We start from the raw sequence: 115343 nt of genomic DNA on the forward strand, positions 1-115343 counted from the left end.
CGACACGCTGTTTTTGCCCGCCAGACAGTTCATCCGGATAAGCATCTTTTTTATGCTTAAGATCAATAAACTCGAGCAATTCCGCCAAACGTTTTTCACGCTCGGCTTTGCTCCAGCCCAACAGTTTCATTGGCATTTCGATATTGGCTGCGACAGTTTTACTCTGCAACAAATTGAAATGCTGAAAGATCATACCGATGTTGGCACGTTCCTGACGTAATGAACGTGCATCCAATGCGGTAAAATCTTTTTGATTAATGATGACTTGACCATCATTTGGTCGTTCCAGCAAATTAATCAGACGGATTAAGGTACTTTTACCCGCACCACTATAGCCAATAATGCCAAAAATACTGCCATCTGGAATCTGTAAATTAATTTGATCCAAGGCACGAATTGTTTGACCTTTAAGCTGATAATGTTTTGAAATATTTTTAAATTCAATCATATGGTCAAAAACTATCTATAAAAAGAAAAACAGGCAAAGAAACTTTGCCTGTTTAGATAAACCAATTATATTACTATTTCGAGTCAGTGAGATAGCTAATCGGTTTATTTACGTCAACTTTGGTACCGCCAAATTTCTGTTGCACAAATTTTTTCACGGCTTCAGAGTGGTAAAGCGCACCTACTTTTTGCAATACTGGGTCATTTTGACGACCTTCTGCAACAGCAAGAATATTGACATTCATTTTGGTGCTTTGGTCGATTGGCTCATAATAAATAGAGTCTTTCAGCACATTTAAGCCACCTTCCATTGCCAGTGTATTACCCAAAACAATGGCATCGACTTCGTCTTTTACACGTACAGCAGTTGCCATCTGAATTGGTTTGATCACAATTTTTTTGTTGTTTTCAACAACATCGGCAGGGGTGCCTTTTACGTTGTCAAAATTAGCTTTTAATTTAACCAAACCGGCAGATTGAAGTAACAATAATGCACGTGATTCATTTGCACCATCGTTAGGAATGGCAATCGTTGCACCTGTTTTGAATTCATCCAGTTTCTTCACTTTACTTGAATAAATACCCATTGGTTCCAGGTAAGTGGTAGAAAGCGGAGCAATCTTGTCTTTATTAGATTCGTTAAAAGCAACCAGGTAGGCATAAGACTGGAAGGCATTTACATCAATTTCTTTATTGGCTACTGCTGTGTTCATAGACACATAGTCAGTGAAGTTTTTCACTTCTAGATTAATACCAGCAGTTTTGGTTTCCGGAAGGGTGGCAATATAACGCCAAACTTCTGCATCCGAACCTGTAGAAGCCATAGTGACCGTTTGCAGACCATTCGTGTCTTTTGTTTGAGCTGCATCATTTGCAGGCGCTTCTTGCTTACCACAGCCAGACAAGCCAACTGAAAGACCTAAAACAAGACCAAGGAGCTTTTTCATGTATATGTCCTAGTAAATTTAATTTGGCGATAAATTTACGAATATGTCATTGGAGAGATTAAATCAAGTGTGAATCAGATCAATTGATTGATGCAGATAACTTTAAAATGTCTCATTCATCAACGCAATTGGATATCGGTAGCATCATGGAGAGATGTTTTTTGTTTGAAAAAAGCAAATTGCTGTAATCAAACAATTTTCATGATGACTTATTCCTAAAAATTGGATACATCATAACAATTTTTTTTTATGCATAATAGTGATTATAAATCTGATATTTAGCTTAATTTAGCATAAAAAAAGTGAGACGTTTTTATAAATTAATTCATAAAACAATAGATTAAATTTATTGAAATGAGTAAAACCGATAATTAAAGAATTTTGTTTCTATATAAATTTTTTGAAAATACAAAGCTAAAAAATGGATATTGATAAAAATACTAATTGTTTGGTATTGATTCATTCTCTAAAAGATAAAGTTCATTAATTAGCATAAATTCGCGTATTTGCATTTTGTAGTGTTTATTGATTTCTCCGTGGGCGCGTTCATTTCTATATGCTGTAAAAATGTGAGTGAACAAGCGTCCTACAGTTTGATACCTCTTCATTATATTGTTTACTCGATAGAAGTAAGGCTTTTTCTATATTCTGTTGTGTTTGAAGTATAAATCCTAAAGCTTCTAAACAATATTGAGTACAGCAAGTAAAGAAACCCGCACTAGGCGGGTCTTTTTGCTGAATTAAATCAATCAAGCATTTTCACGTGCAATTGCACGGTAACCAATATCCTTACGGTATTGAACACCATCAAAAGTCACTTTTTGGCAAAGTTCCAAAGCTTTGGCTTGTGCTTCACCGATGGTATTGCCGAGTGCAGTTACGCAAAGTACACGACCACCAGCAGTCACAATTTCACCTTTTTCATTGGCTTTTGTACCTGCGTGGAATACTTTCGCATCAGCCATTTCAGTATTTAAGCCTGAAATCACGTCACCATTGCTTGAAGTTTCAGGGTAGCCTTTCGATGCAAGTACGATGCCTACAGTTTTACGCTCATCCCATTCAGCTTCCGCAGATAAGTTACCCGCAATACCAGCTTCAACCAAATCAACTAAAGATGATTTTAAACGCATCATGATAGGTTGAGTTTCAGGATCACCGAAACGGCAGTTGAATTCGATCACTTTAGGTTGACCTTGTTCATCAATCATCAAACCAGCATATAAGAAACCTGTATAAACGTGACCATCTGCTTTCATGCCATCAACGGTTGGACGCATAACTTCTTTCATGACTTTGTCGAATACGTCAGCTGTCACAACCGGAGCTGGAGAGTAAGCACCCATACCGCCAGTGTTCGGGCCTTGGTCACCTTCGAAGATACGTTTGTGATCTTGAGAGGTTGCCATTGGCAAGATGTTGTTGCCATCAATCATACAAATGAAAGATGCTTCTTCACCTGCAAGGAACTCTTCGATCACAACGCGAGAACCAGCATCACCAAATTTGTTACCAGCCAGCATGTCGTCGATTGCAGCAAATGCTTCTTGATTGGTCATGGCAACGATCACGCCTTTACCAGCAGCAAGACCATCGGCCTTGATCACGATTGGTGCACCATTTTTTTCAACAAATGCTTTGGCTGCATCTACTTCAGTAAATACGTCATAGAAAGCAGTAGGGATGTTGTGACGTTTTAAGAAGTGCTTGGCAAATGCTTTAGAGCCTTCAAGCTGTGCAGCAAATTGAGTTGGACCCCAGATTTTAAGATCAGCTGCGCGACAAGCATCTACAACACCGTTTACAAGCGGTGCTTCAGGACCAACGACAATTAAATCAACCGCATTGTTTTTAGCAAAGTCGATAATTGCAGCATTGTCTAAAATATTTAAGGCAACATTTTCGCATTTATTTTCTGTTGCAGTACCTGCATTACCCGGTGCTACAAATACTTTTGCGACTTTGTCATCTTGCGCGATTTTCCATGCCAAAGCATGTTCACGACCGCCATTACCCAAAACTAAAATATTCATCGGTTCATACTCCATGAATCGAAAATGACATAAAGTCCTCAACCTAAAAATAGGAGAGGACTTTATGCAAGATTAGAAATCTATTTGTCTAAATGTAGATGACTTTGTCATTACATTAATATCCAATCACTTAGTGACGGAAGTGACGCATGCCAGTGAAGACCATTGCAATACCAGCTTCGTCAGCAGCAGCAATTGTTTCTTCATCACGCATAGAACCACCCGGTTGGATAATACATTTGATACCTGCTTTCGCAGCGTTATCAATACCATCACGGAATGGGAAGAATGCATCAGACGCCATTACAGCACCTTCAACCACTAAGCCAGCATGTTCAGCTTTGATTGCAGCAATACGAGCAGAGTTTACACGACTCATTTGACCTGCGCCGACACCAATGGTTTGACGATTTTTCGCATAAACAATCGCGTTAGACTTGACGTATTTCGCAACTTTCCAGGCAAAGATCATGTCGTCAATTTCTTGCTCAGTCGGTGCACGTTTAGTCACAACTTTAAGATCATCTTTGGTGATCATACCCAAGTCTTGATCTTGAACCAGTAAACCACCGTTTACACGTTTGTAGTCAAGCTGTGCTTTACGCTCATCAATTGCTGGCAATTCACCACATACAAGAACACGGACGTTTTTCTTTGCACCAGTGATTTCAAGTACGCCTTCAGCTACGCTTGGTGCAATGATCACTTCAACGAATTGACGGTCAACAATCGCTTGCGCAGTTGCAACGTCTAATTCACGGTTGAATGCAATGATGCCACCGAATGCAGATTCAGGGTCAGTTGCATAAGCAAGATCATAAGCAACTTTAATACCGTCAAGCGATACTGCAACGCCACACGGGTTCGCATGTTTTACAATCACACAAGCAGGCTTCGCAAATGATTTCACACATTCAAGTGCAGCGTCAGTGTCTGCAATGTTGTTGTAAGAGAGTTCTTTACCTTGTAACTGTTTCGCAGTTGAAACAGAAGCTTCTGTTGCATTAGCTTCTACATAGAAAGCAGCAGCTTGATGTGGGTTTTCACCGTAACGAAGGTCTTGGGCTTTATTCAATTGAGTATTGAAAGTACGTGCAAATTTGTCTGCTTGACCTTCTTCTTTACCTACGCGAGCGCCAAGGTAAGAAGCAATCATGCCGTCGTATTGCGCAGTGTGTTCAAATGCTTTAACTGCTAAGTCGAAGCGAGTTGCATAAGACAATGCACCTTCAGCTTTAAGCTCGGTAACTACAGTCGCATAGTCAGCAGCATTTACAACAATACCTACAGATGCATGGTTTTTCGCAGCTGCACGAACCATTGTTGGACCACCGATGTCGATGTTTTCGATTGCATCAGCCAGTGAACAGTTCGGTTTTGCTACAGTTGCAGCGAAAGGATATAGGTTAACAACAACCAGATCGATTGCATCGATGTTGTGTTCAGCCATTACAGCTTCGTCTAGACCACGACGAGCCAGGATACCACCATGGATTTTCGGGTGAAGTGTTTTTACACGTCCGTCCATCATCTCTGGGAAACCGGTGTGCTCTGAAACTTCAACTACAGCGATATTGTTGTCTTTTAAAAGTTTGTAAGTACCGCCAGTAGATAAAATTTCTACCCCAAGAGCAGCAAGGTCTTGTGCAAATTCGACAATGCCGGTTTTGTCAGAAACAGAGATTAAAGCGCGTTTAATAGTCATGATGTCGTCACAGTTATCAAGAATTAAATCAAAAAGCTAAATAGCAGGCCAAAAAAAATGCCTGCGGAAACCGCAAGCATTTTATCACTTATTCACTCATTAAACCGTGAGCTTTTAACTTTTTGCGCAAAGTACCACGGTTAAGGCCTAGAATTTCAGCAGCGCGGGTTTGGTTGCCGCGAGTGTATTCTAAAACAACAGATAAAAGAGGTTTCTCCATTTCTGCCAGCACCATGTCATACACCTGAGAGGGTTGCTCGCCTTGCAATTGTGCAAAGTAATGGCGAACTGCGCGATCTACGTGAATACGAAGAGCGACATCAGATTGTGCAGTAAAAATAGGAGACTTGCTATTCATGCGAATTAATCCGAAAAATCAAATATCACTTGGGTAAAGAGATATATAAAAGTGGTCTATAGAAATTCAATGAACCCCGTTTTAGATCCTAAAACGGAAGTTCTAAAACTTGATCATTTAGCTTGCCACAACTCGACGTTTTTGATCGAAATTTAAGCGTAACAATAGATTAATATTTGTTACCACCCAAAATCAAAACAAAAAAATCTACTCAATACGCTATATTTAATAAAGCGCATTTCAGTTAGACGATTTTGTTGTAAAAATTTTCGAGGAGTTTGCAGCACTAAGCTTTCGTGGCGCGTATGATAGCATTGTCTAAGAAAAAGTGAGCAAGAAAACTACATTTTTTTTTACATTTTTTTGTATTTTTTAATAGTTTTTTTCAATGTTACGGGTGAATTATTTCTAAACTATAAGTGTCAAAGCTTTTGCGTGGCATAGGAACGCTAAATTTGAATTTAAAAGGACTATTCTGGGGAATTCGTTGAATTCCTTGCAGACTCGTAATCAGATATTCAGAAGGCTTAAAGGAATAGGTCGAGATGGTTTCTCCATTTGCTTTCAGATCCACCCTGATCATTGGAAGAGCTAGGCTTTGAGTATGATAGTTAATTAGTTCTCCGCTAAACTGGGTTTCTTGTTTGGAAATCTGTTTAACCTTTAACTTGTTGGTAGAGAGTAGTCGATAATTTTCTTCCATAACCGAACATTTAAGTGCCTGACATGCTGTATTAAACAAAGCACTGAATACCGGGCTATTGTTTAAAATTTTCGGATTAAACCAGAAAAACTGAAAAACAAGCAAGCTGACTAAACATAAGTTGATTGTTCCCCATAAAACATAATGCCGCGCACCATATTTTTTCTCTTGTTCAGCTTTTTCTGACCAGTTTAGTATGGGGTAGTTGCCAATCGGTTCTGTACTAAAATAATTCAAGTTATTGAGATAGGTTTTTAAATCGATATTCGAGTTTTCAACTTTACGATCGAAAATATCCAATAAATGTTTTACCGGTTTCTGTTCTGTAATGAACTGTTCTTTAATGAATGTATTGGATAAAGAAGTTTGTTTGGCTGGATCTAAAGAGGGAGTTGCTTGAGGAAGAGAAAAAGCCTCTTCTTTCTCTACGACCAGATGGCTCAATGCATTAAAGTTGGTTGAGCATTTGGCACAACAAACCATGCCGCGAGCAACTGTAAGTTGAGCCACAGAGACTTTGTACTTGGTAAAACAGTTAGGGCAGCAGGTTTGTTTTTCGCTCATAGTCTATTCATGATTAGCAGGGGTATTTTTGCGTTTACCCGAAATTCGACACCAATGTTCGTCACGTTTTTCGACTTGCAGTATATCAAAAAATTCAGAATAAACACTAGAAACATCAGCAACTTGCTCTTCTAATATGCCGGCAAGTGCGAACTCCCCCTCAGATTTAACCAAAGTTGCGAATTCAGGCGCAAGAGCCATTAATGGGCCTGCCAGAATGTTGGCAACAAACACATCGGCTTTCTGGTTTTTCAGCTCTTCATTGAACTCGTCTGGTAGCCCTACATACAGATTTTCAAGTACACCATTCAATTCTGCATTTTGTTTGGTTGCCAGTACAGCTTGTGGGTCAATATCGGTGGCATAGACTTTTTTCGCACCCAGTAATAAAGCGGCAACCCCTAAAATGCCTGAACCACAACCATAATCGATGACAATTTTATCTTTGAGATCGACTTTGCCGAGCCATTGCAGGCAAAGGAAAGTTGAGGCATGGTTACCGGTACCAAAAGCCAGACCCGGGTCAAGCTTGATATTTACTGCATCGGCTTCAGGAGCTTCCATCCATTCAGGTACAATCCAGTATTTCTCGCCAATTTGAATAGGCTCATAGGCATCCATCCAGGTACGTTCCCATTCTTGGTCTTCAAGAAACTCGTAACGTAATGGCGCTTCAGGCATCTGTGCAGTAATAAAGGTAATGAGGGCATCTACATCAATTTCTTCATCATCTTCCTGCGCATAGATACCGGTTACAATGACTTTATTCCACAGAGGTGTTTCACCTGGAAGTGGTTCAAGCAAGTCCTGATTTTCAGCATCGTCTAAAGTTACGCTCACTGCACCCAATGAACTTAATAATGTTTCAGTAAAATCGACTTGAGCCTGCTCAACAGTAATATGAATTTGTAACCACTTCACGGAGATAACCTAAATTTGTGTTTTTAAAAATGCCATTGTAACGGAACTCAGGCTGAAACCACTATATATTGGTGAAAACTATCTTGAAAAAGCAAAAGAAGCAGTTTGCACTCTTTATTTACAGAAGCGAAATCAGGGCGTTATAGCCGCTGGATGAGCTGCGAATTTATTTAATAACATGCCGAATAATGTGGCAAAAATATACATAAAAATAGTGTAAATTCCTGCGGGAATGGCAATGGTGGTATTTGATAACACGGAAAGTGCAATAGTAAGCGCCATGCCTGTGTTGTGAATTCCTACTTCAAATGTACATGCGCGTGCCTGTTTGTCGGAAATTCCAGATAAATGTGGAACCAGATAACCCACTAAAAAACTGATGAGGCAAAACAGCGCGATGGCAACCCCAATCTCGGAAAAGTATTCGGTGACATTGAATCGTTCTTTATAAAGGGCATACAGGAAAATCGAAAATAAAAAAATTACTGAAAATAATCGCATGGGTTTGTTGAGTTGCAATGCAGTGTTGGGGGCAAGTGAACGAATCAACATACCCAAACAAACCGGAACAAAAATAATTAAAAAGACTTGGGTGATTTTTTCAATAGGCATGGCAACGCTTTGCGACTCACCTAAAAAATAATGCATGGATAAATTGACAATAAACGGCAGGGTAAAGGTACAGATAATAGAATTAAGGGCTGTAAGGGTAAGGTTTAATGCCACATCTCCCTTGAAAATATAGCTAATCAAATTGGCTGTAGGGCCACCAGGAGAAGCAGCAAGCAACATGAAGCCAATCGCTAAAAGTGGAGAAGGCTTAAATAAAATACAGATAAAAAATGCCACGCCAACCAAAATGACCTGTTGCGAAAATAAAGCTAAAAAAATAGCTTTAGGGTGATGACGGATACGAAGAAAATCTTTAACTGTGAGTTCAAGCCCTAAACCAATCATCATAAAAGCAAGTATAAGAGGTAAAAAAAGGGTGAAGAGACCTGAATCCATGGAATATCCTTTATTGTTTTTATCCTTTGATATCCGTAGAGTTTAAACAAGATTTTTAAATAAGCAATATATGAAACGGGTAAAACCTAGGTATTTTACCCGTTAATAATTTTAATAAAATTAACATTTTATGGAAATTATTGTGGTTGCATCTCAGGTTGCGGCTGTATTTGAGGCTGGGTTTGCATTTCTGGTTGAGCATGCTGCATGTGCATTTGTGGCTGAGATTGTTGCATCTGCATTTGGGGTTGAGAAGAAGGACGAGGAGCCATAAAACCTAAAGCACATTTACCTTTAACTTCAGTCCCGTTGATGTTTACAGTTGTTGCACCGGTATCTCCGCTACATGCACTGGTTAACTCAGGTTCATCCCCTGCGATGGAGGAGTTTTTTGCTGAAGGAAAGAATTGAGGTTCACAGGTACCATTCCAGATAATACCTCGATATGCAAAACTCACCTGTGCACCCTGACTTTTACCTTTACACGCCTTTTGGTACCTTTGAGTATCATATACCTTTTCGATCTTATCATTTGCTGAAGCTGCAAATGGCGCAAGACATAAACCACAGAGTATGGATGAGAGGAAAATATTCTTATTCATCTTTTATACCTTTGTTCGTAATGTATCCAATCTATAGATTAAAAAGTAATCAAATTTAAACAATGCTAATCAAGTAAAAAAAATTGCTTAAATGTTTAATTTCTATAGCGAGTTTGAAAAGCAGGATTACATTGCAACATTAAAAGGTTAAAAATCTCTTCAATCTTCATCAAGAAATTCGACTCATTTTGTCAACTTATTTTGCTCAGTTTTGATATAATGCTCCGTCATCATTTTTAATCTCTCAAACCATTATGCATTATCCTAAAGTTTACGATGTCATTGTTATCGGTGGCGGTCACGCAGGTACCGAAGCAGCCCTTGCTGCAGCGCGTATGGGTCGACAGACTCTGCTCTTGACTCACAACATTGAGACTTTAGGGCAGATGAGCTGTAACCCGGCCATTGGTGGTATTGGTAAATCACATCTGGTTCGTGAAATTGATGCTTTGGGCGGTGCAATGGCATTGGCTGCCGATAAAGGTGGTATTCAGTTCCGTATCCTGAATTCACGTAAAGGTGCTGCAGTACGTGCAACACGTGCCCAGGCTGACCGTGTACGTTTTAAAGCTGCAATTCGTCATACTCTGGAAAATCAGGCGAATCTGGATATTTTCCAGCAAGCGGCAGATGACCTGATTGTTGAAGGCGATACCGTTAAAGGTGTTGTAACCCAAATGGGCATCCGCTTTGATGCGAAAACAGTAGTCTTGACGACCGGTACTTTCTTGGGTGGTGTGATTCACATCGGCTTAAACAATGCCTCTGGTGGTCGTGCCGGTGATCCTCCATCTATTGCATTGGCTGCACGCTTACGTGAATTAAACTTGCCTGTAGGTCGTTTAAAAACAGGTACGCCACCGCGTATTGATGCACGTTCAGTAGATTTTTCTGTCATGACTCCGCAACCGGGTGATTTCCCGTCTCCGACCATGTCATTTATGGGTGATGCATCCATGCATCCGGAACAGATCAACTGCTATATCACCCATACCAATGAGCGTACGCATGACATTATTCGTGGAGGACTTGACCGTTCACCAATGTATACCGGTGTGATTGAAGGCATAGGTCCACGTTACTGCCCATCGATTGAAGATAAAATTCACAAATTTGCTGATAAAGATTCGCACCAGGTATTCCTTGAGCCTGAAGGCCTGGATACCCATGAGCTTTATCCAAACGGTATTTCTACATCTCTTCCATTTGATGTGCAGTTTGAACTGGTGCGCTCAATCCGTGGTATGGAAAATGCGCATATTCTTCGTCCGGGTTATGCCATTGAATATGACTATTTTAACCCGCAAGCGTTGAAATTCTCTTTGGAAACCAAGGCCATCAATAACCTGTACTTTGCAGGTCAAATTAATGGTACAACCGGTTATGAAGAAGCAGGGGCGCAAGGTTTGTTGGCAGGCTTGAATGCGGCACGCCGTGCATGGGATCAGGAACAATGGACACCGAAACGTGATGAAGCGTACATGGGGGTACTGGTAGATGACCTGATTACTTTAGGGACTAAAGAGCCGTACCGCATGTTTACTTCACGTGCGGAATATCGTTTGATGCTGCGCGAAGACAATGCGGATCAACGTTTAACGCCAATTGGTCGTGAAATGGGGTTGGTGGATGATGAGCGTTGGGCATCTTACTGTGAAAAAATGGAAGCGGTAGAAACAGAAAAAGGTCGTTTGCAACACCTTTGGGCTGCGCCAAACAATCCGATGGGTAAAAAATTCGTTGAAATGACCGGTGCAGATCTGTCTAAAGAATGTTCTGCTATTGATTTGTTGAAACGTCCTAATATCAGCTTTGCTCAAATTGCGGAACTCACAGGTTCAGAAGTTTCTGCATTTGTTGGTGAGCAAATTGAAATTGCGGTGAAATACGAAGGTTACATCAACCGTCAGCAAGAAGATGTAGCACAAATGAAGCGTCTGGAAGAAACACGCATTCCAGCAGACTTTGATTATGATGTGGTTTCAGGCTTGTCGCGTGAAATTACATTAAAATTGAAAGACGTTCGTCCTGAGACCCTTGCTCAGGCAAGTCGTATTCCCGGGGTAACACCTGCAGCGGTTCAACTGGTGATGATTACTATTCGTAAGAACAATCAAGCGAAAAAAACTGCTTGATACAATGTGAGTTAAGTTGATAAAAAGCCCGCTAAACGCGGGCTTTTTATCATTTAATTTTAAACTATTACTTTTGACTATGGTTTGATCATAAATAACTACCAAAATTATAAGTATCTGAAAATATAAAATAATAAATAAAATTAAGATATATTATGTCTATTTGTTTAATCTTTTATGTCTAATTTGAATGATTTTCTTTGAGGTGGCGCACATTAAACCCGACCATTGTAGTGGTATTTATTTCAACAGATTGATCTGAAAATAGTGAAGCAAATTGCTGTGGGTTAATTTGCTTAATATGGACGGAGTTCAATCATGGCACAAATACAAACAGGTAAAATGCAGAAATTCTTAACAGTATTTTTGTGTTTTTGGGTCGCATTTTTTGAAGGTTTTGACCTTCAGGCTCCCGGTATTGCCGCAAAAGGAATTGCTGAAACATTTGCTCTAGACCAGGTGCAAATGGGCTATGTATTTAGTTTAGGTGTTTTTGGTATGTTGTTTGGCGCGTTCTTTGGTGGACGTGTTGCTGACTATTTAGGTCAGAAGAAAGTTTTAATGCTTTCAATTGCAATTTTCGGCCTATTTATGTCGCTTACTGCGATCGCGCCGAGTATTGAAATTTTATATGCAGCGCGCTTTTTTACCGGCTTAGGCTTGGGTGCTGCGATGCCAACCATGATTTCCGTGGTGGGTGATGAGGCGACTGAAGCCAATCGCGGCAAGCTGAATAGCTTGATGTATTGCGGATTACCGGTAGGCGCAATCTTTGTTGCGGGCTTGGCTATCTTATTTAAAGATATTTCTTGGCATACTCTATTTTTGATTGGTGGCTTAACCCCTTTAGTTCTGCTGCCATTTATGGCGATTATTCTTAAAGACAAGCCTAAGAAAGTCGCTGTTGAGCAAGCTGCAGATGAAGCTGTTCCGGGTATGGTTGAGGTGCTATTTAAAAAACAGCAATATAAATATACGATGCCGCTTTGGGTGGGTTTCTTCTTTACCCTGATGATCAATTATATTTTGATTAGCTGGTTACCTAATTTGCTTATGGAGCAAGGCTTGGAAAAACCACAGGCTTTCATGGTGATGCTGGTATTCCAGATAGGTGCTGTAATTGGTACTCTGGCTTTGGGTTATTTGCTGGACCGTTTAAAACTGTGGCAGATGGCGGTGATTATCTATAGTGGTTTATTTATTGCCCTTGTACTGTTATTTACATCTAGCTCTATTCCAGTACTTGTTTTGGCAGGCTTTATGGGCGGGATTTTCTCGACAGGCGGACAATCGATTCTGTATGGCATTTCACCGATTTTCTATTCGGGTACAGGTAAAGTCACAGGCGTGGGCAGTGCGATTTCTTTGGGCCGATTAGGTGCAATGACAGGACCATTACTGACAGGAAAAATTTTGGCGATCGGCTTGGGAACAACAGGGATTTTAATGGCCAGTTTACCTGCTGTGGCTATCTCGGCAGTAGCGGTGACTGCACTCTCACGTTATAAAGCAGCGCATAAATAAAAGCATAAGGCTATAAAAAAGGGAATTTTGAGGATTCCCTTTTTTTGTTAAGTATTTTAAGCATTCACTTTACTTGAGTTTGTTAATATAGTCGGATACAAAACTGAATTTAAAATGTTATGAGCTATCAACTGATCGAACTCGATATTCAAGCCACAGATAATATCCAATGTCCACACTGTCAGCAGCACGTGATCAATTGGGCTGAAGAACAATATATACAACCCTGTGAACATGTCTTGTTTATCGCTATGGATATTGGCTTTGAATATATCACGGATGAATTCGAGCATACCATGCTGCGCTCTGTAGATGATCTACATGCCCATGATGACCAGGTGAATATGTGGGCCGAAATTATTCAAGCTACGTATCCCGATTATCTGATTTTTAAATCTGATCTGGGGGCTGAAGGATATTTTCGTTATGTGGGTTTTACTGCGTAAGTATTTACTAGGTGAAAATACAATAATAAAAAAGCGCCTTTAGGCGCTTTTTTATGGGTGGAAAAGTTTAGCTTTCGATTTCTTCTTCTACATCATCATCAGCAGTGTCCATGCCTAGCTCTTTTAATTTGCGGGTTAGGGTATTGCGTCCCCAGCCTAGTAATTCAGCTGCATGACGTTTACGCCCGCGGGTTTGCTGCAAAGCGGCAGTAATTAGCGTGCGTTCAAACATTGGTGTAGCAATGTCCAGAATTTTCATTTCACCATTTTTTAGTTTCTGGATGGCCCATTGACCCAATAATTCATCCCAATGATGAAGGGAAATACGGTCAAAGGTGTTGTGTGGTTGTGCGTCTTCAGCTGAGCGCTGAATTGGAATCTGTTTCAGTTCTGAAGGCAGGTCTTCAGGATAAACTTCACGTCCGGTAATCATGACAGTCAGCCAGCGACAGGTATTTTCTAACTGACGCACGTTGCCTTGCCAGGGTAGCTGTTGCATATATTCCTGGGTTTCAGGGCGCAAGATTTTAGGATTGACACCCAATTCTTTACCCGCACGAGCCAAGAAGTGCTGCGCCAGCATAGGAATGTCTTCGCGACGATGGGCCAGTTTTGGAATATGAATGCGGATCACATTCAGACGGTGATACAAGTCTTCACGGAAGCGTCCGTCATGCACCAGTTTTTCCAGATCCTGATGGGTTGCTGCAACAATACGTACATCGACCTTCACCGGGATATGTCCACCGACACGATAGAACTCGCCATCTGCCAGAACACGCAGTAAACGAGTTTGGGTTTCAAATGGCATGTCACCAATTTCATCTAGAAACAGTGTGCCACCATTGGCTTGCTCGAAACGGCCTTGGCGCTGTGAGTTGGCACCGGTAAAAGCACCTTTTTCATGACCGAAAAGTTCGGTTTCAATCAGGTCTTTAGGAATGGCTGCCATATTCAAGGCAATAAAAGGTTTGCTGCTGCGTGGCGAATGGCGGTGTAGCGCATGCGCGACCAGCTCTTTACCAGTCCCTGACTCACCATTGATCAATACGGTAATGTGCGATTGGGATAAACGGCCAATTGCACGAAACACTTCCTGCATAGCAGGAGATTCACCAATAATTTCAGTCGATTGAATGGCTGGGGTGACTTTGGCAGATTCTTGCTGCTGTAATTTGGCAATATGCAGGATGGCACGGTTGACCAGTGCCAGTGCTTCATCAATATCAAAGGGTTTTGGCAGATATTCAAAAGCACCGGTTTGATAGCTGGATACTGCAGATTCCAGATCTGAATGCGCGGTCATGATAATGACCGGTAAATCAGGATGGGTGCCTTTGACTTTGCCCAGGAAAGTCAGACCATCGATGCCAGGCATACGAATGTCAGTTAAAATAACATCAGGTGCATCTATGCTGAGCTGATCCAGTGCAGACTGTGCCTCTTCAAAACTGGTCACGTCAAAGCCTTCTTCTTTGAAGGTTTTTTCCAAAACCCAGCGCATGGCACGATCATCATCAATGACCCATATTTTATTTCGCGACATGGTTAGACTCCCAAGGTAAATATAAGCTAAATACTGTTTTTCCTGGAACGGATTGGCATTCAATCATTCCGTTATGTTGGTGCATAATATTCTGTGCAATGCTCAGGCCCAGTCCGGTGCCTTTAGCACGTCCTGTGACCAGTGGATAAAATACCGATTCTAAAATTTCTTCTGGAACGCCTGGACCGTTGTCTTCAATATCAATACGGACCGCAGAACGCTTTAACACCCCATTAATGGTGACCAGACGCTGAATCCGGGTTCTTAAAATCAGTTCCGGTTGATGATCAACAAAGAATTCTCTGTTTTCCATCATGGCCTGTACGGCATTGACACTGATATTGAGCATGACCTGAATCAGCTGGTCGCGATCTGCCATTACTTCAGGCAAGGACAAATCATAGTCGCGGGTAATTTTGATTTTCTTTTTGGTCTGGTTGGTAATCAGTGAACGTACACGTTCCAGAGGCTCATGCACATTGACCAGTTCATAACTTGGTAGCTGGCGGGAGCCGAGCATGGTGTCGGCCAGATTGCGCAAACGGTCTACTTCACTAATAATAATGTCGGTAAATTCTTTGTATTGCGGGTCATTCAGGCTGCGCGCCAGTAATTGGGTAGCGCCACGAATGCCGCCTAAGGGGTTTTTGATTTCATGGGCGACACCACGAATCAGTTGTCGTGCTACCTGATGCTGCTGAATCAGGTTTTCTTCTTTGGATATTTTCAGCATCCGGTCAATTTGATTCAGCTCAATCAAGAGGAGAGGATGATAGGGTTTCTGTGAATTAATCAGAGATACGGTGTAATCGACATGAATATCTTTAAAATTGACACTAATCGTGGCTTCACGACGGGTATAGGGCTGTCCGGTTGTAAAAGTATTGAGTAAGGCTTCTTTAGTATTGAACTCATCATCCGGCATATGCAGCAAATTTAACACCGGCTGTCCCGCCGCCCGCAGTAAACTGATGTCGAACAAGGATTCGCAAGAAGAATTTAAATAAAAAATATTCAGGTTACTGTCGACCAATAAAACTGCAGTGGTTAAATTATCCACTAAAAGGCGATAGTCGATAGCGACGGGTTGATCCATTTGCGAAAGCATCCTGTATTAAAATAGCGCAATGGCATCTGCACTTCTTTTCATTTCTCCCTGTTATGGGACATTCAACGAGTTAAACGTGGTCGAAATAAAGCAAAATGCACGCCAACTTTGAGCATGGGGGTAAATATAAATTCTGCCGCTATAAAACTGTGCTTTTTTGTTTTTGATAACAGAATTCCAATTTCATAGTAATAGAAATATAATTATTAGTGAACCAAAATGGTGCGTTTGAATTATTTGCTAAAAATATAGCCGTATTTTGGTGCGTAATACAAAGAGTCGGGATTCCACCTGTTTTTATGATTGGAAAAGACATACAATACGCGCATTATAGTGGAGCGCAGATTCATGAAATCCCCCAAAGTCGGTTTTGTTTCTTTAGGTTGTCCTAAGGCATTGGTAGATTCCGAACGAATTTTAACTCAGTTGAAGACTGAAGGTTATGATGTAGCATCGGATTACGATGGTGCTGATTTAGTAGTTGTTAATACCTGTGGTTTTATTGAATCTGCAGTACAAGAATCTTTAGATGCAATTGGCGAAGCCATGAGTGCAAATGGTCGTGTGATTGTGACCGGCTGCTTGGGTAAAGATGAAGAAAAAATTCGCCAGATGCACCCCAATGTCCTTAAAGTGACGGGTGCTGCAGCATATCAAGAAGTGATGGAAGCCGTACACCAGTACGTGCCTGAACCACCAAAACATAATCCATTTATTGACCTTGTTCCGGAGCAGGGTATTCGTTTAACCCCTAAACATTATGCCTATCTAAAAATATCAGAAGGCTGTAATCATCGTTGTACCTTCTGCATTATTCCAAGCATGCGCGGTGACCTGGTATCACGTCAGGTCGGTTCTGTACTTGAAGAAGCAGCAGCGCTCAAGCGTGCAGGCGTGAAAGAAGTACTGGTGATTTCTCAGGATACTTCCGCTTATGGTGTAGATACGAAGTACAAACTCGATTTCTGGAATGGCCAGCCGGTTAAAACCAAGTTTTACGATATGTGTGAGGCATTGGGTCAATTAGGCATCTGGGTACGTTTACATTATGTCTATCCATATCCGCATGTGGATGCAGTCATTGATTTGATGGCACAAGGTAAAATCCTACCTTATCTGGATATTCCTTTCCAGCATGCTAGCCCTAAAATCCTGAAACTGATGAAACGTCCAGCGCACAGTGAAAATACATTAGAGCGTTTAAAATTGTGGCGTGAAAAATGTCCAGATTTGGTGATTCGTTCAACTTTTGTGGTGGGTTTCCCTGGCGAAACAGAAGAAGACTTCCAAATGCTATTGGAATGGCTCAAAGAAGCTCAGCTTGATCGCGTAGGTTGCTTTACTTACTCACCAGTTGAAGGTGCAACTGCCAACGATTTGCCAGACCATGTACCGGAAGAAATCAAGCAAGAGCGTTATGAACGTTTCATGCAAGTGCAGCAGGAAATTTCTGCAGCCAAACTGCAAAAACGTATTGGCCAAACCATGACTGTGCTGGTCGATGATTTGGAAGATGAATTTCCGGTTGCGGTTGCGCGTTCTTATGCCGATGCGCCTGAAATTGACGGTAATGTCTTTGTAGAAGATATTGATAAAAGTCAGATTAAAGCGGGTGATTTGCTGGAAGTGGAAATTACTGATGCCGATGAATATGACTTGTATGCAAAGTTGATTCGCATTAAATCAGCTTGATCTGTCATAAAAATAGACGAATAAAATTTTAGATATTGGAAGATTTGGAGATTTCCTGATGTTGGACTCAAAAAAGCCCCGTTATGCACGTATTTTATTGAAACTTTCTGGTGAAGCACTTGCCGGAAACAAAGATATGGGTATTGATGCCACTGTGCTTGATCAAATGTCCCTAGCGATTGCGCACTTGGTCGGTTTAGGCGTACAAGTGGGTATCGTAGTGGGCGGTGGTAACCTGTACCGCGGTAGCCAATTGCAAAAAGATGGTCTGGTTGGCCGTGTAACCGGTGACCAGATGGGTATGTTGGCTACAGTAATGAATGGTCTAGCATTACGCGATGCTTTAGTGCGCCGTAACATTAAAACCCGCTTAATGTCAGCACTGCCAATTGGTGCTGTGGTTGAATCTTATTCAAGCCGTGATGCGATTCGTCATTTAACTCAAGGCGAAGTATGCGTATTTGTTGCTGGTACAGGTAATCCATTCTTTACCACAGATACGGCAGCTTGCTTACGTGGTATCGAAATTGAAGCCAACCTGATCTTGAAAGCGACTAAAGTGGACGGTGTTTATAATAAAGACCCAAGCAAATACGATGATGCTGTGAAATACGAAGCACTGACTTTCGATCAGGTACTTGATGAAAAATTAGGTGTGATGGATTTAACCGCGATTTGCCTATGTCGTGACCATAACGTGCCACTTCAAGTATTCGACATGAACAAAGCTGGTTCATTGCTTTCAGTGGTGATGGGTGAAAAAGAGGGTACTCACGTTACGAATTAATGTACGTGAGCCTGAAAGCTCTTTATACTACACGCTATTTAGTTATTACATCTCTTAGAATTAAGTAAGGAAGATCACATGATTAACGATCTTAAAAAAGACGCTGAAGACCGTATGAACAAGACGCTTGAGTCTTTGGAGCATGGTTTTGCCAAGGTTCGTACAGGACGCGCGCATCCATCCATCCTGAACGGTGTTATGGTTCCTTACTATGGCTCGGATGTGCCATTAAACCAGGTGGCGAACGTGGGGGTTGAAGACTCGCGTACATTGCTTGTTCAGCCATTTGAACGTTCAATGGTCTCTGCAATTGATAAAGCGATCCGTGAATCAGACTTGGGCTTGAACCCAATTACGGCTGACGCGATTCGTGTACCGATGGCGGCACTGACTGAAGAAACACGTCGTGATATGCAGAAAGTTGCACGTAATGAGGCTGAAAATGCCAAAGTTGCCATTCGTAACATTCGTCGTGATGTGTTGGGTGACATCAAGGCATTATTGAAAGAAAAAGAAATTTCTGAAGATGATGAGCGTCGTGCAGGTGATGACATTCAGAAAATCACTGATAAATTTGTTGCTGAAGTTGAAAAACGTCTGGCTGCTAAAGAAGCTGAATTGATGAAGGTCTAAGATTGAATGACCGTATCAGAAGATAATATGCTTCTTCCAAAACATGTTGCCATCATCATGGATGGCAACAATCGTTTTGCAAAAAAAAAGCAAATGCAAAAAGGTGCAGGACATCGTGAAGGAAAAAATGTCCTGGATCCGATTGTTGAACACTGTAGAAAAAATCAGATTCAAGCGCTAACCGTTTTTGCATTTTCCAGTGAAAACTGGAATCGCCCTCAGTTTGAGGTTGATTTGCTCATGCTACTGTTGGAAGAAACCATTCATGAGCAATTGCCACGGATGGAAAAATTCAATATTGCCTTACGTTTTATTGGTGACCGTTCACGTTTGTCCGACCGTTTGCGCGAGTTAATGTTGCAAGCTGAACAAAGGACTGCTAAGTTCGACAGCATGACTTTAACTATTGCCATCAGTTATGGTGGTATGTGGGATATGGCTCAGGCTGCAAAACAGATTGCAGCAGATGTGCTGGCGAAAAAAGTTGCGGTTGAAGATATTGACGTGGAGCTTTTTGGGCAACACGTCTGCATGGCCGATTTGCCTGCTGTAGATTTACTCATTCGTACAGGGGGTGATTATCGTTTGTCAAATTTTTTACTTTGGCAAGCCGCGTATGCTGAGCTATATTTTACCCCAACCTTGTGGCCTGAATTTACTGTAGAAGAATTAGATGATGCATTCGCGGTCTTTGCTGGACGTGAACGTCGTTTTGGTAAAACTTCAGAGCAAATCCAACAAGAGAAACTTGAGAATTAATAAATGTTAGAGCGGATTATAACCGCATTGGTATTGGTAGCAGTTGTACTGAGTTGTATGTTTGCTACACAGTCTCAGTATCCAATGTTTATGCTGATGATTGTTGCAGCAGGGGTTGCAGGGTATGAGTGGTTTAAGCTTATGCCAAGAAAGAATAAAAATCTTATTAAGCCTTTAGCTTGGGTTTATGGATTTGCTACTGCCGCTTTAGCAACTTTAGCATTATATTTTAATGATATTGCTCTGCTACTTTGGGCAGCTTCCATTATTTGCTGGATCTGCAGTATTTTTTGGGTTAAATCGTATCCAGACTATGATGGATGGTACAATTCCAGCTTAAAGATTATCGGATTTATTTTAGTTTCTGCTGCAGTCACCGCAATTTTCTCTGTATGGCATAGCTCGCCATGGTGGCTTATGTACCTGTTTTTACTGGTATGGGGTGCAGATAGCGGTGCTTATTTTGTTGGGCGTAAACTTGGCAAGAAAAAACTTGCTCCAGATGTTAGTCCAAATAAATCAGTAGAGGGTTTATATGGTGGTATTTTTACTGCCATGCTGATTGTGGTCGCGGTAGAAATCCTTTATTTGGATTTAACTCTGGCACAGCATATCTTATTTCTAATTTTATCTGTGATTACCGTATTTAGTTCGGTTCTTGGTGACTTGTTTGAGTCCATGATTAAACGACGCGCTGGAATTAAAGATTCAGGTCGTATTCTGCCAGGACATGGTGGCGTACTTGACCGCATTGATTCATTGCTTGCTGCTGCTCCAATTTTTGCTGTAGGCATGTATGTTTTAAAACTTATTGGTGTAGATTTATAGATGTCACAATCTGTTTGTATATTAGGTGTAACGGGTTCAATCGGTCAAAGTACCTTAAAAGTTCTGCAACAGCATCCTGAAAAGTATTCTGTTTTTGCAGTCACGGCGCATAGCAGAATTTTGGAACTCGTTGCAATATGCAAACAATATCGACCAAAAATTGTGGTTGTTCCTTCCAGTCGAGTTAAAGAATTACAGCAATATTTTCATGAACAGTCTTTAACAGATATTGAAATCTTGACTGATGAGGCGGGCTTGATCGCTGTTGCCGAACATGCAGATGTCGATGTGGTGATGGCAGCCATTGTGGGTGCTGCGGGTTTATTGCCGACCTTGGCTGCTGTTAAAGCAGGTAAGCGTGTCCTTCTGGCCAATAAAGAAGCGCTGGTGATGTCGGGTGATATCATGATGCAGGCTGCACGTGATTATCAGGCCGAATTGCTTCCGGTCGACTCTGAGCATAATGCTATTTTCCAGTGCTTACCTTCGAATTATTTCCAAACAGAGCGCAACGGTCAGCCTAAACAGGGCGTCTCCCGTATTTTACTTACAGCTTCTGGCGGGCCATTTCTCAATCATAGTCTCGAACAATTACAGAATGTGACACCTGCACAAGCCTGCAAACATCCTAACTGGTCGATGGGGCAAAAAATCTCTGTAGATTCAGCAACTTTAATGAATAAAGGTTTAGAGTTGATTGAAGCTTGTCATCTCTTTGCAATTTCAGAACAGTTTGTAACAGTGGTGGTACATCCACAGAGTATCATTCATTCTATGGTTCAATATGTGGATGGGTCGACTTTGGCACAAATGGGCAATCCTGATATGTGTACGCCAATCGCGCATGCACTTGCATGGCCAGAGCGTATTCAAACCCATGTTCCTGCACTCGACCTGTTTGTCAATCAGCAACTCGATTTTCAGGAACCTGATACACTGCGTTTTCCAGCATTAAAACTTGCACGTCAGGTCATGCAAACGGGTGGTTTGGCACCTGCGATTCTAAATGCTGCCAATGAGATTGCTGTTGCTGCCTTTTTGAAAAGTGCCATTGGCTTTACAGAAATTCCTCAGGTAGTCGAACAGACTTTAAATCAGGTTGAAGGGGGCGCTGCAGAGTCGATTGAGCGTATTTTACAAGTCGATCAAATGGCTCGATCTGCTGCCCAGCAAATTGTCATCAATAAAGGAAGCTAAAACATGAGTGCCTTGTTTATGATTGTGGCAGCAATTTTACTTCTTGGACCGCTCATTGCGATTCATGAGTTTGGACATTATATTGTTGCGCGTAAACTGGGTGTTAAAGTTTTAGTTTATTCGATTGGCTTTGGGCCGACCTTAGTCAAGTGGACCTCTAAAAAATCGGGCATTCAATATCAGCTTTCAGCATTGCCGTTAGGTGGCTATGTCAAAATGCTTGATGAACGGGAAGGCAGCGTTGCTGAAGAGGATTTACCTAAGGCATTCAACCGTCAGCATCCCTGGAAACGGATTGCAATTGTTGCTGCCGGGCCGTTAATCAATCTGGTTTTTGCCGTGTTATTGTTCTGGGTTTTGTTTATTCCATCGCAAGAACAATTGAACACCCGTGTAGGTAAAGTGTTGCCAAATACCCCGGCTGCTATAGCTCAAATGCAGGTTGGTGACAAAATTACAACAGTCGATGGAACGCAAGTCACAACCTGGGAAAAGTTAAATTTTGCCTTGGTGGATCGTGTTGGTGAAACCGGTTCTATTGAAATTCAGGCAGACCGTCACGGTCAGTTGCAAACCTTTTACTTGCCTATCCAGAACTTCTTAAAAAATCAAGACCAGTCTGCATTGGATAGTTTGGGCTTTATGCCATATCGTCCATATATTGCTCCCGTGGTCAGCAAGCTGAGTGAAGGTGGTGCAGCTATTCGTCAGGGGATGAAAGAAGGCGACAAAATTGTGGCCATTGATGGCGTGAAAATGAATGACTGGTTCGATGTTGTTCAAGTTGTTCAGGCTTCTCCAGAAAAATTATTAAAAATAGATGTATTACGTCAAAATCAGCTGCTACATTTACAGGTGATGCCACAAGCCAAGCGTGATAGCATGGGTAATGTTTCAGGTATGCTTGGTGTACAAAGTACCTCTGGAAAAATAACCATTCCCGAAGAATATAAGCAAACCATTCAATACAGCCCGACTGAAGCACTGGTGATGGCTGTTGATAAAACCGGCCAAATTTCAGGTATGATTTTGAACTCGATGGTTAAAATGGTCCGTGGTTTAATTGGGCTGGATAATTTATCTGGACCGATCACCATTGCCAAGGTAGCAGGGCAAAGTGCGGAAATGGGTTGGCAAACCTTTATCTCATTTATGGCCTTAATGAGCGTGAGTTTAGGTATTTTAAATTTATTGCCTATACCAATGCTTGATGGTGGACACTTGGTTTACTATGTTATTGAGCTAATTCGTGGTAAACCTGTTTCTGAACAAATACAATTGTTTGGTTTAAAAATTGGTATGGTACTGCTCGGTAGCATGATGCTCCTTGCACTATTCAATGACTTCATGCGTTTATAACAACGTAAATATGTAATAAATTAACATCGGAAAAGACTGGCATGCAGCACACACATTTATTTATGCCTTTGGCACTCGTTAGTGCAATGGCAGCAGTACAACAAGTATATGCAGCAGATGAATTCATTGTTCGCGATATCAAAATTGATGGACTTGTTCGCTTAACGCCAGAAAATGTTTATGGAGTGTTGCCTGTCAATGCTGGCGATCGGGTTAATGATGCGATCATTGCAAATGCGATTCGTGCCTTGTATGCCACTGGCCTGTTTGATGATATCAAGGCATCTCAACAAGCAGATACGCTTGTTTTTAGCGTGGTAGAACGCCCGGTTATTTCAAAGGTTGAGTTTAAGGGAAATAAACTTATCCCTAAAGAAGCCCTGGAAGAAGGGCTGAAAAAAATGGGGATTGCAGAAGGCGAGGTTTTGAAAAAATCTGCTTTGCAAACCATTGAAACCGAGCTTGAACAGCAGTATATGCAGCAAGGGCGTTATGATGCCGATGTTAAGGTCATCACGACTGCCAAACCCAATAATCGTGTTGATTTAACTGTTGACTTTGTTGAAGGTAAGGTAGCTAAAGTTGTTGATATCAATATTATTGGCAATACCGTTTTTAAAGAAAGCGATATCAAGCAAGCTTTTGCTGTGAAAGAAAGTGGTTGGAGTTCGATTGTTACCCGTAACGATCGCTATGCACGTGAAAAGATGGCTGCCAGCCTTGAAGCTTTGCGTGCTTTATATTTAAACAAGGGTTATATCAATTTCAATATCACCAACTCAAGTTTGAACTTGAGTGAAGATAAAAAGAATATCTTTGTCGAAGTTGCTGTAGATGAAGGCGAACAATTTAAATTTGGACAAAGCAAGTTCCTGGGCGATGCACTTTACAAACCTGAAGAATTAAAAGCACTGCAAATTTATAAAGATGGTGACATTTATTCTCAAGAAAAAGTCAATGCGGTCAAGCAGCTTTTACTGCGTAAGTATGGTAATGCCGGTTATTACTATGCTGAAGTGAATGTCGTTCCTGAAATCAATAAAGAAACCAAACTGGTTGATTTAAACTATTATATTAATCCAGGGCAGCAAGTCACTGTGCGTCGTATCAACTTTACCGGTAATAGCAAAACAGCCGATGAGGTATTACGTCGCGAAATGCGGCAGATGGAAGGTGCATTAGCCAGCAATGAAAAAATTGATTTATCTAAAGTTCGTCTAGAACGTACAGGTTTCTTTAAAACAGTCGATATTAAACCGGCACGTATTCCGAATGTACCTGACCAGGTTGATTTGAATGTCAATGTTGAAGAACAGCATTCAGGTACCAGTACACTGGCAGTCGGTTTCTCGCAAAGTGGTGGTGTAACCTTCCAGGCGGGCTTAAGTCAAACCAACTTCTTGGGTACAGGTAATGCGGTATCAATTGACTTGTCGCGTTCAGAAACACAAGATTATTATAATTTAAGCGTGACTGATCCATACTTCACCATTGATGGTGTCCGTCGCGGTTATAACATGTATTACCGTAAAACCAAGCTGGATAATAACTATAACGTCAATAACTATGTAACCGACAGTTTTGGTGGTGGTATCAACTTCGGTTATCCAATTGATGAGAACCAGAGTATCAGTGCAGGTCTAAATATTGACCAAACAGAAGTGACTACCGGTCCTTATGTATCTACTTATGTTCGTGACTATTTGCTAGCGAATGGTGGTAAAGCCACTGGTTCGGATACAAAGTGTAATGTAGATACTGTTCTTGATCCGTCTACAGGCCTATATAACTGCCCAACAGGCCAGGAAGTAACTTTTGATAATAAGTTTAATGGTGATTTCCTAACCTATAACCTTAATTTAGGTTGGTCTTATAATACTTTGAACCGTCCTGTTTTCCCGACATCAGGTATGTCACATCGTGTGAATGGTGAAATTGCATTACCAGGCAGTGATGTGGAATATCAAAAAATTACTTATGATGCCCAAGCCTTCCAGCCTTTAGGTAAGGGCTTTGTATTACGTGGTTATGGTAAGTTGGGTTATGGTAACGACTTGCCATTCTATAAAAATTTCTATGCCGGTGGTTTTGGTTCAGTACGTGGTTATGACAACAGTACATTAGGTCCTAGATATCCTGGTGTTACTTATAATGAGTCAGGAACTAAAGATTATAATCCGGAAGAAGTCGGTGGTAATGCTTTAGTACAATTTGGTACCGAACTGGCACTACCTTTACCATTTAAAGGGGATTGGACACGCCAAGTTCGCCCAGTACTGTTTGCTGAAGGTGCACAAGTGTTTGATACTCAGTGTGATATTCCAAAAGGAAACTTATATCTGGATTCGACTAATACTCAAGTCAATGCGAAACAATATTGCGAAGATAACTTCGGCTTTGATGCAGGTAATATGCGTTATAGCATAGGTGCAGGTTTTACCTGGATTACCATGATTGGGCCACTATCTCTCAGCTATGCTTATCCGTTAAATGAAAAAGACGGTGATAATACTAAAAATATCCAATTTGAAATTGGTCGTACTTTCTAAGTGCGACCCTCAATGGGTTTAAAGAGGATATGTGTATGAAGAAAATATTAATGAGCCTTGTTTTTGCTGGTTTGGCGAGTACGTCGATAGTACATGCCGCTGGTTATGGGGTTGTTGATCTGGAAAAAGTGGTAGAAAATAGCACTTATTTAAAACAGCAGAATGTTTCTTTGCAGCAAAAAGTCAAGCCGCAAACCACTAAACTGGAACAGTTAGCTAAAGAACTCGAAGCTCTACAGCAACGTGCTCAGCAAACGCCTAATTTATCTGATGCTGAAAAGCAAAAAATGTCTGTGCAATTTCAGACTCAGCTAAAAGAATTTAATACGCTGCAGCAAAGTGTACAGTCAACCGTTCAGTCTACGATTCAGATGATGAACAAGACTTTAGGGGCTCGAGTTAAGCAAGTGGCAGAACAATTGCGTAAAGAAAATAACTTGGATGTTGTTTTGAATAAAAATTCAGCACTTGCTTATGACCCTAAATATGATTTAACTGATAAAATGATTCAAAAGGTTAACGTTATTAAGTAATCAATGAATCCTAGACAATTTCGCTTAGAAGATCTTGCCCGTCTGGTACAGGGCGAGCACGTAGGTCAATCTGATTTAATATTAGAAGGATTGGCTAGCTTGGATGCAGCTCAAGCGAAACATATTGCATTTGTAAATGCTGATAAATATCTGGATCAGGCACGCGCTTCAAAAGCGGGTGCATTGATCGTTACTTCCTCTCTAAAAAATCAGTTAGATACGCACAATAATTTTATTGTAGTTGACAATCCTTATCTGGCTTTTGCCATTCTGACGCATGTATTTGAAAAGAAAAATCAGCATCAGGGGATAGAAAGTACAGCTCAAATTCACCCTTCTGCCATAATTGCTGATAGTGCCTATATTGGACATTATGTTGTTATTGGGGAGCATTGTGTGGTGGGTGATGATACCGTCATTCAGTCACACGTTAAAATTGATGATGATGTCGAAATTGGTCAGCAATGCTTTATCGATTCACATGTCACATTAACTGGTGACACAAAAATTGGGGATCGTGTCCGTATTCATGCCAATACCGTGATTGGGGGGGAAGGCTTTGGTTTTGCTCCTTACCAAGGTAAATGGCATCGTATTGCACAATTAGGTTCAGTTAAAATCGGAAATGACGTCAGAATTGGATCAAATTGCAGCATTGACCGTGGTGCACTTGATGACACTATTCTGGAAGATGGTGTCATTATTGATAATCTTGTGCAAATTGCCCATAACGTGAAAATTGGTGCAAATACAGCACTTGCTGCGAAATGTGGTATAGCAGGTAGCACAACAATTGGCAAAAACTGTGTACTGGCTGGAGCAGTGGGGGTGGTAGGTCACATTAATATTGCCGACAATGTCACAATTACCGGTATGTCAATGGTCACAAAAAGTATTTCTGAGGCAGGAAGCTATTCTTCTGGCACACCAATGCTGGAAAGTTTGCACTGGAAACGGGCTGCAGTACGCTTTAAACAATTAGCAGATGTGCCATTGACCCAGTTACTTAAACGGCTTGATCATATACAGGCTCAAATCGAGTCCCTTGAATCAACTTTTAAGCGTAAATAGATATGATGACTGAGTCGAATACTCCTGCATTTACGAAACCTGAATTGCCAATGCACATTCAACAAATTCGTGAATATTTACCTCACCGCTATCCATTCTTATTGGTCGATCGCATTGTAGATGTGACTGACAATGGCATTGTGGGCTATAAGAATGTTTCAATCAACGAAGAGTTTTTACAGGGGCACTTCCCGGGCTACCCGATTATGCCAGGCGTTTTGATTGTTGAGGCATTAGCTCAAGTCTCTGGTATACTTGGTTTTATCATGAATAATGAAAAACCTGGTCCAGGATCATTGTTTCTTTTTGCGGGTGTTGAAAAAGTCCGTTTTAAAAAACAGGTCGTTGCTGGTGACCAATTGGTATTAAAATCAGAATTGGTTATGCACAAACGTGGAATTTACAAATATAATTGTATCGCCACAGTGGATGGCGTTGTAGCAACAACCGCGGAAATTACGGTTTCGCATCAGAAAATAGAGCAGGCATGAGTAATAACGATTTAATTCACCCAACCGCCATTATAGACTCATCTGCAGTCATTGCTGCAGATGTACAAATTGGCCCTTATTGTATTATTGGGCCACAGGTCACCATTGGTGAGGGCACCAAGCTACATGCACATGTAGTGGTTGGTGGTTATACTCGTATTGGGAAAAACAACGAAATATTCCAGTTCGCGAGTGTGGGTGAAGTTTGTCAGGATTTAAAATATGCTGGCGAAGAGACCTGGCTTGAAATTGGTGATCATAACTCTATTCGTGAGCATTGCAGCTTGCATCGTGGTACGGTTCAAGATCAAGGTCTTACCAAAATCGGTAGTCATAATTTATTGATGGTCAATACACATATTGCACATGACTGTGTGGTGGGCGATCATAATATTTTTGCCAATAATGTTGGTGTTGCCGGACATGTTCAGGTTGGAGATTATGTGGTCGTGGGTGGAAACTCAGGTATTCATCAATTCTGCAAAATTGATTCTTACAGCATGATCGGTGGTGCTTCCTTAATCTTAAAAGATGTACCTGCTTATGTCATGGTTTCCGGTAATCCAGCGCATGCCTTTGCCATGAATGTTGAAGGTATGCGTCGTAAGGGTTGGTCTAAAGATGTGATCCAGGCCTTACGTCAAGCCTTTAAATTGATTTATAAAGAAGCTTTAACCACTGAGCAGGCCATACAGCAGATTCGCACTGACCTGTTGCCTGAAGCTCCTGAAGTACAGTTATTGATTGATTCATTAGAGCAATCCAAGCGTGGTATTGTTCGTTAATCGAATATACTGCTATAAAAAAGACACCTATTAAGGTGTCTTTTTTTGTCTTTTATTTCTTTAGATATCCAGCTTCTTCAGATTTGGGATAATTTTTTTGTAATTTTATTTTTAACTGATTGGCGAGAGTCGTATTATGATCGACATCTTTGGCTATATTGTAGAGTTGATATAGGGAACGTGATGCCTTGGCAGAATTGGAGTATTGATTGACCACAATATTATAGTTCTTTTTAGCTTCTGCATAATTGGTCGGTTCCACGGCCAGATTAAATTCAGCGAGCCAGAAATAAGCATTACTAATGTAGACACTATTGGGATTATTCTTGATAAAGTTTTGCATTGGAGCAATGGCTTTTTTTGCACCACCTTGTTTATAAGCATCCAGTGCTACAGTATAGGCTGCTTTATCAAGTTCAGTTGAAGAGGGCTGAGCATTGGCGGGAACTGCTTGCTTGGCTGTTGCTGGAGCCACTTCTTTAGCGGATATATGAGATGCTACTGTGGCGGGGCTGTTTGAGCTGCTGGGAGAGGTATCCTGTTGGTTATCCTCCTCTGGAGCTGTACTTTCTGGATCTACTTTCTGTTGCAGAAGTTCCAGACGTTGGTCCAAGTCGGTATAGCGATTGGTCAATTCGTGTTTAAGCTGTTCAATTTCATTGTCCTGTTCTTCAATTTTGCCGCGTAATATGCGAATGTCATTTTCTAATTGCTGGTTTTTTTGCATGATTTGCCAATTTAAATTGGTTGGCACATTGGCAACTGTTGCACCTGGATTCATAGCCACATTGTTAGCACTGAGGTCAATACTGTTGTTTTGACTCAAGCCACGTGATTCAATCGGGACATTGGCGTAAAGTGAAGCCGAACCCAAGAAGGTGAGTACGCATAAGGCATGCTGTTTGAGCATCATAAAAAACATCCATTTTGTATTTTTCGGTCCGTTCTAAATACAAGATTTTAGAGTGTGACCATTTAAAAGACATGACGACATTAAAAACGTCTGGCCCATGAAATGCAATATGCGTTTACAATCTTGTCATAGTTTTAAAGTAATTGATTGTGCAGATAAAAACATTCAAGAATGCTGTTTTTAATCAAGATTGTTTTTTTAATAAGCAAATAAAAGCAATGTTGCTAGAAAACAGGTTGGAGTACTTGCAAGTTAATTAAAAATCTCTATACTCTGTTCTTGCAATGGTAGCCCTGCCGGTTACTTCGCAATTGTACTCTACGAACCCCGCCAGGACCGGAAGGTAGCAACGGTAGTAGAACTATGATGTGCCGAAGGTTTGCTGGTAGGGTTGCCACCAATTTTTATAATAATTCATATTTCCCTACATTTATATTTCATCTGCTTTTTTGCTAATTGCTTTCATAATTGCATCCATTTCAAATCCACGATACATCAAAAAGCGTATTTGTTTGGCTTTCAGTTTTGGCTCTTTTTCAACATCAAGACCGAATTTTTTTACTTTCAGTTGATAGGCTTGTTCATTCCAGTCTGTTTCTTTTAATTCATCCTGAATTAGACTGCTATCAATTTTTTTTGATTTTAATGCCATCTTGATGCGGTTTGGACCTTTACCTTTACGTTTTTGGCTCGACAGCATCATTTCAGCTACACGCTGATCACTCTGATAATTTTCACTCGCCAGTTCATCCACCAGTTTAATGACTTCATCACGATCCACGGCATAAAGTGCAAGTTTCTCGATCAGATCCGCTTTTGAGTATTCCTTACGTGTCAATACTGCAAAAGCGTAGGAACGTAAGCGTGTGCCAGTCAAGCCTTGGGGTTGGGGTTCAGGCTGATCTGCAAAATGTAAGGCATTTGAATCTGGAGATACATTTGAGCATGCGGATTCGTCAGCTGATTCATCAAACTGTTGCTTGAGTGCTTGGTAATCAAGCATATTGGGGAATTTTGGATTGCTCATAAGGTTGGATCACATCGAATAAAAAACGCCCCGTAGGGCGTTTTACAGTTTAACTTTTATTATGCCGGAAATTAAGCATCTAAAAAGTCTGGTTCTGCTTCGTCTTTATCTTCTACTGGTGCTGTACCTGTAGTGAGGAGCTGTTCACGAATCAGTTTTTCCACTTCCACTGCAATTTGTGGATTTTCTTCCAGATGGCGAATCACGTTGTTTTTACCTTGGCCAATTTTATCGCCCTGATAAGAATACCATGCGCCAGCTTTTTGGATGATCTCTTGCTGTACGGCGAGGTCAATCAATTCACCTAAATGGTTGACACCTTTACCATACAGAATCTGGAATACTGCTTCTTTAAATGGAGGCGCCATCTTGTTCTTCACGACTTTTACGCGGGTTTCCGAACCGATGATTTCATCACCTTCTTTTACCTGACCGATACGGCGGATATCGAGACGTACAGAAGCGTAGAATTTAAGCGCATTACCACCCGTTGTAGTTTCAGGGCTACCGAACATCACACCAATCTTCATACGAATCTGGTTAATGAAGATCACCATACAGTTAGAACGTTTTGCATTACCGGTGATTTTACGCAGTGCCTGGCTCATCAAACGGGCTTGCAGACCCATGTGAGAGTCGCCCATTTCACCTTCAATTTCCGCACGTGGGGTTAGGGCTGCAACGGAGTCGACCACGATCAGGTCAATGGCGCCAGAGCGTACCAGCATGTCGGCAATTTCAAGAGCCTGTTCACCATTGTCCGGTTGTGACACCAGAAGATTGTCAATGTCTACACCTAACTTGCGGGCATATTGCGGATCAAGTGCATGTTCAGCATCAATGAACGCACATGTACCACCCGCTTTTTGACATTCTGCAATAGCTTGCAAAGTCATGGTGGTTTTACCTGAAGATTCAGGGCCGTAAATTTCAACGATACGGCCTTTAGGTAAACCACCAATACCCAGAGCAATATCCAGGGTTAAAGAGCCTGTAGAGACCGCTTCAACGGCCTGTACAGTATTGTCACCAAGGCGCATTACTGTATTTTTACCAAACTGTTTTTCAATCTGGCTTAGGGCAGCATTCAGCGCCTTGCTTTTATTATCATCCATCTCACAACCTCAAAACGATGTCACAAAAATATTCACTTAAGTGGATGTGTTGCTTTCAAACGTGTTCCACCCAAGTATAGTGACAGATTCATTCCTTATGTACTATATCAATTCAGTCGAATGCGACAGAATGTGACGCTTAAATATCAACAGCTTCTAATCATGATATGACCAGTGCTGATCGAACTGCTGATCATTATCTTGTTTGAATTTACTGATTTGTCTTCGATCTTTTTTACTCGGCCGATGTTCAGGTCGGGCTAGATTATGCAACTTTCTTTGGGTGGCAATCAACTCTCGTCTTGCAACACTCACTTCGGTTTCTTCATAAAGTTGCTGGGCAATCGGTGCTGCACCGCGAACGGCGGATAAGGCCTTGATGACAACGGTTTTACGGTCAAAACCCTGCTGGACGCTGAGTTCCATACCGACACGAACTTCTTTGGAAACTTTAACCCGTTCACCGTTATGATGGACTTTACCGCCTTCAATGGCAGCTTTGGATATCGAACGTGTTTTAAAAAAACGTGCTGCCCACAACCATTTATCAACACGCATACTTTCAACATGGTTCTGTTGAGAAGAATTAGGCATATTTTTTCAGATCCTCAGCTTGTTCTAAGATCACTATTAAATCAGTCAAATCTTGTAAAATCGGATAAGAACTCTCAGTCCTTATTTCTTTTTGAGATGAGGGCTGGGCAATGCTAATTAAATGCCGGATACCAAATTTTTCTGCACCTTTAAGGACTTTTTCAGTGTCATCAATGAAATAGCTATGTTCGACCTGAAAGGGGTGCAGTGAATGGAGTTTCTGCCAAAATTCGATATTTTCTTTGGCGTGACCAATCACTTCACTACTGATTATGACATCAAAGTAATGTGCAATCTGGGTTTGTTCGAGTTTAAATTTTAAGCTTTCACAATCTGCATTGGTTGCAATCCAGCAGGTATAGCACTGAGCTTTAAGATATTCCAGTAATTCAATACAGCCTGGGCGTAAAGCCACCTTGTGTTGAAATTCCTGTTGCAACGCCAATGTATCAACACCTACTTTTGCACTCCAGAAGCGTGTGGAATACCAATTTAAGGTATGATTGTGTTGCTGGTAAAACTGGAACAGCGCCTGGGTGCTCTGTTCGAGTGTGCAGTTATGCTTTTCTGCATAGCGAATAGGAAGCTGATGATTCCAGATGAAATCATCATAAGCAAGATCAAGAAGCGTACCATCCATGTCGAAGATGATGGTGGGTTTTTCTGAATAATTCGGCATATGAAGGTATTCTATGTTTAAAGCAACTACGGCACCGCAAGATGCCTTGATTTTACAGTTGGTTCCCATTGTGACACAGGCGTGTGAAATTTTGCGAGCAGAATATCAGGCCTATTGTGCAGGAGAAAATTTTGGTGTCGAGCATAAAAGCGATCAGTCACCGGTAACCCAGGCAGATTATCGGGTCAATGAATTTATTACCCGTGTATTAAAACAGACTTTCCCCCTGATCCCTTTATTGTCGGAAGAAGGTGACAATACCCATCGTAAGCAATGGCAAAACTTCTGGTTGCTTGACCCTTTGGATGGTACCAAGGAATTTCTGCATAAACGTCCTGAATTTACCATTAATTTGAGTCTGGTTGAGGGGGCGCATACCACCTTCGCCGTATTGGCCATCCCGGGTGAACAAACGATATATTTTTGTCCCAAACATGGCCTGCCTTTAAAATTAGAAATTGCAACGGGGCAATGGTTGCAATATGTTGATGATCTGCCGTCTGAAACTGTTCAGGTTGGTTTAAGTCAAAGTAGCCAGAACAAGCCCAAATATGCTGAATATCTGGACATCCTGAAACAGCAGGTGGATATTGTAGAATTTAGGGCGGGCAGTGCCTATAAGTTCTGCATGATGCTGGAAGGTAAAGTGGATATTTACCCACGCTTTCATCCGACCAGCGAGTGGGATACTAGTGCAGGGCAATGTCTGATTGAACGCATCGGTGGCGGGCTGGTAGATTTTAAAGGCAGACCCTTTGTATATAATCAGCGCGAGAGTTTGCTGAATGGTGGTTTTATCGCATTTCGTAATATCGAGATGAAAAATTTGGCATTCCAGGCCCTAGGACTTATGGCGAACATACATTGAGCTGATGCATTAACATGCTATAGTATGCTATGTACCCATGTTTAATTTTGGCTGCTTCATGGCGTTAGATTTACTCCCTATAAGTATGCTGAAGGCGATTGATTTATTGCCTGATGCTAAAACACCTGTCACTCTGTTTACCCGCCATTCTATTCGCGAGGTCGTTACAGGGCAGGGTTTGGCAGGCTATGATTTGCAGTTAACTGAACAAGGCCGTGAGCTTGCCCAGGCATGGGGTAACTATTTAATTGATAATACGGATCGTAGCATCCAGCACTGTATTTCAAGTCCGATTCAACGCTGTGTTGATACAGCTGCTTTAATGATACAGGGTGCCGATTCGAGTACGCTGGCACAAAATACCCATCATATTGAAATTGTCCAGCAAGGTTTACTGGTTGAGCCGGGAAGTTTTGTGCTCGATATTAAACAGGCGGGGCCTTATTTTCAGAAACAAGGTGCTTTGGGTTTTATTAACAGTTTTGTCAATAATGCCTTGCCTGGAATGAAACATCCGATTACTGGTGTGGTCGATGTACTGGAGCTGATTTATAACACCCATCCGCAAGATCATTTTGGTTTAAGTCTGGCTGTGAGTCACGATACTATTTTGGCAGCCATTATTGCTGTGATTTCCGGGCGTAATACCGTTAGTCATGAAGACTGGCCAAAAATGATGGAAGGGCTGTTTGTCTGGTTTGAAGGTGATGTGTTTTTAGAATCCAAACTGAAATGGATTTGGCGTGGTCAAGTGAACGAGTTGTCGATTCGCGAGTTTCAGAACCTCGAAAAAATAAAATAAAACAGCATTGCTTTTAAAAAATGCTATCTTGATCTTCTTTCTGAAGAAGGTAATCTTAAAAAACAATTTTTAATAAAAGTTTTGAAGTGCCTTATGTTTTTATAAGGTGCTATTTTTAGACCTAATAATTTTTTATAGACGTAAAAAAAGCCCTAAAAGGGCTTTTTTTAATGCAACAACTTAGTTAGCTAAAGCTTTAACTTGTGCATTTAAACGGCTCTTATGACGAGCAGCTTTGTTTTTATGGATGATACCTTTATCAGCCATACGGTCAATTACAGGAACCGCAGTTTTGTATGCTTCTGTAGCAGCAGCATAATCACCAGCAGCGATAGCAGCTACTGTACGTTTAAGATAAGTACGAACCATAGAACGTAAGCTTGCGTTGTGTTTACGTGCTTTAACGTTTTGACGAGCACGTTTTTTAGCTTGAGCAGAGTTTGCCACTCGTGCACTCCTTGAATTAGATTGGTCTGGGCGGGCTGAAATTACAACTGAAAACCTTCATCAGAAGAATTATCACCAGCCCGTAAACAAGTGCCATATTGTGATTAAACTATGGCGTTAAGTCAAGTCTTGACTTGATTCTGCAACATTTTAGATGCATAAAAAGTATAAAAAAACTGTTACGTTAGTAAAACCTATAGAGATCGATTAAAAAATGACTAAATCAATTAAAAGTGTAATTGTGATTGGTGCAACAGGTCTAGTGGGACGTGAATTGCTGAAACAGCTCAACGAGCTTGAAAGCTGTGAGAAAATAACGGCTGTGGTTCGGCATGAAGATCAGCAGATTAAAAGTCTGGAAAAAGTACAACAATTTATCTTGCAGGATTTTCTGTTACTGAACGATGAAGATGTAAATGGTTATAGTCATGCCTTCAGCTGTTTAGGCACGACACTAAAAAAGGCCGGTTCAAAACAGAATTTTTATAATATTGATTATGAAATCAATGCACATTTTGCTGATTTATTTGAATCGACCCAGACCCACTATTTATTAATTAGTGCCATGGGCGCAAACGCACAATCCAGAATTTTTTACAATAAAGTCAAAGGTGAACTGGAACAGCATATCCAAGGCTTAAATCTGGAATATGTATCTGTTCTGCGCCCGTCACTATTAATCGGTGAACGACCAGAACAACGCACCTTAGAAGATATGGCGCAAAAATTGTATCAAAAATTCTCGCATTGGGTTCCTGATACATTTAAATATAAGCCTGTGACAGCAGCGCAAGTGGCTCATACTATGGTCGAGGCTGCACAAACTCAGACTGAAAAGTTTGAAATTTATGATAATTTACGCATACAAAATTCCAAACGAGGGAAATAAAAAGTGTCTAATCCAGCATTCGTAACCTGTGACTTACTTGATGACAATCCAGAAAAAGAAATTCAGGTGGTCACCCCATCAATGGATGGAAAATTCTTTAAAAGCTATGGTGCACGTAAAAGTTTTGGTGGTCAGGCAGTCACTGTAAAGTGTTTTGAAGATAATTCACGTGTCAAAGAACTGCTCGCAACCGATGGTACTGGTAAAGTGCTTGTGGTGGATGGTGGAGCATCTATGCGCTGTGCCTTGATGGGCGATATGATTGCTGAATCAGCGGTGAAAAATCACTGGAATGGGGTAATTATTTACGGGTGTGTACGTGATGTCGATGCCATTGCCGAACTGGACCTGGGTGTACATGCATTGGCTGCAATTCCGCAAAAAAGTAATCGCAAGGGCATAGGCGAAGTGGATTTAACTTTGTATTTTGGTGGTGTAAGCATCAGTTCTAGCGATTATATCTATGCCGATAACAACGGCATTGTGGTGGCAAAAGAAAAATTAGTCGATTTATAAAGACAGAGATACAAGGATAAAAATGGTGAATCATCAAATTAAAGTGATACAAGCGCTGGCTTCATCTTTGACTGAAGGCGGACGAGGTGTGAGCGGTACAGCTTTTCCCAAGCAGCCTGAAAAATCACTGAAACTTTATGAGTTTGAGGGTTCGCCATTTTGTCGCCGTGTGCGTGAGGTTTTAACCTTGTTAAATCTGGATTATGAGGTTTATCCTTGCCCTAAGGGTGGCCAGAAATACCGGAAAATTGTCAAAGAAAAAGGTGGAAAAAAACAGTTTCCATTTTTCGTAGATGAAAATACCGGTACAGAAATATATGAATCACAAGCCATTATTAATCATTTATTTAAACATTATGGCCGAACGGGAACCACACCGAAAAAATTTGCCCATTATCCCAAAATCCCTGTCGTGGCTTTAGCTGGCACCATCGTGAATGGTGCACGCGGCGTCTGGATTAACCGGAAAATTAAAGATCGTGCAGCACCAGAGCAACTTTTGGCGTTATGGGGTTTTGAAGCCAGTCCTTTTACCCGTGTGGTACGAGCGATGTTAACCGAGCTTGAGCTACCGTATATTTATCATAACGTGGCTAAAGAGCGCTGGCAGGATATGGGGCCGGCAATATTGCGTTTAAAACCTGGAAAATATCAACCCTTAGCGGGCGGTAAACGTGAAAAGACCGTTGAAATTATGGGGCGAGATATTCAGGTTCCTTATTTGATTGATCCGAATACCGGAGTGAAAATGTTTGAGTCTGCACAGATTGTGAAATACTTAAACCAGCAATATGGCCACTAATCTCATCCGAAGCAAGAAACCGCTAAAACAGCGGTTTTTTTTTGGCCTATATCTGATTAATTTAAGCGAAAACTAAAGTAAGTTATACTCTGTATGATAGTCAGAATATTGAATGGATAACTGATGGCTAAATCATCGATTAAAACTTTAAAATTTGTATTTTATGGTCTTAACGATGGCTGATTACAATGCAATAGTAAATAAAATTGATCGTTTATTAATATAAAAGTTATTAAATTACCTGATTTTAGGGATATTGTTTAGCTTGTATTTTTCGCTATAGTAGGCGGTTATAATAGGGGGTACTGTGTGTCAGAATTAGCAACGATTTTACCCGTTCCAGTTTTAATTGTTGAAGATGAAACTTTTATCCAAGAACGATTAAAAAAGATATTGGCAGAACTGGGCTATAGGGAAGATATGCTTATTTTTGCTAAAAACTTGCAACAGGCTTTTGTAGAAATAGAGCAGCAACCTGTTTCCTTAGCTTTGGTTGATTTGGGACTGCCTGACGGTAACGGCATAGAGCTGATTGAAAAGCTTCGTGCACAGGATAGCAATGCCATGATCTTGGTGATTTCAGCCTGGAGTACTCAGGAAAGTTTATTTTCAGCAATCAAGGCAGGCGCGACAGGTTATGTTCTGAAAGAACGTGATGATGTTGAAGTTAAGTTATCCATTCGCAGCATTTTACGTGGCGGTGCGCCGATAGACCCTTTTATTGCTCAAGAAATTTTGAAACAGATATCAGCTGTGGTTATACCGGCAGTGGCTGATCAGAAAATCATAGATGCAGATATGGAGCTGTTAACCAGCCGGGAAACTGAGATTCTAAATCTGGTCGCTCAAGGCATGAGTAACCGGGAAATCGCCGAACAACTCTTTGTTTCTAAATATACGGTTGAAAGTCATATTAAGCATATTTACCGGAAATTGTCGGTAAGCAAAAGAACAAAGGCCGTGAGTGCAGCACGATCCTTAGGGATTTTATGAAGCAGTTGATTGGGCATTATTTTTTTATTTTTGTTCTTAGCCTGCTGAGTCAATTTAGTTATGCTGAAATAATTGAAAATATCAATGCACAATGTGCAGTGCACATTCATTCTGTTGATACCGTTAAAACCAGTTCATTTACAGTTTTACCCCGACAGGGCTGGCAATCTGTAAATTTGCCGGATCAGTGGCAAAAGCGCTGGAAAAATTATAATGGAGCAGCATGGTATAAAATTCAGTGGAGCTGCTCATGTCAGAATCAGGCCAGACTTGCAGAACCGATTGCTTTTGCAATTGATTATATTAATTCTGCTGGCGCAGTGTTTTTAAATGGCGATTTACTCTGGAGAGACAAGCATTTACAGGAGCCGCTGTCAAAAAGCTGGAATATGCCGCGTTACTGGATTTTACCGATATCGGGATTAAACAGCGGCAAAAATGAAATTTTAATTTATGTGAAGGGCTTTGCTTACCAGTCTCCGGGTATTGGTCAAATTTCTTTTAATAATATACAAAACAATTATGAGTCATATCAAAGTCAGGTATGGAATCGCCGGACTTTATTTCAAATTAATCTTATTGTATCCCTTACCTTTGGAGTGGTCTGTTCTGTTATATGGCTATCGCGGCGAAAAGAAAGCACTTTTGGATGGTTTGCCTTAAGTTCCTTGTTATGGGTGCTATTTATTTCCAATATGCTGACTACAGAAACATTTCCCTATCCAAATACACTAATTGCAGCACAGGCCAATTTGGCTTTTTTTGTTCTTTATGTCGTAAGTTTCTGTATTTATTCATTCAGGTTTATCCAAAAGCGCTTTATTAAAGTTGAGACAGTTGTTTGGGGAATTACGGGACTGATTATTGCAGGTATTTTTCTAACCCCGCAGCAGTCTGCTTATTGGGTTTTTGCACTGATATTTTTAATCTATGTTGGACTGTTTATTATCGGTTATCTATATGCTTGTTATTACGCAATTCAATCTAAAAGAACAGATTATATCTTTTTAGCCATTTGCCTAAGCGCTATAGTCATTTTTATGATATTCGACCTTTTATTATTATCGGGAGAGGTGGTTGTAAAGGATGTTCGACCATTATCTCCCTATACCGGACCGATTATCACCTTTTTTATGGTGATTATATTAGGTTCAAGATTGGCACGTAATGTTAAAAAAATTGAAACATTTAATGCCCAGCTAGAAATGAAAGTTCAGCAGGTCAGTAATGATTTAAGCTCCAGTTTGAATGAAAAACATCAATTAGAGCTTAAAAATGTCAAGCTACAAGAAAGAATCAATTTATCCCATGATTTACATGATGGTTTGGGCGCATCATTGGTTCGCTCGATGATTTTAGTGGATCAAAGCACGCATGATATTTCCAACAAGCAATTTTTATCGATGCTTAAATTATTAAGGGATGATCTCCGACAAATTATCGATAGTGGTTCATCTGCAGATAATAAAATTCCAGTTAATCCCATACTGTGGGTGGCACCCGTTAGGCATCGTTTTAGTCAGCTTATGGATGAACTGGATATTCGTTCTAAATGGATTTTTCTGCAGGAATGGCAAGCCGTGCCGAGTGCTTTGCAGTGTCTCACCTTGATTCGGGTACTGGAAGAAAGCCTGACCAATATTATTAAACATAGTCAGGCCAGGCAGGTAAAAATAGCGATGGTCTATATTCGAGAAAACCAGTTTATTTTGAGTATAGAAGATGACGGTGTCGGTTTTGATGCAGATAGTGTAGTGCAACAGGGATTAAGTATTGGCATGCGCAGTATGAAAATGCGTTTGGAGCGTATGGGCGGCGAGTTTAAATTATCTTCTGAACCGGGTTGCACCATCATTCAGGCGATTGTTCAGCTGAAATAAGCAATTAAATTTTTTTGCTTTTTAAATGTCGGTTGCTATTTCATCATTTTATAAAATTGGAAGAAATTAAAATGAGTGAATTATTTTTTCTGCTGATCTTGAGAAGAAATAAATATAAATTTTTTAAAATATAAAAATGGGGAAAATATTATTTTCCCCATTTTGTAGCTTTATTTATTCTTCATCTTCTGCAGGTAACAGCATCAGAATAGATTCATTGAGCAAATTCACAATGTCTTCGAGAATATCTGGATCATATAAATTGTCATCGAGTAATACCGAACCGCCGTCAGCCAATTGTTTTAAAATTGGGGCAAAAACTTCGGAGATACAAATGCCTTCACCATTTGCCCAAAATAGCAACTCACCTTCAGCTTCAGTATAAAGCAGGCGAGATGCCGGCTCGAGCATGAGTGAATAGCCCTGATCCAAAGCTTCTTCCAGATCACCTGTACCAATGGCTTCCGCCTCTGGAATATTTTCCGGATATTTCGCTTCTGACATCAGGCTCATCAGGGCATCCTCAAGTACAGCCGGATTTTGCAATTGTGCCAAAAGTTCAGTTTTTAAATACTCCAGCTCATTTTGGGTAATTTGACCAATCGGGCTGATCTTGTCACGCAGAGTGTCTTTTAATGGATTTTTAAGTAACTGATCGTCTGCGAATTTGTCACTGACGCGATCCATCATTTCTGCCACGTTCGGCATGCGGAAACCGAAAGAGAAGGTCAGGCAGTCATCTTCTGCTACGCCGTAGTGTGATAAACCAGGCGGTACATATAGTAGATCACCGGGAGCAAGCACCTCATCAAAATTGATTTCCATGTCTGGCAGTAATTTTAAGGGTTGCCCTGCAACGAAGTCAGTGTCGGCATCACACATTTGTCCCAATTGCCAGCGGCGATGACCATAGCCTTGGACCAAAAATACGTCATAAAAGTCGAAATGTTTACCAACAGAGCCACCTTTAGGTGCATAAGATACCATGATGTCATCACGACGCCACAGCGGAATGAAGGGAAATTTCTTCCATAGTTCAGCCAGATCAAATGAATAATGGTCTACCGCCTGAACCAGTAGAGTCCAAAGCTTAGGCATCTTCTGAAAGTCTGCTTTAATCAAAGGTGAAGACTTCACTGACCATTGATTTGGGTCTTTATCTTTTTGCTTGATTAAACGAGCAGTGACATTTTCATCTAGCGCCAGTTCCATAACATCATGAGGTTCTAAAAGGCCTGCAATTTCAGGGAGAGCGTTACGAACCAGTAATGGTTTTTTTTGCCAGTATTCGGCAAGGAATTGTTCGGCGGTAATTCCGCCAAGCACGTCTAGAGGCTGGGACATAAGATAAAGCACCTATAAATTTATGCTTATTGTCTATGGAGTTGCAGGTGAGAGCAAGTTGTAAATCAGTTGGGGGAGATTCCTTAGTCTGCGTTATGGGAGTGAAGTAGTGTGGGAAGTTTTGAAATTGATAATAGCGCAATGCTAGCCATGAATCATGGACAGGAAAAGCTTGAACAAGGAGGGTGGAACCCTCAAATAAGCCAACCATTCAACATGGAAGGATTGGCTTAAGCAGAATTTGAGCTAGGGCACTAACACATTCAACTGACGCAGGATATGACAAAGCTGAATCATCGGCATACCCATCAAAGTGGTTTGATCTTGCCCGGTCATTTGTTCAAACAGACTAATGCCGAGACTTTCACACTTAAAACTGCCTGCACACATTAAAGGTTGATCGACTTCAATATAACGTTCAATTTCGGACAAACCCAGTTTGCGGAATTTCACTTTATAATGTTCAACCAGGGTCTGTTCAAATCCCGTCGATTTTTGCTGTACGCTGAGGGCGGTACTGAAATAAACGATTTTGTCCGAATTGGCCTGTAACTGTTTGATGGCTTTTTCCACAGTCAAAGGTTTGCCAATAAAAATATCGGGTGCCCCTTCACGCCACGCCACCTGATCGGAACCAATCACAATAGCATCGGGATATTGTTCGGCAATAACGTTGGCCTTTTCAAAAGCCAGCCGTTTCGCCAGTTCATCTGCATGGTCTTCGCCCCGTGGGGATTCATCGATATCTGGTACCAAGCTCTGATAGTCGATACGGAGACGATTCATCAGGTCTTTACGGGTTTGACTGCTTGAAGCCAAAATAATGTTGGGAGTATTCATTACACGGCATATTCCATGAGCACATCAAGCGGAACATATGAGAGCACAGCTTGATGGCAAGCTTGTATTTTAATAGGCGGAGCAATACCAGCCTGATATGCTTCAACCCAACGGGTCACACAAATGCACCAGAAATCACCCGGTTCTAGACCAGGGAAATCGACTTCTGGAAGAGGTGTGATCAGGTCATTACCTACTTTTTGCGAAAAATTAAGAAACTCAGCGGTCATTTGTGCACACATCGTATGCTGACCTAGATCTGTGGTCGCCGTATGACAAAAGCCGTTACGAAAATAACCGGTAATAGGAGAGTAGCAACAGCTTGCCAAGGGTTCGCCTAAAACATTTAAACGATTGATATTTGGATCTGGGTGAATAGACATAAGCTCTAAATCATGATGTGGCTTTTGACTATAATAATCAAAACTTTGCCTTTCGACAGCTTTTCTGCAAAAGATGCTAACCTTTTTCTACGTAATCATTTAAAATCGGGGCGTTTTTTATATCTATAAAGTGAGCTATACATGAACTTTCAGCGTATGACTGACCTGGATTTGGCAGGTAAGCGTGTACTAATTCGTGAAGATTTAAACGTTCCTGTTAAAAACGGTGTAATTACCAGTGATGCACGTTTACGCGCAGCATTGCCAACCATTAAAGCGGCTTTGGAAAAAGGTGCAGCAGTCATGGTTTATTCACACCTTGGTCGTCCAGTTGAAGGTGAGCCAAAACCTGAACAATCTTTGGCGCCAGTTGCAGCGTACTTAACTGAAGCTTTGGGCCAGGAAGTCAAACTTTTCACTGATTATTTAGATGGTGTTGAAGTTGCAGCTGGTCAAGTGGTACTTCTTGAAAACTGCCGTTTCAATGTTGGGGAAAAGAAAAACAACCCTGAACTGGCACAAAAATATGCAGCACTTTGCGATGTATTTGTGATGGATGCGTTCGGTACTGCACACCGTGCAGAAGCGTCAACTGAAGGCGTGGCGCGTTTTGCAAAAGTAGCGGCTGCGGGTCCTTTACTTGCAGCCGAACTGGATGCTTTGGGTCGTGCACTTAAAACCCCTGAAAAACCAATGGTTGCGATTGTTGCGGGTTCTAAAGTATCAACTAAGCTTGATGTACTCACTTCACTTTCAGATATTTGCGATCAAATTATCGTAGGTGGCGGTATTGCCAATACCTTCCTGGCTTCGGCTGGTTACAACGTGGGTAAATCACTTTGCGAAAATGACTTGATCGATACTGCAAAAGCGATTGCAGCAAAAGTTTCTGTACCGCTTCCAACTGACGTTGTGGTTGCAGATGCTGCTGAAATTAACTTTGATGATTTCCTCGGTTCATTGGCTGCGGCTAAAGCTGTAGTGAAAAAAGTTGAAGATGTTGCAGACAACGACATGATTTTGGATGTGGGGCCAGAAACTGCGAAAGCATTTGCTGAAATCCTGAAAACATCAAAAACGATTCTCTGGAATGGTCCTGTTGGCGTATTTGAAGTAGATCAGTTCGGTGAAGGTACTAAAGCACTCTCTTTAGCAATTGCAGAATCTGATGGTTTCTCTATTGCAGGTGGTGGTGATACTTTAGCTGCGATTGATAAATACGACGTTGCAGACAAGATCGGTTATATCTCTACTGGTGGTGGTGCATTCCTTGAATTTGTTGAGGGCAAAACCCTTCCAGCGGTTGCTGTGCTTTTAGAACGTGCTTAATACATTCTTTTAAAAGTATCAAAGGTTGACTTCGGTCAGCCTTTTTTCATTGCTTTTTCATTTGAGTGATTCATTTTTTGGTCATAAAAATGCAATATATCTGCAATAAAATTTCGGTCATTAAATCTCCTGTCGTAGGAAAATGTGATGAACCTGAAATTAACACTTGCAGCACTTGTGATTTTACCTTTGGCTTTGACTGCCTGTGCCAAGAAAGATGAAGCACCTAAAACTGAAACTGCCGCTTCAGCAGCAGTAGAGGAGCAAACGACTCCAGAACAGCAAAAAGCGATTGATGCACTGGATAAGCCTGTCCTGGATGAAAAAAATACTGATGTACCTGCTGAAATGGCAAATGCACCAGCAGATGAAGCGACTGCTGCTACCGATGATGCTGCCTCTACAGCAACTGCTCAATAAGTTTGTAGTTTTTTATTTAAAAGTCCCTGCATAAGCAGGGATTTTTTTTGAAATAGTGTGTTTTGTTGCTGAATTGAAATGATTCAGCATGTAGAATATGGCGCATCACCTGGGAGGATATTATGGCTCTAATCTCGATGCGCCAGCTCTTGGATCACGCTGCAGAACACAACTACGGCGTACCAGCGTTCAATGTAAACAACTTAGAACAAATGCGTGCAATTATGTTGGCCGCAGACGAAACAAATTCACCTGTCATTGTGCAGGCATCTGCGGGTGCTCGTAAATATGCAGGTGCTCCATTCTTACGTCACCTGATTTTAGCTGCAATTGAAGAATGGCCACACATTCCAGTGGTAATGCATCAAGACCACGGTACCAGCCCTGACGTATGTCAGCGTTCTATCCAGTTGGGCTTCTCATCAGTAATGATGGATGGTTCTTTGGGTGAAGATGGTAAAACACCAACTTCATACGAATACAACGTAGACGTGACTCGCCGTACTGTTCAAATGGCGCACGCTTGTGGTGTTTCAGTTGAAGGTGAAATTGGTTGCCTGGGTAGTCTTGAAACCGGTATGGCGGGTGAAGAAGATGGTGTGGGCGCTGAAGGTGTGCTAGACCATTCTCAACTGCTTACTTCAGTTGAAGAAGCACGTTCGTTTGTTGCTGATACCGATGTAGATGCCTTGGCGATTGCCGTAGGTACTTCACACGGTGCGTACAAATTCACGCGTCCACCTACAGGCGACATCCTGGCAATTGACCGTATTAAAGAAATTCATGCGGCATTACCAAATACCCACCTTGTCATGCACGGTTCAAGCTCTGTACCTCAAGAATGGTTGGCTGTAATCAATGAATTTGGCGGCGACATCAAGGAAACTTATGGTGTACCTGTTGAACAACTGGTTGAAGCAATCAAACACGGTGTGCGTAAAATCAATATCGACACGGACTTGCGTTTGGCATCAACTGGTGCAATGCGCCGTATGATGGCGGAAAAACCAAGCGAATTTGATCCACGTAAATTCTTTGCGGAAACTATTGTTGCAATGAAACAAATTTGTGTAGATCGTTATACAGCGTTTGATACTGCAGGTCATGCAGACAAGATTCGTCCAATTTCTTTAGAGAAAATGGTGAATCGTTATAAATAATCAATAAAGATTATCTATAATCAAAAGCCCACATCTATTGTGGGCTTTTCTGTATCTCATTCCTAAAGCATGATAAATAGGGGAAATAAGGCAAAAGATGGAACTTATATTGGCTGCAGCATGCTGTAGTGTCGTTATCTCAATTTTGTTGAAATTATGCAAGGCCAAAGGTTTTGATGTCTTGCAGATGATTGTCTGGAACTATGCCTCTGCAAGTGTACTCTGTTTTTTATGGTTTAAGCCCGATTTACAGCATATATCAGTCATCAATACGCCGTGGTGGCTGATTGTGGCGCTAGGGGTGTTGCTACCGAGTATTTTCCTGTGCTTGGCGAAATCACTGCAATATGCCGGTATTATCAAAACTGAAATTGCCCAGCGTTTATCTGTGGTTTTATCACTGTTGGCAGCATTCTTTATTTTTCAGGAACAGTTTAATACCTTAAAAATAATTGGAATCGGATTAGGGATTTCCGCCGTACTCAGTATTTTATTTTCACATCAAGCAGCAGCGCAAGGGCAGCCATTTTCAAAGCAAGGCTTGCTTTATCTGGCATTGGTCTGGTGTGGCTATGCCCTGATTGATGTATTGCTCAAGTACACCACTGGCTTGGGTGTGCAGTTTGCTGTAGCACTAAACTTGATGTTTATCTGTGCCTTCATCTTGTCGTTGGCTTATATTGGCATGACCACGAAAACAGCAGGCAGTAGTCGAAATATTCTGGCTGGATTGGGGCTGGGAATTTTAAATTTTGCCAATATAGCCCTGTATGTCAAGGCACACATATTATTAAAAGACACACCTGCAATTGTGTTTGCAGGCATGAATATTCTGGTGGTGATCTTAGGTGCTTTAAGTGGTTTAATGCTATTTAAAGAAAAATTAAAACCTGCAACTGCATGCGGTCTTGCTTTAGGCTTAGCTAGTGTTATTTGCTTAGCCTATGCCATGTCTGTCTGATATAGCTCAATACAAAAATGAAAGGATGCTGCAGAATCTTCCTTTTCTGCCAGATCCAATAATAAGCCATTTTGATGGCAGACAGGGCGGGCAGAATAGTGATGATTTTCTTGTTGATAAAGCTGAAGATAATATTGCTGGCAATGCAAGAATTGCAATTACAAATACAGCGCATTTAAATGCACTGTATTTGTAGTGTTCAAGCCTTATAGAATAAGGACATTGGCTCAATTATGAGCGTTGAAAGCGTTGTAATGTATCTTTCCAATAGTAGTTAGCCATAATAATAGGATGTTTGAATAGATCCTGCATTTCAATCGTGCCCTGAAGTTGACCGGGTTGCTGACAATGAGGGCATTTAGGATAAGACGTCAAAATAGCATCTGCGCTATATTTCTGCATGTAAACCGTTTGGCAAGATGGACATTCAAATTTTATCGGCATTTTGATAGCTGGAAGCATAGTAGGGACTACCGTTTATTTTTTTTGCCAATATACCTGAGTCCTGTTACAAAAATAAGTCCTGAAATGACATGAAAGGGGCATATTTGCCCCTTTTATTGTAATTTTTTTTAATCACAGCTTGGTGAAAATTTCTTCACGACTCAGGCGTGACTTGGGTAACTGAGCATTGAAATCATTTTCGCTGCGGTAACCTAGCGTCATAATGACTGATGGAATTAACCCTTTTTCATCTAATTCCAATTCCTGGCGAATGATCTGTTCATCAAATCCGCCAATAGGGGTAGCATCAACTCCTTCAATACCTGCAGCCAGTAGCATTTGACCGAGCGCAATAAAAGTCTGATTTTCTGCCCAGCGCTGAATATCCCCTTTTTCATTACGGTAATAATCCACATAACCGCTACGGCTGTCTTTTTGGCCCTGTTTGGCTTTTTCATCTTTAAAACGGCCACTAAGATCATCTTGCTTGAGCAGGGTATCAAGGTGCTGTTCTGAAATATCCGCTTTGGTACAGAACAGAATGGTATGAGAAGAATCTAGAACTTTAGGTGCATTGTAGGCATATTTCCCAACCAGTGCTTTCGCAATACGCTCTTTGGCGGCTTGATCTTCGGCAATAAAAAAATGCCAAGGCTGAATATTGATGGAGGATGGCGTGAGACGCAGGATTTCTAATAAACGTTCAAACTGCTGTTGAGGAATTTTTTTACTGGGATCATATGCTTTCGTTGTGTAGCGTGATTTTGAAACGTTTAATAAATCCATGAGTGACATTTCCACTATTAAATTTTTAATGATTTTACCTGATTCCTTGCTGAAATGGCTTGGAAGAATTCTGGGATAGCTTATATTTTGGCATCAAGCGTGTGAATTTTTATGGTGAATAAAAGTAAAAAACTTAATAAAATGTATAATTAATAGCAATATACAATGACGAAATACGAAATCTATATTGGTACTTTTTGTTAAATCACGTTTAATCGAATAATTACATCGCCTGTAGACCGAGTCAGACAATGATAGATGATACAAACCATTTTAAAAGACGATTAAAAACCCAACAGCAGATTGGGTTATGGGTGGGGCTGGCAGATGCTTACGGCACTGAAATTGCGGCCAATGCAGGCTATGACTGGTTACTCATTGATGGGGAACATGCACCGAGCGATTTAAGAACCACACTCTCTCAATTGCAAAGTATCGCAGCGTATCCATCACAAGCTGTGGTTCGTCCACCTATAGGCAGTGTGCAGCTGATTAAGCAACTTTTGGATATTGGGGCACAAACTTTATTGATTCCCATGGTGGAAACAGTTGAGCAGGCTGAGCTGATGGTGAAAGCGGTACGTTATCCGCCAGAAGGGATTCGTGGTGTAGGTGCGGCACTGGCACGTGCAACGCGCTGGAACAGTATCCCGGATTATTATGCAACAGCCCATGAAAATATTTGTCTGCTGATTCAGATTGAATCGGTGACAGGACTGGAAAATCTGGATGATATTTTAAAAGTGGAGGGAATTGATGGTGTATTTATTGGTGCTGTAGATTTGTCTGCGACCATGGGATATCAGGGTAATCCGAATCACCCGGAAGTACAAAAAGCGGTTGTTGATGCCATTCAACGTATACGTGCATCAGGTAAAGCAGCGGGGATTTTATCGACTGCGCATGAGGTGACTCAAAAATATATCGATTTGGGTGCAGAGTTTGTTGCTGTAGGGGTGGATACCAGTGTCTTGATGAACTCACTACGCGAACTTTTGGCAAAATATAAAAGTGATGCGGAAGTGGTAAAAACTGAAGGTGGTTATTAATCTCTAATATGAGCTTCTATATTAAGTATCATGGAGTCTGAATGACTTTAGCTGTAATGATAGAAGCTCAGCAATAAAAATTTATAGTTAATAAGCCCAAGTCTTTAACTCTAATTTTACATTTTTTTGCTCAGAGTCAATCTCTAAAATTTGTGCAGAATGTTCACGCCAGTCTCCAAGCACAATCCTTTTTTTACCCTGTATATCATGTATCGTAGGGCGATGTGTATGACCATGAATCAGGATATCGACATCACTTAATCCAATTTTCACTGCCTGCTGGTTCACATCCATGATGTCATAAGACTTCACTTGCTTGGTTTCTGCACTTTTTTTACGAAAACCATTGGCCAGTTGCTGCCGAAAACTTAAAGGCATGCATTTTAAAAAACCTAAAAGTAATGGATTACGAATGATTTTACGGAACTTTTGGTAAGACACATCATCTGTACAGAGCAAGTCACCATGTTCTAAACGGTATGTGGTTTCGGATATTTTTAAAATGGCTGGTTCAGACAGTAATGTGCCATTAAATTGTTTTAAGAATTTTTTGCCTAAAGCAAAATCACGGTTGCCGGCCTGAAAATAAACATGATTACCAGCGTGATGAAACTTTTGCAGAGCATGGACAATTTCATCTAGCCAAGGGGCGGTGTAGTCATCGCCAATCCAGGCATTAAACCAGTCCCCCAAAATATAGAGTTGGGTATTTCTATCTTTATAACTGTCTAATAAATCCAAAAACCCCCGAACGAGTCGAGGGTGTTCAGGTGACAAATGTAAATCAGAGATAAACAGATAGGTCACGAATTTTCCTTAATACTTCCTCTCAAAGTCCGTCTATTGGATAGAGGAACTATATCCTTAACATTATTCCGTTTTAAAGCAGCGCTTTAAAACTCATTAAAGACGGAGAGGACGTTTTTTATTCAGCAATGATTTTTGCAGATTCAATTACAACGTTCTCTAGAGGAACGTCAGCGTGGTAGCCACGGTTACCTGTACGAACGCCTTTGATATCAGCAACAACGTCCATACCTTCAACTACTTTACCAAATACGGCATAACCCCAACCTTGAGCTGTTTTACCAGTGTGGTTAAGGAAAGAGTTGTTTTTCACGTTAATGAAGAACTGAGCTGAAGCTGAATGAGGAGCTTGTGTACGCGCCATTGCGATGGTACCTTCATCATTGCTTAAACCGTTGTCTGCTTCGTTTTCAATTGAATCGCGAGTTGCTTTTTCTTTGAAATTTTCATCCATGCCACCGCCCTGGATCATGAAACCGTCAATTACACGGTGGAAAATTACGCCATCATAAAAACCATCACGAACATATTCCAGGAAGTTAGCTACAGTTTTAGGTGCTTTTTCTGAATTAAGTTCAAGAACAATACGTCCTTTATTGGTGTTTAATTCGACTTGAGGAAAACTCATTCTATAATCTCCTGATCATGGACAAAAAAGCCATGGGTTTTTGGTTGAGAGAAGCATAAGCAAACTGTAAACTACAAGGCAAGCGAAAACGTTATTTTCTTTGTTAAAAAAACCAGAAAAGCGTTTTAATTATCCTATTTTATCTTATAGAAGTGATTTATCAACTATGAAGCCGAATGATGTTGTTTCATCCCTGCCAAATAACCCGACAACAAGTACTCAACCTGTCGATGCTGCGCAGCAAGAACAACAGCCTGGCTTAGATTTTGTACGCCAGGTCATTACTGACGATTTGGCAGCAGGCCTTACACAGCAAGTGATCACGCGTTTTCCACCAGAACCGAATGGTTATTTACACATTGGTCACGTGAAAGCGATTTGTTTGAACTTTGGTATTGCACAAGAATTTGACGGTTTATGTAACCTGCGTTTTGACGATACCAATCCGGACGCAGAAGAACAAGAATATGTGGATGGGATTGCCAACGACGTAAAATGGCTCGGTTTTAACTGGAACGGTGAACCTCGCTATGCATCTAACTATTTTGATCAACTGTACACATGGGCAGTACAACTGATTGAACAGGGTGATGCTTATGTAGATTTACAAACACCTGAAGAAATCAAGTTAAACCGTGGTTCATTTGTAGAACCAGGTAAAAACTCTCCATTCCGTGACGCGACTGTAGAAGAAAACCTGGCGCGCTTTGAACAAATGCGTAATGGCGAGCTGGGTGAAGGTCAGGCTGTACTGCGTGCCAAGATTGATATGGCTTCTCCAAACGTGCATATGCGTGATCCAATCCTGTATCGAATTCTGCATTCTGCTCATCACCAGACTGGCGATAAATGGAAAATCTATCCAATGTACGACTATGCGCATCCATTATCTGATGCCATTGAAGGTGTGACTCACTCTTTATGTACTTTGGAATTCCAGGATCACCGTCCGTTTTATGACTGGGTTATCGAGAAAGTTAAATCTCCAGCTGTTCCACGTCAGTATGAATCTAGCCGTTTAAATGTCGATTACACTATTACCTCTAAACGTAAGTTGCGTAAACTGGTAGAAGGTGGCTTTGTACAAGGTTGGGATGACCCGCGTATGCCAACCGTTGTAGGGATGCGCCGCCGCGGTTTCACGCCTGAAGGTTTGCGTGATTTCTGTAAACGCGTGGGTGTGTCCAAGTCTGACGGTATTGTCGATGTAGCCATGCTGGAATACTGTATCCGTCAGTCTTTGGAAAATACCGCTGCACGTGGCATGGCGGTGTTGAATCCATTGAAAGTGACTTTGACTAACCTGCCTGAAGCAATGAACCTGAGTCATGCACGTCATCCGAACGTTGATATGGGTGATCGTATCATTCCATTAACGTCTGAAATTTATATCGACCGTAAAGACTTTGAAGAAGAACCACCAAAAGGCTTTAAGCGTTTAATTCCAGGTGGTGAAGTGCGTTTACGTCATGCTTATGTGATCAAGTGCGATGAAGTGATTAAAGATGCCAATGGTGAAGTGGTTGAACTGAAATGTTCAATCGATCCGGAAACTTTAGGCAAAAATCCGGAAGGCCGTAAAGTGAAAGGCGTTATTCACTGGGTATCTGCAACTCAAGGTGTACCTGCTGAAGTACGTATCTACGACCGTTTATTCACTGAATCTGATCCGGAAGTGGGCGATGACTTCCTTGCCAACTTAAATCCGGAATCACTCAAAGTGGTTCAAGCGGTGATTGAACCGGCTTTAGCTGAAGCGAAGCCTGAAGACCGCTTCCAGTTTGAACGTGAAGGTTATTTCGTTGCAGATCAATATGATCACACGGCAGAAAAACCAGTGTTTAACCGTATTCTGGACTTAAAAGACAGCTTTAAGCCTGGAAAATAACATTGTTTATGCTCTAGGATGATTCACTGTTGAGTCAAAAATGTTTAGATCAAGCTCAACTTCGGTTGGGCTTTTTCATGACAGCTATTTTATAAATATTGAAGCGACTAGGTTTCATGAGGGGAAATTTGTGATTATTCGAGATAAAAATAATAGCTTTATGCTGTTATTTGCATGGCATGGCACAATTTTACCTAAAGTGATGCCAGCTCTAGCGGTTGTAGTTAGTTTATCGGCATTGTTGGTGTATTTAAGTGCAGCACATTTCCTGACTACGCCAGAAGTTCCTGCCATTGGCTTTACCATCTTCGGTGTGATTCTTTCGATTTTCTTAAGTTTTAGGAATACGGCCTGTTATGACCGCTGGTGGGAAGGGCGCAAACTTTGGGGCGCACTGATTGCCAATACACGGCATATTATTCGTGATAGTCATGTGCTGGAAGATTCTCAACGTCAGATTTTGATGTATCGGGTTATGTTATTTTGTTACCTGCTACGCGACCGGTTACGTCATCAAGCAACAGATATTCAACATTTCCGAAATGCTGTCAATTTAAGCGATGGGCAATGGCAGCAATGTGCTGAACATATCAATGCGCCGCAGTATTTACTTGAGATCATCCAGAAAGATTTGGTGCTGTTTTATAAGCAAGGTCAAATCAGCGACATTATCTATAGCACCTTGACGCGACATACGGTTGCCATGGGCGATATTCATGCAGGCTGTGATCGTATTATGACTACGCCATTGCCATTTTCTTATTCAGTTTTATTGCATCGGGCAGTTTATTCATTCTGTTTAATTTTGCCCTTCAGTATTGAAGCGAGTTTCGGTATTTGGACACCTGTAATTGTGGCATTAATTGCCTATTTGTTTTTAGGTTTGGATGCGCTCAGTGCAGAGTTGGAAGAACCATTTGGACTTCAGGAAAATGATTTACCCCTCAATTCGATTGTGCGAAATATTGAACGGGAAATGTTAAGTTCATTAGGGGCTGAAATTCCGCCAGTACTTTCAAGCTATAAAGGTAATTTAAGTTAAGTTTAGAAAAATCATTTTTGCCTCTACACGCCACCGTTTAAGTCTTTAACAATTCAGTGATAGCCATGAATTTCAGATGTGTGCTATCACTAAGAAGAAAAATAAAAAGGAAGAACGCAATGAGCGTAGTCATAGAAACCCAGATGTTAATTCGCAAACCGGTTGCAGAGGTGTTTAATGCCTTTATTGACCCCGAAATCACCAGCAAGTTCTGGTTTACTTCATCTACCGGACACTTGATAGAAAACAGAATGGTAGATTGGTATTGGGAAAAATATGAAGTGACCCGCAGTGTTTATGTCGAACAGCTGATTCATAATGAACTGATCCAGTTTACTTGGGGAGAACCCAAGAGCACGGTAGATTTTATTTTTGAGAAGTTAACAGCACAAGAGACTTATCTTCGCATTCGCAATTATGATATCTCTCTGGAAGGCTCAGACTTAATTGCTTTTGTGATTGAGCAAACAGGTGGTTTCACCACTGTGCTGGATGGCTGTAAGGCTTACCTGGAATATGGAGCGCAGTTAAATCTGGTCAATGACAAGTTTCCGCCATTTGTCGAAATGGGGGTGATTTAAACCTGAATATAAACTGTCATGGATCAGGAGGTAAACCTAGGACCTGCAGATAGAAAAAGCGTCATCCTGCAGCTCACTAAAACATCTCCCATTCTGGGTGAGGTCACTTGGAATTTTATGGCTGCAATGGAAAAGACAGACCGGTTCGATCACTGCTTGGGATTCTGTTCTTTTAACCATAAATAATGCGGAATCTGTTTTTTTGCCTTATCACGTAACTTTTTCTTGATGTACAACACCAATGCAAAACAGGTGGTGGTGAGGGTCAGCAGCATGCTGTTCATAAAACTCATGAGAGAGCTGACATAACCAATAGTGGTTAAACGGTTCATCATGCGGATGACTTGAGGGCTGCTTTCCACACCGGTAATGGCCCAGGTACACAAGTGTTCGCAATTGTTAATAATCAGATGATATTGGTTTTCGTTCATGCGTGAACGCATACGCCGTACCACTTTGCGGCCGCGAAATTTAGGATTGTTATATTGCTGGATAATAATGGTTTTGCCAAAGCTGAATTTTTCCAGTGAGGTAATCTCAATGGGACGTTTCTTAAATAAATGGGCAAAACCTGAATAATGAATAACCCGGCCACGACCTGCATAAATGCCGTGATGAGAATATCCAAAATGTTTAACGATAAGATGCGCCCCTAAAGGAAATCGTATTTTCTGCTGTTGCATGTAGACGTTTAACCAATAAAGTTACAAATATATTTTAGTGACTTAGTTTACTGCTTCTTTATAAAAGAATCGACTATTTCACTGAGTTGACTAGCTTTTATATAGACACTACAGCGCATTAAAAATTTCAGGATTCAGCATACCTCATGAGCCATAGCAGCATGAAGAAAATATTGTTAATAAAATGTGCAGTTATCACCTTAATCGGTTTGAACTACGTCACTTATGCAGAGCTTTATACCCAACGTTGGCAAAGTGATACCGTAGATGTTGATATTGTAAAAATAGATCAGCCACAAAACTTGCGCCTGTATTTAAATGATCGCCAGACCCATCAACCCTTAGGTAAATTCAAAGCTGTGGCAAAACAGCTGAAAGCATGTGAAAAGCTGCTCTTTGCAATGAATGCCGGGATGTATCATGCAGACTATTCTCCGGCCGGGTTATATATTGAAGCATCTCGGCAACAGAAAAAACTGAACACGGTCAAACAGGCATATGGCAATTTTCATCTGCAACCCAATGGTGTATTGGCCTGGAATCGGCATCATAGCCTGATCGCAAAGACCGAAGATTATCAAAAGCTCAATTTTAATGCCGAATACGCGACGCAATCGGGGCCTATGCTGGTGATTGACGGGCAGATTAATCCCAATTTTCTAAAAGATTCAGACTCATTTAAAATCCGTAATGGCGTAGGAATAAAAGATCAAAGCTTATATTTTGTGATCAGTCGAAATGCGGTGAGTTTTTATCAGTTTGCACAATTTTTTCAACAACAGCTTAAAGTACAAAATGCCTTGTATCTGGACGGTTCAATCTCAAGTGCCTATATTCCGCAATTAAAGCGCTCAGACTCTCTGTTTAATTTAGGACCAATAGTTGCCTATATCGAGCAACGTAACTGTTCTGCTCAATGAATTAAATCATCAATAATTAAAATTTGTAGCCAATTTTTAAACCATAGCCTATCGCATGGTTATGATTAAACTCACCGACTTGGGATGCTTCAGATACACCGGGAAGGGGAAGATAATAGGTGCCATCTTGTGCGGTGGCATCACCGAGCCAATAGTATTTGATACCCCCTGAAATAAAATAGTTGGATTCAGGATTAAACTGTAATCCCAAACCTACACTGCTGTAGCCTTTAGTAGGATTCAAAATCGATGTGGGATTCCCCGTGCCTGAATCCCAACCGAGATCAAATGCAGCGGACCATTTCGTGCTCAATTGTTGTGCAATGCCTAAAGTTACACTCCATTGATCCTTTTGATAATCATCCAGATTAAAGCCTGCGCTATAACTGCCATTACTGAGTGTGGTGGTGGAAAGTGCCGATAATGCACCGAACTGGGTAGGACGTATCACAAAATCTTTCCAGTTGACCCATCGTATGTTCGAGTACAGTAAAGTTCCGCTCATGATACTGGTCTGGAAATTCAGATTGACCGATTGTGGGGTAGAAATTTTGGTTTTGGCATTATCTACAAGCAGGATTGGCATGCCCAAAATGTTTTCTTCCACATTGATTTTATGATTTATTTTCGATTGATAAGTCAACGCAGCCTTTAATTCAAGTTCGGGAACTTGATAGGCAAGACCTGCTTTCCAGCCGAGGCCGGAATTTTGTTTAAATTTGGCGTTATAACCATTAAATTGGGCATATACCAGCCCACGTAGCGCGACATGACCTTCCACAGTTTGATAGGCAGGACCGGCATACAGGTTAATATTTTTGACAGGTTGATAACCTAAAATAAAACTCAGGTTTTGGCTGTCGACATTGACCTGAGTACCTTGCTGGCTAATTGCGGTATCGGAGAAACTGCCATTGTCTTTTAATGGATAGTGTAAATCTGAACCAAAGGGCTGATCATAGAGAATGCCAAAAGAGAAATTTGGAACGAATTGCAGTTTCAGCGCGGCACTCTGGTACTGAAAATTCTGGGCAATATTATCGGTTGTATTATCAGCACTGTCAGGATTAACCAGATCTGGACGTGAACCTAAGGTATGCCCGGACACTTCAGGATCGGCAGCGGTAATAGAGGCTTCAAAGTAATGCCCTGATTCCAGAAAAGGCAACACGGATTGTCCTGATTGATCCATGGCTGCCGCCAGACTATGACTTGAGATTAGGCTGCATAATATTGCCAGTCTAGGATAATACCGTTTCATATATTTTCCTTTTTAGGCTTATTTTTATTTTTTGCTCTTGTTGTTTTTTATCTTGTATTCTTGCTTGCTTTTATTCTTACTTGTTTAGCTGTTATATCGGTTTGTTAAAATTCTTATTCTAGTAGAGCACTTTTACATTGTGTGGCATAGCAGATTCTGGAAAAAATGATGGGAACTATGTTTCGAAGTATTAAAATTTGGCCATAACGGGCTATATAACAATTTTCGGGGGACAAATAAAAAGGCATTTAGTTGACTAAATGCCTTCATATAGAGGGTTTAGACTCTATTGTCGCAGTGGTAGATGCTGTAATTCATTTAACTCTTTACGGCTATAACCTCTTGAAATTAAAACTTTCTTAATTCCAATGATGACTTTTTCATCTGTTGTTTGAGTTAAAGCTTCGATCAATTGTTCATTTGATTTGCAAGAGCAATCATTTTCAACACACGAGATTTGATTCTTGTGTTCGTTTTGCTGTTGATGAGCAGAAAACAGCTTTTGCCAAAAACTCATAGAGCCTTCATACACAACCTAACATAGATCGAAATATATCCAGTTTTTTGAGGAATACAAGTCTACCAAAGCTATAAAAGAATCAATTGAACCTTTATTTTTCCGATAGTAATTGAACAATTTAACGATATTATGAGATTTACTATTCAGAATTATTTATAAATGATTTATTTTCAATGAAATAAAAATGAAGCTCAATTGAGCTTCATTGATGTAAAGATATTTACAAACTTAACAAAGAAATAAATTGTTTAAATTTTTTCCAGTAACACACCCGATTCGACGTGATGGGTATAAGGGAACTGATCAAACAAGGCAAATTTGGTCACTTTATGCGTACTCGATAAAGTCTTTAAATTGTTCTGTAAAGTGTCCGGATTACATGAGATATAAATGATCCGTTCAAAACGCTGTAGCAGTTTTAATGTTTCATCATCAATACCTGCACGTGGCGGATCAACAAATACCGTATCAAAGTCATAGCTGGTAATGTCGATTTCTGCTTCCTGCAAGCGACGGAATTCACGTTCACCATTATAGGCCTCGGTAAATTCTTCAGCCGATAAACGAGCCACCTGGATATTATCAATCTGGTTTTGTTCAATATTCCACTGCGCCGCATAGACTGATGATTTAGCCAATTCGGTTGCCAACACGCGATTGAACTTGGTGGACAGCGGCAGGGTAAAGTTGCCATTGCCACAGTACAATTCGAGCAAATCTTTATCTGACTGTTTGGCCGCATTGCATGCCCATTCCAGCATTTTTTGGCAGACTTGTGCATTCGGCTGGGTAAAGCTGCTTTCGATTTGCTTATATTGATAAGTACGATCGAATACTTTTAACTCTTCCACCACATAATCATCTGTCAAAATGACACGTTGACCACGGCTACGACCATAAATTTTAATGTTGAGCTTATCAGACAGTGCTTTTGCTGCAACTTCCCATTCTGCATTGAGGGGGCAACGGTAAACCAGTGAAACCAGCATTTCACCTTTTAATGTTGCTAGAAAATGAACTTCAAATAAACGCTTAGATAGAATTTCTGTCGCTTTCAGTTCTTTTAACAGAACAGGCATTAAATCGTTAATGCTTTTATCTGCAATTGGAAATTCATCAATGCGAATCACCTGTTTTTGATTATCTTCACTGCGTTCAAACATTGCATAAAACATATCGTCGTCAGTATGCCAAATCCGGAATTCTGCGCGCATACGGAAGTTTTGTTCAGGCGACTGAAATACTTCTAAAGAAGGGGGATTAAACTCGGCAAATTGAGCAGAAATACGTGCAATCTTGGCATCAAGTTGTAACTGATAAGCTGAAGTCATATGCAGTAAAAATCACAAACACATTGAAAACAGGGATGGTAACAAAGTTTGCCTAAGATGACTAAACTTATTCCCCAATAAGCAGCAGAAATATACAGATTGAGCTCAAATTCAAATGCGCTTTTTTGATATTAAGAATGATAAAGGCAGATTTTTATTCAAAGGAAAAAAAGAGGGTCGTTGGAATGGTTTCGGAACAAAAAAGAAACCAAGTCAACCAGACCAGGGAGAAGTTGACTTGGCAAAGAGGAAACGATACGTCGTTATAGGGTTAAGCGCTGACGTATATTTTTAAGTTTGGGTTGAGGTTAAGGTTTTAATTTAAGGTCATCAGGCTGGCATTACCTCCTGCAGCTGCGGTATTGATACTGATGGCATGCTCAATCACCAATCGTTCTAAAGGAATATTATGATCCAGCGGTTTTAAATGCGTGATGCCAATAATCGCCCCGGAACGGGCAGCAATTTGAGTTTGCAAGTATTGCAGTTGCGCTTTACTGCCGTGATGCAGCACGGCATCAAAATCACCGCTTTCGATGTCCAGGATCACAGCAAAACACTGTGCAATTTCTTTGGGCATTCTGGAAAGATATTTGAGCACAAAGGTATTTTCAGCCAGAACCACAGGCTGGCTGCCAACCGCAAAAATTGCCGCCAATTGCTGAATCTGATCCTGTTCTTGTTCTGCCAAAGACAGTACACGTTTTCTTGGCAACACCACATATTGATTGCTTTCACCGGTCGGGCCTCGCAATTCATAATGATGGCCAGCACAGAATGCAGGGCACGGTTGCAATTGATATTGCGGGAAGGTTTTTTCTGCCCATTGATAAAACACTTCATATGAAGGCTGATGCGCTAGCTGTGTGGCTTGTGCTTGAGTTGCAAATGGTCGAGCCAGTTTTTTTGCAGAGCAGCGCTGCATCAAACGGTACAGATAAATCGGGCCGCCAGCTTTAGGACCTGTACCGGATAGGCCTTCACCGCCAAAGGGCTGAACACCGACCACCGCACCGACAATATTGCGGTTGATATACAAATTGCCGACTTCTGCATGGCCAATCACGGTCTGAATGGTCTCATCAATACGAGTATGCAGTCCCATGGTCAGGCCATAACCTTTGGCATTGATCTGCTCAAGCAGCTGTTCTAGTTGACCATATTTGTAGCGAATGACATGCAGCACCGGACCAAATACTTCACGCTGTAAATCGTCCAGATTTGGCAGTTCAATCAGGGTTGGTGGAATAAAGGTGCCTTGGCTTAAAACCTGATCTTGTGCAGTATTTAGCATGAGTTGATGCACCGTATGACCTTTAGAGCGCATTTGATCAATATGTTTTTGAATATTGCTTTGTGCTTCAAGATCAATTACCGGGCCGATATCGGTTTTTAACAGAAACGGATTACCGACACGCAGTTGTTGCATCGCACCTTTTAGCATATGGATAACACTATCGGCATTGTCTTTCTGAACGCAGAGCACCCGTAGGGCAGAACAGCGCTGGCCGGCACTGTCATAGGCTGAACTGATTACATCCAGAATGACCTGTTCGGTCAATGCCGACGAGTCGACAATCATGGCATTTTGCCCACCTGTTTCCGCAATCAGTGGAATAGGATGACCTGATGGACTCAGTCTTTGCGCTAGGGTCTTTTGCAAAATTTTGGCGACTTCTGTTGAACCGGTAAACATGATGCCTTGAATACGCGCATCACTGCTTAATTGCGCACCGACTGTTTCACCTTGACCCGGAAGAAGCTGTAGCACATCTTGAGGAATGCCGGCTTCCCACAAAATCTGGATCGCTTGCGCTGCAATCAGTGGCGTTTGTTCAGCCGGTTTGGCAATCACGGTATTGCCCGCCACCAATGCCGCTGAAATTTGTCCAGTAAAAATCGCCAAAGGGAAATTCCACGGACTGATACATAATACCGTACCCAAGGGTTGAATCACGGCATCTCGATCCAGATCGATCATTTGCGCTGCGTAATAACGCAGGAAGTCGACTGCTTCACGAATCTCTGCAATCGCATTGGCATAGGTTTTACCACTTTCACGACAGAGTAAAATCATCAATTCCTGCAAACGCGATTGCATGATATCCGCTGCACGCTGTAGGCAAGAGGCACGTGTATCTTTAGCTGTATTGCTCCATTCAGCTTGTGCATTCACGGCATGATCCAAGGCCTGATTGACCTGATCAGCACTTGCTTCCTGTACATGACCCACGACATCTAGATGATCGGCAGGATTCACAATAAGAAGTGATTGTGAAGTTGCATCATTTGAGTCATTTTCAAGACCGAGGTTTTTACCCAAGACTTGAGCCTGCCATTGATGCTGACTGAACTCTTGTGCAGTTTGATTCAGCAGTATTAACTCGTGATCATTGGCTAGGTCTAGACCCATAGAGTTTGGACGAATATCACCGTACAAATCAGGTGCTAATGGAATAGCAGGGTGCTTTTGACCCACCTGTGATTCTTTGGCTGCATTTTTCAAAATCTCTGCATGCGGATTTTCAATCAGATCTTTAATTTTTAGGCTTTTATCTGCAATGCGGTTGACGAAAGAGGTATTGGCACCATTTTCCAGTAAACGTCTTACCAGATAAGCCAGTAAGGTTTCATGATTTCCTACAGGGGCATAGATACGGCACGGCACACCCAGTTTGTTATCTGTTTTATTGCCCACCACCTGTTCATACAGTGGTTCACCCATGCCATGCAGGCACTGGAATTCATATTGGCCACTGTAGTATTGGTTCGGATCGGCCAGATGATAAATGGTTGCAAGAGTCTGGGCATTATGTGTCGCGAACTGCGGGTAAATCTGCTCTGGCGCAGCCAACAGTTTTTTCGCACAGGCAATATAAGACAGGTCGGTATGCACTTTACGGGTAAACACCGGGTAGTCCGTCATGCCTTCAATTTGGGCCTTCTTGATTTCACTGTCCCAGTAAGCGCCTTTAACCAGACGGATCATCAGACGTTTTTGACTGCGTTTGGCTAAGTCTACAACATAGTCCACTACGTAGAAGCAGCGTTTCTGATATGCCTGAATCACAAAGCCAATGCCTTTCCAGTCGGCAAGGCCCGGCTCAAAACATAAACGCTCTAATAGCTCTAAAGAAATTTCCAGACGTTCGGATTCTTCGGCATCAATGTTCAGGCCAATATTGTAGCGTTTTGCCAGTTCTGCCAATTGCAGCACTTTTGGATACAGCTCGTCATGCACACGGTCAATCTGTGCACGTTGATAACGTGGGTGCAGGGCGGAAAGCTTGATGGAAATACCCGGGCCGTCATAGACATCTTTGTCTTTGGAGGCCTGACCAATGGCATGGATGGCATTGCTATAATCATGGAAATAGCGTTCAGCATCATGTTCGGTCAGCGCGGCTTCACCGAGCATGTCATATGAATAACGGAAACCTTTATCTTCTAGCGGTTCTGCATGTTCTAGTGCTTCCTGAATGGTTTCACCCGTAACAAACTGCTCGCCCATCATACGCATGGCGACATCCACAGCTTTACGGATAATCCCGCGACCACTACGGGCTAAAAGCCCTGTGAGCACGCTGGATAAAGTCTTTTGTTTTGGGGTTTCCATCAGTTTTCCGGTCAGCATGAGCCCCCAGGCAGCCGCATTGACAAACATCAGGCTGCTTTGCCCCACATGTTCTTTCCAGTTCCCCTGATTGATTTTGTCGCGAATCAGCAAGTCCCGTGTCGCGCTGTCCGGAATTCGCAGCAAGGCTTCAGCCAGACACATCAGGGCAATACCTTCCTGAGAGGAAATTGAAAACTCTTGCAATAATCCCTGTACGATCCCGGCTTTACCGTTCGAGCTTTTACGTTCCCGTAAGCTATGGGCAAGATCGAATGCCAGATCATAAATGCGCTGATTCAGTTGTTCAGAAATCTGGCTATATTCAAGCAGGTTTTCAACACACTCGGGTTCAGCACGGCGCCAGGCAGTATTTACCTCAACTTCATAATCATTTTTTTCTTTGAATTCGGTAATATATCCAAAGTGAGGTTTTGTCTGGTCAAAGCGGGTTTCAGTGTCCATTATATTCATGCCAACATCCTGTGACTGCCAAATTTTTGTTGAGTAAAATGCTTTATATAATTTATGATTACAGAAAGAATGCTGAATAACTCACTATAATTTTGGTTTATTTTAGAGAATAATTCTGATGCACAGCCCGATTTTTACCCTGGACCGAACAGATATCAAAATTTTAGATATTCTGCAAAATGATGGCCGGATTTCGAATATAAAACTGGCCGAAGCAGTAAATTTATCCCCGACCGCGGCTTTGGCAAGGGTACAGAAACTGACCAAGGATGGGTTTATTCTGGGCTATGAAGCCAAGCTGAATCCTGACATGCTCAATGCCAGTTTCGTGGTGTTTGTCGAGATTTTACTGGATAAAACTACCCCCAATGTTTTGGAGGAATTTTCTGATGCGATCATGCAATATCCTGAAATTGTGGAATGTCATATGATCAGTGGCGGATTTGATTTTGTTGTGAAAATCCGCTGTGCCAATATGGAAGAATTTCGGAAAATTTCAGGGCAGGTCCTGTGGCGTCTTCCCGGAATTAAAGAGACACGAAGTTATCCGGTGATGGAAGTGATTAAGGAAAGTTCTAAAATTTATCTGAAAAACAAAGGATAAAAATAAAATAAGGGGCTTAATGCCCCTTGAAGTTTATCTGGTGAAAGAAAATATCCTCAAAGCTTTATCCTGCATTCTCAGATTGGGCGGGTAGCCCCTTTTGCAGTTCTGCCATTTCTTTCTTGTACAATTCGTCTGCCTGCTCGAAACGCTGAAGTACTTCGTGTGACGGAGCTTTTTCTAATAGGCTGACCACGACAATGCTCACAAATGACAGAATAAAACCGGGAATAATTTCATATAAACCAGTACTGGCCATGGTGTTTTTCCATAAAATAACGGTTACCGCACCGACAATAATTCCCATAATCGCGCCGTTTAAGGTCATGCGTTTCCAGAACAAGGACAGGATAATCAGCGGGCCAAATGCAGCACCGAAACCGGCCCAGGCATAGGCAACCAGACCTAGAACCTTACTGTTTGGATTGCTTGCCAGAATAATGGCAAGCACTGCAATTGCCAGTACCATCAAGCGTCCAACCCAGACCAGTTCTTTTTGCGAAGCATTTTTGCGTAAGAACGCTTTATACAAATCTTCCGTTAGGGTACTGGAGCAGACCAAAAGCTGACAGCTCAGGGTGCTCATCACAGCCGCTAAAATTGCCGCCAAAATCACGCCAGCAATCCAGGGATTAAACAGGATTTTGGTCAGTTCCATAAAAATGGTTTCAGGATTCTGGGAAACCACGCCGGCAAGTTCTGCATGCTGCTGGAAGTAAGCAATGCCAATGAAACCGGCACCGACTGCACCCCCTAAACATAGAATCATCCAGCTCATGCCAATACGACGTGCCGCCGGAATGGTCTTGACCGAATCTGCTGCCATAAAACGCACCAGAATATGTGGCTGTCCAAAATAGCCTAAGCCCCAAGCCATAGATGATAAAATGGCGACGGTACTTAATCCTGAAAGCATATTGGTGGCATGCGGACGAGCTGTTTCAATCACTGTGACCAACTGCTGGCTATGATCACCGATGGCCATGTAAGCCATAATCGGTGTAAGCAGCAGCGCGAAAATCATCAGTCCTGCTTGAAAGGTATCGGTCCAGCTAATTGCTAGAAAACCACCAATGCATACATAGCTGATGGTGGCGATTGCACTGATCCAGAGCGCTGTCGTGTAAGATATGCCAAAAATACTTTCGAATAGTCGTGCACCTGCCACCATGCCTGACGCACAGTAAATGGAGAAAAATACCAGAATTACCAGAGCCGAGATCATCCGTAACACACGTTTACGGTCACCAAAACGACTGGTGAAATAGTCCGGCAGGGTTAATGCATTGTTTTGCACTTCGGTATGGACACGTAAGCGACCAGCGACTAACAGCCAGTTTAGCCATGCGCCAATAATCAGGCCAATCGCAATCCAGGCTTCCGACAAACCTGAAAGATAGATCGCACCGGGTAAACCCATGAGCAACCAGCCACTCATATCGGAAGCCCCTGCAGAAAGGGCGGTGACCACGCTGCCCAGACTGCGTCCTCCGAGAATGTAATCTGAAAAGTCGGAGGTGGATTTATAGGCATACAGTCCTATACCAACCATGGCAATAATATAAAAAATAAATGTGATGAGGGTGGGGTTAAGTTGACTCATGGGCGCATCCTTATGTCCTTATGAATAACATCTTTCCAAGATGATTTTTTGTGCAGGTTCACTCAGGCGCTGATTCAATCATAAAATTGAAATTACTTTCTGTAACATTTCTAAGGGATTTAATCACGTGTTATGTAGCGGAATGTATTTTTAGATACAATTGATAAAAATTTAATAAAATAAATAACTTATAATTGTGTAACTTAATGTCATTCATCTTGTGCGAATAATTATCTACTGTGAATTAGAAATAACGCTCAAAAATTTTTGCGCCTGATTTTTTAAGGATGAAAATTGGAAGCGCTAAGGTAGTTACAAATGCTTACATTCGCTACAGAGTCCATGTATTTGGTTAAAGAGCATTGCCAAATAAATATCTTTTTACAATATTTAAAATAGCGTAAAGCATTAATATTTTTTCAATTGCACAATTCTAGTGCATACATGTGAGTATATTTAAAGTGACAACAGTTCAACCCGACAATACAAGAATAGAGCGTGATTTATTGGGAGCAAAAGAAGTTCCCGCCGAGTGTTATTATGGCATTCATACGGTAAGGGCTCTGGAGAATTTCCAGATTTCTAATCAGAAGGTGGGAAGTCAGCTTCACTTTATCCGTGCTTTGGCACAAGTTAAAAAAGCCTCTGCCCAAGCCAATTTAGAATTTGGCAAAATTTCAGAACAGGTTAGTCAGGCCATACAATTTGCCTGTAATGTATTGATCGAAGCACCTGAACAATGGAGTGAAGCTTTTCCTTTAGATATTTATCAGGGGGGTGCAGGAACTTCCATTAATATGAACACCAATGAAGTGTTGGCCAATATTGCCTTGGAGCATTTGGGTTTTCATAAGGGGCAATATGAACACATTCATCCGAATGATCATGTAAATAAATCGCAATCCACCAATGATGTCTATCCTACAGCCTTACGTTTAGCGACTTATTATAGTCTGGACAATTTGTTGCTTCAGATTCAAAAAATAGTTGATAGCTTATATATCAAGGCGACAGAGTTTCAATTTGTGGTAAAAATGGGACGTACCCAGCTGCAAGATGCCGTACCGATGACTTTGGGGCAAGAGTTTCGTGCATTTGCAACCTTGTTAAAGGAAGATATACGTCTGATTCAACGTACCCGTGAGCTTTTACTGGAAGTGAATCTGGGGGCCACAGCTATTGGAACAGGAGTGAATACCCCTAAAGGTTATGCCCATGCAGCGATTCAATCCTTAAACAAAATTACCGGCTTGAATCTGGTTGGTGCAGAAGATTATGTCGAAGCCACCAGCGATTGCGGGGTATTTATTATTTTATCCAGTACGCTTAAACGTCTGGCGGTGAAACTTTCAAAAATTTGTAATGATTTACGCCTATTAAGTTCGGGACCGCGTGCCGGACTGGGTGAAATTCGTTTACCCGAATTACAGGCGGGTTCATCGATTATGCCAGCCAAGATTAACCCTGTGATTCCTGAAGTAGTGAACCAGATTGCCTATAAAGTCATTGGTAATGATTTAACTGTGACTCTGGCAGCAGAAGCCGGGCAATTACAACTCAATGTCATGGAACCGGTGATTGCTGTTGCAATTAATGAGTCGATTGACCTTCTCACCCAGGCGGTGGTCAGTCTTGACCGTAAATGTATTCAAGGTATTCAGGCCAATGAGCAGGTCTGTTATGACGCTGTAATGCGCAGTGTCGGCATTGTCACTTTGCTGGATCCGATTTTAGGACATGCCAAATGTGATGAAATTGGGAAACAGTGCATTGCTGAAAATAAAACTATTCAGCAGGTGGTTTTGGAAAGGGAATTACTGACTCAAGCACAGCTAGATGAAATTTTTGCTTTTAGTAATCTGGTTTCAGAAGTAAGCTTACAGCATGAACCTTTGGCACAGGTCGGCTAATTGCTGGCTACAAAAATTTAATGATGATTCGAATAAAAAAGGTCGCAATTTAAACAGCGATCTTTTTTATGAAAAAATAGGGATGAAGATAATGCAGCTCAGGGTTAAAATAGCTGGGATTTTTTCTATATGTCATGCTCATGCTGAATAAACTTGCCGGACTATTTACAGGTTCAGGACTGCTTAAAAGTTCAAAACCTTCTCCTGAACAGCTGTATCTTCAAGAAAACAATATCCAGTTTGATCCAGAACAGGGCTATATTGTCGACGGAATCGTGGTCAATCAGCTGTCTGAACGTTTGGCTTATTTTTCCAATCGCAAATTGAACAACTTTGATGATTTAAAAACCCTGTATTTTACTGCCATTCTGATTAATGAAAAAATTGATCTGGAAATTGCCAGTCAACGTTTTGTTGCACGTTTGGGTAATACTGAAGAAAACCTGTTACAGTTCAAGCAGATCATTCAGAAACTAAATGATTACTATCGTAATTTCCTGCGCGAAAAATAATTGGACAAAGACTTATGTGCTCTGCATCTAAATGGATTTAGATGCGATCATTTGCTGTATATAAAAATAACTCAACCAAGAAAAAACCCATGTTAATATACCGTCCATGTCATTTAGACCAAAAGCTATATACATGTTCCAACAAGAAATTTCTCAACTCCATCTGCAACAGTTAAAAGCAGGCGAAAAACGCTGGGTCGGTAATTTACAAGGCTCATCTGCCGCTTTACTGTTCAAAGAAATTGCCACACAAAGCAAGCAATTATTTATTCTAGTGGCCAAAAATAATCAGCATTTGGGACAGTTGGAAAGTGAACTGGAATTTTATGGGATCAAGCCGACTATTTTCCCGGATTGGGAAATTTTGCCTTATGACCGTTTATCTCCCCATCAGGATATTGTGTCAGAGCGGCTTTCCATTTTATCCAATATGCCGAAGCAGGGCGTGCTGCTTTTATCTGCATCAACTTTGGCACAGCGTGTTGCACCGGCTTCATGGGTATTGGGTGAACATTTTGATATTCAAGTGGGACAGAAATTTGAACTGGAACAACAGAAACTGCGTTTAATCCAGGCCGGTTATCATCTGGTCGATACCGTTTATGATCATGGTGAATTTGCTGTGCGTGGCAGCATTATGGATATTTACGCGTCCGGTCAAAGTGCACCCATTCGTATTGATCTGTTTGATGATGAAATTGAAAGCTTAAAGTTTTTTGATCCTGAAACTCAAAGAACAACCCAAACGCTACAACAGTTTTCTGTATTACCTGCCAAGGAGTTTCCGCTTAAAGAAGGACGCGCCACTTTCCGTGACCGTTATGCGGAAAAATTTCCCACAGCAAATCCGAAGAAAAATCCAATCTATCAAGATGCATTAGAAGGTATTGCCTCACCAGGACTGGAGTTTTATTTCCCCTTATTCTTTAGTAAAGAAGCGATGCAAACGCAAAGTACCCTTATGGCGTACTTACCTAAGAATGGCATTGTCATTACAGATAAGCAGCTGGAGGAAGGGTTAACCAGTTTCTGGAAAGATGTGCTGCATCGTTATGAAGACCGCCGTCATAATGTCGAGCAGCCTATTTTGCCGCCAGAAGACATCTTTTTGCAGCCGAATCAGGTGTTGGAGCAGTTGAACCAGTTCGCCAGAATTATTGCCTCAACAGAAACATTCGCTGAAAAAAGCGGTGTGATTAATTTCAATACGGAAACTCCACCGCGCTTACCGGTAGATCCAAAACAGGAAAAACCGTTTTCTGCGGTTAAAAAATATATTGATGCTGCCAATCATCCGGTCCTGCTGGTGGCTGAAAGTGCTGGCCGTCGTGAAACACTCAAGGATGCCTTGCGTCCAGCGCTGGGAGATATCCCCAATGTTGAAAATTATGCACAATTCACAAGCTCTTTACATGCTATAGCCATTACCAGTGCACCTCTGGATCGGGGTCTGGTCATTCCTGATCAGCTTACCATCATCTCGGAAAACCAGCTCTATGAACATCGGGTGGTGCAGCGCCGCCGCAAGCGTCAGCAAGAAGTATCCGAAGAATTCCTGATTCGCAGTTTAACTGAACTGAGTATTGGTGCACCTGTGGTGCATATCGATCATGGGGTCGGACGTTATGCTGGCCTGGTCACTTTAAGTATTGACGACCAGGAACATGAATTTTTACAGCTGGATTATGCTGATGCTGCCAAGGTCTATGTTCCGGTCACCAATCTGCATTTAATCAGCCGTTATAGCGGCGGCGATCCGGACTTGGCCCCCTTGCATAAACTGGGCACCGATGCCTGGAGCAAGGCAAAACGTAAAGCGCTGGAGCAAATTCATGATGTTGCTGCTGAACTGCTGCATATTCAGGCACGCCGTCACTCTAAACCCGGTTTTAGCTTTGAACTGGAACAAAGTCCATATATGCAGTTTGCCAGCGGCTTTGCCTATGAAGAAACCTTGGATCAGGCCAATGCCATTGAAGCAACTTTGCACGACATGCAGCTGGCCAAACCGATGGATCGTCTAGTGTGTGGTGATGTCGGTTTTGGTAAAACTGAAGTGGCGATGCGGGCAGCATTTGTTGCGGTACAGAACAACAAGCAGGTGGCTGTTTTGGTTCCCACCACCTTGCTGGCACAGCAGCATTATGAATCGTTTAAAGACCGTTTTGCTGACTGGCCGATCCGTATTGAAGTGCTGTCACGGTTTGGTTCAAGTAAATCACATAGTAAAACCATTGAAGACCTGGCTGACGGTAAAGTCGATATTGTGATTGGTACGCATAAAATTTTGCAGCAGAATATCCAGTTTAAAAATCTGGGCCTGATGATTGTCGATGAAGAGCATCGTTTTGGGGTACGTGATAAAGAACGTATTAAAGCCATGCGTGCAGATGTTGATATGCTGACTCTCACCGCGACGCCAATTCCACGAACTTTAAATATGGCCTTTAGCGGGATGCGCGACCTTTCGATTATCGCTACACCGCCTGCACGTCGTCTGGCTGTGAAAACCTTTGTACAGGAACAGACCAGTGAATCCATTAAAGAAGCAATTTTGCGTGAATTGCTGCGCGGTGGACAGGTATATTTCCTGCATAATGAAGTGGATACCATTGAGCGCACTGCTGAAAATATTCGTGAACTGGTGCCTGAGGCCCGGGTGGCGGTTGCTCATGGCCAAATGCGGGAACGTGAACTGGAGCAGGTGATGCAGCAGTTCTATCATAAAGAATACAATGTGCTGGTCTGTTCAACCATTATTGAAACCGGGATTGACGTTCCCAATGCCAATACCATTTTAATTGAACGCGCTGATAAGCTGGGACTTGCCCAGTTGCACCAATTACGGGGCCGTGTCGGACGTTCACACCATCAAGCTTATGCCTACTTGCTGGTACCTTCAATCAAGGGGTTAAAGGGAGATGCTGAAAAGCGTCTGGATGCGATTCAGCGCGCATCGAATTTAGGGGCCGGTTTCATGCTGGCGACGGAAGATTTGGAAATCCGTGGAGCGGGCGAGCTTTTAGGTGAGCAACAAAGTGGCTCCATGCAAGCGATTGGTTATAGCCTGTATATGGAAATGCTGGAAAAGGCTACTAAAGCCATCCAAAAAGGCAAAACCCCGAATTTTGATGCACCATTGTCCCTCATTGCTGAAATCAACCTGCATATGCCAGCCTTGATCCCAGATGAATATCTGGGAGATGTGCATCAGCGCCTATTGTTCTATAAACGCATCAGTAATACCGATACTCAGGAAAAACTCGATAATATCCGTATAGAGCTGATTGACCGGTTTGGTGTGCCACCGCAGCCAGTGAAGCAGTTATTTGCTGTGCATCAGATTCGTTTGAAAGCGGAGCAGCTGGGCATTACCAAAATTGATATCAGTGCTAACGGTGGTCATATTGAATTTTCACCAGAAACACCAGTACAGGCCATCAGTATTATTCAAATGATGCAAAAACATCCGACCTTTTTCCGCATGGATGGCGGGCAACGCCTGAAAGTCATGGTCATGCTGGAAGATTATCAAAAACGTATCCAGTTTATTATCGATTTATTGGACAGTTTATTGAAAGAAATTCATTGATTTGACAGGGAGTGCATAAGATTTATGCACTCGCTTTGCAATTTGTGCAGATTTTAAAAAATCGTGAGATGAAGCGCTTGATTTTTTAAAGAAATTTATTAAATTCGTGAATGTTCATGCATTGATTGCAAATAGTGGTTTATTTGTAATGAAACACATTGCATAGAATATTCACGCCCCATTGGATGTGATAGTATTAGCCATCATTCTAATTTTGCATAATTTATAAAGATATGTTTAGTTTGCATCCACAACTTGCTCAAGATACTTTTTTTGTAGGCGACTTTCCACTGTCAACATGTCGTTTAATGAATGATATGCAATTTCCGTGGCTCATATTAATTCCACGCGTGCCGGGCGTGAGCGAATTATATGAATTAAGTCAGGCTGACCAGGAACAGTTCCTGCGTGAATCGAGCTGGTTATCGAGTCAGCTTGCACGCGTATTCCGCGCAGACAAAATGAATGTGGCCGCTCTTGGGAATATGGTTCCACAATTGCATTTTCATCATGTCGTGCGCTATCAAAATGACGTGGCTTGGCCAAAACCAGTATGGGGTACTCCAGCTATTCCTTATACCAATGAAGTTCTTGCACATATGCGTCAAACCTTGATGCTCGCATTGCGTGGTCAGGGTGATATGCCATTTGACTGGCGTATGGATTAATTCCAAGCCATTGAAAGCCATAGTATGGAATTTATGGTGTCAAGACTCGAATCAGGAGTGATTGAGTGTCATTAGACGACTGGATTAGAAAAGAACCCAGACAATTTGAATATTTCCATCGTTTGATGGGATATATGATGTTGTCTTTACTCGTTACTGTCTACCATTACACGGCTTCTGACACCCAATACCAGATTTATATTCCTTTTTTCCTGTTGTTCATTTTTCTGATTACGCCGAGATTATCGACCTGGCTGCAGTATCGTTATAATTCCAATATAAAACGCAGTGTCTTGTTTATTACCGATGTAGTTGTTATTTCGGTTATTTTATCTGCTATTCATTTAAACCTGGTTCTGACTTTCATTTCACTGTTTGTCATTTTATATACCGCAATTACCAATAAGATTTCTTTTTTAGCTGTGTCATTGGCAAGCCTGATTGGAATCGCAAATTTTTATCTGTGTAATATTCTGATTTTTGGTTTTGGTGAGTATTTTGAACAAACCACTGGTGAGTTAACCGTTTTAGGTTTTATCTGTTTAATTACTTTTTTTGGTGTGGGCAGTTTCTATCAAAGCAGCCAGATTCAACATATCAGTAATCGTCGAACCTATTATTACGATCAAATGAATCGTTATATGGAGTTCGCAAATCAGCTGAGCCGATATGCACCTGTACAGTTGTGGCAATCGATCATGAAGGGAGAATCGGAAGCCAAAATTGAATACAAACGTAAGAAAATGACCATTTTCTTTTCGGATATTCAAGGTTTTACCGAACTTTCAGAAACATTAATTCCTGATGATTTGGCCTTTCTGCTCAATGACTATTTAAGTCATATGACTGAAATTGCCAAGCAGTACGAAGCGACTGTCGACAAGTTTATGGGGGATGCCATCCTGATTTTCTTTGGTGATCCAATCTCGCAAGGGGTGGAACAAGATGCCAAAACTTGTCTGGATATGGCAATTGATATGCGTCAGCAAATGAAACTGCTGCGTGAACGCTGGATCAAGATGGGCTATCCGGCTTTGCATATCCGTATGGGAATTAGTACTGGTTACTGTCACGTAGGCAACTATGGCGCAGCACATCGTATGGCATATACCATTGTTGGACGTGATGCCAATCTGGCAGCACGACTGCAAAGTGCGGCAGCAGTCGATGAAATCCTGATTTCAGATGAAACCTATAATTTAATTAAAAATGACTATTTATGTGCGCCGAAAAAACCTATTACGCTTAAAGGGATTCACGGTCCGGTAAAGACCTGGCAAGTTATGGAAAAATATACCTCGCGTAAATTGGATTATCAGCGCTGGTTTGATTATGAGTACAAGGGTTTCCATTTGTTGCTGAATCTGGATGAGGTTCAAAATTATGAATATCCAGAGTTGATCCAAGTTTTGGAAAAGATGATTAAGCGGATTCAAAAACAGCAAAAATTGACCAACTCAGAAGGTATTGTTCGACTCAATCTGGAAGATGTGATTGAAGATGAGAAAAACGAGCAGTACCACTAAAAATCATGATTGAGATGATGTTTACAGATAAAAAACCACGCGATTGCGTGGTTTTTTATGAGCGAAAATCTTAATGATTTTCTGAGGCGTGGTTGATGGTGTATTTAGGAATTTCGACTTCCAAATCTTCATCGACAATTTTCACTTGGCATGAAAGGCGTGAATCCGGTTCCAGACCCCAGGCACGATCTAGTAAATCTGCTTCTACATCTGTCATTTCTTCGAGGCTGTCAAAACCTTTGCGAACTACCACATGACAGGTGGTACAAGCACAAGACATATCACATGCATGTTCAATCTTGATACCGTTTTTTAACAGGCTTTCGCACAGGTTGGCATCCTGTTCAACTTCGAACTCGGCACCATTAGGGCAAATTTGCGCATGTGGAAGAACTTTAATACGTGGCATAATTTTTTCCTGTTTATTGGTCCGAGTTTGACCAGTCATCAAGTTTAGTGCCTTTTAGCGCTGCATCAATATGTTGGTTCATGCGTGCAGCAGCAAAAGCATCACTGTGTATTTTAAGCTGTTCTACAGCTTGTTCAATCGCTTTGATATCGGCGGTTTCGAGTTGAGCCTCAAGTTGAGCTTTGGCTTGATTTAACGATGCTAACTGTTCAGCAGTTAATAGCTGTGCATCCACTTTCAGGGCTTGTTCCAGTGCTTCCAGTTCACGTTTTGCTTCAACCTTGGTTTCTTGCAAATGACGAAGATGTTTATCTTCTTCCGCATATTTGAAGCCATCAATCAGTAAGCGTTCGGTATCGGCATCCGATAAACCATAAGAAGGTTTAATGTCGATTTGTGCATGTACACCAGACGTGGTTTCCTTGGCAGCAACAGTTAACAGGCCATCGGCATCAACCTGGAAAGTCACTTCAATACGTGCCTGACCGGCAGTCATTGGCGGAATGCCATGCAAGACAAAGCGACCCAAACTACGGCAGTGTTCCACCAGATCACGTTCACCTTGTACCACATGAATCAACATGGCGGTCTGGCCATCCTGATAAGTAGTGAATTCCTGACGACGCGCGACTGGAATGGCTGTATTACGCGAAATTAAGCGCTCCACTAACCCCCCCATGGTTTCCAGACCCAGTGAGAGTGGAGTCACGTCTAATAACAATGAGCCATCTTTAGAGTTGCCAATCAGCTGATTTGCTGTAATAGAGGCACCAATTGCGACCACCTCGTCCGGGTTGATGGTGCATAGTGGTTCCTGATTGAAGACTTCACGAACAGCCTTTTGCACCGCATAAGAGCGGGTAGAACCACCTACAAGCACGACATTTTTAATGTCATCTAGCTCAAGTTTGGCATCACGCATCACGCGTTTACATACGCTGATGGTTTTGTCTAAAGCAACTTTAATGATGTCTTCAAATGTAGCACGGTCTAAAGTCAGAGCCTGATCTAAAACTTTCAGTTCAACTGACTCGGCATCTGACAAGGCTTCTTTGGCTTTACGTGCAGAAACAATAAAATGTGCATATTCGGCATCATCTAAGGTTTCAATATTCAGTTGTTTTTTAGCCCATTTTACAATCAGGCGATCCAGGTCATCACCACCTAAAGCAGTATGTCCGCCAGTCGCTAAAACTTCGAATACACCTTGCGAGAAACGCAGGATAGATACGTCAAAAGTACCACCACCCAGGTCATAAATCACATAATTTTGATCGTGAGCGAGATTGGTTTCTTGGTCTAGGCCATAAGCCACAGCCGCAGCAGTAGGCTCATTGAGTAGACGTAAAACATTTAAACCGGCCAGTTGGGCAGCATCACGTGTTGCCTGACGTTGTGCCTCATCAAAATAGGCTGGAACAGTGATTACAGCACCATTCACTTCATTTTTTAAACTGTCTTCAGCACGGTCTTTTAACTGTTTCAAAATTTCTGCTGAAATCTCGACAGGGGTTTTACGGCCTTGTGCAGTTTCAAAAGCAGGCATCTGATTGTTTTCACCCACCAAATTGTAAGGGTGCTGGAATTTGATGTCTGCTTTGGAACGTCCCATAAAACGTTTCACGGAGACAATGGTATTTTTAGGATCTGTGGTAATAAAAGGCTTAGCTTGATCACCATAATGGGTGGTGTTATGGCTATAGTGAACAATGGACGGAAGTAACACGCGACCTTGTTCGTCGTTCAGAACTTTAGCTTTACCGGAAAGTACTGTGGCAACCAATGAATGCGTAGTACCTAAGTCGATACCAATTGCAATGCGGTGTTCATGCGGTGCACTTGATTGACCGGGTTCTGCAATTTGCAAGAGAGCCATTGTGTTACATCCTTAGAACTAAAAATTAAAAAATAAAATTAAAGCGAATTAAAAATCATCATCTAAATCAAAGCTGTCATCATCCAGAAAACGATCTTCAGCCTTGTCGATGTCAGCCATGACTTTAACAAAGAAACGCAATTTGCGAACGGTATCGCGAGCTTCGCCCCAGTCTTCATCTTCATAGTCGATTTTGAATTCACGGACTAAACCGTCAATCCATTGCTGAACTTCATGCTTTAATGAAGTCAGTTCGTCAGCTGATGCAGCTTCATCCAGCTGTTCACGAATTTCCAGTGCAGACTGTAAAAACTCGAAATCCCCAATCGATTGATCCAGATGATAATCTTGTTTTTTAAGACTCAAGAGATAAGCAGCGCGGCTATCAACATTGGATAAAGCCTTAAATGCTTGGTTGATCTCGCTCGATTTAATCAGCGCTTGATCTTTGTCTTCGGCTTTATCAGGATGATATTGTTGCTGCAACTTTAAAAATTCAGTTTTTAACGCTGCCAAATCAATATCGAGTGCTACAGGGAGGTTGAACAGCTCAAAATGATTCATGGGAGATTGTATCCGCGATAGATATGCAAAAGTGACTGCTATAAATGTAATTAAAACAGTGCATTTTACACTGTTTTAATCATCAAAAGAGAGAGCGTGGGGTGGTTAAACGGTGAAAGATTCACCACAGCCACATTCGCCTTTTTTATTCGGGTTGTTAAATTCGAAGCCTTCATTGAGACCGTTTTTCACGTAGTCCATCTCCATGCCTTCAAGATAAACTAGGCTTTTAGGATCAACAAAAACTTTAACACCAAACTGCTCAAACATTTGGTCATGGGTATCGACTTCATCGACAAATTCGAGTACATAAGCCAAACCAGAGCAGCCTGAAGTTTTCACACCAACGCGAATGCCTTCACCCTTACCACGATTCTTTAGGTAATTGCTGATATGAGTTGCAGCATTTTCAGTTAAATGGATCATGAAAACTCCGTTAATCTTTGATCAAAAACTTGAAACACTTAAGCTTTTGTTTTTTTGCTGCGATAGTCTTCAACAGCAGCTTTAATCGCATCTTCAGCCAGTACAGAACAGTGTACTTTTACTGGAGGTAAAGCTAGTTCAGTTGCAATATCAATATTTTTGATCGCCTGAGCTTCATCCAGGGTTTTACCTTTTAGCCATTCAGTTACTAGCGAGCTAGATGCAATCGCAGAACCACAACCATAAGTTTTAAAGCGTGCTTCTTCAATCACACCGTCATCATTCACCTGAATCTGAAGACGCATTACATCACCACAAGCCGGTGCACCTACCATACCTGTACCAACATTTTCAGCATTTTTGTCTAAGACGCCAACATTACGAGGGTTTTCGTAATGATCAATTACTTTTTCGCTATAAGCCATGATGCTTCTCCAAACCTCGGGGTCAGCCTTAAGATTAATATGGGGGTGAAATTACGTTTATCAATGAGATAGCTTTAAATTTTAAAGCTATCTCCAGATCATGAATCAGTGTTCAGCCCATTCAACAGTGGAAAGGTCGATACCTTCTTTATACATATCCCAAAGCGGAGAAAGTTCACGTAATTTCTCAACAGCAGCTTTAGTGATTTCAAGAACGTGATCGATATCTTCTTCAGTAGTGTATTTACCGAAGCTGAAACGGATTGAACTGTGAGCAAGTTCGTCAGAAAGACCGAGCGCACGAAGTACGTAAGACGGTTCAAGCGTTGCAGAAGTACATGCTGAACCAGAAGATACAGCTGCATCTTTCAATGCCATCATCAATGATTCGCCTTCAACAAAGTTAAAGCTGACATTCAGATAGTTTGCAACGTTGTAAGTAGGATGACCGTTTAAGAATACTTGTTCCAGACCTTGTAAACCGTTCCATAATTTATCACGGAGGATACGTAAACGGGCTTGTTCAGCTTCCAGATTTTTGCCTGCAAGTTCAAACGCTTCACCCATACCTACGATTTGGTGGGTTGCAAGTGTACCTGAACGCATACCGCGTTCATGACCGCCACCATGCATTTGTGCTTTAAGGCGTACACGTGGTGAGCGACGAACGAATAACGCACCGATACCTTTAGGGCCATAAATTTTGTGAGCAGAGAAACTCATTAAATCAACTTTTAAAGTTGAAAGATCAATCTCTACTTTACCTGCAGCTTGAGCCGCATCAACGTGGAAGAAAATTTTCTTGGCACGGGTAATTTCACCGATAGCTGCAATGTCAGTGATGGTACCAATTTCGTTGTTGACCATCATCAGGGAAACAAGAATGGTATCTGGACGAATAGCGGCTTCAACCATTTCAGGGGTAATTAAACCTGTTTGTGGTTGTGGCTCAAGATAGGTGATTTCAAAACCTTCTTCTTCTAATTCACGGCAAGTATCTAAAATTGCTTTGTGTTCAATTTTACTGGTGATGATGTGTTTGCCTTTAGACGCGTAAAACTGAGCCACACCTTTGAGTGCCAGGTTATCAGATTCTGTGGCACCTGAAGTCCAAACAATCTCGCGTGGATCTGCTTTGACCAAGTTCGCAACTTGTTCACGTGCATATTCTACTTTTTCTTCAGCCTGCCAACCGTAAGCATGAGAACGAGATGCAGCATTACCGAAAGTACCGTCGAAAGTTAAGCACTCCATCATGCGTTCTGCAACTTGAGGGTCTACAGGAGTGGTTGCTGCATAATCAAGATAAATCGGACGTTTCATGTCAAATACCTGTAACCGATAAAAGGGCTGAATCAAATGATGCTGTATTTTGGCGAATGGAAACGGTTTGAACGTTATCTCGTGCGACCAGGTCAGCAAGGGTGATTTTTGCTAAATAATCGGCAATGTGGTGGGAGAGTTCTTGCCATAAATCATGAGTCAAGCACATTGCACCATTCTGGCAATTACCTTTATGATCACAACGTGTTGCATCAACTGCTTCATTTACAGCTTCAATAATTTCTAATACTGTGATTTCTTCAGCGCTACGAGCCAGGTGATAACCACCGTTGGCCCCACGAACACTAGAAACTAAGCCGTGGCGCTTTAATTTCGCAAATAACTGCTCAAGATAAGCAACAGAAATACTTTGACGAGCTGCAATTTCAGCAAGCGTAATCGTTTGTTCAGTTGGCTGCAAAGCTAAATCAAGTAGAGCAGTCACTGCGTAACGACCGCGAGTAGTAAGACGCATGATTCGATACACATATTAAGACTAGATGAATTGATTTTATGAATCCTGACTAAAATAGTCAAGTTTTTTTATTGGTCTTTAAATTATTTTGTTTTATAGGAAAATTATATGTTTATACAATCCAGTAATTATATACTAATAACGCAACTAATAGCACGATAATTAGACTAAAAGTGACATTCACTCTTTTTTGTTTTTGTTGCATACGTCGAATGCGATTCTTATATTGTTTGACTTCTACCTCTAAGGTATTGATCTTTGAACGTTGCTGGTCAATTTTTTCCAATAGGGGAGCAATACGCTTTTTGGAAGAAATAACTTCCTGTTCATCAGCGGGTTGGCTGAGCCACTGTTTCCAGTCGGATAAAACTTTTGGAAAGCTGAACAGCAAGCTTAAATCTCGAAACTCATCTTTTAAGGTGCTGTCACCATCAATACGCATTTTTTTAATACTGCGGCGATTGGCAAAGACAAATACTTTAATTAAATCCATGAGGGTAGTGCGGATATCCAGATCGACTACTTTCTCGGGAGCTTTGCTGTCAAAGAGTATGCCTTGTTCAGTGAAAACAACATAAAAATCGAAATAAGGCAAATAGCTGTTAATTTTAATGGTGATTTTTTGGTCTATAAATTTTTTAGCCTGCAAGCCAACGACCCGATCATGTTTTAAGATGAAGGTAAAGATTGTTTCTAAAACAATCATGGTCATTGTGAGCAACAAATGCGGTTGATTCTGACCTTGTTGCGATTCACTCATAAAACTTAATCCTTACCTGAAAGGAGCATCCTATGCTCGAAAATGTGTTTCAGGACTTATAACAAATATATTAATCTTGCTTTGTAGAACAGTTTAGCAAATCGATCAAGTATTTAATTTGCTATTATAGCTGTATTTTTTGAGTAATTATATTCAAGTTGTATAGAAAATAGGCTAGGAGATGGCGGGTATGGATAAATCAAAAACAGATCAAGAGATTGATCAACTAAAAAATGAAAATCCTGATAAAACAAAGAATAAATTACGTTCAGGTCGTAAGTCGGGTCTGGATTTTCGTAAATATACTCAACAAATATGGCTTGCGGGTTTGGGTGCTTTTTCACGTGCAGAAGAGGAAGGAAACAAACTCTTTGACTCTTTAGTCAAGGTGGGGGAGGAGCTGGAATCTAAGACCACTGAAATTGCCGATCAAACCGTAGAAAAAGTCTCGGGAAAAGCCAAAGAATCGGTCAATGATACCAAAGATAAGGTGGAAAAATTGCTCGACCATAGTGTTAACCATTCTTTAAACAGAATTGGTTTGGTCACCGTAAAAGATATTCAACATTTAGAAAGTCTCATATTACAATTACATAACAAGGTCGATTGTCTTATTGAAGAAAATAAAATACTCAAGGCACAAATATTAAAAAAATGAAACTTTTTGGCTTTTTCTGCATTTTTCAACAATTTTTTTCGCAATTATTTTGTAGAAAAGCCTATTCAGAGTATTGCGTTTTGCCCCAAAGCATTGATATAAAGGTGTTATGGAATCCTTAGACCTTAAATAAACGATATTAAGAGGACGTAATCTTCATGAATAAATCAGAATTAATCGATGCAATTGCAGAGAAAGGGGGATTGTCTAAGACTGATGCAGGTAAAGCCTTAGATGCAACTATTGCTTCAATTACTGAAGCACTTAAATCTGGTGATACTGTTACACTTGTTGGTTTTGGTACATTTAACGTCAAAGAACGTGCGGCACGTACAGGTCGTAACCCGCAAACTGGTGCAGCTTTAGAAATTAAAGCAAGCAAAGTACCAAGCTTTAAAGCAGGTAAAGGTTTAAAAGATTCTGTAGCTTAATCTTTTTGAAAGCCTATCAACGCGCCCTATATGGCGCGTTTTTTATTAATAATGCCGATTTACAGTCTGAACGCATTCATTCAAAGCAGGTTTTCGGGTAAAATCGCCCACAAATAAAATATTGGAATACTTATGGAATCTTTTCGTAAAGTTATTAAAGGTTGGTTGGGCAAAGCTTTGCTCATTTTGTTTTTGACCCCTTTAGCACTTGTAGGTATTGAAGGATATTTTAGCGGTGGAAAATCTGAAGACACGGCAAAATTGGTCAATGGCCAAGAAATTTCTAAAAAAGAATTAGAATCGCTGAGCAAAACATTTAAAGAACAATACCTGGCTTATGTCAATGGTGACGAAACTTTACTGAATCAATCTTTTATCGAAAATAAGGCGATGGAGAGTCTGATTGCTCGTACCTTGTTATTACAACAAGCGGAAGAGTTGGGTATTTCTTTGAGTGATGCACAAATTGAACAAATGATTGCCCAGCAACCGAGCTTTCAGGAAAGCGGTAAGTTTTCTGAAGCCTTATATTCAAACTATTTACGTTCAGTGGGTATGACCAGTCAGGCTCTGATTGCAAACTTGCGTAAAGACCATGCCTTAAAAATGGTGACGTCAACATTTATGGATTATGCATTGGTGAGCAAGCTTGATATTCAACAAATTGCTAATTTGCAAACTGAACAACGCACCTTGCATCTTGCCAGCATTAAACTGGATGAATACAAGAAAAATATCAAAGTCACACCTCAAGATATTGCTGCTTACTACAACAAGCATCAAAATGCATTTAAGCAGGTAGCTAGTGTGGACGTTGATTATGTTGTGCTCACACCAGCCAATGTTGCACCAGCGAATACTCAAGTGACAGATGCTGAATTGCAGCAAGCTTATAGTGCATTTGTTGATGCACAAAAGAAAAATGCTCAGCCATTGGTAAAACATATTTTAATTACCGTAGATACGCGTTCAGATGCTGAAGCGAAAAAATTGGCCACTGAAGTCGCTGCGAAAATTAAAGCAGGTATGTCTTTTGCCCAAGCAGCGGCACAGTATTCTGATGATACTGAATCGAAGACCAAGGGTGGTGTGGTAGAAGCTTATGCCAAAGGTGTGTTTGGTGATGCATTCGATCTAACTGTTGCTTCTTTAAAACCAGCACAAGTTTCAGCACCGGTTAAAACCCAGTATGGTTATCATTTAATTGAAACAGAAGCAGCCGCTTTGAAGTTACCTTCATTTGAAACTGAAAAACCACGCCTGTTAGCAGAGTTGCAAAAGAACAAAACTGCGAATTCATTTTCAGATGCTGTAAATAGCCTGAATGAGTTGGTTGTAGGTAGTGATGCGCTGGATGTGGTGGCTCAGGAAGTTAAGGGTGTGACAGTTCAATCTGTGAAAGGTATGACCCTCTCTACACAGCATCCTGTACTGAGTGATGCCAATGTCAAAGTTAAGCTGTTTAATGATGATGTGAAAAATGGTGATCGCAATGCTTCTAGCAGCATTCAAATGGCAAATGGTAATACCGTTTGGGTGAAAGTGCGTAACTATCATGCAGCTGGAGTACAGACTTTGGCTGAAGCAACGCCACGTGTAAAAGCCAAACTGATTGAACAAAAAGCAGTTGATGCAGCTAAAGCGAAAATCCAGACAGCATTGAATAACTTTAAATCGCAACCGGCTGCTAGCGCTTTGGCACAAAGTCAGATTGCTTTTGAAAGTGCCGGTGTATTTGCACGTTCTCAAGGCTTGAAACGTGAGATTGAACGTGCGGCATTCAGTGTTCCGGCACCGAAAGCAGGCATGTGGTCAGTGACAACTGCTTCATTGCCAGATGAGTTGGTGGTAGTGGCTGTGTCAAATGTGAACAAGACCACGTCGAATGCCTTAACCAATGAACAATTGGGTGAATTGTCCAAGCTGTATCAACAGCTTCGCGGTCAGCAGGAACTGGATGATTACACGCAATATCTAAAATCACATGCGAAGATTAAGTAACCTTAAGTGAAATAAAAAACCTGCGTTAATGCAGGTTTTTTTATGGTTGAATTCAAACTTATTCAGCACGGATTTTTAGTTCATAGCCTGAATATTTGCGGATATTAATGACACCGGTATCCAAGATTAGATATTGTCCTTTAATGCCCAGTAATTTGCCACGAATAATCGGTGTTTTATCCAGATTATGCGACTTGATTTTTTCAGGATATTGCTCGACTGGATAGACAAACTCGCGTGGCAGCTCATCTTCCATGATTTCAATCGTTTCATTGAACTCGAGATTCTGATTAAATTCATCACGAATGGTCTGAATTTTCGGTGCAAATTCTTCCAGTAGCTGTTCACGGACTTCAATTAAATTGAGCGGTTCAGCTTCGCCTTTGAGCAGTTTACGCCAATCGGTTTTGTCCGCCACCTGTGTTCCAAACATAATTTCCAGTTGGCCTGAGAGACGGCGCGAACCAACTTTCATAATGGGTAATGCCTGTGTTGCACCCTGATCCAGCCAGCGCGTTGGCATTTGTCCAAGACGGGTAATGCCGACTTTTAATGCGCTTGAATTGGCCAGATAAACAATATGGGGCTGGAAACAGACCTCTTTGGCAAAGCTGTCTTCACGGCAAGTCCCGAGGTGATAATGACAGGTTTCCGGTTTCATAATACACATGTCACAAGACGCTTTGGTTTTGAAACATTTAAAGCAATGACCCTGCGAAAAGGATTTGCTGGTTTTACTACCACAAGATACACAATAGATATTACCTGTCCATTCAATCTCAATTTCTTGGGCTAAATTGAATGGTAGATCAACTTCTGAACGATCTAGAATAAATTTATATTCAACATTTGCCTTGTGTGTATGTCGATCAGTTACACTAAGGTCCTTGAGGCCTGCATGCATTTTATGGCAAATGCCTTGTAGTTCCATACAAAATACTCTCTTCAATAATAAGGATGCAGTTATGGCTGAACAAAATGTCATCACTTCAATGCTAGACGATTTATCCAACGAACAGCCTATCCAAACTGCATTATGTATTGGTCAAAATCTTGCGCAATACGACAATAATCAATCAATTCAATGGCACTATTTTAACGTAACTGAGTTTTTAAATCTGCCTTTTACCCGGCGATATGATCTGGGTTTTGTAGTGATGGATTCACAAGAGCTGGCTGTACTTTCTGATGTGCAGAAGTCTCAGCTGTTAGTGAGATTGCGAGACCTGATGGCAAAAAGAATTGTTGTGGTGAGCCGGTTGCAAGATGAAAAATTATTGCGCGCTTTGGGCTTTACCCAGCTCATTGATAAAACCCGTCATGATAGCGATTTTGCATTGTGGCAATTCAATATTTTAACGTATAAGCATGTGCCTGACTGGTTTAACTCCAAATTCTGGGCAAACCCTGAAAACTGGAATAAATTTCGCTGGTAATGTATGGACTTTTATCCTTGCAAATTTTAACAGTAGGAGGAGAGAGTCAGTCGTTATGAGTGCATTCTAATGATTTAATGTTCAATTTGATGGTAGGGTAAGGCAAGATTCTTGTGAATTTTCCATACTAAATAAATTATTGGATTTGGAAATTTTTTTAGCAATATAGTGGGACTTTTTGAGGCGGATTAAAATAATCTGCGATTGGAATTCCAGTTCGCCAAATTCAGGCTCGACCTGGACGTAATGTAATTGACCAAAACTGTCCCGTACCCGTGCTTGTGCGGAAAATCCCGGACGCGCATTGCCACTGGAAATGGTCGCCAAACGTCCCAGCAGACTGACCTGTTGTTTAGTAAGCGTTGGCTTGATGACCTGGTCAAGACAATGAATCATAAATACAGTGAAAAACACCGCAATGATCAGTGCCGGGATCATCAGATAATAAGCAGGCAAGAATGCCTTCTGCTGTGCAAATACACAAAGTTGCAGAAAATAGCCTGCGAAACTGAAGTTCATCAGTAAAAACACCACAATCAGTGTTTTGGAGAATTTGACATTGAGTAGAGGGGAGTCGGTAAGTTTCTTTGGATAAAGGGTTTTTAGAAACTCAGTCGGACGAATATTAAAGTAATAGCCAATGGTTTCTGCCATGCTGAGTAAAATTAAAGCCAGTAAACTTAAATGAAACGGGATTAAGTTATAGTTTTGTAGAAACTCTAGCATGGCAAATTCCATAAGTTTTATTCTTCTTTCAGGTAAATTCCACCATCAGAATGCACATTAATCTTTACTTTTTCAAGTGATTGTCCTAAGCAGGGACCAGAAATACATTCACCGGTTTCAACCAGAAACAGGGCTCCATGAGTGGAGCATTCAATATATTCCTGATCACGGTCTAAAAACTGGTTTTCCAGAAATTCCAGTTCGACCTGTAAGTGAGGGCAGAGATTCTGATAGGCATGGAATGAACCATCACGCTGGGTAATGAAAATCGTGTCACCATTTGGCGTTTCGTATGAACGTGCTTCACGTTCAGGAATCTCTTCCATCATGGCAATTTTAATCATTATGCGCATTCCTTGTGGAAGTTATTTAATAATTCTGCATAACTTTCTACACTCAGGCGTGGTCCAAATTGTGAAACCACTTCACTTGAAATCAAGATTGATAATTCAGCAGCCACTTTAAGGCTTAAACCTGCATTGAGTGCATACAGGAACGCACCTGCAAAGGCATCACCAGCGCCATTGGCATCTATCGCAGTCACCTTACGACCAGGAACTTTCAGGGTTTGCTCAGAATCGGAAATTAAAGCACCTTCGGCTGATAATGTAATGACAGTGTATTTGCTTTTTAATTGCAATTTAGCCAATGCTGCTTCAATTGAATCAGTTTCCGTATACATTAAAGCTTCATGATAATTACACAGCAATAAATCGACACCATCATCCAAAAGCTCATCTAGCCCTTGACGCGCATATTGCACCATTGCTGGGTCAGAAAGGGTCAAAGCAATTTTTACCCCATGTGCTTTTGCAATTTCACGGGCTTGTTTAACCGCTTGTCTTGCAGTGTTGCTAGTGGACAAATAACCTTCAATATACAGCCATTTTGCAGTTTTTAAGGGTTCAAAATCGATTTGTGCTTCACTCAGTTCAGCGGTAATACCAAGGTAAGTTTGCATGGTACGTTCAGAATCTGGACTCACCAGAACCATACAGGTTCCGGTCACACCTTCACTGACGGATTGTTCTGCAGTTTGAATGCCGGCATCATTTAAGCCTTTCAGGTAAATTTGACCAAGTTCGTCGTTACCCACGCGGCAAGCATAAAAGGCTGTGCTGCCTAAAGCACTAAATGCAACGGTGGTATTTGCAGCAGATCCACCTGATGCTTGACCTTTGTATACTTGCGTTTCTTTTAAATTATTATATAAATTTGCTTGCGTTTCACCATCAGTCAACTGCATAGTGCCTTTTTGCAAATTTTGTTGAATCAGGAAATCGTCAGAGACTTTAAATTCTTGGTCGATTAATGCATTACCAATTGCAAAAAGATCAACAGTTGTCATGTCTTTCATTCACATTTAAATTAAAACGTTAAGTTTACACCAATGCTCATGATTGCTGTAGATTGATGAATAAAATTCAATATAGAGTCAATTTATTCGTTCAAAATACTATATAGGACAGAATAAGGAAGGTTAGATGAATATCACGATTGATAAAGCTGAGCAATTACCTGAACAAATCAAGGAATTAGCCAAGCAGGCACAGAAAGAAGGATTTCAGTTTGTTGATCGATTGATTGAAGAGTTCGAAAGTGGCAAGAACCGGTTTGATCAACCTGGTGAATTTCTGCTGTTGGGCTATGATGATGACAAGCTTGTGGCTTGTGGCGGTTTAAACCAGCAGTGGAATGAAAATGAAATTGATGCGCGTATTGGGCGGGTGCGTCGTTTTTATGTATTACCGAAATACCGCAAGCATGGTGTGGGCAAGCAACTGTTACAACAGCTGGAAAAAGAGGCACGTGCCAACTTTTCAGCATTGTGCCTGAATACAGATACTAAAAATGCAGCGCATTTCTATCAAAAGCAAAACTATGTGTTTGTAGAAAATCATCCTAACTATAGTTATTTCAAATATTTGATCTAGTTTTTATTTTCACTTGTGACACCGTTAAGTCTGAGTAGGCTTGATGGTGTCATAATGAAGTTATTTTTAAATGCTATTCACTACTCAGATATCAGTCTAAATTGATAATTAAAAATTATTTCAACTTAATCTCTTGTTTATTGCATTCATCGCTTTGTTTTCCACTATGTTTTGAATACCTGTCTGACCCTCATCTTGAATTCATTTTTGATAAAGTTACATTAAAAAATTCCGAAATCTGATTGAAATATTCCGTGATTTAAAATGGACCAAAATGCTTGGAATTTGGTAACTGTACAAATCCAAATAGTGCAATATTCAGGTATAATCAAAACCATCTTATAAATATTTAAATGTTGGAGATCACATGACTGTAGATGTCACTGAAACCATTTCTCAAACTGTTCATCCTGCGTTTCAGTTGATCCGTCAACACCATGTTGAAGCCCTAGATATTCGGGTGTCTGAATATAAGCATAAAGCCACGGGTGCTATACATTATCATCTGGCCAGTGATCTGGATGAAAATGTCTTTCTGGTGGCATTTCGTACTCAACCGATGGATTCAAAAGGTGAGGCGCATATTTTAGAACATACTGCGCTTTGTGGTTCGGAAAAATTTCCGGTCCGTGACCCATTTTTCCTGATGATTCGTCGTTCGCTCAATACCTTTATGAATGCGTTTACTTCAGCAGACTGGACCGCCTATCCTTTTGCCACGCAAAACAAAAAAGACTTCCAGAACCTGCTGGAAGTGTATCTGGATGCTGCTTTTGCTGCCAATTTAAACGAACTTGATTTTGCTCAGGAAGGTATTCGCATTGAGCTTGAAAATGGCGAACCGGTTTATAAAGGTGTGGTCTTTAATGAAATGAAAGGAGCAATGAGTTCTCCTTCAGATCAGCTTTATCATCAATTGGCGCATCATTTATTCCCGCATACTACCTATCATTACAATTCCGGTGGCGATCCTAAGAATATTCCGGATTTAACTTACCCTGAGTTGGTTGATTTCTATAAGTCACATTATCATCCAAGTAATGCTGTATTTATGACTTTTGGCAATGAATCGGCTTATTACTTGCAGGAACAATTTGAAACTTTAGCCTTGTCTAAATTTGAAAAAGGTCAAACCTTACATTCAACACCCGAAACCCGTTTAACTGCACCGCTTGAAGTCACAGAAAGTTATGCTGTAGATGCAGAAGATCTGAAGGATAAAACCTATCACGTGATTTCATGGCTGTTGCCGCAAGCCAGTGATATTAAATTACGCTTGGGGATGCGTCTGGTTGAAGGTGTTTTGCTGGAAGATTCAGCTTCGCCATTACGTCATTATCTGGAAACCTGTGGTTATGCCCAGTCTACCGGCCCAATTATGGGTGTGGATGATTCCAACTTTGAAATGACTTTCTTCTGTGGCGTACAGGGTTCAAATCCTGAACATGCCCAGGAATTTAAAGATGGTGTGTTTAAGGTTCTTGAAGAAGTTGCTTCTAAACCGGTTGATGCCGAAATGGTGGATGCCATTTTGCATCAGATTGAATTGCATCAGCGTGAAATCAATGGCGATGGCATGCCATATGGTCTAAGCCTGATTTTAAATGGATTAAGCAGTGTGATTCATCACAGCGATCCGATTCAGGTCTGGGATGTAGACACGGCGATTGAACAGGTGAAAGAAGAACTCAAAGACCCAATGTGGTTGTCCAACCTGATTAAAGAATATCTGCTGGATAATCAGCATCGTGTACAGATGACTTTGGTGCCTGATGCAACCAAATCTGCTAAGGAAGCTGAAGCGGAAAAAGCGCGTCTGGCAGCCATTGGAGCCCAACTGACCGATGAGCAAAAAGCGGAAATCATCAAGCAAACCGAAGCTTTAAAAGTCCGTCAGGACACGCCGGATGATTTGAACCTGTTACCGAAAGTCGGTCTGGAAGACGTTCCTGCGGACTTGCACATCGTACAAGGTCAATTGCGTGAAATTATCAGCAATAATTTAGACACGCCTTTGAATCTGTATCATGCCGGAACCAATGGCATTTACTATCAACAGGTGTTGGTAAAAATTCCAGATCAGGTAGTTCAGTCGCCATATTTCAATTTACTTTCAATTTTGCTGGGTGAAGTCGGTGCGGGTGAATACGACTATCTGGAACTGCAACAACTGCAAACTGCGGTGAGTGGTGGCGTGGGGATGGGTGCATCTCTACGTTCAAAATATGATGATAAAAACAAGATTAGCGCATGGCTTACGTTGACCACCAAATCTCTGGTGAATAATTTTGAAGCCATCCGCCTGTTGAAACTGGCATTTGAACAACTGCGTTTTGATGAGAAAGATCGTATTATCGAATTATTGCAACAACGTAAAACACGTTGGACTTCACGTATTTCCGGTTCGGGTCATAGCTATGCCATGCAAATTGCTGGACGTAACCATAGTGCCTTGGCACAACGTGACTATCAAAATACCGGTTTGGGAGCACTGAACTGGTTAGGTAATTTGGTAAGTAAAATTGAAAGTGATGAAACTGCTTATAATGCATTAATTGCAGAATTAAAAGCCATTCATCGTTTACTTTTACAGGCACCAAAACAATTCTTGCTGGTGTGTGAAGAACATCAGTCCGATCGTTTGATTGAAGAAGTGCAAGACGTTTGGGACAAGTTAGCTGTTGATAAAAGTCCGGTAGAATTAACTCAAATCATCACAGAAAATAGCAATAATGACGAAGCTTGGCTGATTCAAGCCAATGTTCAATTCTGTGCTGCTGCTTATGCTGCAGTAGAGGTTTCTCATCCAGATGCTGCACCTCTCATGGTATTGGCTGCTTATTTGCGTAATGGTTTCCTGCACAGTGCGATTCGTGAAAAAGGCGGGGCGTACGGTGGTGGAGCAAGCTACGATGGCAATGCCTGTTCTTTCCGTTTCTATAGCTACCGCGATCCGCGCCTGGCAGAGACTTTTAAAGACTTTGATGCCAGTATCCAATGGTTGCTGAATAGCGAACACAAACCGCATCAACTGGAAGAAGCAATCTTGGGCTTAATTGCAAGCATGGATAAACCGGGTTCTCCTGCCGAGGAAGCCATTACTGCCTGCTATGCATTATTGCATGCACGTACACCTGCAGTGCGCAAGCAATTACGTGCACGTTTACTTGCTGTAACTCTTGATGATTTAAAACGGGTTGCAGAACAATATTTGGTTCAGCAAAAACCAGTCAAGGCTGTGGTTGCACCCGTAGCTAAGCGTGAAGCGCTGCTTGAACTTGGTTTTGATATTAAGCAAGTGAACTAAAGATATCATTTGAGGTAAAACCCTATGGCGTTCAAAACGCTTGAACGCACTACATTGCAACTGAGCATGATCATGCTCAGTTCTTTGTATGCGGCGAGTATTCATGCACAAAAACCAGAATCTCTCATTACACCCGCAAGTCCGGAAGCATGCGTGGCATTAGAGTCCAATGCGGATCGTCTGGCCTGTTATGACACTTTGTTCAAGGTGCCTGAAACAGAAAAAACGGCACTGGTGTCTGAACGTCAGGCAGCCAATCAAATTGCACCTGCACCGACTGAGCCAGAAACGATCAAAGAAAAAATCAGTCATGGGATGAGTAATGTCTTTGCAGTTGAGGGGCCAAAAATTGATCCCAATACGTCTTTGCTGGACAAGCGTTGGGAGTTGTCTTCTGAAAGTAAACTTGGAACCTGGAATATTCGTGCGCATCAACCGGTTTATCTGCTTCCAGGATTCTGGACTTCGGATAAAAATGAACGTCCTTCTAGTCCGAATGAAAATAATACGGTACAGTTAGGTGATGAGCAAAACCTGAAATCGATGGAAGCGAAATTCCAGTTGTCTTTAAAAACTAAAGCAGTTGAAAACCTGTTTGGTGATAATGGCGATCTCTGGCTGGGTTATACCCAGTCATCACACTGGCAGGTTTATAATGCAGATGCCTCGCGTCCTTTCCGTGAAACCAACTATGAGCCTGAAGCCAGTCTGGTTTTTCGGACCAATTATGAAATTTTGGGCTTAAATGCACGTTTACTAGGTGTGACCTTTAACCATCAGTCCAATGGCCGTGCCGATCCTTTATCACGTAGCTGGAACCGTATTATTTTTAATGTCGGTTTAGAACGCGACAACTTTGCATTGATGCTACGTCCTTGGTATCGCATTGAAGAAGATGCAAAAGATGATAACAACCCGGATATTAAAAACTATATTGGTCGTGGTGATTTAACTGCATTCTACCGCAAGAATGATCATGAATTTTCCCTGATGCTACGTCATTCGCTCAAAGGTGGCGATGATGCACATGGGGCTATGCAGTTTGATTGGGCATTCCCGATTAGCGGTAAATTGCGTGGTCATTTTCAATTGTTTGATGGCTATGGTGAAAGCCTGATTGATTATAATCATCGAGCCACTTATGTCGGTTTAGGTGTATCCTTAATGAATTGGTATTAAAATTTATCCATGAATGATAAAAAACCACTCTGTATGAGTGGTTTTTTATTGAATCGGGTTTAACCAATTTGAATATCTGCCGGTGGATGTTTTAAACGGCTTTTTTTCGGGGTGGCAATCAGGTAGGCCAGAGTCAGTGGCCCCAAACGACCCGCAAACATCAGTAAGATTAACGCAAACAGACTTGCAGGCTGTAATTCACTGGTAATGCCACGTGATAATCCTACCGTACAGGTGGCAGAAACTGCTTCGAAGAGTAAATCCAGGAAGTTTTTGCTAGGCTCCAGAATAAGAAGCGTAAATAATCCTAAGAATATCAGTATGGCAGTAATGGAAACCACGGCTAAGGCTTTAAATGAGGTGGTTTTAGAAACTGAGTGATTGAATACGGTTAATTCTTCCGAGCGTCGTAAAAAAGTGATCACACTTAAGACCACAATAATAAAAGTACCCACCTTAATACCGCCAGCCGTGCTGAGTGAACCGCCACCAATAAACATCAGGATCATGGTGACTAAGGTGGAAGCATCGGTCATGTTTGCCATCTCCAGGCTGTTAAAACCGGATGAGCGCGGAACGGTGGCATGGAACCAGGCGTTTAGGGCTTGATCACCCAGGCTCATATTCGCCAGGGTTAGGGGATTGTTGGCTTCCAGTGCCCAAATTACGATAAAGGCAAATAGGTTTAAACCTGCAATGGTAGAGAGAATTAATTTGCTATTGGCACTTAATTTTTTCCAGCGACGAGTGCGCTGGATATCCATCAGCACGACAAAGCCAATTCCACCAATAATATAGAGCATACTAATGGTAAAGGTAATAAAGTAATGGTCTGCAAAACTCATCAAACTATTGGGAAATAGGGAAAAACCACCGTTATTAAAAGCCGAAACACTATAAAAAGCCGCGTAAAAAAAGGCGCGGGAAAAATCGTATTCTGGCATCCAGGCAATAGTTAAAATCAATGTGCCAATCGCTTCAAAAAACAGGGAATATAACAGCACCCCTTTAATGGTGAATGACACTTTGGCCAGGCTGGTTTGACCAATGGTTTCCTGCGCCATCATTTGCTGTTTGAGCCTGATATTGGAGGAAAGACTCAGTGCAGCCAGTATGGCAAAGGTCATAAAACCCAGGCCGCCGCTTTGCAATAACAGCATAATGACGATCTTGCCAAAGGTGGTATAGGCTTCTCCGACATTGACCACAGACAGCCCGGTAATGGTCACGGCAGACGTTGAAGTAAATAGGGCATTGAGCCAGCTTAATTCACCATGATGTGAAATCGGGAGTTTGAGCAATAAAGTTCCGACAACGATAAAGCTCAAAAAACCCAGTGCCAGTAAACTGGGTGGGCTTAGATTGACCGTATTGGGGTTTTTGTTTTGCGCTTGATTCATATTTTATTTAAACCGGGCAGAAAGTTTTCTTAAGGGTTCAATTTCACCTTCCACGACTAAGATATCACCTTCTTGCATAATTAAATTAGGATCAATGTTATATGAAACCTCTTTGCCGCGTTTGTGCAGAATCGTTTTAATTTCAGGAACATGACTCATAAGCTGATGAAAACGTTCGCCCTGCTGACTCTTTTTAATTTCAATTTTAACGATGAAATGATTGTCTTCTAAACCCATATAACGACTGACCATCGGGTAGCTTAATGACTGGGCAACCCGGTTACCCATATCTTCTTCAGGATGAATGATTTTATTCACGCCAAGATGAGTCAAAATCATGTGATGGGCTTGTGATTTGGCCTTAGCCCAAATTTTTTTAATACCCATATTTTTTAGATGTAGGACACATAAGATGCTGGCTTCTATATCTTCGCCAATAGCCACCACCACGGCTTCACAGTTTTGAATATTCAGTTCTTTGAGTACATGTTCATCTGTGGCATCGGCAATGACTGCATGAGTCAGCTGATCAGAAAAGGTTTCTACATATTTTTTATTGCTGTCTATACCAATCACATCATGGTTTAACATGGCTAATTTGGTTGCGACGGTTGCACCAAAACTACCCAAACCAATCACTGCAAACTGTGCCATGTGTTTTTAATCCTAATTTGTTTTCAATTTTTACATCATATTTCAACGACTATGATGCCACTAAATTTTAGAGTTTGCGTGTTAAACTTTAGCTTAAGTATTGAATAACGTCATTCAACTGAATTCTAAACAGGAAATGATTAGCTCAAAATTATAAAACAGCCCATGTGCAGCTTTTGATTGATGTGATTTGTCTAACTATTTTTTTAATAACGAGAGTTAAATGCAAAAAAATAGCCTGTATTCATACAGGCTATTTCAAGTCATGCTAAAAAATTATTTCAAGAATCGTTGATACCCCAAATTGTTGGTAATTTCTGCATATGGATAAGTAATATTTTCCAATGTTTCAATTAAACCATCCGGATTTTGTTTCGCATCGCTTGCTTCTAAGCCAACCAGTACACGACCTTCCGCTGCGCCGTGGTTGCGGTAGTGGAATAGGGTAATGTTGTGCGTTGGACCCAGACGTTCCAGAAAAGTCAGTAATGCACCTGGACGTTCCGGGAACTCGACACGGAATAGACGCTCATTTTCAATATCTGCATGACCACCGACCAGATAACGGATATGCAGTTTTGCCACTTCATCATCAGACAAATCATCAACATCATATTGCGTCGTCAAGGTGTCATAAATGTCGTGACGTTCTTTTTCGCCACCTTTCAAGCTGATGCCGACAAATACTTGAGCAGCACTAGAAGAGCTGGCGCGGTAGTTGAATTCCGTGATATTACGGCCTTGCAGGGCACGGCAGAAATTCAGGAATGAACCTTTCTCTTCTGGAATGGTCACGGCAAAAATGGCTTCTTTGCGTTCACCGAGCTCTGTACGTTCGGCAATATAGCGCAGACGGTCGAAGTTCATGTTGGCACCACAAACAATCGACACCATATTTTTATTTTCCAGACCATGTTCTGCCACATATTTCTTGATCCCGGCAAGTGCCATGGCACCGGAAGGTTCAACAATGCTGCGGCATTCGTCATAGGTATCTTTAATTGCTGCACAGATCTCGTCTGTGTTCACCAGTACAACATCCGGTTCAACAATTGGGCCCGAGTTGTCTGATTTTTGCAGGCGAATCACATCAAACGGTTTTTCACCAATTTGTGCAACCGCAGTACCGTCAGCAAATAAACCTACAGAAGGTAGAATTACACGTTCATTGGCTTCAAAAGCCGCTTTTAAGCAGGCAGATTCATCATATTCCACCGGAATGACTTTTACATGTGGTGCAACATCACCAAGGTAAGCAGCAACACCGGCAATCAAACCACCACCGCCAACAGCAACAAATACATATTCCACATCACGCCATTGACGCAAAATTTCATTGGCAATTGTGCCTTGACCGGCCATCACCAGTTCATCGTCATAAGGTGGAATAAAGGTCATGCCATCTTCGGTAGCACGTTGAATGGCATATCTGTTGGCAACATCAAAAGAATCGCCATACAAGACGACCTCTCCACCCAAACGTTTTACTGCCTGAACTTTAATGTCAGGCGTGGTTTTCGGCATGACAATAATGGCGCGAATTCCCAGTTTTTTACCAGATAGGGCCACACCTTGTGCATGGTTACCTGCTGAAGCCGTAATAACGCCACGTTCCAACTGAGATTTCGGTAATTGACTAATACGGTTGTAGGCACCGCGTAGCTTGAAGGAAAAGACAGGTTGTAAATCTTCGCGTTTAAAGCGAATGTTATTATTTAGCTTTTCACTAATTCGTGGCGCTGCTTCGAGTGGAGTTTCGATTGCAACGTCATAGACCGTTGCCTGTAATATTTGTCGAACCAAACGAGACAGCATGTTAATTTTCCATCTAACAGTTTAAAATAGGCCTTTATTGTAACAAACCCCTGTACATTTGGGCTGTTTAATCAGCAACAAATGTCAAAAAATAGTTGAGCCAAGTTATGAGTCTGTATGCTACCCAGGATGAAAAGAAACAAGCTGCTGCGAAAGCTGCTTTAAAACACTTGCCTAAAGGCGGGATTTTGGGGGTAGGTACAGGAAGTACTGTGAACTTCCTCATTGAATTATTGCCAGAATTGCAACTGGAAGCTGCGGTTGCCAGTTCTGAAGCGACTGCCCAGCGTTTGAAAAAATTAGGCATTGAAGTGGTCGACATGAACTCTGTAGGCGGCTTGGATGCTTATGTCGATGGTGCGGACGAAATTGACCGTCATATGCACATGATCAAAGGGGGCGGTGCTGCATTGACTCGTGAAAAAATCGTCGCTTCAATTGCAAAGAAATTTGTCTGTATCGTGGATGATTCGAAATGGGTAGAGCAATTGGGTCGTGATTTCCCGCTGCCTGTAGAAGTCATTCCAATGGCGCGTTCTGCGGTAGCACGTAAAATTGTAAGCTTGGGTGGCGATCCGGTTTATCGTGAAGGTGTTGTGACTGATAACGGCAACGTGATTTTAGATGTGCATAACCTGAATATTCTAAATGCGCTTGAGCTTGAAAAAACCATTAACAACATTCCGGGTGTGGTGTGTAACGGTATCTTTGCCTTGAATAAAGCTGATATTGCTGTGGTTGCAACTGATAACGGTATTGAAGAGCGTACTGCGGTTTAATCTATATGAAATTTCCCTCTCCTTTTAAAGGAGAGGGTTAGGGAGAGGATTTATATGAAGAATCCCCTCATCCTAACCTTCTCCCTGAGGGAGAAGGGACTTTTCAATATTAATTTCACAACCATTATTGAATATTTAGAATCCCTTTAAAACATTTTCTTATGAAAATGTGAGATGTGAACTTCCGTTAGGAGGGGGATTCAAATTATAAAATTATAGATAAATGACCTCAAACTTACCAGAAATTCAAATCACTCGAAAATTACGCGCAACACGCTTGAGGCTGCGCGTAGAGCCGATGCAAATTAAATTAACTGTGCCGCAGTTTTGCACACAGCGCCAAGTTCAAGACTTCTTAAAACAATCAGAACAATGGATGATTGAAACATGGCAGAAGCAGCAGGAAAAAGCGGGACAGATTGATAAAAGCTTACCCACCGAACTTAAACTTTTTAATTTAGGTCAACCTTTACAGATTGCTTATCAAAGCCAAAAAAATTCTTTTATATATGATGAGCTCAGAAATCAACTTTTGATCAGTGATCGTCAGCCTGAACAATATTTAAAAGCGTTTGTAATCGCCTATGCAAAGCAGCATCTTCCGCTTTATTTGGGGGATGTGAGCCAAGAAAGTAATTTGAGTTTTGGCAAATGTGCGATTCGGCAGCCTAAAACACGATGGGGAAGTTGTACATCGAAGCATGACATTATGTTGAATAGCGGCTTGGTTCTATTTCCTGAAAAGACTACTCGTTATGTCTGTGTGCATGAATTAGCACATACCAAGCATTTTGATCATAGTCCGCATTTTTGGGCAGAAGTACAAAAACATGATGCCAATTATCAGCAGCATCGGAAAATTTTAAAAAGCAGTCCGATGCCGTGGTGGTGGAATGTATAAAGACTAAACTTTTAGCATTTATGCACAGTATTTGCTTTTAAATAAAAAGTTCCTTTTCATCTAATAATGATTGAATCCATAAGGATTTTTCATTTATATATTTAGGTTGCATGCAAAATTAAAATTATAAGAGAGAAATGATAATGATGAAGCTATTAGTATTATGCGGTGTTTTGATGCTGGCTTGTAGCGGTAATATAGTTCGTGCAGAGTATTACAGTGGAAAAAATGTACAAAGACAGAATCCAGAAATTTTTAAAGTAGATGATTTAGAAGAAAAGACACTTGAAATGCTGCAAGACGGATATGTACCCATATTTAAAGAAAAGTTCATTGATTATTCCTATAGCAGAAGCATGAGAGATATTCGAGAAAAAGCGTTGCTTCATGGCTCTCCCATTGCTGTTTTTAGCAGTGAATATCAAGGCAATAAGGTTATTTACGATACTCGGATGCGCGAGCCAGAGGCTGCAAGAATTTCAGGCAATGACAGAAATAAAAATGATGTGAATAATTTAAATAATATACCAGTAGGCACGATAGAAAGTAGGCCAGTCCGATATGCATCTTTAAATGATCAGTTTAGGGTAATTTATTTTTATAAATTTAATTCAATAACAGGTATTTACCCTGCTGATTTATTCGAAAGAGATAAAATTTATAACAGTATTCAATCAGGCGTCGTTGCTAAAGTGCTTAAGCGAGACTCTCCAGCAGAAAATGTTATAATGCCGCAAGATATAATTTTAAAAATGAATGACGAAAATATCAAAGATGTTAGCGCTTTTGTTGAAAGTTCAAATTATTTAAAAGGAAATACGGTAAAGTTTGAAATTCTGAGAAAAGGACAGAAAATACCATTAGAAATCAGTATGAAGTAGTATTTTTTGGCTAGCAAGCAGGCCGATTTTACCTTTACTATAATGTCGGCCTTATACTTTCTGAGAATATGTTTTCACTTAACCCGATAAAAACATCCGAATTGAAGTAATCTAAGCTAAAACAGTTCAGAAAACCAAAACTTCCTGTCATACTACGCAGTTACGAAATGGACACTTTAGGTTTGAGGTAGTGATCGTGATTACTGTTGGTATTGTCGGTGGTACAGGTTATACAGGCGTTGAATTGTTGCGTCTTTTACTACGACACCCAAATGTACAGGTTAATGTACTGACATCACGTACCGAAAAAGGTCGCCGTGTCGATGACATGTTCCCAAGCTTGCGCGGTCATACCGATCTTGAATATTCAGATTTAGACATTGATGAACTGAAAAAATGCGATGTGGTTTTCTTTGCAACCCCTCATGGTGTAGCAATGAAACATGCAGCAGAACTTGTTGCAGCAAATACTAAAGTCATCGACTTGGCGGCGGATTTCCGTTTGCAAGACTTGGAACAATTTGAAAAATGGTATGGTCTTGAACATGCCTGCCCAGATATTTTAAAAGATTCAGTTTACGGTTTGTCAGAACTGAATCGTGAAAAAATTAAACAAGCCGACGTGATTGGTAACCCGGGTTGCTATCCAACCACGGTACAACTGGGTCTTGCGCCGTTATTTAAACAAACTGAAGCATTGGTGAAACCGGAAAGTATTATTATTGATGCAAAATCCGGCGTATCTGGTGCAGGGCGTAAAGCCAGCCTAGGTATGATTTATTCTGAAAATGCCGATAACTTTAAGGCTTATGGCGTTGCAGGTCACCGTCATCATCCTGAAATTGTGGAGGCACTGGAAAATATTTCCGGTCTTAAAGATGTATTTAATCACATTTTATTTGTACCGCATTTAGTTCCTATGATCCGCGGTATGCTGAGTACCATGTATGTGGACTTAACTGATGCAGGTGATGCTACCGATTTGCAAAGCTTGTATGAACAATTCTATGCCAATGAACAGTTTGTAGATGTAATGCCTGCCAACAGCTCACCTGAAACACGTTCGGTACGCGGTGCCAACCAGCTTCGAATTGCCTTGTATAAACCACAGCCTAAAAAACTGGTTGTGCTCTCTGTACAAGACAATTTGGTGAAAGGTGCGGCAGGACAGGCAGTACAAAATATGAACCTGATGTTTGGCTTTGCTGAGAATGCAGGTCTTGCAGGTATTGGCTTATTACCATAAAAAACGTTTTTCGACTTCACACACATTTGGATTTGGATTTAAATGTGTGTTTTGAATGAATCAAAATAAGAGATGACGATGCCGAATTCTGACTCAAATACTCCGTCACAACTGAATTTCCTCAGTAAAAAACCTTTTCTAAAGGGTAATTTACCGCTGGCAATTGGTGCGGCCATTCTTGTTCTGGGAAGTGGTTTGCTGGGCTATTCAGTTGGGCATCGGCAAGGTTTGACTGTGGTTGGCTATGAAGCGGATGCCGAACAGCTGGTCGAAGTAGTGCAAAAGCAAAAAACCAGCCTGGAAATGCTGAATAAAAATTTGAATCTGGCAGTACAGGAGCGTGATGTTGCGGTCAGTAATTCAAATGATTTGTTTGCTGCTTTGAATCAGGCACGTGAAGATAAAAGTCAGGCTGAAGGTTTGAGTGCAATTTACCGTGAAGTGTTGCGTCAGCGTGGTGGTTTAAGCCTGACCATACAAAATATCGGCATTAAACCATTACCAGAAAATGCCTATGAATATCAACTTGATCTGGTTCAAATCAGTCCGAATAGACGGGGTGTTTCAGGAACTGTGGAGTTGCGTTTAATTCAGGGTACTGAAGTTTTGGTGGTTCCTATGGAAGACAAAAACTTTAACTTTGAAGATTATGAACGTTTAACCGGACGCTGGACCATGCCTAACGGCTTTACACCACAATTCATTGAGGTGCGTTTAACCGGAGCAACAAGTACACCGTTAATTAAGCGTTTTAGTTGGGGACGTGGTAAACCTATAGAGAGTCAATCGGCATTTATTTCTGAAATTCCTCAAGCAGAAGCAAATGCACAATAAATGTGAATTAAAAATCCTATGCGAATGAATAAGCGTCATTATTGTTTAAACACCATCAAAAATTCTTTTCATCAATCGGGATATGTCGACTGGCATATTAGTCCACGCTTAAGTAATGACTCGCAGGATGACGCTGAAGGGACTGACGGGGGTGTTGCGGTACAAACGGCTCCCCCTGAATTAAAGCGTCCCCCCTTATATGCTGTTGTTTTGATGAATGACGATTACACCCCTATGGATTTTGTAATTGAAATTTTACAACAATACTTTGCTTTGAATCTTGACCAAGCGACCCAAGTAATGCTAACTGTACATTATGAAGGGAAAGGTGTTGCAGGCGTTTATCCACGAGACATTGCGGAAACGAAAGCGAACCAAGTCAATAATTATGCTCGGTCTCAAGGTCATCCATTACTTTGTCAGATTGAGCCAAAAGATTAAGGGGATTACATGCTCAGTCGTCAATTAGAAGTATCATTACGTTTGGCTGTAAGCATGGCTCGTCAAAAGAGACATGAGTTTCTCACGGTTGAACATTTATTGTTGGCTTTACTTGATAATGACTCTGCAGTAAATGCGTTAAAAGCATGTGGTGCGGACATTATCGTTCTTCGCAAGGAGCTGGAAGAATATGTTGAGCAGCACACCCCTAAATTAAGCGAACATAGTGATCAGGCACCACATCCGACGGAAAGCTTTGATCGTATTCTGCAACGTGCAATTTTCCATGTGCAATCAAGTGGTGGAGATCGAACTGTTGAAGGTGCAGACATTCTTGTTGCGATGTATTCTGAACGTGATTCTTTTGCGGTTTACTTGCTTAAACGTCATCAAATTAATCGTTTAACATTAACTCAATATTTATCGCATGGTACACGTAAAGAAGACGTACCTGCTGAAGAGGAAGTGGAAGAGCTGGATGGAGAAACATCGAGTTCTTCAAATGCCGGCCCACTCGATCTATATACCACTAACTTGAATGCAGAAGCACAAAAAGGTAAAACAGATCCTTTGATCGGGCGTGAAAAAGAAATTGAACGTGCAGCACAGATTTTATGTCGTCGCCGTAAAAACAATCCTTTGCTGGTTGGTGATCCAGGGGTTGGTAAAACCTCGATTGCAGAAGGACTGGCTTGGCTGATTGTTAATGGTAAAGCACCGAAGCCATTAGCCCATGCAGAAATATATAGTCTGGATATTGGAGCTCTGGTTGCTGGAACCAAGTACCGTGGTGACTTTGAAAAACGCTTGAAACAACTCTTGAATGCGTTGAAAAAGAAACCAGAAGCTGTGTTATTTATTGATGAAATTCACATGATTATTGGGGCTGGTTCAAGCATGGGCAGTACCATGGATGCATCAAACTTAATCAAACCGGCTTTGTCGAATGGTTCGTTACGTTGTATCGGTTCAACCACGTTCCAAGAGTATCGCCAAGTTTTTGAAAAAGATCATGCCTTGTCACGTCGTTTTCAGAAAATTGATGTCAATGAGCCTTCAATTTCTGAAACCATTGATATTTTACGTGGCTTAAAATCGAAATTTGAAGATTTTCATCATGTCAAATATGATGATAAAGCACTGGTTTCAGCGGTAGAGCTATCCGCCAAGTTTATTAATGACCGTTTCTTGCCAGATAAAGCCATTGATGTAATTGATGAGGCGGGTGCTCAGCGCCGTTTGAAAGCCGAGCAAGACGATACGTTAATCACGGTTGAAAATATTGAAGATATCATCTCCAAGATTGCCCGTATTCCACCGAAAACAGTATCGAAAGATGATAAAACGGTGCTTTCAAATCTGGAGCGTGATCTTAAACGTGTGGTCTTTGGTCAGGATGAAGCCATTGAAGCACTTGGTTCTGCAATTAAATTGTCGCGTGCGGGCTTGAAATCACCGGAGAAACCTGTGGGTAGCTTTGTTTTTGCAGGCCCAACCGGGGTAGGTAAAACCGAAGTCACCAAACAGTTGGCAAAATTACTGGGTGTGGAACTGGTCCGTTTCGATATGTCGGAATACATGGAACGTCATGCAGTTTCACGTTTAATTGGCGCACCTCCGGGTTATGTGGGGTTTGATCAGGGCGGTTTGCTCACCGATGCCATTCATAAAAATCCACATTGCGTATTGCTGTTGGATGAAATTGAAAAAGCGCATCCTGATGTGTTTAATTTATTATTGCAGATTATGGATCATGGCTCGTTAACAGATAATAATGGTCGCAAGTCAGATTTCCGTAATGTGATTCTGGTTCTTACCACCAATATTGGTGCAGAAAGTATTTCACGTGCCAGCATTGGTTTTAGAGAACAAGATAATAGCAATGACAATCAGGAAGCAATGAAACGTGCATTCTCTCCAGAATTCCGTAACCGTCTGGATGGGGTGATTCAATTCAAGGCATTGCCAACGACAATTATTGAAAATGTCGTGGATAAATTCCTGACTGAACTTCAGGCGCAGCTGGATGATAAAAAAGTCATTCTTGAAGTGGATCAAAGTGCACGTGAATGGATGGCCGAAAATGGCTATGACCGTTTGATGGGTGCTCGTCCAATGCAGCGTCTGATTCAGGAACACCTGAAAAAACCGCTTGCCGAGATGATTCTCTTTGGTGAACTGGCAGAACATGGCGGCAATGTTGCAGTTTCAGTGAAGAAAGAGAATGGCAAAGCAGTCGGCCTTAAACTCGAAGTGTTTGAAGATCAGACTGCGGAACCTGCGTAATTAAAAATAACTCATAAAAACCCGTGTTCGCACGGGTTTTTATTTGCTTCAATCTAAATTTTTTGTGTTTTACCTCAAGTATGATTTTTAAAATCTTTAGAAAAATGAAATCGGATGTGACCTTCAATTTATGGACATTCAAATTACCAAAGTCTTAAACACGGTCTTTTTATTTCTTGTCACTGCTGTGATGGAAATTCTGGGGTGTTATTTTCCCTATCTTATTTTAAAGCAGGGAAAAACTCAGTGGTTTTGGATTCCAGCGGTCCTGGCATTGGCTGCATTCGTCTGGTTACTCACTCTACATCCTGCTGCATCGGGACGAATTTACGCAGCCTATGGTGGAATTTATATTTTTACCGCACTGATGTGGTTAAGATTTGTTGATCAGGTGGCATTAAGTCGCTGGGATTTACTGGGTGGAATTGTAGTGATAATTGGGGCAAGCATTATTATTTTACAACCGCAAGGTTTGATACGTTAGTTAGCCTAACGTATCAAACGACTGTTTAAAAAGAACATTCACTGTTCTTAATCTTAAAGTCATAGTTTTTACTTTCGGATGACAATTTTAATTCAACATGATAGGGATTTACACGTTGAAATTCATTTTCAAACAACAAGCTGCAGTTCTGCAAAATATTTTTTCTCAGCAGTTTTTTGACTTCCTTGTCACCAACATCTTGGGCAAACTGGGTAAAATCAGGCGTGGTGATAATGCCTTCAATTTTTACCCCATTCGCGCTCATTTGGTATTTTTCCATCAGCATGTTTTGATCGATCTGGAAAGGCAATGTGCGCGAATCTTCATCACTGATGACATCTAAAATCTCATTCAGCGCTTTATGGTCTTTAATTTTATAAGATGAATCTAGAATCTGCTTTTTAACAAAATATTGATCGAGCTCGGTGGCTTTGGCATGTGTGGTATTAAATATAAGAAAAGTGCTTAAACAAAAAAATATTGTTTTAAATAGCATGATCATAATCACTTAAAATGTTTATGACTTAAATTAAACAATTTATAGGCATAAAAAAAGCACCCGAAGGTACTTTTTTAGAAAACTTGAGGCTGAAAATTTAATCTTTCTTTAAATTTTCATTAATTAAGAATTCAACCAGTGCTTTTTGTGCATGCAGGCGGTTTTCAGCTTCATCCCAAACCACAGCATTTTTGTGATCAAGCATGTTTTCTGAGATTTCTTCGCCACGGTGAGCTGGCAAGCAGTGCATGAATAAGCAATCTGGGTGAGCAAGGTCCATTAAGCGTTCATTGACCTGATAATCAGCAAAGGCTTGTTCACGGATTTTTTGCTCTTCTTCCTGTCCCATGCTTGCCCAGACATCAGTCACAATCAGATCTGCATTTACCGCAGCATCTTCAGCTGAATCGACAAGTTCTACACAGTGGGCAAATTCAGTCAGGAATTTTTCTTGTGGTTCATAGCCTTTAGGCGCAGCAATTTTTAATTTAAAGCCCCACATGTGTGCAGCTTCAATATAAGAGTTGCACATGTTGTTGCCATCACCAATCCAGGCAACGGTTTTACCTTCAATTGAACCACGGTGTTCAAGGTAAGTTTGCATGTCAGCCAATAGTTGGCAAGGGTGGTGATCATCTGTTAATGCATTGATTACAGGTACTTTTGAGTAAGAAGCAAAACGCTCAACGATATCATGGCCGAAAGTACGGATCATTACGATATCCAGCATGCTTGATATTACGCGTGCCGAATCTTCAACTGGCTCACCGCGACCAAGTTGGGAGTCACGTGAAGAAAGAAAGATTGCGCTACCACCGAATTGACTCATGCCAGCTTCAAACGAAACACGTGTACGAGTACTCGATTTTTCAAAAATCATACCCATGACTTTACCAACGAAAGGTTGGAAAACTTCATTGTTATGCTGCTTACGCTTGAGTTCGATCCCGCGTTGCAAAATTTGGTTAAGTTCTAAAGTCGATAAATCACGTAAAGTTAGAAAGTGACGGAGAGCCATCATTTACTCCACAATAACCGCTGAAAATAAATTATCAGTAATTAGTTGTTGGTTGGTTAAGAAAAAAATACGGAATCGGCTAATATACTATATGCGAGGAAAATTGCAAAAAATCTAACGGGGTTGATGGCCTTCCAGGAAGCGATCTACACAATAAGTAATGTAATTGATGGTTTCTTGATCATTTTCACGGATTGGTACACCCATAAGTACGCACCATTCAATATTGCGGATAATGCCAAAATACAGTTGAGCAGAATAAATCGGTTGTTTACAGTGAATAATCCCGATTTCATCGGCTTTGGTTAGCGCATTGGCTATGGCGATTTGAATATGCTTTGGACCCTGTTCGTGAATGTAAAGAGCAAGCTGTGGGCTGCGCTGTGTCTGTTCAATAATTAAACGAAGGAAGGCTACATTTTCTGGAAGCATCAAGTGTTGCTTAACATTTATCAGGGTTTGGATTAAATAGACACGAAGATCATCTTTACCGTGTTCAAAAGGGATGCAGATATCTTTAAAAAACTGTTCCCGACGATAATCACAAATTGCTTTGAATAAGCCTTCTTTATTGCCAAAGTATTTATAGATTGAAGCCTTAGATCCGCCTGCATGTTGCACAATATCATCCAGTGATACTGCATCGTAACCACGTTCTAAAAACAGGTCGGTTGCACTGACTAATAATGCCACACATCGCTCATGACCACGCTTGGTTGGTGGTATATCTTTACCTAAAGGAGCTAAATGGGCGATTTTATGCATATTGGATAAAAAACTAACAATTAAATAGGAGGGAAATTGTTATTATAACAAATATATGTACAGTGTGCTGTGTAGAAGTGTACTCGCGTACGGCATGATTTGAACTGAAAAAGTCATTATTTCAGAAAATAGCTCAAATTAGCTTATTTAGCGTACAAAAAAGCTGTGTTTATCAAAAATAAATAATATCTAATATCACGAAAATTTATTGTGCAATAAATTTGAGAATTATTTGACTAAAGTTATAGAGTAAAAATTCTAAAGAGTCATGGCCAAACAGGGGTTTATGGATATACTCAAACTTCGATAAATAAAGTGAAACTGTGGAAAGGAAGATGACACAACAAATGTCTGCAGGCTTAAGATTTAGACAAGCACTGGAAGTTGAAAAGCCATTACAAATTATCGGCACAGTGAATGCCTATGCAGCCATGATGGCGAAAGAAGTGGGTTATAAAGCCATTTATGTATCGGGCGCAGGAGTTGCCAACTATTCTTATGGATTGCCTGACTTGGGTATGACCAGTTTGGACAATGTTCTAGAAGATGTACGTCGTATCACTGAACGTGTCGACACGCCTTTACTTGTAGATATTGATACGGGATGGGGCGGAGCATTTAATATCGCCCGTACTGTTAAACAGATGATTGCGGCTGGTGCTGCAGCCGTTCATATTGAAGATCAGGTTGCACAAAAGCGTTGTGGTCACCGTCCAAACAAGGAAATTGTGACCCAGCAGGAAATGGTTGACCGTATTAAAGCAGCGGTGGATGCCAAGACTGATTCAAACTTTGTGGTGATGGCGCGTACCGATGCCTTGCAAAAAGAAGGTTTACAAGCGGTGATTGACCGTGCATGTGCATGTGTTGAAGCTGGTGCGGATGCGATCTTTGCTGAAGCGATGACTGACATTACCATGTATCGTACAGTGTGTGATGCTGTAGGTGTGCCTGTATTGGCAAATATTACCGAATTTGGTGATACGCCTTATTACACCGTAGATGAGTTGGGTGAACAAGGTATTCGTATGGTGCTTTATCCACTGTCTGCGACACGTGCAATGCAGAAAGCGGCATTGGAAGTGATGCGTTCTATCCGTGAAAACGGTACGCAAGTGAATGTATTGGACAAGATGCAACAGCGTAAAGAGCTTTACGAGTTTCTTGATTATCATACGTTTGAGAACACTTTAGATAAATTGTTTAAATAAATTTTTTAAATAAATAATTCAAAATGGAGAATTAAAAATGGCTGAAGGAAAAGTACTGACAGGTGCAGGATTACGTGGACAGGTTGCAGGTAAAACCGCACTTTCTACTGTTGGTAAGAGTGGCGCAGGCTTAACCTATCGTGGTTATGATGTGCAGGATCTGGCGGAAAATTGCCAATTTGAAGAAGTGGCTTATCTTATCTTCTTTGGTGAATTGCCAACGACTGAACAGCTTGCGGCTTATAAGGCCAAATTGAAATCTTTACGTCAGCTTCCACAAGCGTTGAAAGAAGTGTTGGAGCGCATTCCGGCAGATTCACATCCAATGGATGTGATGCGTACCGGTGTGTCCATGCTGGGCAACTTGGAAACTGAAAAATCTTTTGATGAGCAGCAAGATGTTGCCGACCGTATTTTGGCGACTTTACCTGCAATCATCTGCTATTGGTATCGTTATAGCCATGATGGCGTGCGCATTGAAGAAAATACCGATGATGATTCAATTGGTGCACAATTCCTGCATTTACTGCGTGGTGAAAAACCGAATGAATTGCATGAACAGGTGATGAATGTGTCGCTGATTCTTTATGCAGAGCATGAATTCAACGCGTCTACATTTACTGCGCGCGTGTGTGCATCTACTTTGTCTGATATGCACTCATGTATTACTGGTGCTATTGGTTCACTTCGTGGTCCATTACACGGTGGTGCCAATGAAGCAGCGATGGAAATGATTGAAAACTGGACCTCTCCAGAAGAAGCCGAACGCGAAATGCTGGGTAAGCTGGAGCGTAAAGAAAAGATCATGGGCTTTGGTCATGCTATCTATAAAGACAATGACCCGCGTAATGGCATCATCAAGATCTGGTCTGAGCGTCTGGCTAAAGATGTAGGTGATACCGTGCTTTATCCGGTATCAGTACGCTGTGAAGAGGTGATGTGGCGCGAGAAGAAACTGTTCTGTAATGCAGACTTCTTCCATGCATCTGCTTACCACTTCATGGGAATTGCAACCAAACTGTTCACGCCAATCTTTGTGATGAGCCGTGTAACAGGCTGGGCAGCACATGTAATGGAACAGCGTGCAGACAACCGTATTATCCGTCCAAGCGCGGATTATACCGGCCCTGAACTGCGTAAAGTGGTTCCAATTGCAGAGCGTACTGCAGCTTAAGATAAAAGCATGAATAAAGCCTCTTCGGAGGCTTTATTTTTTTGCATTCAGTAAAACCGGATCTTCAATACTGTAGCCTGTTTCATAAGGGATGCCCAGGTATTTAACTACCGCTAGAATCTTCTGTTGCCGGGGAATCTTGTAAGCTTGGGATATGCTTAATCCGTGGCGATAATCGATCGCCTGATGGATCTGGCTTTTCAAGCTTTTACTGCTGAGTTGGTATGTATAAGTATATTTCGGAATATATTCTTTCGGGTCATACCAGGATTTCTCTTTAGAGGTGGTTTTCTTTAAAACCTGAATCTTGATGCTTGATTTAGGTAGTGGTGCAAGAGGGTTAAGCCGCTTTTTAATTTTTGCTATTTCCTTATCGAACTGCCGACTATCCTGGTCATAATCAATTTTCTTGGTTTTAGAATTAATATATAGCGAATTCACCTGAATCAGCTTTGCCGGTTGTTGGGTGTTTTTAAATTGATAATAATAAAGTTGCGGTAGGCGACCACGACCATCAAGATAATGTTTAAGCAGATAGACTTTTTGCTCTTTGCTTTCATAGCCCAACACTTCAATATTTTGAGGGCCACCTACAGTTGCAAAACAGGTGCAGGGTAGCAGTATCAGACTAAATACGAAAGTTTTACTGTTAAACATCCTTAAACTCCCTGAATGAGTTGGGTGACTTCATCTGCAATGTATTGAGTTAAAACATCAAGGCGTTTTAATGGGGTACCCTCAATAAAATATTGAAAATTGTGTATTTTATTTAAATATAAAATTGAGGTGAAAAATGTGCCTTCAGGTTTATTTTCTGTTGCGCTACCGCCAGGTTTCAGTAAACCCGTGCAAGCAACAATAATATCGGCTTGAGTAAAGAGATTTTTTCCTTGCCTTGCCATTGCTTCTGTGACTTCAGCAGATTCTGCGGTGTATTTTTCTATCAGTTCAGCATCAATATGCAGGATATTGATCTTGATTGAGGGATCATAACTGACCAGCCCACCCAGTAAAATTTCTGCGCCACTGTTTTTGCAAATAGAAAACTGACTGGAAAGATAGCCAGAACTGGCACTTTCAATAAAAGCAATTTTTAACTGATGTGTTTCAAGCAAATCACAACATTGTTTTAGCATAGGTTTGTGTCTCAAAATCAATACTATTTAGTTCAAATTTTTTATCTTGGGTAGACTTCACTCAAAAATATGGTGAAAGACAAAAAATCAGTTTTTCATTTTTCGGTTCATGTTTTTTAAATCTATGTTCTTTGTGCTTAACTTTATCTCGATCGTTTTTAAATAAAAATTTTATTTAGAATCTATAAATTATTTTCGATCTCTGGTAAACCACAATAAAAAACCCGCCATAAAGACGGGTCTTTAAAACTGACTGAATTTATTGATCCAATGCAGGTGTTGCCGCAGCAATGGCCGCAGCTACTGCATCATCTTCAGACTGAGCTTCATTATTTGATTTGGCTGGGGCTTCTGAAGCAGGTTTTGGTTGAGCTTTTGGTGCTTCAGCTTGAGCAGTTTCAGTTGTAGTCTGTTGAGGAGCTTCACGCACTTCACGACGAATGACTGTAGTTGTATTTGGCGTTTCTTCACGTTCAACTTCTACCTGCGCTGGAGCTTGAGCGTTGTTATCTTCCATAGCTTCCAAAGGTACAGCTTCTGCAGGCTGATTCATTTGTTCAGTTTGCTCGGTTGTTTCAACCTGTTCTTGCTCATCTTCTTTTGGAGTTTCTTTTTTTACACATGCTGTTAAAAGTAAACTTGCTGCAATAGCACCACAAAGTAAAAGTTTATTATTCATAATCGCACAAAATAAAGCATTAATTGGATGTTGCTATTATAACAGCAAATACAAATATAAAAATCCTATCAGCTTACCCTAATTTTTTATCGGAAATGCTGATAGAATAACCAATTGTTTATTGTTCTATGAATTGATGCGGAATGACTTTGCTTTATTGGTACAGAGTAAAGTAAAATCGCACAACATTGTAGGCCAATTTAGGCTCCATTGTACGAGAAACTTAATGACCCATTTTATTTTCGTTACTGGTGGTGTTGTATCATCACTAGGTAAAGGTATTTCAGCTGCATCTGTGGCTGCGCTTTTAGAAGCCCGTGGTTTAAAAGTGACCATGGTCAAAATGGATCCATACATTAATGTCGATCCAGGAACGATGAGTCCGTTCCAACACGGTGAAGTTTTTGTCACAGAGGATGGTGCTGAAACTGACTTAGACTTGGGTTATTACGAACGTTTCTTACGTCGTGCGAAAATGACCAAACTGAACAACTTCACATCAGGTCGTGTTTATCAGGATGTTTTAAATAAAGAACGCCGTGGTGACTATCTGGGTGGTACTGTTCAGGTTATTCCACATATTACCGATAATATTAAAGAACGTGTGCTTCGCGCTGGCGAAGGCTATGACGTCGCAATTGTGGAAATTGGCGGAACAGTAGGTGACATCGAATCTCTCCCGTTCATGGAATCTGTACGTCAGTTAATGGTAGAGCTTGGTCATAAACGTACCATGTTGATGCACTTGACTTTACTTCCATACATCAAATCAGCAGCAGAACTGAAAACCAAACCGACTCAGCACTCTGTGAAAGAGTTGTTATCGATTGGTATTCAACCAGATATTTTAATCTGCCGTACCGAGCATGATGTTGATGCTGATACAACCCGCAAAATTGCACTATTCACTAACGTGGAAGCGCGTGCGGTTGTGGTCTGTAAAGATGCACGTACTATTTATCAAATTCCACGTACTTTCTATGAACAGGATGTTGACGATTTAATTTGTGAACGTTTTGGTTATAACGACCTGCCTGAAGCGGATCTTTCAGACTGGGACAATGTCGTAGAAGCTTTATTAAACCCTGAATACACAGTTCGTGTTGCCATGGTGGGTAAATATGTTGAGCTTCCAGATGCATATAAATCTGTAAACGAAGCACTTTTACATGCTGGTATCAAAAACCGTGTCAAAGTCCAAATTGACTATGTCAATGCTGAAGATCTTGAAAGCCAAGATGTGAATGAAGCGCTTAAAGATGCAGATGCCATTCTGGTTCCGGGCGGTTTTGGTGAGCGTGGCACTGAAGGCAAAATGCTGGCAATCAAATATGCACGTGAAAACGGTGTGCCATTCCTGGGTATCTGTTTAGGTATGCAGTTGGCAGTGATCGAATACGCGCGTAACGTGGCGGGTATCACTGATGCGTCTTCCACAGAATTCAACCGTTCAACCAAATCACCATTGATTGGTCTGATCACTGAATGGCTGGATGAGCGTGGTGAAGTTCAACAGCGTTCTGTAGATTCTGATCTTGGCGGAACCATGCGCTTAGGTGCACAAAAATCTGAACTGGTTGCAGGTACAAAAACTGCAGAAGTGTATGGTTCGAATGAAATTATCGAACGTCACCGTCACCGTTACGAAATGAACAACCGTTTCATTCCTGCGCTAGAAGAGAAAGGTCTGAAGATTTCAGGTTATTCACCAGTACAACATTTGGTAGAAACAGTTGAAATTCCTCAACATCCTTGGTTTATTGCTGTACAATTCCACCCGGAATTTACAAGTTCACCACGTGATGGGCATCCATTATTTGCCAGCTTTATTGATGCTGCGAAAAAACAGTACCAAAAAACCAAATAATGGCTGGGCAAGACTAAACTAGGAAAGTTTAAATGTCGCAATTAAAACCACAAGAAATTGTACGTTTAGGCGATATACAAATGGCAAATCACTTGCCATTTGTATTATTCGGCGGAATGAATGTACTTGAGTCAAAAGACCTTGCTTTTGAAATTGCAGAAACTTATGTTGATATCTGCAAACGTCTGGAAATTCCTTACGTGTTTAAAGCAAGTTTTGATAAAGCCAACCGTTCAAGCTTGAACTCTTTCCGTGGCCCAGGCTTGGAAAAAGGGATCGAGTGGTTAGCAGACATTAAAAAACACTTCAATGTACCCATCATTACTGATGTACATGAACCTTATCAGGCTGCACCTGTTGCTGAAGTGGCGGATATTATCCAGCTTCCAGCATTCTTGAGCCGTCAGACTGATCTGGTTGAAGCTATGGCAAAAACCGATGCCATCATCAATATCAAAAAAGCACAATTCCTTGCGCCACACGAAATGCGCCATATTTTGCATAAGTGTCTGGAAGCCGGAAATGACAAGCTAATTCTTTGTGAACGTGGTTCGGCCTTTGGCTATAACAACCTGGTTGTAGATATGCTGGGCTTCGACATCATGAAAGAAATGAATGTGCCTGTATTCTTTGATGTCACCCACGCGCTGCAAACTCCAGGTGGGCGTGCAGATTCTGCGGGCGGTCGCCGTGCGCAAATTACCACTTTGGCTCGTGCGGGTATGGCCACTGGTCTGGCGGGTTTATTCTTGGAAGCTCATCCAGATCCTGAACATGCTAAATGTGATGGTCCTTGTGCACTTCGTATGTCGCAACTGGAGCCATTCTTGGCGCAGCTGAAAGAATTGGATACCTTGGTTAAAGGTTTCAAAAAGTTAGATACACACTAAATCATATACACCTTGATGCCTTCTAAAGCATCGCGTTATTCATCAACTGAGGAATTGTTCATGAGTCAAATCGTTGACATTCGTGCACGTGAAATTTTGGACTCTCGTGGTAACCCAACCATCGAAGCAGACGTAATCTTGGCATCTGGCGTAGTTGGCCGTGCATGTGCACCATCTGGTGCTTCAACTGGTTCTCGTGAAGCTTTAGAACTTCGTGACGGCGATAAAGCACGTTACTTGGGTAAAGGCGTTAAAACTGCAGTTAACAACGTTAACACAGTAATTCGTGACGCATTGTTGGGTAAATCAGTCTTTGAACAAAAAGATATTGATAACACAATGATCGCGCTTGACGGTACAGAAAACAAAGAAAAACTAGGTGCGAACGCAACTCTAGCGGTATCTTTGGCTGCTGCACGTGCTGCTGCTGACGAAAAGAAAATTCCTCTTTTCCAATACATCGCAGACCTTCGTAACAACAGCATTTTAACTATGCCCGTTCCAATGATGAACATCTTGAACGGTGGTTCACACGCAGATAACAACGTTGACATTCAAGAGTTTATGATTGAGCCAGTGGGCTTTACTTCATTCTCTGAAGCGTTACGTGCGGGTGCTGAAATCTTCCATTCTTTAAAATCAGTTTTAAAGAAACAAGGTTTGAATACTGCGGTGGGTGATGAAGGTGGTTTTGCACCAAACTTACGTTCAAATGAAGAAGCGATTACTGTAATCCTTTCTGCGATTGAGCAAACGGGTTATAAAGCGGGTTCTGACATCATGCTTGCACTTGACTGCGCATCTTCAGAATTCTACAAAGATGGTCAGTACATTCTTGCTGGCGAAGGCAACAAAGCATTCACAAGCAACCAGTTCTCTGACTACCTTGCGGGTCTTGTAAACCAATACCCAATCATCTCGATTGAAGATGGCCTGGATGAGTCTGACTGGGAAGGCTGGTCTTACCTGACTTCTATCCTTGGCGACAAGATCCAGTTGGTGGGTGATGACCTGTTCGTAACCAATCCAAAAATCCTTCAACGCGGTATCAATGAGAAAGTTGCTAACTCTATCTTGATCAAATACAACCAGATCGGTACCTTGACTGAAACTCTAGATGCTATCTATCTTGCGAAAGCAAATGGTTACTCTACAGTAATTTCTCACCGTTCAGGCGAAACTGAAGATTCGACTATTGCTGATCTTGCAGTAGGTACAGCAGCGGGTCAAATCAAGACAGGTTCACTTTGCCGTTCTGACCGTGTAGCAAAATATAACCAATTACTTCGTATCGAAGAATTGACTAAAGCTGCATATCGCGGTAAAGCTGAGTTCAAAGGTTTGAACTAAGCACATATCATGCTATCTCTATTCAATGTATTTGACTCCAAAGTGAGTAAAGCATTATTGGGCCTTGCGATCATTTTGATCGCAGGGTTTCAGTACTTATTCTGGTTTGGTGAAGGTGGTTACCATGACCATCAAAAACTGGCTGAAAAAATTCAACAACAAACAGAATTAAATACGGAACTTAAAGAACGTAACCGAGTTCTCGCTGCTGAAGTTTATGACTTGAAAAATGGTATTGAAGCCATTGAAGAGCATGCGCGTTTAGACTTGGGCTTGATCAAGCCGCATGAAACTTTTGTACAAATGAGTACTATTAGTACAAACTATAAGCCTATTTATATTGATCCAAATGCCAAAGCAGATTTAAGAACCAATGAAAATGAAACTGGAGCACCCGTAGAAAGTGCACCATAAAATTTGGGCAGTTATTCCTGCTGCTGGTTCCGGAAGTCGTTTTTCTAAAACTGAACTTAAACAATATCAACAGATTCAAGATCTAACCGTACTTGAGCATACCGTTGCACGTCTGAATCAGTTGCCTTTGGCAGGTTATGTTCTGGCTATTGGTACACAGGATGATGTCGCAAAAACCTTAGCTTTATCCAATCCTGAAAAGGCTCATTTTTGTCCGGGTGGCGCAGAACGGGTGAATTCGGTTCTGAATGCCTTAAGCTATCTTGAAGCATTTGCAGCTGAAGAGGATTGGGTATTGGTACATGATGCTGCGCGTCCTTGTGTGACCCAAGACTGTTTGCAGAGTTTAGTGAATACGGCTATTCAGGAAAATTGCAGTGCGATTTTGGCGATTCCCGTACGTGACACCTTAAAATATGTTGCACAGGCAAATGCAATTGCCAAGACAGTTAGTCGCGACCATTTATGGCAAGCTCAGACACCCCAAATCTCAAGATTAGGTATCTTAAAACATGCAATTGAAAAAGCATTGCAGGATGACATGACCATTACCGATGAAGCCAGTGCTCTGGAGTATGTGGGTGAACCAGTAAAAGTGGTACAGGGTCGATCAGATAATATTAAAATTACCTATGCCGATGATCTGGAGTTGGCACGTTTAATCTTAGCCTCCCAGCAAGCAGTTTAAAGTCTACAAGATAAAAATGCAGAAATATGGGACTTAATGATGTTATTTAAACACTTTAAACTTATAATTTGCGCTGTCTCTAGCTTGTTCAAATATTTCAAATGATACCATCCCCCCAGTATCGTTTTTTACGTCACTCTTTACGTGATGGTAGAAGCATTAAACATGACTCATCCAGATGGGCCAAATTACACTTGGATCCATGGCTGCTTTCTTTTCTGGTATTGAATTCAATATTGGGATTGATGGTGGTCTATAGTGCAACCTTGCAAGATAGCAGTATGGTGATTCGTCAGGCGACCAGTTTTGGTGTCGGTTTCATCCTCATGTTTTTATGTGCCCAGGTTCCGCCAAAAGTTTATCAGGCGGTCAGTCCTTATTTTTATATGCTGGGCATGGTGCTACTGGTGCTGGTTCTGGTGATTGGTGATACGCGTTTGGGGGCAAAGCGTTGGCTGACGGTTCCGGGCATTGGCAGTATGCAGCCCAGTGAAATCATGAAATTTGCCATGCCGCTGATGATGGCATGGTATTTTTCACGTCGTGTATTTCCACCTACGTTTTTGCAGATCGTGACTGGGCTCATCCTGATGATGATTCCGTTTGTACTGGTGGCACTACAACCTGACTTGAACATTGGTCTGATTATTCCCGGTGTTTTTGTCTTGTTTCTATGCGGTATGTCTTGGCGTTTGATTTTGGGAGCTCTAACGGCTTTGGCTGTTGCAGCACCGGTTTTATGGATGTTTGTACTGCAAACCTATCAAAAGAAACGTATCTTGACCTTATTTGATCCTGAGTCCGATGCATTGGGTGCTGGCTGGAACATCATCCAGTCCAAAATTGCCATTGGTTCTGGGGGGTTA

The 115343-nt window shown here is 41.3% G+C and carries 111 protein-coding genes and 1 other RNA gene (2 of these 112 running past the window's edge); 62 read left to right on the forward strand and 50 right to left on the reverse strand.

Features of this window, described 5'->3' with window-relative positions; genetic code table 11:
* From ABJ384_RS06290 to ABJ384_RS06330, 9 genes are all read right to left on the reverse strand, one after another.
* Nucleotides 1–448 carry the 5' end (the start) of a methionine ABC transporter ATP-binding protein gene (locus ABJ384_RS06290; protein WP_166168145.1) on the reverse strand. 578 nt of this gene lie to the left of the window's left edge, so only the first 448 of its 1026 coding nucleotides appear in the window; the start codon lies at nt 446–448; its stop codon lies off the left edge, out of view.
* A 73-nt stretch (nt 449–521) separates the two neighbouring features.
* Complete coding sequence (locus ABJ384_RS06295; protein ID WP_349929525.1) at nt 522–1394, reverse strand: MetQ/NlpA family ABC transporter substrate-binding protein; 873 nt, start codon at nt 1392–1394, stop codon at nt 522–524.
* 749 nt (nt 1395–2143) lie between these two features.
* Complete coding sequence (gene purD / locus ABJ384_RS06300; RefSeq protein WP_349929527.1) at nt 2144–3427, reverse strand: phosphoribosylamine--glycine ligase; 1284 nt, start codon at nt 3425–3427, stop codon at nt 2144–2146.
* 130 nt (nt 3428–3557) lie between these two features.
* Complete coding sequence (purH, locus tag ABJ384_RS06305; RefSeq protein ID WP_349929528.1) at nt 3558–5132, reverse strand: bifunctional phosphoribosylaminoimidazolecarboxamide formyltransferase/IMP cyclohydrolase; 1575 nt, start codon at nt 5130–5132, stop codon at nt 3558–3560.
* An 88-nt stretch (nt 5133–5220) separates the two neighbouring features.
* Nucleotides 5221–5490 (reverse strand): DNA-binding transcriptional regulator Fis, encoded by a 270-nt coding sequence (gene fis / locus ABJ384_RS06310; protein WP_001086304.1) that lies wholly within the window; start codon nt 5488–5490, stop codon nt 5221–5223.
* 391 nt (nt 5491–5881) lie between these two features.
* The gene (locus ABJ384_RS06315; RefSeq protein WP_349929529.1) at nt 5882–6757 is read right to left on the reverse strand and encodes a DUF3426 domain-containing protein; all 876 of its coding nucleotides are present in this window, start codon (nt 6755–6757) and stop codon (nt 5882–5884) included.
* 3 nt (nt 6758–6760) lie between these two features.
* Nucleotides 6761–7678 carry a 50S ribosomal protein L11 methyltransferase gene (prmA, locus tag ABJ384_RS06320; protein ID WP_349929530.1) on the reverse strand — a complete coding sequence of 306 codons (918 nt, stop codon included), beginning with the start codon at nt 7676–7678 and terminating at the stop codon, nt 6761–6763.
* 132 nt (nt 7679–7810) lie between these two features.
* Nucleotides 7811–8686, reverse strand: coding sequence for a bile acid:sodium symporter family protein (locus ABJ384_RS06325; protein WP_349929531.1), 876 nt, complete (start codon nt 8684–8686; stop codon nt 7811–7813).
* A 137-nt stretch (nt 8687–8823) separates the two neighbouring features.
* Entirely contained in the window at nt 8824–9288 is a 465-nt protein-coding gene (locus ABJ384_RS06330; protein ID WP_349929532.1) for a hypothetical protein, read from the reverse strand.
* A gap of 254 nt (nt 9289–9542) precedes the next feature.
* Here ABJ384_RS06330 and mnmG point away from each other — a divergent pair, with 254 nt between their 5' ends.
* The 3 genes from mnmG to ABJ384_RS06345 all read left to right on the forward strand — a co-directional run bounded on the left by mnmG (nt 9543) and on the right by ABJ384_RS06345 (nt 13393).
* On the forward strand, nt 9543–11423 hold the full coding sequence (gene mnmG / locus ABJ384_RS06335) for a tRNA uridine-5-carboxymethylaminomethyl(34) synthesis enzyme MnmG (protein WP_349929533.1): 1881 nt from the start codon (nt 9543–9545) through the stop codon (nt 11421–11423).
* 318 nt (nt 11424–11741) lie between these two features.
* Nucleotides 11742–12947 carry a 3-(3-hydroxy-phenyl)propionate transporter MhpT gene (mhpT, locus tag ABJ384_RS06340; protein ID WP_349929534.1) on the forward strand — a complete coding sequence of 402 codons (1206 nt, stop codon included), beginning with the start codon at nt 11742–11744 and terminating at the stop codon, nt 12945–12947.
* A 119-nt stretch (nt 12948–13066) separates the two neighbouring features.
* Nucleotides 13067–13393 (forward strand): hypothetical protein, encoded by a 327-nt coding sequence (locus tag ABJ384_RS06345; RefSeq protein ID WP_086196401.1) that lies wholly within the window; start codon nt 13067–13069, stop codon nt 13391–13393.
* Between the two features lie 67 nt (nt 13394–13460).
* Here ABJ384_RS06345 and glnG read toward each other — a convergent pair whose 3' ends face one another.
* Together glnG and glnL are read right to left on the reverse strand one after the other, a co-directional pair.
* Nucleotides 13461–14939 carry a nitrogen regulation protein NR(I) gene (gene glnG / locus ABJ384_RS06350; RefSeq protein WP_349929535.1) on the reverse strand — a complete coding sequence of 493 codons (1479 nt, stop codon included), beginning with the start codon at nt 14937–14939 and terminating at the stop codon, nt 13461–13463.
* Nucleotides 14926–16035 (reverse strand): nitrogen regulation protein NR(II), encoded by a 1110-nt coding sequence (gene glnL / locus ABJ384_RS06355; RefSeq protein WP_349929536.1) that lies wholly within the window; start codon nt 16033–16035, stop codon nt 14926–14928. The genes glnG and glnL overlap by 14 nt, the downstream gene beginning before the upstream one ends.
* A gap of 360 nt (nt 16036–16395) precedes the next feature.
* Between glnL and rimO the strand changes: the two genes are divergently transcribed.
* The 12 genes from rimO (at nt 16396) to lpxA (ending at nt 28731) form a co-directional block, all read left to right on the forward strand.
* The gene (rimO, locus tag ABJ384_RS06360; protein ID WP_349929537.1) at nt 16396–17739 is read left to right on the forward strand and encodes a 30S ribosomal protein S12 methylthiotransferase RimO; all 1344 of its coding nucleotides are present in this window, start codon (nt 16396–16398) and stop codon (nt 17737–17739) included.
* Between the two features lie 58 nt (nt 17740–17797).
* Entirely contained in the window at nt 17798–18526 is a 729-nt protein-coding gene (gene pyrH, locus ABJ384_RS06365) for a UMP kinase (protein ID WP_086196397.1), read from the forward strand.
* A gap of 78 nt (nt 18527–18604) precedes the next feature.
* On the forward strand, nt 18605–19159 hold the full coding sequence (gene frr, locus ABJ384_RS06370; protein ID WP_092819386.1) for a ribosome recycling factor: 555 nt from the start codon (nt 18605–18607) through the stop codon (nt 19157–19159).
* Nucleotides 19160–19165: 6 nt separating this feature from the next.
* Nucleotides 19166–19918 carry a polyprenyl diphosphate synthase gene (gene uppS / locus ABJ384_RS06375; protein ID WP_349929538.1) on the forward strand — a complete coding sequence of 251 codons (753 nt, stop codon included), beginning with the start codon at nt 19166–19168 and terminating at the stop codon, nt 19916–19918.
* Nucleotides 19919–19921: 3 nt separating this feature from the next.
* On the forward strand, nt 19922–20746 hold the full coding sequence (locus tag ABJ384_RS06380; RefSeq protein ID WP_349929539.1) for a CDP-archaeol synthase: 825 nt from the start codon (nt 19922–19924) through the stop codon (nt 20744–20746).
* Nucleotides 20747–21943, forward strand: coding sequence for a 1-deoxy-D-xylulose-5-phosphate reductoisomerase (gene ispC, locus ABJ384_RS06385; protein WP_349929540.1), 1197 nt, complete (start codon nt 20747–20749; stop codon nt 21941–21943).
* 3 nt (nt 21944–21946) lie between these two features.
* Nucleotides 21947–23302, forward strand: a complete 1356-nt coding sequence (rseP, locus tag ABJ384_RS06390) for an RIP metalloprotease RseP (RefSeq protein WP_349929541.1) — start codon at nt 21947–21949, stop codon at nt 23300–23302.
* Between the two features lie 41 nt (nt 23303–23343).
* Nucleotides 23344–25851, forward strand: coding sequence for an outer membrane protein assembly factor BamA (bamA, locus tag ABJ384_RS06395; protein ID WP_349929542.1), 2508 nt, complete (start codon nt 23344–23346; stop codon nt 25849–25851).
* Nucleotides 25852–25886: 35 nt separating this feature from the next.
* Nucleotides 25887–26384, forward strand: coding sequence for an OmpH family outer membrane protein (locus tag ABJ384_RS06400; RefSeq protein ID WP_086196390.1), 498 nt, complete (start codon nt 25887–25889; stop codon nt 26382–26384).
* Nucleotides 26385–26387: 3 nt separating this feature from the next.
* Entirely contained in the window at nt 26388–27455 is a 1068-nt protein-coding gene (gene lpxD, locus ABJ384_RS06405; RefSeq protein WP_349929543.1) for a UDP-3-O-(3-hydroxymyristoyl)glucosamine N-acyltransferase, read from the forward strand.
* 5 nt (nt 27456–27460) lie between these two features.
* A complete protein-coding gene (fabZ, locus tag ABJ384_RS06410) occupies nt 27461–27946 on the forward strand; it encodes a 3-hydroxyacyl-ACP dehydratase FabZ (protein WP_171263214.1) in 486 nt (161 codons plus the stop codon).
* The gene (lpxA, locus tag ABJ384_RS06415; RefSeq protein ID WP_086196388.1) at nt 27943–28731 is read left to right on the forward strand and encodes an acyl-ACP--UDP-N-acetylglucosamine O-acyltransferase; all 789 of its coding nucleotides are present in this window, start codon (nt 27943–27945) and stop codon (nt 28729–28731) included. Before fabZ ends, lpxA begins: the two co-directional genes overlap by 4 nt.
* A 52-nt stretch (nt 28732–28783) precedes the next feature.
* Here lpxA and ABJ384_RS06420 read toward each other — a convergent pair whose 3' ends face one another.
* A complete protein-coding gene (locus tag ABJ384_RS06420) occupies nt 28784–29644 on the reverse strand; it encodes a YbgF trimerization domain-containing protein (protein WP_349929544.1) in 861 nt (286 codons plus the stop codon).
* Between the two features lie 294 nt (nt 29645–29938).
* On the opposite strand from ABJ384_RS06420, the gene ffs reads away from it, so the two are divergent.
* An RNA gene (gene ffs / locus ABJ384_RS06425) (signal recognition particle sRNA small type) lies at nt 29939–30035 on the forward strand.
* 39 nt (nt 30036–30074) lie between these two features.
* On the opposite strand, the gene ABJ384_RS06430 is transcribed toward ffs, so the two are convergent.
* The 4 genes from ABJ384_RS06430 to ABJ384_RS06445 form a co-directional block, all read right to left on the reverse strand.
* Entirely contained in the window at nt 30075–30671 is a 597-nt protein-coding gene (locus tag ABJ384_RS06430; protein WP_349929545.1) for a regulatory protein RecX, read from the reverse strand.
* A 71-nt stretch (nt 30672–30742) separates the two neighbouring features.
* Nucleotides 30743–31786 (reverse strand): recombinase RecA, encoded by a 1044-nt coding sequence (recA, locus tag ABJ384_RS06435; protein WP_086196385.1) that lies wholly within the window; start codon nt 31784–31786, stop codon nt 30743–30745.
* A gap of 156 nt (nt 31787–31942) precedes the next feature.
* A complete protein-coding gene (locus ABJ384_RS06440; protein ID WP_349929546.1) occupies nt 31943–32380 on the reverse strand; it encodes a S4 domain-containing protein in 438 nt (145 codons plus the stop codon).
* Nucleotides 32373–33059 carry an HAD-IA family hydrolase gene (locus tag ABJ384_RS06445; protein WP_349929547.1) on the reverse strand — a complete coding sequence of 229 codons (687 nt, stop codon included), beginning with the start codon at nt 33057–33059 and terminating at the stop codon, nt 32373–32375. Before ABJ384_RS06445 ends, ABJ384_RS06440 begins: the two co-directional genes overlap by 8 nt.
* 13 nt (nt 33060–33072) lie before the next feature.
* Here ABJ384_RS06445 and ABJ384_RS06450 point away from each other — a divergent pair, with 13 nt between their 5' ends.
* Both ABJ384_RS06450 and ABJ384_RS06455 read left to right on the forward strand, forming a co-directional pair.
* The gene (locus tag ABJ384_RS06450; protein ID WP_349929548.1) at nt 33073–33927 is read left to right on the forward strand and encodes a 3'(2'),5'-bisphosphate nucleotidase CysQ; all 855 of its coding nucleotides are present in this window, start codon (nt 33073–33075) and stop codon (nt 33925–33927) included.
* A 58-nt stretch (nt 33928–33985) separates the two neighbouring features.
* Nucleotides 33986–34729 carry a phosphoglycerate mutase family protein gene (locus tag ABJ384_RS06455; RefSeq protein WP_349929549.1) on the forward strand — a complete coding sequence of 248 codons (744 nt, stop codon included), beginning with the start codon at nt 33986–33988 and terminating at the stop codon, nt 34727–34729.
* A gap of 180 nt (nt 34730–34909) precedes the next feature.
* On the opposite strand, the gene rpsT is transcribed toward ABJ384_RS06455, so the two are convergent.
* Complete coding sequence (gene rpsT / locus ABJ384_RS06460; RefSeq protein ID WP_039622003.1) at nt 34910–35176, reverse strand: 30S ribosomal protein S20; 267 nt, start codon at nt 35174–35176, stop codon at nt 34910–34912.
* 214 nt (nt 35177–35390) lie between these two features.
* Here rpsT and ABJ384_RS06465 point away from each other — a divergent pair, with 214 nt between their 5' ends.
* From ABJ384_RS06465 to ABJ384_RS06485, 5 genes are all read left to right on the forward strand, one after another.
* Nucleotides 35391–36065 (forward strand): NAD(P)H-binding protein, encoded by a 675-nt coding sequence (locus tag ABJ384_RS06465; protein ID WP_349929550.1) that lies wholly within the window; start codon nt 35391–35393, stop codon nt 36063–36065.
* 3 nt (nt 36066–36068) lie between these two features.
* On the forward strand, nt 36069–36581 hold the full coding sequence (gene rraA / locus ABJ384_RS06470; protein WP_349929551.1) for a ribonuclease E activity regulator RraA: 513 nt from the start codon (nt 36069–36071) through the stop codon (nt 36579–36581).
* Between the two features lie 22 nt (nt 36582–36603).
* Nucleotides 36604–37383 carry a glutathione S-transferase N-terminal domain-containing protein gene (locus ABJ384_RS06475; RefSeq protein ID WP_349929552.1) on the forward strand — a complete coding sequence of 260 codons (780 nt, stop codon included), beginning with the start codon at nt 36604–36606 and terminating at the stop codon, nt 37381–37383.
* A 309-nt stretch (nt 37384–37692) separates the two neighbouring features.
* Nucleotides 37693–38376: a response regulator transcription factor gene (locus tag ABJ384_RS06480; protein ID WP_349929553.1), complete on the forward strand. Its 684-nt coding sequence runs from the start codon at nt 37693–37695 to the stop codon at nt 38374–38376.
* A complete protein-coding gene (locus ABJ384_RS06485; protein WP_349929554.1) occupies nt 38373–40256 on the forward strand; it encodes an ATP-binding protein in 1884 nt (627 codons plus the stop codon). Before ABJ384_RS06480 ends, ABJ384_RS06485 begins: the two co-directional genes overlap by 4 nt.
* Nucleotides 40257–40430: 174 nt before the next feature.
* Here the strand turns inward: ABJ384_RS06485 and ABJ384_RS06490 are convergent, their stop codons facing one another.
* The 3 genes from ABJ384_RS06490 to ABJ384_RS06500 all read right to left on the reverse strand — a co-directional run bounded on the left by ABJ384_RS06490 (nt 40431) and on the right by ABJ384_RS06500 (nt 42823).
* Complete coding sequence (locus ABJ384_RS06490; protein ID WP_349929555.1) at nt 40431–41600, reverse strand: cupin domain-containing protein; 1170 nt, start codon at nt 41598–41600, stop codon at nt 40431–40433.
* 246 nt (nt 41601–41846) lie between these two features.
* Nucleotides 41847–42440 carry a Maf family protein gene (locus tag ABJ384_RS06495; RefSeq protein ID WP_086196375.1) on the reverse strand — a complete coding sequence of 198 codons (594 nt, stop codon included), beginning with the start codon at nt 42438–42440 and terminating at the stop codon, nt 41847–41849.
* Complete coding sequence (locus ABJ384_RS06500; RefSeq protein ID WP_086196374.1) at nt 42440–42823, reverse strand: DUF2237 domain-containing protein; 384 nt, start codon at nt 42821–42823, stop codon at nt 42440–42442. The genes ABJ384_RS06495 and ABJ384_RS06500 overlap by 1 nt, the downstream gene beginning before the upstream one ends.
* Nucleotides 42824–42964: 141 nt before the next feature.
* Here ABJ384_RS06500 and ABJ384_RS06505 point away from each other — a divergent pair, with 141 nt between their 5' ends.
* From ABJ384_RS06505 to ABJ384_RS06525, 5 genes are all read left to right on the forward strand, one after another.
* Nucleotides 42965–44152 carry a phosphoglycerate kinase gene (locus ABJ384_RS06505; RefSeq protein WP_349929556.1) on the forward strand — a complete coding sequence of 396 codons (1188 nt, stop codon included), beginning with the start codon at nt 42965–42967 and terminating at the stop codon, nt 44150–44152.
* Nucleotides 44153–44299: 147 nt separating this feature from the next.
* Nucleotides 44300–44572, forward strand: coding sequence for a hypothetical protein (locus ABJ384_RS06510; RefSeq protein ID WP_349929557.1), 273 nt, complete (start codon nt 44300–44302; stop codon nt 44570–44572).
* 122 nt (nt 44573–44694) lie between these two features.
* The gene (fba, locus tag ABJ384_RS06515; RefSeq protein ID WP_349929558.1) at nt 44695–45732 is read left to right on the forward strand and encodes a class II fructose-bisphosphate aldolase; all 1038 of its coding nucleotides are present in this window, start codon (nt 44695–44697) and stop codon (nt 45730–45732) included.
* A gap of 97 nt (nt 45733–45829) precedes the next feature.
* Entirely contained in the window at nt 45830–46693 is an 864-nt protein-coding gene (locus tag ABJ384_RS06520) for a DMT family transporter (protein WP_349929559.1), read from the forward strand.
* Between the two features lie 25 nt (nt 46694–46718).
* Nucleotides 46719–46889 carry a hypothetical protein gene (locus ABJ384_RS06525; protein WP_349929560.1) on the forward strand — a complete coding sequence of 57 codons (171 nt, stop codon included), beginning with the start codon at nt 46719–46721 and terminating at the stop codon, nt 46887–46889.
* A gap of 380 nt (nt 46890–47269) precedes the next feature.
* Here the strand turns inward: ABJ384_RS06525 and nfsB are convergent, their stop codons facing one another.
* Nucleotides 47270–47923 (reverse strand): oxygen-insensitive NAD(P)H nitroreductase, encoded by a 654-nt coding sequence (gene nfsB / locus ABJ384_RS06530; RefSeq protein ID WP_349929561.1) that lies wholly within the window; start codon nt 47921–47923, stop codon nt 47270–47272.
* A 254-nt stretch (nt 47924–48177) separates the two neighbouring features.
* Here nfsB and hpaI point away from each other — a divergent pair, with 254 nt between their 5' ends.
* Complete coding sequence (gene hpaI / locus ABJ384_RS06535) at nt 48178–48972, forward strand: 4-hydroxy-2-oxoheptanedioate aldolase (protein ID WP_349929713.1); 795 nt, start codon at nt 48178–48180, stop codon at nt 48970–48972.
* Between the two features lie 87 nt (nt 48973–49059).
* Here the strand turns inward: hpaI and ABJ384_RS06540 are convergent, their stop codons facing one another.
* On the reverse strand, nt 49060–49779 hold the full coding sequence (locus tag ABJ384_RS06540) for a UDP-2,3-diacylglucosamine diphosphatase (protein ID WP_349929562.1): 720 nt from the start codon (nt 49777–49779) through the stop codon (nt 49060–49062).
* Between the two features lie 118 nt (nt 49780–49897).
* The gene (locus ABJ384_RS06545; RefSeq protein WP_086196365.1) at nt 49898–50407 is read right to left on the reverse strand and encodes a peptidylprolyl isomerase; all 510 of its coding nucleotides are present in this window, start codon (nt 50405–50407) and stop codon (nt 49898–49900) included.
* A 166-nt stretch (nt 50408–50573) separates the two neighbouring features.
* Here ABJ384_RS06545 and ABJ384_RS06550 point away from each other — a divergent pair, with 166 nt between their 5' ends.
* From ABJ384_RS06550 to ABJ384_RS06560, 3 genes are all read left to right on the forward strand, one after another.
* Nucleotides 50574–52295 carry a glutamine--tRNA ligase/YqeY domain fusion protein gene (locus ABJ384_RS06550; protein ID WP_349929563.1) on the forward strand — a complete coding sequence of 574 codons (1722 nt, stop codon included), beginning with the start codon at nt 50574–50576 and terminating at the stop codon, nt 52293–52295.
* A 130-nt stretch (nt 52296–52425) separates the two neighbouring features.
* Nucleotides 52426–53337, forward strand: coding sequence for a bestrophin family protein (locus ABJ384_RS06555; protein WP_349929564.1), 912 nt, complete (start codon nt 52426–52428; stop codon nt 53335–53337).
* Between the two features lie 119 nt (nt 53338–53456).
* Nucleotides 53457–53918: an SRPBCC domain-containing protein gene (locus ABJ384_RS06560; RefSeq protein ID WP_349929565.1), complete on the forward strand. Its 462-nt coding sequence runs from the start codon at nt 53457–53459 to the stop codon at nt 53916–53918.
* 149 nt (nt 53919–54067) lie between these two features.
* Here the strand turns inward: ABJ384_RS06560 and ABJ384_RS06565 are convergent, their stop codons facing one another.
* Complete coding sequence (locus ABJ384_RS06565; protein ID WP_349929566.1) at nt 54068–54601, reverse strand: lecithin retinol acyltransferase family protein; 534 nt, start codon at nt 54599–54601, stop codon at nt 54068–54070.
* A gap of 146 nt (nt 54602–54747) precedes the next feature.
* Between ABJ384_RS06565 and ABJ384_RS06570 the strand changes: the two genes are divergently transcribed.
* The gene (locus ABJ384_RS06570) at nt 54748–55521 is read left to right on the forward strand and encodes a phosphodiester glycosidase family protein (RefSeq protein ID WP_349929567.1); all 774 of its coding nucleotides are present in this window, start codon (nt 54748–54750) and stop codon (nt 55519–55521) included.
* A gap of 16 nt (nt 55522–55537) precedes the next feature.
* Here the strand turns inward: ABJ384_RS06570 and ABJ384_RS06575 are convergent, their stop codons facing one another.
* From ABJ384_RS06575 to putA, 4 genes are all read right to left on the reverse strand, one after another.
* On the reverse strand, nt 55538–56782 hold the full coding sequence (locus tag ABJ384_RS06575; RefSeq protein ID WP_349929568.1) for a transporter: 1245 nt from the start codon (nt 56780–56782) through the stop codon (nt 55538–55540).
* A 286-nt stretch (nt 56783–57068) separates the two neighbouring features.
* The gene (locus tag ABJ384_RS06580; protein WP_349929569.1) at nt 57069–57299 is read right to left on the reverse strand and encodes a hypothetical protein; all 231 of its coding nucleotides are present in this window, start codon (nt 57297–57299) and stop codon (nt 57069–57071) included.
* A 251-nt stretch (nt 57300–57550) separates the two neighbouring features.
* On the reverse strand, nt 57551–58633 hold the full coding sequence (gene trmA, locus ABJ384_RS06585; RefSeq protein WP_349929570.1) for a tRNA (uridine(54)-C5)-methyltransferase TrmA: 1083 nt from the start codon (nt 58631–58633) through the stop codon (nt 57551–57553).
* Between the two features lie 316 nt (nt 58634–58949).
* A complete protein-coding gene (putA, locus tag ABJ384_RS06590) occupies nt 58950–62720 on the reverse strand; it encodes a trifunctional transcriptional regulator/proline dehydrogenase/L-glutamate gamma-semialdehyde dehydrogenase (protein WP_349929571.1) in 3771 nt (1256 codons plus the stop codon).
* A 118-nt stretch (nt 62721–62838) separates the two neighbouring features.
* Between putA and ABJ384_RS06595 the strand changes: the two genes are divergently transcribed.
* The gene (locus ABJ384_RS06595) at nt 62839–63324 is read left to right on the forward strand and encodes an Lrp/AsnC ligand binding domain-containing protein (RefSeq protein WP_200224640.1); all 486 of its coding nucleotides are present in this window, start codon (nt 62839–62841) and stop codon (nt 63322–63324) included.
* A 64-nt stretch (nt 63325–63388) separates the two neighbouring features.
* Here the strand turns inward: ABJ384_RS06595 and putP are convergent, their stop codons facing one another.
* Nucleotides 63389–64927, reverse strand: a complete 1539-nt coding sequence (putP, locus tag ABJ384_RS06600; protein ID WP_349929572.1) for a sodium/proline symporter PutP — start codon at nt 64925–64927, stop codon at nt 63389–63391.
* A gap of 461 nt (nt 64928–65388) precedes the next feature.
* Between putP and aspA the strand changes: the two genes are divergently transcribed.
* From aspA to ABJ384_RS06625, 5 genes are all read left to right on the forward strand, one after another.
* Nucleotides 65389–66837 carry an aspartate ammonia-lyase gene (aspA, locus tag ABJ384_RS06605; RefSeq protein WP_349929573.1) on the forward strand — a complete coding sequence of 483 codons (1449 nt, stop codon included), beginning with the start codon at nt 65389–65391 and terminating at the stop codon, nt 66835–66837.
* Nucleotides 66838–66977: 140 nt separating this feature from the next.
* Nucleotides 66978–67349 (forward strand): hypothetical protein, encoded by a 372-nt coding sequence (locus tag ABJ384_RS06610; protein WP_180043350.1) that lies wholly within the window; start codon nt 66978–66980, stop codon nt 67347–67349.
* Nucleotides 67350–67482: 133 nt separating this feature from the next.
* The gene (mfd, locus tag ABJ384_RS06615) at nt 67483–70941 is read left to right on the forward strand and encodes a transcription-repair coupling factor (RefSeq protein ID WP_349929574.1); all 3459 of its coding nucleotides are present in this window, start codon (nt 67483–67485) and stop codon (nt 70939–70941) included.
* Between the two features lie 233 nt (nt 70942–71174).
* Nucleotides 71175–71609: an HIT family protein gene (locus ABJ384_RS06620; protein WP_086196353.1), complete on the forward strand. Its 435-nt coding sequence runs from the start codon at nt 71175–71177 to the stop codon at nt 71607–71609.
* A 65-nt stretch (nt 71610–71674) separates the two neighbouring features.
* Nucleotides 71675–73135, forward strand: a complete 1461-nt coding sequence (locus tag ABJ384_RS06625) for an adenylate/guanylate cyclase domain-containing protein (protein ID WP_166168299.1) — start codon at nt 71675–71677, stop codon at nt 73133–73135.
* A gap of 70 nt (nt 73136–73205) precedes the next feature.
* Here ABJ384_RS06625 and fdx read toward each other — a convergent pair whose 3' ends face one another.
* The 8 genes from fdx to ABJ384_RS06665 all read right to left on the reverse strand — a co-directional run bounded on the left by fdx (nt 73206) and on the right by ABJ384_RS06665 (nt 79393).
* Complete coding sequence (fdx, locus tag ABJ384_RS06630) at nt 73206–73544, reverse strand: ISC system 2Fe-2S type ferredoxin (RefSeq protein ID WP_086174266.1); 339 nt, start codon at nt 73542–73544, stop codon at nt 73206–73208.
* A 13-nt stretch (nt 73545–73557) separates the two neighbouring features.
* Nucleotides 73558–75420, reverse strand: coding sequence for a Fe-S protein assembly chaperone HscA (gene hscA / locus ABJ384_RS06635; RefSeq protein ID WP_349929575.1), 1863 nt, complete (start codon nt 75418–75420; stop codon nt 73558–73560).
* A 48-nt stretch (nt 75421–75468) separates the two neighbouring features.
* Nucleotides 75469–75984, reverse strand: a complete 516-nt coding sequence (gene hscB, locus ABJ384_RS06640) for a Fe-S protein assembly co-chaperone HscB (protein WP_166168305.1) — start codon at nt 75982–75984, stop codon at nt 75469–75471.
* 105 nt (nt 75985–76089) lie between these two features.
* Nucleotides 76090–76410: an iron-sulfur cluster assembly protein IscA gene (iscA, locus tag ABJ384_RS06645; RefSeq protein ID WP_086196349.1), complete on the reverse strand. Its 321-nt coding sequence runs from the start codon at nt 76408–76410 to the stop codon at nt 76090–76092.
* 38 nt (nt 76411–76448) lie between these two features.
* Entirely contained in the window at nt 76449–76835 is a 387-nt protein-coding gene (gene iscU / locus ABJ384_RS06650) for a Fe-S cluster assembly scaffold IscU (protein ID WP_166168308.1), read from the reverse strand.
* A 105-nt stretch (nt 76836–76940) separates the two neighbouring features.
* Nucleotides 76941–78158 carry an IscS subfamily cysteine desulfurase gene (locus ABJ384_RS06655; protein ID WP_086196348.1) on the reverse strand — a complete coding sequence of 406 codons (1218 nt, stop codon included), beginning with the start codon at nt 78156–78158 and terminating at the stop codon, nt 76941–76943.
* Nucleotide 78159: 1 nt separating this feature from the next.
* Nucleotides 78160–78633, reverse strand: coding sequence for an Rrf2 family transcriptional regulator (locus ABJ384_RS06660; protein WP_086196347.1), 474 nt, complete (start codon nt 78631–78633; stop codon nt 78160–78162).
* Nucleotides 78634–78745: 112 nt separating this feature from the next.
* Entirely contained in the window at nt 78746–79393 is a 648-nt protein-coding gene (locus ABJ384_RS06665; RefSeq protein ID WP_349929576.1) for a hypothetical protein, read from the reverse strand.
* Between the two features lie 190 nt (nt 79394–79583).
* Between ABJ384_RS06665 and ABJ384_RS06670 the strand changes: the two genes are divergently transcribed.
* The 3 genes from ABJ384_RS06670 to ABJ384_RS06680 all read left to right on the forward strand — a co-directional run bounded on the left by ABJ384_RS06670 (nt 79584) and on the right by ABJ384_RS06680 (nt 82483).
* A complete protein-coding gene (locus tag ABJ384_RS06670; protein ID WP_349929577.1) occupies nt 79584–80051 on the forward strand; it encodes a phasin family protein in 468 nt (155 codons plus the stop codon).
* Between the two features lie 158 nt (nt 80052–80209).
* Nucleotides 80210–80482 (forward strand): HU family DNA-binding protein, encoded by a 273-nt coding sequence (locus ABJ384_RS06675; protein ID WP_004651791.1) that lies wholly within the window; start codon nt 80210–80212, stop codon nt 80480–80482.
* A 132-nt stretch (nt 80483–80614) separates the two neighbouring features.
* The gene (locus ABJ384_RS06680) at nt 80615–82483 is read left to right on the forward strand and encodes a SurA N-terminal domain-containing protein (RefSeq protein WP_349929578.1); all 1869 of its coding nucleotides are present in this window, start codon (nt 80615–80617) and stop codon (nt 82481–82483) included.
* Nucleotides 82484–82541: 58 nt separating this feature from the next.
* Here the strand turns inward: ABJ384_RS06680 and ABJ384_RS06685 are convergent, their stop codons facing one another.
* A complete protein-coding gene (locus ABJ384_RS06685) occupies nt 82542–83414 on the reverse strand; it encodes a DUF2797 domain-containing protein (protein ID WP_349929579.1) in 873 nt (290 codons plus the stop codon).
* A gap of 34 nt (nt 83415–83448) precedes the next feature.
* Here ABJ384_RS06685 and ABJ384_RS06690 point away from each other — a divergent pair, with 34 nt between their 5' ends.
* On the forward strand, nt 83449–83919 hold the full coding sequence (locus ABJ384_RS06690; protein WP_180043327.1) for a DUF6231 family protein: 471 nt from the start codon (nt 83449–83451) through the stop codon (nt 83917–83919).
* 81 nt (nt 83920–84000) lie between these two features.
* Here ABJ384_RS06690 and ABJ384_RS06695 read toward each other — a convergent pair whose 3' ends face one another.
* Genes ABJ384_RS06695 through ABJ384_RS06705 form a run of 3 tightly spaced genes read right to left on the reverse strand, consistent with a single transcriptional unit; the run spans nt 84001 to nt 85993 of the window.
* Complete coding sequence (locus tag ABJ384_RS06695) at nt 84001–84645, reverse strand: OB-fold-containig protein (protein ID WP_349929580.1); 645 nt, start codon at nt 84643–84645, stop codon at nt 84001–84003.
* Nucleotides 84646–84662: 17 nt separating this feature from the next.
* Nucleotides 84663–84974: a Rieske (2Fe-2S) protein gene (locus tag ABJ384_RS06700; RefSeq protein ID WP_349929714.1), complete on the reverse strand. Its 312-nt coding sequence runs from the start codon at nt 84972–84974 to the stop codon at nt 84663–84665.
* A gap of 14 nt (nt 84975–84988) precedes the next feature.
* A complete protein-coding gene (locus tag ABJ384_RS06705) occupies nt 84989–85993 on the reverse strand; it encodes an adenosine kinase (protein WP_349929581.1) in 1005 nt (334 codons plus the stop codon).
* A 136-nt stretch (nt 85994–86129) separates the two neighbouring features.
* On the opposite strand from ABJ384_RS06705, the gene ABJ384_RS06710 reads away from it, so the two are divergent.
* The 3 genes from ABJ384_RS06710 (at nt 86130) to ABJ384_RS06720 (ending at nt 91065) form a co-directional block, all read left to right on the forward strand.
* Nucleotides 86130–86579, forward strand: a complete 450-nt coding sequence (locus ABJ384_RS06710; protein ID WP_086196340.1) for a GNAT family N-acetyltransferase — start codon at nt 86130–86132, stop codon at nt 86577–86579.
* A gap of 367 nt (nt 86580–86946) precedes the next feature.
* Nucleotides 86947–89886: an insulinase family protein gene (locus ABJ384_RS06715; protein WP_349929582.1), complete on the forward strand. Its 2940-nt coding sequence runs from the start codon at nt 86947–86949 to the stop codon at nt 89884–89886.
* Between the two features lie 24 nt (nt 89887–89910).
* Nucleotides 89911–91065: a phospholipase A gene (locus ABJ384_RS06720; protein WP_349929583.1), complete on the forward strand. Its 1155-nt coding sequence runs from the start codon at nt 89911–89913 to the stop codon at nt 91063–91065.
* A gap of 59 nt (nt 91066–91124) precedes the next feature.
* Here the strand turns inward: ABJ384_RS06720 and ABJ384_RS06725 are convergent, their stop codons facing one another.
* The 3 genes from ABJ384_RS06725 to ilvA all read right to left on the reverse strand — a co-directional run bounded on the left by ABJ384_RS06725 (nt 91125) and on the right by ilvA (nt 94934).
* Nucleotides 91125–92465 carry a potassium transporter TrkG gene (locus tag ABJ384_RS06725; protein WP_349929584.1) on the reverse strand — a complete coding sequence of 447 codons (1341 nt, stop codon included), beginning with the start codon at nt 92463–92465 and terminating at the stop codon, nt 91125–91127.
* Nucleotides 92466–92468: 3 nt separating this feature from the next.
* The gene (locus ABJ384_RS06730) at nt 92469–93119 is read right to left on the reverse strand and encodes a TrkA family potassium uptake protein (RefSeq protein WP_086196336.1); all 651 of its coding nucleotides are present in this window, start codon (nt 93117–93119) and stop codon (nt 92469–92471) included.
* Between the two features lie 276 nt (nt 93120–93395).
* Nucleotides 93396–94934 carry a threonine ammonia-lyase, biosynthetic gene (gene ilvA, locus ABJ384_RS06735; protein ID WP_349929585.1) on the reverse strand — a complete coding sequence of 513 codons (1539 nt, stop codon included), beginning with the start codon at nt 94932–94934 and terminating at the stop codon, nt 93396–93398.
* A 107-nt stretch (nt 94935–95041) separates the two neighbouring features.
* On the opposite strand from ilvA, the gene rpiA reads away from it, so the two are divergent.
* From rpiA to ABJ384_RS06775, 8 genes are all read left to right on the forward strand, one after another.
* Nucleotides 95042–95713: a ribose-5-phosphate isomerase RpiA gene (rpiA, locus tag ABJ384_RS06740; RefSeq protein ID WP_166168347.1), complete on the forward strand. Its 672-nt coding sequence runs from the start codon at nt 95042–95044 to the stop codon at nt 95711–95713.
* Between the two features lie 223 nt (nt 95714–95936).
* Nucleotides 95937–96614, forward strand: coding sequence for a SprT family zinc-dependent metalloprotease (locus ABJ384_RS06745; RefSeq protein WP_349929586.1), 678 nt, complete (start codon nt 95937–95939; stop codon nt 96612–96614).
* A 143-nt stretch (nt 96615–96757) separates the two neighbouring features.
* Nucleotides 96758–97495: a PDZ domain-containing protein gene (locus ABJ384_RS06750; RefSeq protein ID WP_349929587.1), complete on the forward strand. Its 738-nt coding sequence runs from the start codon at nt 96758–96760 to the stop codon at nt 97493–97495.
* Between the two features lie 190 nt (nt 97496–97685).
* Entirely contained in the window at nt 97686–98741 is a 1056-nt protein-coding gene (gene argC, locus ABJ384_RS06755) for an N-acetyl-gamma-glutamyl-phosphate reductase (RefSeq protein WP_349929588.1), read from the forward strand.
* Between the two features lie 78 nt (nt 98742–98819).
* Complete coding sequence (locus tag ABJ384_RS06760; protein ID WP_349929589.1) at nt 98820–99575, forward strand: DUF6776 family protein; 756 nt, start codon at nt 98820–98822, stop codon at nt 99573–99575.
* Between the two features lie 18 nt (nt 99576–99593).
* Nucleotides 99594–100016, forward strand: a complete 423-nt coding sequence (gene clpS / locus ABJ384_RS06765; protein ID WP_349929590.1) for an ATP-dependent Clp protease adapter ClpS — start codon at nt 99594–99596, stop codon at nt 100014–100016.
* A 9-nt stretch (nt 100017–100025) separates the two neighbouring features.
* Nucleotides 100026–102302, forward strand: coding sequence for an ATP-dependent Clp protease ATP-binding subunit ClpA (gene clpA, locus ABJ384_RS06770; protein ID WP_349929591.1), 2277 nt, complete (start codon nt 100026–100028; stop codon nt 102300–102302).
* Between the two features lie 130 nt (nt 102303–102432).
* Nucleotides 102433–102786, forward strand: coding sequence for a YnfA family protein (locus tag ABJ384_RS06775; RefSeq protein WP_349929592.1), 354 nt, complete (start codon nt 102433–102435; stop codon nt 102784–102786).
* Nucleotides 102787–102811: 25 nt separating this feature from the next.
* Here the strand turns inward: ABJ384_RS06775 and ABJ384_RS06780 are convergent, their stop codons facing one another.
* The 3 genes from ABJ384_RS06780 to ABJ384_RS06790 form a co-directional block, all read right to left on the reverse strand.
* The gene (locus ABJ384_RS06780) at nt 102812–103282 is read right to left on the reverse strand and encodes a hypothetical protein (RefSeq protein WP_349929593.1); all 471 of its coding nucleotides are present in this window, start codon (nt 103280–103282) and stop codon (nt 102812–102814) included.
* A 100-nt stretch (nt 103283–103382) separates the two neighbouring features.
* On the reverse strand, nt 103383–104303 hold the full coding sequence (argF, locus tag ABJ384_RS06785) for an ornithine carbamoyltransferase (protein WP_180043425.1): 921 nt from the start codon (nt 104301–104303) through the stop codon (nt 103383–103385).
* Nucleotides 104304–104417: 114 nt separating this feature from the next.
* Entirely contained in the window at nt 104418–105068 is a 651-nt protein-coding gene (locus ABJ384_RS06790) for a TetR/AcrR family transcriptional regulator (RefSeq protein ID WP_086196325.1), read from the reverse strand.
* A gap of 335 nt (nt 105069–105403) precedes the next feature.
* On the opposite strand from ABJ384_RS06790, the gene prpB reads away from it, so the two are divergent.
* Complete coding sequence (prpB, locus tag ABJ384_RS06795; RefSeq protein ID WP_086174234.1) at nt 105404–106279, forward strand: methylisocitrate lyase; 876 nt, start codon at nt 105404–105406, stop codon at nt 106277–106279.
* Between the two features lie 37 nt (nt 106280–106316).
* Nucleotides 106317–107453 carry a 2-methylcitrate synthase gene (gene prpC / locus ABJ384_RS06800; protein ID WP_092819461.1) on the forward strand — a complete coding sequence of 379 codons (1137 nt, stop codon included), beginning with the start codon at nt 106317–106319 and terminating at the stop codon, nt 107451–107453.
* 33 nt (nt 107454–107486) lie between these two features.
* Here prpC and ABJ384_RS06805 read toward each other — a convergent pair whose 3' ends face one another.
* The 3 genes from ABJ384_RS06805 to ABJ384_RS06815 all read right to left on the reverse strand — a co-directional run bounded on the left by ABJ384_RS06805 (nt 107487) and on the right by ABJ384_RS06815 (nt 109268).
* Nucleotides 107487–108110 carry an aminotransferase gene (locus ABJ384_RS06805; protein ID WP_349929594.1) on the reverse strand — a complete coding sequence of 208 codons (624 nt, stop codon included), beginning with the start codon at nt 108108–108110 and terminating at the stop codon, nt 107487–107489.
* Between the two features lie 2 nt (nt 108111–108112).
* On the reverse strand, nt 108113–108589 hold the full coding sequence (locus ABJ384_RS06810; protein WP_349929595.1) for a CinA family protein: 477 nt from the start codon (nt 108587–108589) through the stop codon (nt 108113–108115).
* Between the two features lie 259 nt (nt 108590–108848).
* Nucleotides 108849–109268, reverse strand: a complete 420-nt coding sequence (locus ABJ384_RS06815; RefSeq protein ID WP_180043433.1) for an internalin — start codon at nt 109266–109268, stop codon at nt 108849–108851.
* 226 nt (nt 109269–109494) lie between these two features.
* Here ABJ384_RS06815 and ABJ384_RS06820 point away from each other — a divergent pair, with 226 nt between their 5' ends.
* From ABJ384_RS06820 to rodA, 6 genes are all read left to right on the forward strand, one after another.
* Nucleotides 109495–111135 carry a CTP synthase gene (locus ABJ384_RS06820; protein WP_180043435.1) on the forward strand — a complete coding sequence of 547 codons (1641 nt, stop codon included), beginning with the start codon at nt 109495–109497 and terminating at the stop codon, nt 111133–111135.
* A 32-nt stretch (nt 111136–111167) separates the two neighbouring features.
* Complete coding sequence (gene kdsA / locus ABJ384_RS06825; protein WP_086196319.1) at nt 111168–112025, forward strand: 3-deoxy-8-phosphooctulonate synthase; 858 nt, start codon at nt 111168–111170, stop codon at nt 112023–112025.
* Between the two features lie 60 nt (nt 112026–112085).
* Nucleotides 112086–113375 carry a phosphopyruvate hydratase gene (eno, locus tag ABJ384_RS06830; protein ID WP_086196318.1) on the forward strand — a complete coding sequence of 430 codons (1290 nt, stop codon included), beginning with the start codon at nt 112086–112088 and terminating at the stop codon, nt 113373–113375.
* Between the two features lie 9 nt (nt 113376–113384).
* The gene (locus ABJ384_RS06835) at nt 113385–113789 is read left to right on the forward strand and encodes a septum formation initiator family protein (RefSeq protein WP_180043436.1); all 405 of its coding nucleotides are present in this window, start codon (nt 113385–113387) and stop codon (nt 113787–113789) included.
* The gene (ispD, locus tag ABJ384_RS06840) at nt 113779–114477 is read left to right on the forward strand and encodes a 2-C-methyl-D-erythritol 4-phosphate cytidylyltransferase (protein ID WP_349929596.1); all 699 of its coding nucleotides are present in this window, start codon (nt 113779–113781) and stop codon (nt 114475–114477) included. Before ABJ384_RS06835 ends, ispD begins: the two co-directional genes overlap by 11 nt.
* Before the next feature lie 101 nt (nt 114478–114578).
* Nucleotides 114579–115343 carry the 5' portion of a rod shape-determining protein RodA gene (rodA, locus tag ABJ384_RS06845; protein ID WP_166168392.1) on the forward strand. Its footprint extends 372 nt past the window's final position, so 765 of the gene's 1137 nt are visible here — the first part of the coding sequence; it begins with the start codon at nt 114579–114581; its stop codon lies beyond the right edge, outside the window.

It is taken from the genome of Acinetobacter sp. A1-4-2, from assembly GCF_040233925.1.
GTDB lineage: Bacteria > Pseudomonadota > Gammaproteobacteria > Pseudomonadales > Moraxellaceae > Acinetobacter.

Coding starts and splice junctions, on each gene's coding strand:
- ABJ384_RS06810 (WP_349929595.1), bottom strand. CDS start 108,589: ATGCTAAAACAATGTTGTGATTTGCTTGAAACACATCAGTTAAAAATT.
- fabZ (WP_171263214.1), top strand. CDS start 27,461: ATGACTGAGTCGAATACTCCTGCATTTACGAAACCTGAATTGCCAATG.
- prpC (WP_092819461.1), top strand. CDS start 106,317: ATGGCTGAAGGAAAAGTACTGACAGGTGCAGGATTACGTGGACAGGTT.
- nfsB (WP_349929561.1), bottom strand. CDS start 47,923: ATGGATTTATTAAACGTTTCAAAATCACGCTACACAACGAAAGCATAT.
- ABJ384_RS06760 (WP_349929589.1), top strand. CDS start 98,820: ATGCCGAATTCTGACTCAAATACTCCGTCACAACTGAATTTCCTCAGT.
- rpiA (WP_166168347.1), top strand. CDS start 95,042: ATGAGTCTGTATGCTACCCAGGATGAAAAGAAACAAGCTGCTGCGAAA.
- rimO (WP_349929537.1), top strand. CDS start 16,396: ATGAAATCCCCCAAAGTCGGTTTTGTTTCTTTAGGTTGTCCTAAGGCA.
- ABJ384_RS06670 (WP_349929577.1), top strand. CDS start 79,584: ATGGATAAATCAAAAACAGATCAAGAGATTGATCAACTAAAAAATGAA.
- ABJ384_RS06610 (WP_180043350.1), top strand. CDS start 66,978: ATGCTGAATAAACTTGCCGGACTATTTACAGGTTCAGGACTGCTTAAA.
- ABJ384_RS06565 (WP_349929566.1), bottom strand. CDS start 54,601: ATGCAACAGCAGAAAATACGATTTCCTTTAGGGGCGCATCTTATCGTT.
- hscA (WP_349929575.1), bottom strand. CDS start 75,420: ATGGCTCTCTTGCAAATTGCAGAACCCGGTCAATCAAGTGCACCGCAT.
- ABJ384_RS06745 (WP_349929586.1), top strand. CDS start 95,937: ATGACCTCAAACTTACCAGAAATTCAAATCACTCGAAAATTACGCGCA.
- ABJ384_RS06715 (WP_349929582.1), top strand. CDS start 86,947: ATGACTGTAGATGTCACTGAAACCATTTCTCAAACTGTTCATCCTGCG.
- ABJ384_RS06455 (WP_349929549.1), top strand. CDS start 33,986: ATGGCGTTAGATTTACTCCCTATAAGTATGCTGAAGGCGATTGATTTA.
- ABJ384_RS06805 (WP_349929594.1), bottom strand. CDS start 108,110: ATGTTTAACAGTAAAACTTTCGTATTTAGTCTGATACTGCTACCCTGC.
- ABJ384_RS06695 (WP_349929580.1), bottom strand. CDS start 84,645: ATGCTAGAGTTTCTACAAAACTATAACTTAATCCCGTTTCATTTAAGT.
- rseP (WP_349929541.1), top strand. CDS start 21,947: ATGAGTGCCTTGTTTATGATTGTGGCAGCAATTTTACTTCTTGGACCG.
- eno (WP_086196318.1), top strand. CDS start 112,086: ATGAGTCAAATCGTTGACATTCGTGCACGTGAAATTTTGGACTCTCGT.
- lpxD (WP_349929543.1), top strand. CDS start 26,388: ATGAATCCTAGACAATTTCGCTTAGAAGATCTTGCCCGTCTGGTACAG.
- ABJ384_RS06820 (WP_180043435.1), top strand. CDS start 109,495: ATGACCCATTTTATTTTCGTTACTGGTGGTGTTGTATCATCACTAGGT.
- ilvA (WP_349929585.1), bottom strand. CDS start 94,934: ATGCTGTCTCGTTTGGTTCGACAAATATTACAGGCAACGGTCTATGAC.
- putP (WP_349929572.1), bottom strand. CDS start 64,927: ATGAGTCAACTTAACCCCACCCTCATCACATTTATTTTTTATATTATT.
- ABJ384_RS06420 (WP_349929544.1), bottom strand. CDS start 29,644: ATGATGCTCAAACAGCATGCCTTATGCGTACTCACCTTCTTGGGTTCG.
- ABJ384_RS06330 (WP_349929532.1), bottom strand. CDS start 9,288: ATGAATAAGAATATTTTCCTCTCATCCATACTCTGTGGTTTATGTCTT.
- ABJ384_RS06720 (WP_349929583.1), top strand. CDS start 89,911: ATGGCGTTCAAAACGCTTGAACGCACTACATTGCAACTGAGCATGATC.
- ABJ384_RS06710 (WP_086196340.1), top strand. CDS start 86,130: ATGAATATCACGATTGATAAAGCTGAGCAATTACCTGAACAAATCAAG.
- ABJ384_RS06665 (WP_349929576.1), bottom strand. CDS start 79,393: ATGAGTGAATCGCAACAAGGTCAGAATCAACCGCATTTGTTGCTCACA.
- ABJ384_RS06500 (WP_086196374.1), bottom strand. CDS start 42,823: ATGTCTATTCACCCAGATCCAAATATCAATCGTTTAAATGTTTTAGGC.
- ABJ384_RS06430 (WP_349929545.1), bottom strand. CDS start 30,671: ATGAGCAATCCAAAATTCCCCAATATGCTTGATTACCAAGCACTCAAG.
- ABJ384_RS06465 (WP_349929550.1), top strand. CDS start 35,391: ATGACTAAATCAATTAAAAGTGTAATTGTGATTGGTGCAACAGGTCTA.
- ABJ384_RS06345 (WP_086196401.1), top strand. CDS start 13,067: ATGAGCTATCAACTGATCGAACTCGATATTCAAGCCACAGATAATATC.
- fdx (WP_086174266.1), bottom strand. CDS start 73,544: ATGCCACGTATTAAAGTTCTTCCACATGCGCAAATTTGCCCTAATGGT.
- ABJ384_RS06580 (WP_349929569.1), bottom strand. CDS start 57,299: ATGAGTTTTTGGCAAAAGCTGTTTTCTGCTCATCAACAGCAAAACGAA.
- ABJ384_RS06545 (WP_086196365.1), bottom strand. CDS start 50,407: ATGAGTTTTCCTCAAGTCGAATTAAACACCAATAAAGGACGTATTGTT.
- purD (WP_349929527.1), bottom strand. CDS start 3,427: ATGAATATTTTAGTTTTGGGTAATGGCGGTCGTGAACATGCTTTGGCA.
- ABJ384_RS06620 (WP_086196353.1), top strand. CDS start 71,175: ATGTTTAGTTTGCATCCACAACTTGCTCAAGATACTTTTTTTGTAGGC.
- ABJ384_RS06775 (WP_349929592.1), top strand. CDS start 102,433: ATGGACATTCAAATTACCAAAGTCTTAAACACGGTCTTTTTATTTCTT.
- glnL (WP_349929536.1), bottom strand. CDS start 16,035: ATGGATCAACCCGTCGCTATCGACTATCGCCTTTTAGTGGATAATTTA.
- argF (WP_180043425.1), bottom strand. CDS start 104,303: ATGGCTCTCCGTCACTTTCTAACTTTACGTGATTTATCGACTTTAGAA.
- ABJ384_RS06550 (WP_349929563.1), top strand. CDS start 50,574: ATGAAGCCGAATGATGTTGTTTCATCCCTGCCAAATAACCCGACAACA.
- ABJ384_RS06750 (WP_349929587.1), top strand. CDS start 96,758: ATGATGAAGCTATTAGTATTATGCGGTGTTTTGATGCTGGCTTGTAGC.
- ABJ384_RS06440 (WP_349929546.1), bottom strand. CDS start 32,380: ATGCCTAATTCTTCTCAACAGAACCATGTTGAAAGTATGCGTGTTGAT.
- fba (WP_349929558.1), top strand. CDS start 44,695: ATGGCTCTAATCTCGATGCGCCAGCTCTTGGATCACGCTGCAGAACAC.
- ABJ384_RS06450 (WP_349929548.1), top strand. CDS start 33,073: ATGTTTAAAGCAACTACGGCACCGCAAGATGCCTTGATTTTACAGTTG.
- bamA (WP_349929542.1), top strand. CDS start 23,344: ATGCAGCACACACATTTATTTATGCCTTTGGCACTCGTTAGTGCAATG.
- uppS (WP_349929538.1), top strand. CDS start 19,166: ATGACCGTATCAGAAGATAATATGCTTCTTCCAAAACATGTTGCCATC.
- ABJ384_RS06690 (WP_180043327.1), top strand. CDS start 83,449: ATGGCTGAACAAAATGTCATCACTTCAATGCTAGACGATTTATCCAAC.
- trmA (WP_349929570.1), bottom strand. CDS start 58,633: ATGACTTCAGCTTATCAGTTACAACTTGATGCCAAGATTGCACGTATT.
- putA (WP_349929571.1), bottom strand. CDS start 62,720: ATGAATATAATGGACACTGAAACCCGCTTTGACCAGACAAAACCTCAC.
- ABJ384_RS06595 (WP_200224640.1), top strand. CDS start 62,839: ATGCACAGCCCGATTTTTACCCTGGACCGAACAGATATCAAAATTTTA.
- ABJ384_RS06325 (WP_349929531.1), bottom strand. CDS start 8,686: ATGGATTCAGGTCTCTTCACCCTTTTTTTACCTCTTATACTTGCTTTT.
- ABJ384_RS06725 (WP_349929584.1), bottom strand. CDS start 92,465: ATGAATCAAGCGCAAAACAAAAACCCCAATACGGTCAATCTAAGCCCA.
- ABJ384_RS06490 (WP_349929555.1), bottom strand. CDS start 41,600: ATGTCCCAGCCTCTAGACGTGCTTGGCGGAATTACCGCCGAACAATTC.
- ABJ384_RS06505 (WP_349929556.1), top strand. CDS start 42,965: ATGAACTTTCAGCGTATGACTGACCTGGATTTGGCAGGTAAGCGTGTA.
- ABJ384_RS06680 (WP_349929578.1), top strand. CDS start 80,615: ATGGAATCTTTTCGTAAAGTTATTAAAGGTTGGTTGGGCAAAGCTTTG.
- mfd (WP_349929574.1), top strand. CDS start 67,483: ATGTTCCAACAAGAAATTTCTCAACTCCATCTGCAACAGTTAAAAGCA.
- ABJ384_RS06560 (WP_349929565.1), top strand. CDS start 53,457: ATGAGCGTAGTCATAGAAACCCAGATGTTAATTCGCAAACCGGTTGCA.
- ABJ384_RS06485 (WP_349929554.1), top strand. CDS start 38,373: ATGAAGCAGTTGATTGGGCATTATTTTTTTATTTTTGTTCTTAGCCTG.
- ABJ384_RS06780 (WP_349929593.1), bottom strand. CDS start 103,282: ATGCTATTTAAAACAATATTTTTTTGTTTAAGCACTTTTCTTATATTT.
- frr (WP_092819386.1), top strand. CDS start 18,605: ATGATTAACGATCTTAAAAAAGACGCTGAAGACCGTATGAACAAGACG.
- ABJ384_RS06295 (WP_349929525.1), bottom strand. CDS start 1,394: ATGAAAAAGCTCCTTGGTCTTGTTTTAGGTCTTTCAGTTGGCTTGTCT.
- ABJ384_RS06475 (WP_349929552.1), top strand. CDS start 36,604: ATGGTGAATCATCAAATTAAAGTGATACAAGCGCTGGCTTCATCTTTG.
- ABJ384_RS06685 (WP_349929579.1), bottom strand. CDS start 83,414: ATGGAACTACAAGGCATTTGCCATAAAATGCATGCAGGCCTCAAGGAC.
- ABJ384_RS06520 (WP_349929559.1), top strand. CDS start 45,830: ATGGAACTTATATTGGCTGCAGCATGCTGTAGTGTCGTTATCTCAATT.
- purH (WP_349929528.1), bottom strand. CDS start 5,132: ATGACTATTAAACGCGCTTTAATCTCTGTTTCTGACAAAACCGGCATT.
- ABJ384_RS06510 (WP_349929557.1), top strand. CDS start 44,300: ATGAACCTGAAATTAACACTTGCAGCACTTGTGATTTTACCTTTGGCT.
- ABJ384_RS06570 (WP_349929567.1), top strand. CDS start 54,748: ATGAGCCATAGCAGCATGAAGAAAATATTGTTAATAAAATGTGCAGTT.
- ABJ384_RS06815 (WP_180043433.1), bottom strand. CDS start 109,268: ATGAATAATAAACTTTTACTTTGTGGTGCTATTGCAGCAAGTTTACTT.
- lpxA (WP_086196388.1), top strand. CDS start 27,943: ATGAGTAATAACGATTTAATTCACCCAACCGCCATTATAGACTCATCT.
- iscA (WP_086196349.1), bottom strand. CDS start 76,410: ATGATCCATTTAACTGAAAATGCTGCAACTCATATCAGCAATTACCTA.
- ABJ384_RS06705 (WP_349929581.1), bottom strand. CDS start 85,993: ATGACAACTGTTGATCTTTTTGCAATTGGTAATGCATTAATCGACCAA.
- ABJ384_RS06835 (WP_180043436.1), top strand. CDS start 113,385: ATGCTATCTCTATTCAATGTATTTGACTCCAAAGTGAGTAAAGCATTA.
- ABJ384_RS06445 (WP_349929547.1), bottom strand. CDS start 33,059: ATGCCGAATTATTCAGAAAAACCCACCATCATCTTCGACATGGATGGT.
- pyrH (WP_086196397.1), top strand. CDS start 17,798: ATGTTGGACTCAAAAAAGCCCCGTTATGCACGTATTTTATTGAAACTT.
- recA (WP_086196385.1), bottom strand. CDS start 31,786: ATGGATGATAATAAAAGCAAGGCGCTGAATGCTGCCCTAAGCCAGATT.
- iscU (WP_166168308.1), bottom strand. CDS start 76,835: ATGGCTTATAGCGAAAAAGTAATTGATCATTACGAAAACCCTCGTAAT.
- ABJ384_RS06575 (WP_349929568.1), bottom strand. CDS start 56,782: ATGAAACGGTATTATCCTAGACTGGCAATATTATGCAGCCTAATCTCA.
- clpS (WP_349929590.1), top strand. CDS start 99,594: ATGCGAATGAATAAGCGTCATTATTGTTTAAACACCATCAAAAATTCT.
- ABJ384_RS06315 (WP_349929529.1), bottom strand. CDS start 6,757: ATGAGCGAAAAACAAACCTGCTGCCCTAACTGTTTTACCAAGTACAAA.
- ABJ384_RS06495 (WP_086196375.1), bottom strand. CDS start 42,440: ATGAATACTCCCAACATTATTTTGGCTTCAAGCAGTCAAACCCGTAAA.
- ABJ384_RS06655 (WP_086196348.1), bottom strand. CDS start 78,158: ATGAAACGTCCGATTTATCTTGATTATGCAGCAACCACTCCTGTAGAC.
- ABJ384_RS06525 (WP_349929560.1), top strand. CDS start 46,719: ATGCTGCAGAATCTTCCTTTTCTGCCAGATCCAATAATAAGCCATTTT.
- ispC (WP_349929540.1), top strand. CDS start 20,747: ATGTCACAATCTGTTTGTATATTAGGTGTAACGGGTTCAATCGGTCAA.
- clpA (WP_349929591.1), top strand. CDS start 100,026: ATGCTCAGTCGTCAATTAGAAGTATCATTACGTTTGGCTGTAAGCATG.
- prpB (WP_086174234.1), top strand. CDS start 105,404: ATGACACAACAAATGTCTGCAGGCTTAAGATTTAGACAAGCACTGGAA.
- ABJ384_RS06660 (WP_086196347.1), bottom strand. CDS start 78,633: ATGCGTCTTACTACTCGCGGTCGTTACGCAGTGACTGCTCTACTTGAT.
- ABJ384_RS06675 (WP_004651791.1), top strand. CDS start 80,210: ATGAATAAATCAGAATTAATCGATGCAATTGCAGAGAAAGGGGGATTG.
- ABJ384_RS06730 (WP_086196336.1), bottom strand. CDS start 93,119: ATGGCACAGTTTGCAGTGATTGGTTTGGGTAGTTTTGGTGCAACCGTC.
- hscB (WP_166168305.1), bottom strand. CDS start 75,984: ATGAATCATTTTGAGCTGTTCAACCTCCCTGTAGCACTCGATATTGAT.
- mnmG (WP_349929533.1), top strand. CDS start 9,543: ATGCATTATCCTAAAGTTTACGATGTCATTGTTATCGGTGGCGGTCAC.
- fis (WP_001086304.1), bottom strand. CDS start 5,490: ATGAATAGCAAGTCTCCTATTTTTACTGCACAATCTGATGTCGCTCTT.
- kdsA (WP_086196319.1), top strand. CDS start 111,168: ATGTCGCAATTAAAACCACAAGAAATTGTACGTTTAGGCGATATACAA.
- ABJ384_RS06400 (WP_086196390.1), top strand. CDS start 25,887: ATGAAGAAAATATTAATGAGCCTTGTTTTTGCTGGTTTGGCGAGTACG.
- ABJ384_RS06790 (WP_086196325.1), bottom strand. CDS start 105,068: ATGCATAAAATCGCCCATTTAGCTCCTTTAGGTAAAGATATACCACCA.
- glnG (WP_349929535.1), bottom strand. CDS start 14,939: ATGTCGCGAAATAAAATATGGGTCATTGATGATGATCGTGCCATGCGC.
- mhpT (WP_349929534.1), top strand. CDS start 11,742: ATGGCACAAATACAAACAGGTAAAATGCAGAAATTCTTAACAGTATTT.
- ABJ384_RS06380 (WP_349929539.1), top strand. CDS start 19,922: ATGTTAGAGCGGATTATAACCGCATTGGTATTGGTAGCAGTTGTACTG.
- ABJ384_RS06700 (WP_349929714.1), bottom strand. CDS start 84,974: ATGATGGAAGAGATTCCTGAACGTGAAGCACGTTCATACGAAACGCCA.